Genomic DNA, 83,856 nt, shown 5'->3' on the forward strand with positions numbered 1-83,856 from the left:
GTGCGGCATCAGCCTCCATTCTCTTCTGCAGACAGTCTTGGCAGTGCGAACACAGATCCTCGTCGGCCCAACACAGCAGCTCGCCGTCGATTACGCAGCCCGGCTCGATATGGGTGATGCCGCACTCCCTACATTTTTGCGCAGGCGCGCACATCTTCGCGTACTCGGACGAACAATGGTGGGCGGGAAAGGCGGGGGCTCGGTTCATTGCCTCAACCCTCCCTCGGCTCGATCGGCGCCGGACCGGAGCCCTGCAGGTTTACGGGATCTGTCGCGACCTCTTCGGTCACCGTTTCCATGGACTGAACGCGGGCATAGATGCCCATCGGCCCGATCTCGCCGTAACCCTCGACAAACTCTTTGCGGTTCCAGCCGAAGTCGAACACCTCGCGGGCGGCGAGTTGGGCGATGTGCTGCGCATGCAGCTCCAACGTGTCGAAGGGAAAGAAGTGCTCGATGAACTCCTTGTAGAACTCCGGTGTGAAAGCCCTCTCGTCGAGCTTGACCTGCACGACGCTGGTAACGGTGACTTCGAACGTCTTCATCGCCGCCTCCTTCAAGCCTTCGCCAGGTCGATCGTGACGGCCTGCCAGCCGTCCTCGATCGAGCGGCGCTGGTAGCAGCGGACGTAGGTTTTCGAGCCGACGACGCGCATTGCATCGCGGATAGCTTCCATGGCCCGCTTCCAGCGCTCGTCCTCGATTTCCATGCGCAGCAGCATGAAGATCTCGGAGCGATTGATCTGGCCGGCCTTGTCCGTGTTGAAGGCGCGCGTCACGAGGGTGCGGATCTCCGCGCGACTGTCGGCCGACCACTCGGTCAAGCACTCGTCGATCAGCGCTTTGGCGACCTGGAGCTGCGGGCCGAAATCGATGTGGTCCTGCACCTGGACCTGCACCTTCATGAGGCCGTCGAAGGTCATGAAGGTTTTGTTGCCCTTCGTGCCGCCCTTCTTCGCCCCGTACTCCTGCTCGAGGAGCGCCTCGAAAGCTCCGAGATCGTTGAACGTGTGCTGCTTGAAGCGCGTGATCTGCGCCGAAAGCTCGCGAGCGTAGCCCATGACCTTCCGGACTGTTTCGTCTTCCAGCTTGTCGGCCGGCTTGATGGATTCCACCGGGACAAGGTTGCCCTTTGCATCGGGCATGTAGTTCTTGCCGTTCACAACTGTGACGCCGGCGTCGGGCTTCTCTTCCAGGATCACGGCCTGGGCGGTCTGGTCATCCAGCTGCATGTTCGTTCTCCATCGGTTCGTTGGTGCCGCCGTAAATCGTGAAAAGGATCCGGCGCACTTCCTGGGATTGCAGTTCGATAGCGGCCTCTCGGGCCGCGTCGCTGTTTGCCTCGCCGGTCTTTGGAAGATCGAGAGCGCGGACAAGCAGATCCGCTTCGACGACGGCCTTCCAGAACAGCTCCACCGCGTGCGCCATCTTGATCACGCTGGCAGCGCTAGCCATGTGCCGGGTGGGGTTGGCGATAACCCGGCCGGCGGCGTCGAGAACATCGACGCGATCGACCGCAGCCATAAGTTTCTCGAGGTCGCTCATGCCGCTGACCCACCCGTGTCTGCTTGTTCGGCAGGGATCGGTCGAGGCACGATCGGGAACAGCACGACGTTCGTGCCAGGGACGCTGAGAGCGTCGGCAAGGCGCAGCTGCTCGCGCCGGCGCTGCTCGCGCTCCTCGCGCTCCTCGCGCTCCTCGCGAGAAAGCCGGTTCCATTCTTTGCGGCTGGCAAGGTTTTCAAGCTCGCGAGCGCGGTGCCACATCGCTCGCAAACACTCCCGCACATATCGCGCCTTTCTTTTCGTCAGGGCGCGTTCACCGCTTTCGTGAGCGAAAAGCATGGCGGACAGATCCGCGATGCCGTCTGAGAGTTCCAGCGACATGCCCATCAGCTTTCCCTCCGAGAATGAAGGCTGACGACATTGCTGCCGCCCTCCTTCACCTGCAGGGACTTGGCTGCTTCCTGTTCCAGGTACCGACGGCCTGCCCGGTGAGCCTCAAGCTGCCGGTGGGCCAGGAGCTCGGTTTCAAGGGAGACAGCCAGTTCCAGCATCAGCTGCAGGCGCTGGGCAACTTGGTGAGCGCCGCGCCGCTTGGCGATGTCGGCGAGATCCCGCAGCTCGGTCGAGAGGGTGGCATCCATTACTGCCACTCCACATCGCGGTTCTTCCAGGCTGCTTCGATGTGCTGTCGGGCGACCGTCTCACCCCGGCCGGTCGCGTACATCACGGCCAGCTTCATGGTCTTGTCGATCTGGCCGAGCGCGCCGCCTTTCTTGCCGATGCCGATCAGAAACTTGACCGCCTCAGGATCGGAGACATTCCAGGCGGAGATGAAGGCGCGAAGATCTTCTTCGTGCGGCCGAGTGCGCTGCAGGCGCTTGCCGATGCGTCGCTTGATCTGGGCAAAGGAAGGACCTTCCTTCCCGCCCTTCCCGTCATCGCGGTTGCGGAAGCGGTTGTAGATCTCGGTGTTGCCGACAAGCGCAACGCCGCATTTGTAGATGTCGACGAAGTGGCGCAGCTGGTCGACCGCCTCGTCGGTCAGGTTCTGTGCCTCATCCACGATGAGCAAAGTACCAGCGCCGGTGCGCTCCAGTCGTCGGCCGATCGCGCGCTTCAGTTTCGCGGGATTATGGACCATCACGTCGAGCTCGGCTGCGAGCTCGGAAAGCATGCCGTGAACGGTTTTGGTGTGGGGCGACATGGTCGCCATGAAGACGTGCGGCCGCGATCCAAGGAACTGGCGACACGCTACGGTCTTTCCCATCCCGGCTTCGAGGGTGATGATCACCATGTCGGCCGCCATCTGGGCCCAGGTGAGCGTTTCGATCACCTCTACGGCGGCTTTCGTCTTCAGGAACGCTGGTGAGCTCGGGATGCTTGCCGCGAGGCCAGATGTTTCCTCGACGGCATCGATCCACTGCTGGACCTGCTTGTTCGTGTTATCGAGGCGGCCTGTGTATTTGCCTGAAAACCATTGGGAGAAGGTGCCGTCTGCCATGCCGATGCGGCGAGCGACCTCAGCCTTTGTCCATCCGTTCTGGGTCGCAACGGCGATCACCATGTCCACCAGTGTCCACCACTGCTGGATGTCTGTTTCTGAGCGGTTCGAAAGCCCCTTATCAGGACCTTGAAGCGGGCGCTCCCAAACCGGTGCGCCCCTAATCTGGCTTGTGCCGACGATCTCGTTCATCTATTGGGTTCCTTGAACAAAGCCCTGTTTGCAGGGCGGATTGTTGGGCGGGATCACTCCCGCCCATTTTTTTGGGAACCGTACTCGTTACTTCCCGGCGTATTCCCTTGCGGGAATTCATGGATCGAAGCGCCGCCGGAGATCCGGCTCAGAGCTCTCGAAAAACTGGCTTCAAAATCGTCGTCCTCGTGCTGTGGGATGTGCTTCACAGCGAGATTGCCCGTGACGAGACGGGTGATGCGCGGAGGCGCGGATGGCGGCTGCTCCTGAACCTCGGGCTCTCCGCTCGAAAGAATGGCTGCAAGCTCCTCGGCCGACATCCTGGCGAGCGCGCGCCGCTCGGCCGCGAGCGCCTTCTGGTGGTCGTTCCGTGCCCGAGCGTGCCGGCGAGCAGCATCGACGTCATAGAAGCCGGTGTCCGCGATACACTCTGCATCGCCCACCAGGACATTGCTTTCGTCGTAGACCTTGATCGGCTTCGTTAGATGATCCGGATCGAACCGGACCGTTACGTAGCGGCCGGCGAGCCGGTTGAGCTCGCGGCACCAATAACGGTTGCCGAACAGGTGGATCTCGCCGCTGCCCTTCTGTGCCCGGATGCGTTCTGCGGCCAGAAGCCAAAGCGCGCGCTGCGCGTTGCTTGGCCAGCGGACGATCGTGGCCGGATCGGCCATGCTGGCCTGGAACGTCTCGTCGAAGCTCCGCCCGGCGCAGACCTTGGAGGTGCGGCCGGTGCGGGCGTTGTGCTCGGCGATTTGTCTGTCGACATGCGCCTTGAACACGTCCAGCGGTACCGCATGCGATGCGTAGTTTTCCGGCTTGGCGTCCGGCCTGTTGCCTGTGAAGGCGCCCGCGCAGACCGGATGCCGTGAGATATCGTCGGCCAGGTCGCGCCAGGCGCGCTCGATTGGCTTGGATTGACCGGAATAGGGTTGGGTCCAGCGCAGCTCAACACCGAGGGCGGTAAGCAGGCCCTGAGGATCTTCCTCGCGAACCTTGAAGCGGTATCGGTTCGGGGAGCCGCCGCTGATCCATTTCGAGGCGAAGGCGCGGCCGTTGTCGAGCGTGATCCTGTCGGGAATGCCGAACCGCTCGACCATGTCGCCGATGACCAGGCGGACGGTTTCCTTGTTTTCGGAATCGGTCAGACGCCAGGCGAGCAGCTTGCCGGAATAAAGGTCCTGAATACCGAGCAGGAAAAGGCGGGTAACGTGCCCGTCGTCGAGCCGAACGAACACATCGAACTTGTGGCCATCCATGTTGACGGCCTGCATGGCGTGCCCCTCATCGCGCAACCGTCGCTGCGCAGGAAACAGGGACTTCGCCTTTTCCTTCCCTTTGCGGGCAATGATCTGGACGGCCTCGGGCACCTCGGCATCGAGTCGGCGCCGCAACGAACGCTCAGCTGGGATTGGCGCCCACTTTTTCTTCTTCGCGGCCTGCAGGAGCCGACGATAACAGCTCGAAAATGTTGGCGCTTCTGCTCGCAGATAGTCTGACGCGAGGAACTCCCAAGCATCCGGATGGCAAGGGGAACGCTCGGCCGTGGCAGCGGCGGCGAACGCCGGTGCAAGGGCAGCGAGCCAGTCCTCACGGGGATGCGCCTGCACCAGCCCGTGCCAGTAGTAGATGGTCCTCGGGCTGACGTTGAACCGTTGGGCAACCACCGAAACAGCCGCATTAAGGACGAGCCCTCCGCTCCGGAGCTCGTCGATGGCTTGAAGTGCCTTAAGTCGCTCTTCACAGGTCGATTTATGTCCGCTGCAGAGTGCCTCGTATCGCGCCCATAGAGCAGCCTTCTGTGCCGCCTTCTCGTCGACGTCGTCGTTGGCGGGCGCTGCATGGACGATCAACAGTCGCGCCTGCGCCTCTCGTGGAAGCAGCGACAGGTGATATTCGAAGCCGCCTCCGCCCGATCTGCCACTCCGCTTCCGCGCTTTCGTGCCCTGCCCTCGCCATCCTTCGCGGGCGACGAGCTTGTCGTAACCCTGGATGGACTGCGGCATGCCTGGGAGCTTTGCCTCCGCCAATTCGGCCAGGGAGAACCATTCCTTCGCGGCCACCATCGGTCAGCGCCCCCGCCGTTTCACATTGACGGGGACGGAGCGGAGATTGCTTAGCTTCTGCGCCAGCGCCCGCTGTTCCTGTTGCAGAAGCGCGATCTCGGCGAGCCGAGCCTCATCCCCCTCAAGCAGCGTGAGGCCGTCCTCCGAGACAACCATGTCCCAAAGCCACACCGCACCTGTTGCGCGAACGAAGGCCTTGAACCTCGTCAGACTGATGTCGTGAGTGTCTTTGCTTTCGGCCGTGTAGGCGTCGAGCGCTGCCTTGCTGATGGAAGGCAGTCCGAGATACTGCGCCATGCGTGCTGCGATCACCGGTCGGTCGTAGGGGCACTGCCTGATCGCCTCGGCCATGGCGCGCTTCAGCTTGGAACGGAAACGCTGGAGGTCGATCTGCTTGGCGGCGGAGCGAACCGGAAAATGCGGTTCACTGAAGAGGTCGAACTGGTCGGGATGGAGCTTGCTCATGAGCCTGCTCCGTCCGCTTCGTTCGGTGCGGCCTTGATCTCCGTAAGGAACCGCGCGCGGGTCGCGGCATTGGCTCTCGCCCATGCATCCATAAGGGACGAGAAGGCGGCATCCTGGGCGTTGATCTTGGGCCTCGCGCCCTCGACCAGCACCATGGCCTTGCTGAGATCCGGACCTTCCGATTTGAACGCGATCGCCATCCGGCGCTGTTTGGCCGGTTCCATCTTGGCGAGCTTGAGAAGCGCTGACTGATTGTCGGCGATGGCCGTTCCGCGTACCGCGCTCCGGACCTCGGGGTGAAGGTGCTGAGCGATGAGATTTAGCCGCTTGATGGAACGGGAAGATACCCCCATCCGATCCGCGACGTGCTGCGCGAAGCCGCCGGCTTCCGCCTCCTCCTCCAGTAATTGGGCCAAGTTGGCCCTATTTCCTGGACGACCCGCTTCGATCTTGCCGTACTTGCCCTCCCAGACCTGTCGATAGGTGCCAACGAAGGTGGCTCGATCCATCACCGACAGGTCGTTCCGGAAGAGATTTTCGACTACCTCGATGAGCTGCGCCTCGGCCTTGTCTGCTTCGACGATGACCGCCTCGATCAGGCTCTCTTCGTTGATCTCGAAAGCCCTTAGGCGATGAGCGCCAGCCACAAGCGTGTAGCTCCCGCCTTTTGCTGCCGGCGTGGCGCGAACTGTGACCGGGTTGATGAGGCCATGTTCCACGATCGACTGCGCGATCGCGAGCGCATGCTCCTCTTCAACTGCCCGCAAACGCTCTGGAACGACGATATCGCTGATGGCGATCTGCTTGACCTGGACCATCAGGCAGCCGCCTTATTGATCTTGGCGTCGAAGATCTCGACCGCTCGATCGGACATGCGACGGTAGGCGCGCTCGAACATGGGATCGTCCAGCCGCGTGTCGATCGCAATGACCGCGAAGTTGATGCTGGTTCGCTGGCGTGCCTGCATTGCTACGATACGCCTTTTCGGGACGTCGAAGCGGACGGCCAGAATGTGGATGGCGATCTGGCGAGCCAGAGCCGCGTCGAACCATTCATGCGGCGGGTTGATGATGTGGCGAAGCGCCAGGTGGCGAAAGCCTGTCTGCACCGCTGCATAGCAGCTAGCCAGCATGGCCTGCAGGCGCTCTTCTTCAGAATAGGGGTTCAACGTCACGATTAACTCACAAGCAGGCGGATGAGAGCGATCACAGTTGCGCTCAGCGCGGCGGCGGCCATGAGCGCGTCGTCGAGCCGATTGGCTGCGCGGCAGAACTGCGAATGTGCGGGAATGAAGGGGTTGCGATTGCCAATTTCGGCAGCGCTTTTCGTCATTGTGGCAAGAGGATCCGCCGACGATGCTGATTGTGTGGCGCAGGGCAAGACTACCGGCCTGACAGCCGGAGCAGGACGCTCGAAGATTGGATTGACCTGCTCTGCCGGCACTGCCGGATGGCAAAGGCTAGAGCATCTGGAGGCCTGTTCTGCGTCACGCATCAGCGTTTTGCCTCCACCTGGGGCGCATAGGTAGTGGAGAACGGCGCATGACCTCTGTGGCTATCGAGACGCATCCAGAAGCGATGAATGGCGCTGATGCTAGGTGTTCGCTTTTCCCCGAACCTGGCGAGCGCACTACTGTGCACCACGGCAAGCTCGTGCTGCCGGTGGAGTTTGATCAGGTACTCGCGAACCTCGATATCGCCCCAGAACTTTGGATATCTCTTGTGCCTTTGGCCTGGAAACATGGGCAGATGCGCGACTGCCCGCGCGAAGGTGGCGCCTTCGCTGATGGGCTGGAACTCGGTTGCCTGCTCAAGCACGGAGATGCGGCGCTCGAACGCCTGCAGTGGGTCGGAAGCTGCAGGCGAGCTCCCGTGCCGCCAGGCCAAGAAAACTCGTATGACCTGGGCGCGCACGGCCGCCGCCTTTTCGGTGCGGCTAAACATGCAAACGAGAAGAGCTTGGGCTTCGTTGAGCCAAAAACCTTGGTAGTCGGGCCTCCCACCGGAAACGGTTGTTGCGCCCCGGTAAGTTTTGAGAGGACCGAAGCCCTCCATCTCAGGGCGATTCCGGATGATCATCTCGCGCACCCTGCGGGCTCGGCCGAGGCCGAGCACTTCGGCCAGTTTAACGTCTTTGATGCGAGGTTCGGCCGCAACTTCGCGCAGATCAGAGAGAGTCAGCGCGCGCATGATCTAAGCAGCCCGGTTGTTTTGCGGGCGCGATTTCAGACTCGCATTTGGTTTGTCGTACTTGCTAGAAAGTATCTTGGATGTCCGGATCGGGTAGCGGTCGGGGAAAAGCTTGGCGACCGCAACGCCGAGGAAGTCAGCAATGGCAGCCTCGGCCTTGCGGTTCACGCGGCTCCCCGCCTGCCGACAGGCGGAGGGATCCAGACCGTTGAGTTCGGCCAGCTTCGTCAGCGTCATCCCACGCCGGTGAAGCTCCGCCTTGATGGAATGCCAATCCCAATCTCTGTGCTGGGTCATAGGTCTTCCTCGCTTTAAGCGGGCTGTTCGCGCAGCCCGCTTTTTGTGGGTGATCGAAACACGAATGCGAACGGCAATTGGGGTTCACACAGAGGGAGGTATGCCAAGTTTTTTGGCATGTCAAGTTTTGCGGCATGGATGAGGTTGATATTGCGGAGCGCTTCGTTGAGGAGCGGGAACGGCTGGAATTCTCACAAGCCGCGTTTGCTCGGATGCTGGGGGTGCACCGAGAGACGCTTCGAAAGTCTGAGGCTGGGTTAAGTGAGTTTAAGAGCAGCCTATTGGCGGCAGCTACGAAGTTAGGGGTGGATGTCCAGTACGTGTTAACTGGCACCCGATCGCCTAATCTTGATGCTGTTGCTCGCAGTGTTTCGATGGAAACAATTAGAGGCAACGTATCCGGCGTGGGGTTCGCGCATACTGGATCTAACGTCCAGATCATCAACACCCATAACCACGTGACTAGGGTTAAGGCGGAGACCAAGCCAGGAGAGAAGCATATCAGCGAAGCGCAACGCGCGACGCTGAAGGCACTTGTCGACCAAGTGGTCGAAACAGAAGACAAGATCAGCACGAAGCCTGCCTCGCACCGGTCGGTTTGGGCCTCGCTGAACGCCCATTGCCGAGTGCCATCTTATTCGCTGATCGCCCTGGATGATTTCGAAAAGGCGCGTAGGTTCCTCAACCAGTGGCTCGGCCGGCTAAGCTCTGCGGCTTCGGCGCCGGTGAAGAATGGAGACAATTGGCGCAAACGCCACATCGCTTACATCAAGATCAACACCAAAGAGCCTGACGAGGCAAAAGCCCTCGCCGACTACATGCGGCGGCGCTTTAAGCATGACAGCGTCTCGCAGCTCGCCAATGACGAGCTTGAAGCGGTCTATCGCTACGTCGCCGGCCGGCGCAATAAGCGGAAGTGAGGTTCGCCGCGCCGCGCGGCGAACTGGTATGTGGTTTTTTCGATGGTGTAGTTTCGCCCTGTCGTGGGGCGAAACCCCGCTGGTAGGGACCACAAATGGACACGCTTTCGCGGCAAGAACCCTTGTATCCTGCAGGTTTGAGCCACGAAAGTTGAGGTTCCCACCAAAGTAGGAACCTCAATTTGGATTTTGGCGGTGTGGCTGGTCATCGCAACGGTTGCGGCGCTCAAAAGACCGCCTTCGCTAAACCGCGCTTCAAAGCCGTTTGAAGAAGCTTCTAGGCCTCATGGGGTTCAACTTGAAGCTCCATTTGAGGGAATGCCCGCCGCCTGCCGCCTTCTGCTCATTCGCATCAGTTTCGCACTTTGCCTGTGTCAAACCGGACGCGCCGCCCGATCCGCCTCGACGCCCCGCACCCCCTTACAGCGTAAGGCATCATCGCCAGATACCGCAGGATCCCGGCCATTCCCGGTCACTGCAATACCCGGTGACAAACAACAGCCGGTCCGTGCGACAATTGCCAGGTGCGCTCAGCCAGATGGTGGTTCCGCTGCGTGCGAGAGACGGGAACGTCTGGTTAGAAGCTGAGGCAAGGTTTGCGTGTGATGTCCGCCTTCCCTCAGAAAAGATGATCAGCAGGTGGTCAGCGCCTTCTGGACGCGATCAGCAATAGCAAGCGAGCTCGTCAGGCCGGGGCTCTCGATGCCGAACAGGTTGACCAGCCCGATTTGCCCATGGTCCGTCGGTCCGTCGATCCTGAAATCGGCGGCCGGCGCGCCCGGCCCCGCAAGCTTGGGACGGATGCCACTATAGGTCGGGCTCAGGCTGTCATCGGCAAGGTCCGGCCAATAGCGGCGGATCTCGTCGTAGAAGAGCGCCGCTCGCCTGGGATCGACGGAGTAGTCTTTGGTGTCGATCCACTCGACATCCGGCCCGAAGCGCATGCTGCCGGCAAGGTCGAGCGTGAGATGGACGCCGAGCCCACCCGGCTCCGGCACCGGGTAGATCAAACGTGAGAACGCCGGTTTGCCGGCGGCAGCGAAATAGCAGCCGCGCGCCATGTAGAGCGGCGGGACGTGGTCTGGCGGGAAGCCCTGAAGTTGAGCGGCCAGCGCGTTGGCGCCGAGGCCAGCCGCGTTGACGAGCCGCGTGGTGCCGATCTCGAAGCGCTCGCCGGTCTTGCCATCGCGCGTCTGCAGAACGAAGCCGTCGCTGCCGATGCGACCGGACAGGATCTCTGTGTTAAGGCTCAGCATGGCGCCGGCATTCTCGGCGTCGCCGAGAAAGGCAAGCATGAGCGCGTGACTGTCGATGATGCCGGTGGACGGCGAGACGAGGGCCGCGTGGCAACGCAAAGCTGGTTCCATGGCCACAGCGGCCTCGCCCGGGATCAATTCGAGATCGTGCACGCCGCAGCTTTCCGCGCGTTTGCGGATCTTTGCCAGAACTGGCACCTGTGCGGGTTCGGTCGCGACGATCAACTTGCCGCAGCGCCTGTGCGGCACACCACGCTCGGCCGCGTAGGTGTAGAGCCGCTGCTTGCCTTCCAGGCAGAGCTCGGCCCTCAGGCTGCCGGGCTCATAGTAGATGCCGGCGTGGATCACCTCGGAATTGCGCGAGCTGGTCTCGGTTCCGATGGCGTCCGCCGATTCGAGGATGAGCACTTCCAGCCCGCGAAGGCTAAGTTCACGCGCGATCGCCAGGCCAACGACCCCGGCGCCGGCAACGATACAGTCTACACGATCCATCAACGCCTTTCCCGCGAGGTGGGAACGGGACGCTTAACCTAACGCGGTAACAACGCCCGGTCGATCATCGCCGCACAAATGGTTGGCGCGCGGACACGAGCATCATGATGGTTGCAAACCCACTTGGACGACCACCTTTGGCAAACCACGACGGCTTTCAAGCATTCTTCGCCCCCTGCGACTTCCGAAACGAATATCCGGTTTTAAGACGAAACGCATGCGCAGCTTGAGCGACAGGGACCGAGCGCAAGGCTGACTGTCTGGAAGCTTGAGCGAACAGCTAGTGGACGGCGGCGTGTAGGATGCGTTCGGCGGTTGCGTCTGCGCGGGAGAACTCTGCCGCGATCGTGCCGCTCTTGGCCACGAGGATACGATCGGACAGGTCGAGGATCTCCGGCAGGTAGGAGGAGATCAGAATGACGCCTGCGCCGTTGTTGGCGATGGATCGGATGATCTGCCTGATCTCGGCGATCGCGCCCACGTCGACGCCGCGCGTGGGCTCGTCGAAGATCACCAGCCTTGGTTCCTGCGACAGCGACTTGGCTATCACCACTTTCTGCTGATTGCCGCCCGACAGGTGAAGCACCGGCTGGTTCGCGCCAATCCGCCGGATCGACAACCGCTTTTCCCAATCATCGGCCAGCGCACGCATACGGTGCCTTGGGGCAAGGATCGAGCGACGCCCAAACTTGGCCAGCCATCCAAGACCGATGTTTTCGGCAACCCCCATCGTCTCGAAAAAACCGTCGAGCTTCCGGTCTTCGCTGACATAAGCGATACCGTCCGCTACAGCCTGGGCCGGAAGCGTGTAGCGCACTTCGCGACCGTCAAGCCAGATGCGGCCGCCGCTGAAGTTGCGCTTGGTATGACCCATGATCACCTTGGCGACTTCGCTGCGCCCCGAACCAATCAGGCCCGCGATCCCTGTGACTTCGCCGGGAAATATGGAAAAGGACATGTTGTTGACCATTGCGCCCATGCGGATGTTCTCGACCTGGAGCACCGGCACGGCAGTGGAACGGGTGTTTGCAGCCGGTCTCGCCGGCGCTTGTTCCGCAAGATCTTCACCAATCATGTGCCGGATCAAGCTCGCCCGAGTGAAGGAGGATGCTGGCCCGGTCTGGATCATGCGCCCGTTGCGCAGCACCGAGATGCGATCGGCGTGGTTCAGCGCTTCTTCCAACGCGTGGCTGATGAAGATCATGGCTACCCCACTGCGCTTCAGCGAGCGCATGAGATCGAAGAGGTGGTCCGTTTCTTCGGGCGTGAGCGCTGCTGTGGGCTCGTCGAGAATGATCACGCGCGCTTCGTTCACCACCGCGCGCGCGATTTCCACCATCTGCCGCTTCGCTGCCGACAGCGACCCTGCGAGCTGTGACGGATCAACCTTGAAGTTGAGCCGCTGCAGAACCTGCCGGGCAGCGTTGCGCACCTTACGCACCGAGTTGAAGGCCGCTTCGCGTCCAAGCACGATGTTCTGCGCGACCGTTAATTGCGGCACCAGGCTCGTTTCCTGGTAGACCATGGAGATGCCGCGCCGGCTGGCATCCTTTGGCGCTGCAAACGCAACCACCTCACCATCCACGCGGAGGTGCCCTTCGCTTGGCGTGATCACCCCGGCTATCAGCTTGCAAAGGGTGGACTTGCCAGCTCCGTTTTCACCGACCAGTGCGTGGATCTCTCCTGGCAGGAGATCAAAGGTCGCTCCCGCCAGCGCGGCGATACCGCCATAAGTCTTCGTGGCATTCTCCAGTTGGATGACTGGCTGCGTGCTCATGAAACCGAACATCCCCTTGCGAGCTTCAGGAGTTCGCCGCTTCCTTTGCTCACCGCTACGATCGCCTCGTCCCAGATTGCAACGTCGCTGATGGCATGACGACGGCCATTCGCACGAGATTGCAAGGAGCCAACAGGCACAAGCTGCGCATCCATTTCGATCAGCAGCCCATATGAGAAGGAGGGCGCCCACGGCTTCACCTCGCCAAACAGCCGGGTGGCGCCAAGCTCGATGGGGAAGTCGTGGCTGAACTCCGGCGATACGCGCGGAGCAATCCAGTGCGCGACATCGACCGTGTCCTTCATGGTGGCAACAAAGCCGCGCTCGGTTTTCAGGAACTCGATCAGCGGATCACGGCGCGCCAAACAGGCAAGCAGGTAACCCTGCTGCGTTTGCCTGAGCCGGCCGAGATAGCCGGGAAGGCCGCTGCGGATTGCGGCGCCACGCTCATCCACTATCGCTGCGCGTTCAAGCAACGAAACCTGTGGGCGACCGGCTTGATCCAAGCTCAGCCCCATCGGCGCATGCAGCTTGCCGTGGATCACCTCCACCTCACCCGATCGACGGAGGGACAGGAGTTTTCCGCGCGGTTCGGCATCCCACGCTGCACGCGCCAGCACCTCTCGGGCGACCGGATAGCCACAATCCACCAGCAGCAGTTCGTCGTCGCTGCGGAAGGCGCAATCCACAACCGAGACCGCCTGGCCGGCAGGGAGTTCCCATCCGTTTAGCGGCTGCCCCGAACTGTCAAACATCGCGAGCCGACCGCCTTCCAGTCCGACAGCTACCTGGCCGGATCGGCTCACGCAAAGCGCCGTCACTGCGGCGTCGAGCATGGCGAAGCGCTCGGAGGCGGCACCCCATGATGGCAACACCACCACTTGCTTGCCGGAACTCACCAGGAGCCGCCCGTCAGGGTGAACGGCCACGGCATCCGGGCCGTCGATCGCCAGCCCCTCAGCCTCGTCCAACCGGCTATTGGGGCCAAGCACGCCTTCGAGGGTCATGGCTGGAGGATTTTTCGTGCGGCCGACGAGGTTCATCATCCTTGTGCCCCCCAGTAGCTGGTCGGGCCGCACCAGCCGGGATCAGCACCAGTAAGTTCGAGACGACCGATTTTATTGTTGGTTACACCACCGAGATACAGGGCGCCTTCATGTTCGCGCATGGAAGTGATCATGTAGAGCGGCCCGTCAGGTGTGTCCCACAGCGCATCGATGATGGTGCCGCTTCCGTCTATCTTCAGGACGCCGCCAATGTTCAGATTTCCAAAGAGCCAGTTGGTGGGCGGGACACGCTTGGTCATGCGCCGTCGCAGCTGCGGGTTCTTCATCGCGGCATCGAACACGGGATTTCGCATTCCGGCCAGAGCAACCCAATAGCCGCCATCCGATGCGCGGTTGATGTTGTCGGGGTAACCGGGCAGCCCGCTGGTCAGCACCCGGGGACCTTCGCGGAGGCGCGCCAGATCGAACACGAGGATCGAGCATTCCCATGTGCTGGCGACCAGCAGGTACTTTCCGTCATGCGTCAGGCAAACACCGTTGGGAAAGCGCAGATTGTCGCAAACGGTTCGCGTTTGACCGGTTGCAGGATCAAAGGACAGGAGGCGTCCATTGGGTCGGCCTTCCAGAAGATCCAGTCCCCAGTTCTCGATGTCGTAGCGCTTGGATGCGTCCGTGAAGAAGATCGTTCCGTCCGGCGCGATGTCGAGATCGTCGGCCATGCGAATGGTAGTGTCGTCCTGGACACTGAACAGGCTTCGCTCCGCCTGATCGGTCAGGAGTTCGACCGCACCGTCGAGCGACACGCGCATCAGGCCCATGCCCGCAACACACACGACGATGCGGTTTTGGCGATCGAAGGCAAGACCAAGCGGTCGTCCGCCGAGCTTGGCCAGCACCTCCGCCTTTTCATGGCCTGGCGCTGCGATGCGGAACAGGTAGCCGTCGCGGCTGCCGCAATAGATGTTGCCGTCCTTGTCGAGCAGCACGTCTTCCGGCCCATCGACCTGACCGACGGCCAGGATTGTGGCGTCCCGTAGCTTGGGTGCGGTTTCATCAGGCATCAGGCCCTGCATGCCTTTCACGGCGTCGGTCTCGAAAGCCACGGGGTCGAGATAGGTCGAGGCGAGGAGCCGGTGCCGGTTCTTGCGGAACTTCACGTCGACCGCGAGGATCAGGATGATGATCGCGCCCATGGAGAGCTGCACGAAGTCGCCGCGAAAGCCGGCGTTCACCATCGCATTGTTCAGGACGTAGATGGTCGTGAAGCCGATCAGCACCGACACCACCGCGCCGCGCCCCGGAACGAAGCCGCCAAGACCGACCACGAGTGCCGTCAGCGCGAAGAATTCCATGCCGATGCCCGTGTCAGAGCCGATGCTGTTTTGTCGAGCCGCAAACAGGAAGCCCGCGAGCCCTACCAGCGATCCGGCAAGCAGGTAGCTCAGGAATATCGTTTGGCGCACCCGGATGCCGCCGTGACGCGCAGCCTTGCGGTTCCCGCCGACGGCCAGAAGATGCCACCCGAAGCGTGTTTGCCGGAACATCACAAAGGCCAAGGCGGCGACGACAAGCAGAACCCAGAAGCCCACCGGCAGCGTCAAAACCTTCTCGAAGCCGATCCAGTCCCAGGTGTCGTCCATTCGCGCCGAGCTTGAGATTTCAACGAGTTGCGCCTGCGAGGCAAGGGTGTAAAGGCCGCGGACCGTGATCATCGTTCCGAGCGTGGTCAGAAGCGCGCCGCAGCCAAGAAGGCCAGCAATGGCACCGTTCACCGTTCCAACCAGCGCTCCCGCGAGAATGGTCAGGGCCAGCACGGCGGCCACCGGTAGCTGGAGAATGTGGAAGCAGAAAAGCGCCACAAAGGCCGACATGGCGAAGTTCGAGCCAACGGACAGGTCGATGCCGCCCACGGCAACAACAACGAGCAAGGCAATCACGATCAGCCCGCCATCGGGCGCGTATTGCGCGAGGTTTCGCAGGTTGGAGGGAGCGAAATAGCCGTCCGTCGCCAAAAGGATGCCACAGACCGCGCAGATCAGCGCGACAAATGGGATCAGGCTTTCGACCCAACCCTTTGACAGAACGTCGGCAAGCAGCCGGCGCGGCGACACGACAAGACGCGGCACGCGTTGCGCTGGCAGGCTGGCGAAATGGAAATCCGCGGCCATGAAAACGGTCTCGTAGAGGAAGCAGGGGCGGGACGCAGGGTCCCGCCGGACGGCCGCCGCAGCGGCCAAGGTCACGAAATCACATCTTCCAGCACAAGGAAGGGTCGAAGCCTTCGCCGGATTTGATGATCTTAAGCGGCGATTGGGCGATCATCATGGATCCGTCCTCAATGGACGCGCCCTGCAGCATGAGGTCGATGAGCGTACCGGCGTCGCGGCCCTGGCCGTCGGCGTCATAGCTCCAGATGCGGTGCTGGATCTTTTCTTCCACGGCCTTGCAGGCGACATCGTCGCCTCCGCCGGTGGAATAAACCAGCACGTCGTCGGACTTCCCGGCGTCCTTCACGGCGTTACCCGCACCCATCGTATGGACATCCCAGTGGCCAAACACGGCGCACAGGTCAGGGTGCTGCTGCAGCACCGTGGAGGTGATCTGCCGCGCCTTTTCAGGCTCCCAATCCGACGCCTGGTTGGACACGACCTCGATCTCCTTGTGCTGCTCGAAGACCTTGAAGGCAGCCTCGTTCATCATCACGCTGTCGGCGGCCGTCAGCTGGCCAGGGATGATGGCGACTTTGCCGGACTTGCCACTTCCGGCGCCGCATTCCTTCACGATGTCTTCTGCGATTTCGCGGCCGATCCGCTCCCAGCTGGCACCCACGAAAGCGGTCGACGGCTGGTTGGATTGAAGGTTGATTTGCAGCACCTTGATGCCGTCGGCTTCTGCCTGCTTGATCTGGCGGGCAAGCAACTGGACGGTCGGATTATGCACCACAAGCACATCCGGCTTGTCGCTGATCGCCTTAGCCAGCAGCTCTGACATGATGCCCGTATTGAAGGCTGCGTCGCGCACCTCAAACGAGTAACCGCCGATCTCGGCATGTTCGCGCATCCGGCGCGCCCAGCCTTCCGTCAGCGAGATGCCCATGGAGATCGGCACGAAGATCACCTTCTTGCCGGCCATAGGGCTTTCATCCTGGGCATGGGCGGTGCCCGTGCCGGCGAGCATCGAAACGGCAAACACCAGGCCGGCTGCTGCCGACACCAGTCTATGTCCCATTCTGTAGGTCATTCTTTCCTCCCTGGTTGATCGTATCGTCAGAGATCGCCCGCTGTGTCTGTCTCGGCGTCCCTGGGATTGAGGTAGTTGTCGGTGATGATGGCCGCGAGCAGGATGAGGCCCTTCAGCATGTCCTGCGTTTGCGTCGTGACGTTCATCAGGGTCATGCCGTTGCGGAGAACCGCGATCAGCGCCACGCCGACGATGATGTTGCGCAGGCCTCCTCGCCCGCCGCGCAACGGAATTCCGCCGAGCACGACCACGAGAATTACTTCGAACAGAAGCGTGCCGTTGGTGACCGTGCGGAAGTCGACCGCCCCGCTCGCCGAGGCCATGATCAGCCCGGCCGTGATCGCGGTGAAGGCTGCGAACACATACACAACGATGGCCGTCACACGGACCGACAGACCGCTGAGCCGAGCCGCCTGGAAGTTGTCTCCCATGGCATAGATGATGCGGCCAGCTACAGTGCGGTTCAGCAGGAACCATGTAGCCATGAGCGTGCCGAGCATCAGCGCCACCGGCACGGGCAAGAACGGCAGTAGGCGGCCCGCGAAAAATGCAACTGTGGGATCCGACTTCGGCAGAAGAAGCAGGTATTCACCGCGCAGCACGGCAAAGCGGAATAAGCCGACGATGAACATGGAGGACGCGAGCGTCGCCAGCATCGACGGAATTTCGACATAGGCGATGAGCCAGGCGTTCAGCGCGCCGATTGCGACCATGCTCAGATACGCGGCCAAAAGAGCCAGCGGCGCCGCGACGCCGCCTGAGATCAGCATCCCGAAAATCGTTGCCCCAGCCACCATCTGGGCTATCAGCGAAAGATCGAGACCGCGCGAGATGATGACGACGGCCATGCCGCAACTGAGCACGGTGAGCGATGCGGAATTGATGAGGATGATGCCGAGATTGCCGGTTGTTGCGAACCCATCGATCGTGGCGGCGAACGCAACAATGAGGAGAAACGTCGCCGCCGCAACAACCCGCTCGAGCATGTTCCTGCGGCCGCTGCCTTGGTTCGGCAAGGTCAGCGGTGCGGCTGCGCTATCGGCGGACATGAAGTCCGTCCAGCCCGCTCGGGCTTACTGGAACCTTCTGATGTTGCTCCCTCACGATTGCCGTCTCCCCTCAGCATCCGCGTCGACTTCTTAGGGTCACAACATCATCTTATTCACTCACGCGATAATTAGTCAACAAGCTCTTGCTGTTTAGAGAGCCTACTTTGTTGCCTCCAACCTTTGAGCAGGGGCATTGCAAATCGCCAGGAAACCAGCTGCCATGAAGGTGGACATGCGCTGCTTTACGGCCGCGAAATCATCAGAGCGGCAGAGCCCGCCGGACAGCTTGTCGATCCGCCCCGTGCGAGCGAGGGTGAGCATCAGGGCGCCAGTGGTGAAGTGGTAGCCCCAGAAGATGTCTTCCACGCTGGATTGCGGCAGCGCCTTTTTGAGGAGGTCGACCAGGCGGAGCACCACGGGATCGAAATGTTCATCCATCATCGCCGCACCCCACTCCGGCGTGTTGGCTACCTGCGAAGCGAGGGCCGCATAGTTCTTCCAGCCCTCGCCCCCCTCTAGGTAGAGATCAAGATCGGTGTCCAGAAAAGCGCGCAGCGCGCCTTCAACCGTCGGTTTACCCGAGCTCGCTTCTTCATAATCATCGAGCATCCTCAACCGACGCTCGCTCGTGACCGCGGCACGGCGGGCAAAGACCCTTTCGAACAGCGCCTTCTTGTCGTCGAAATAGTAGTTGATCAAAGTGTGGTGGACACCGACGTGCTGCGCCACGTCCTTCAACGTCACGCCGTAAAGGCCGTGCTTGGAGAACAGGTATTCGGCTGCATCGAGGATCTGCTCGATCATGCCTGCGCGCTGCTCAGCCTTCTTGCCCCCTTTTCGTTGCCTGGTTTTTATTTCCGCCAAACCATTACCCCCGCTAACCATGTCTAGGCTCCGACTTCGGGTCTTCTTTGATGCCGAGCCACACGCAAGCCGACGCTCACTATCGCGTGGGTTAATATCATCAGTAACAGTTTCCCGGAAGCGCGTCCGCTTTAGCCAAGCGTTACCATGCTGGAAACAGGAGGGCACAAAGCGCTCGTTCGAGCCCTCTTCTTCGGGGACCACTTCGGCCGCTAAGCTTGAGGGCGTGGCTGTGGACGTCGATTGCGCTAGTTGGGCTATCGATGCCATCGATCAGATGTGATCTAGCAGTTGCGGATTGTGAGCGTTTCATGAATGGCTCGCCGTGCGCGGAGTAGAACCTGACGTGAACACAGTATCGACCGATAAGCCGCTCACGCAGCGCTCATCAATCTTCCTGTCGGGCGGAGGCGAGATGAGCCGTCGCATGCTCGAACACGACTGGTCGACATCGCCGCTCGGGGCGCCTGATACCTGGCCGCAATCGCTCCGCACCGCCGTGAGTTTGATGATCACCTCACGTCACCCGATGTTTATCGCTTGGGGGCCGGATCTCGCCTTTCTTTACAACGACGGCTACATCCCGATCTTCGGCACCAAACACCCAGGCACCCTGGGACGACCGTTCAAGCAGGTCTGGTCGGAAATCTGGGACGACATATGGCCGCTTGTTGAGCGGGCTCTCGCCGGCGAACCGACATGGTCCGACGATCTCCATTTGGTGATGGAGCGCAACGGCTATCCTGAAGACACGTGGTACAGCTTTTCTTATTCGCCTATTCGCGACGAAACAGGCGGTGTTGCAGGGATGTTTTGCGCCTGCCAGGAAACAACGGCGCGGGTTCTGGCAGCGCGACAGCAGGTTGCCGAAACCCAACGCCAGCGTCGAATGTTCGAGCAAGCGCCCGGCTTCATCGCAATGCTGTCGGGACCAGACCACGTTTTCGAGCTGACAAACAAGGCGTATCAGCAGCTAATCGGTCATCGCGACGTGATTGGAAAACCAGCGCGCGAGGGACTGCCTGAAGTTGCCAGCCAAGGCTTCGTTAATCTGCTGGATGAGGTCTACGCTTCCGGTAAGCCGTTTGTAGGCACAGCCGTGAAGGTTTCCCTCCAAAGTGACCCGGGCGGCCAGAATGAAGATCGCTTCCTCGACTTCGTCTACCAGCCGGTCACGGACGGAGCCGGAAACATAAGCGGCATTTTCGTTGAAGGCTCCGACGTCACTGAACGAGTGCGTGGAGAGGAAGCTTTGCTTGAGGCGCAGCGCCGCCTCGACGCTGTCCTTAACAACGCTTCGGTAGCTATCTTCCTCATGGATGAGCATCAGCAATGCAGCTACATGAACGCCGCCGCTGAGACGCTGACTGGCTACACCTTCGCCGAGACACAGGGCCGGACGCTCCATGATGTGGTCCACCACACTCATCCTGACGGGCGGCACTTCCCCATTGAGGAATGCGCTATCGACCGCGCCTTTCCAACAAACGCCAACGTGCAGGGCGAAGAGGTGTTTGTTCACAAGGACGGAAGCTTCTATCCAGTTGCCTACACTGCCAGCCCCATAAGCGATGATCAGTCTCGTACGATCGGCACCATCATCGAGGTGCGCGACATCAGGGCAGAGAAAGCAGTTGAGGCGGCGCTGCGGGAAGAAAGCCGCACTCTCGAAACCCTGAACCGGATCGGCGCGACCGTTGCCGGCGAGCTTGATCTTGACCGCGCGGTTCAGATGGTGACCGATGCCGGAGTCGAATTGACGGGTGCCGAGTTCGGTGCGTTTTTTTACAACGTGACGAACGATGCAGGGGAAAGCTTCCTGCTTTACACGCTGTCGGGCGCAGACCGATCAGCGTTCGAGCGCTTTGGCAACCCACGGGCGACGGCTGTGTTCGCCCCGACCTTCGCCGGCGAAGGCATTATCCGCTCGCATGACATCCTGGCTGATCCACGATACGGGAAGAACGAGCCGCACTTCGGTATGCCAAAGGGACATCTGCCTGTCAGGAGTTATCTGGCTGTGCCGGTTTCTTCGCGCTCAGGCGAGGTGATTGGCGGATTGTTCTTCGGCCATCCGGAGCCCGGCCGTTTCAGCGAACGCCACGAGCGTTTGATGACCGGTATTGCCTCCCATGCAGCGATTGCTCTCGACAACGCCCAGTTGTACCGCGCCCTGCAACGAGCGAACCAGACCCTGGAAGCGCGGGTCGAAGAGCGTACGGCAGATCGAGACCGCATGTGGCGGTTGTCCACTGACCTCATGTTGGTCGCGCGCTTCGACGGAACCATCGTGGCTGTCAATCCGGCTTGGGCGGGCCTTTTGGGGTGGGAACAAGCGGACCTTGTTGAAACCTCGTTTCTGGACCTGATCCATCCGGATGATTTGGAAGCGACCCGGGCAGAGGCTGGAAAGCTCGAGCAGGGCATGACGACGTTGCGGTTCATGAACCGCTACCGTGCCCGTGACGGCCATTACGTCTGGCTGTCTTGGACCGCAGTTCCAGATGAGCATTTTATCCATGCCGTTGCACGCGATGTCACTGCGGAAAAGGAAGCTGCGGCCGAGCTTGAACAAGCGCAGGAGGCGTTGAGGCAAGCGCAAAAGATGGAGGCGGTCGGCCAACTCACGGGCGGTCTCGCACACGACTTCAACAACCTGCTCGCGGGCATCTCCGGTTCGCTTGAATTTATGGGAGATCGCATCGCGCAGGGACGCATGGCCGACGTGGAGCGCTACCTTGTCGCCGCACAAGGAGCGGCAAAGCGGGCGGCGGCGCTGACGCACAGGCTGCTGGCCTTCTCGCGGCGCCAAACGCTCGATCCGAAACCCACCAACGTAGCAACGCTAATCAACGGCATGGAAGACTTGATCCGACGCACCGTTGGTCCATCCATTTCCCTCGAAAGCGTTGCTGGCGGCGGCGTGTGGAGCGTGCTTGTCGATCCCAACCAATTGGAAAACGCGCTGTTGAACCTTTGCATCAACGCGCGGGATGCCATGCCGGACGGTGGCAAGATCACCATCGAAACTGCAAATCGCTGGCTCGACGAGCGCGCGGCAAAGATGCACGACCTTGCTTCTGGTCAGTACGTCTCGCTGTGCGTCAGCGACAACGGCACCGGCATGTCGCCGGAAGTTGTCGAGAAGGCTTTTGACCCGTTCTTCACAACCAAGCCCATTGGCATGGGCACCGGCCTGGGACTATCCATGATCTACGGCTTTGCCCGCCAGTCCGGCGGGCAAGTGCGGATCTATTCGGAGCTCGGTCAGGGCACGATGATTTGCATTTACCTGCCGCGCTACCATGGCGAAGCCGGCCCCGTGGAGGACCTATCACACGCCTCGTCCCCTATAAGGGCCGGGGCGGGCGAAACCGTGCTTGTGATCGACGACGAGCCGCTGGTCCGCATGCTTGTCGTGGATGCGCTGGAGGAGCTTGGCTACGCCTCCATCGAGGCTGGCGATGGGCCATCCGGCATGAAGATACTGGAGTCTGACGCAAGGATCGACCTGCTGATCACAGATGTCGGCCTGCCAAACGGAATGAACGGTCGGCAGGTTGCGGATGCAGCGAGGCAGCTGCGTGACGGCCTGAAAGTGCTCTTTGTCACCGGCTATGCAGAGAACGCGGTTCTCAACCACGGCCATCTTGAGCATGGCATGCAGGTGATCACCAAGCCGTTCGACATGGCCGAACTGACACGGCGCATCCAGAGCATCATCTCAGAAGCATGAGGTGCAGCGATCCAGTTGATCACCCACCACCTGCTGGCGGACACGGGCTTCGCCTCCGATGTGCGTTGCCTCAGTGGCCGTAGAACAAGCCTGATGTCCGGAAGCAGGTGGTCGACACCCAAGCCGCGGTTCACAGCTCGTTTGCCGCTGTGCCTTCCAAGGGCGTGGCGTCCTACGCCGCCGCGAAGCTGTCGAAGAGGTCCGGTGCGCCAACCTGCCCGCCCTTCAACAAGAGCAAAGTGCCGTCCAACGGCGCGTCCGGCGCATGCCCGCGGCAAATGGCAACGCCTGGTCCTGCGCGGCTGACGAAGGACAAGCTGCGAAAGCCAAGATGCTCCACAACCGTGCTCGATGTATCTCCCCCCGCAACAGCCAACGCTCGCACGGGCGATATTTGGAGAGTCGCTGCGGTAAGTTCGGCTAGTTTCCGCGACAAAACCGCACCACGCTGGCCGTAGTCCAGATCCGCCTGAAGATGAACAAGAACGTTGCGTCCGGCCGAGAGCGCGGCACCCACCTGCGTCGCCACTGCCTGCGGGTTCGCCAGATCTCCAGCCTCGAGCGCGAACTTCTTGTAACACGCAGCGGCGGCAACCTGCGCTGCCGTGGCAGACGATCGGCTGCCGGCAATTGCGAGGCGCGGACCAGGCGCCGACAGCGTCACGCCCGGATCTGTCCGCGACTCGGCTTCCGACGGCCATAGAGCTTCAGCCACGCTGCTGGAACCCACGATCAAGGTCGACGTAGGTTGTGCCTCGCGAGCCCTCAGGGCCTGGCCGAGCGCATCCACATCCGCTTGATCAAGCGCATCCACAAGCAGTCGCCGCCTGTGCCCCAAGTCCCCGCTCAGTCCGCCGATTTGGAAGTGATCGATCAGGTGCAGTGCGTCCAGGCCTTGCTCGGCAAGATGCCGGCGCAGATCCGCTTCCGCCATTGGCGTTACCGGATGGCGGCTCATGATCGGGTGGCGATCGATGCGATAGGTGACGCCATCCGGGGCGCGCGCGAAGAGCGTGCCGAAGATGCAGAAGCGTCCGAGGCTTGGCTGGCCGCCAAGAACTATGGTCTGGCTCGGCGCCAACTGCGCTTCCAACGCCCGCACAGCGGCACCGATGCTGCCAACATGGGGCGCGGAATCGAAGGTCGAGCAGATCTTGTAGTGGATGAAGCTTGGCTTGAGGGCGATCAGCGCCGGGCCCATCTCCTCAAGCTTCTCCGTGATCTCTTCGGCACTACGGGACCGCAGGTCCGTCGCGATTCCCACCGCGTGGAGACCACCCGTTTCCTCCTTTGTTGGAACATCAAGAAACAGACGAGCCTTCGCGCCGCGCTCGGAGAAAGCCGCCAGCGTGTCGGAGGCGCCGGTGAAATCGTCGCCGATAAAGACGATGCGGCTCATATCAGCTTCCGAAAAATTGCAGAGCGGCCGCGAGTTCGAGGCGCTGGTTTCCAGCAAGGGCAAGCTCCTGGCCACGCTGCACGGCATCCCATGCCTGGCGCAGACTGCGCACGCCGGCTGCGGGTCCGCCCGGATGGGCCAGAATGCCACCGCCAGCCATGAACAGGAAGTCGTTTGATGCGGCTGCCTCGTATGTGCTTGGCAGCGTTCCCGCCCATTGGCCGGAGGAAAACGCCGGCATCACTGCATCCGCGGCATCTGGCGCATCGGCTGCGAGCGGCTGGAGGCACCGGCGGGCGCCCGCCCTCACCTCCTCCGGCTGGTCGGAAAATTTGCCGCCGATGCCATGAACATGCATGTGGTCGACGCCCGCCAAACGATAAAGCGCCTGATAAGCATCGAAGCCGATGCCAAGCAGCGGATGCCGGGCGAACGCGCCGAACCCGTTTCGGTGGGCATGGATGGCCAGCGGCGTCGACCGACGCAGCGTTTGCATTGCCGACAAGCCGCACCAGTTGAGGCTGGCCATCACGCACGAGCCGTTTTCGCGCGCAACCAGATCGGCATGGCGGCGCATCGCATCTGTTTCATCGGTGATGTTGAAAGCGATCATCACATTGCGTCCGCTTCGCTCGCGATAAGCGCGCACCCGCGCCATCACCGCCGGCACGCGGTCAGCCAAGGGCGCATGATCGGGATTGGCGCAGATCTCGTCATCCTTGATGAAGTCGACACCGGCTTCACACAGAAGTTGCACCAGGTCTGCGATCTCTTCGGCGCGCAATCCGACGTTGGGCTTGATGATCGTGCCGAACAGCGGGCGGTCCTGAACGCCGACGCTGGAACGCGTGCCGGCTACTCCCACGAGGGGCTTCTCGAAGCGATCACGAAAGGCCTGCGGCACGATCACGTCTGTTAGCCGCAAACCCGTGACTTCCCCAAGGTCATAAAGATTGCCAGCAACGGTGGCTGCGAGCGTCGGCAGGTTCGCGCCCATGTTGGCGATCGGATAGGCGATGCGAACCCGTGCGCGTCGCCACGGGCCGGCGACGGCCTTGCGCTCAAGATAGGCGCTACGCAGGCTCGGCGCTTCCGCCGGCTCCAGCTCCTCGACCGCAAGCACCTCCGCGGCCGCGCGTGCACGCAGTTCGTCGGTTTCACCGGCGACGCGAACAAAGGTCCCGCTCGACTGCTCGCCAGCCATAACCGCAGCGATCTTGCCGGGGTCGAGCGGCGTTTCGACGAGGTAGCTCGCCTCGACCGTGTCAGGACGCATCGTGCGGCTCAGATTGCGCTGAGATCTGGAAATGGCCGCACCGGATTGCTGCCGTCCCAACCTTCCGATGCATTCCGGATCAGGTCGAACATGCGGCCCTTGGGTCCAAGCACTTCTGACAGCTCGATCACGGTGCCAGGGTGGGCTTCACGGTCGAAATAAACGAAGCGGCCGTTTTCCCCGACCTTGCCGCTCATCTTGGCCTGAAATCCCTCTCCTTCCATGCGGGCGAGATCGCGGTCGTAGTCCTCGGTCCAAAAGGCGACATGCTGCAAGCCGCGATGCCCGGCCATGCGGAAGTCGCGGTACATGGACGGCACGTCGTTGCGGCACTGGATCAATTCCACCTGCACATAACCGCTGTTGGCAAGCGCCACTGAATTGTGAGGCAGGTACGTTTCGCCTTCGTAGCGGTAGTCCTCGATCGGGACCTTGGGATTATAGAACCACGGTCCGACGCCCATCACCTGCTGCCAATGATCCATGGCCGCCTCGATGTCATCGACGACGTAGCCGAGCTGGCGCACAGCGCCCAGGAACCTGCTCATGGGAAATCCTATCGGGAAAGAAGTTCGGGGAGCCAGGTTGAAACGGCGGGTACCGTCGAAACAACCAGAAGCGAAAGCAACAAGGGAATGAAGAAGGGCAGCACGCCCCGCACCACGCTGTGGACCGGCATCTTGGCGACGATCGACACCATGTAGAGGCTCATGCCCACAGGCGGCGTCAACAGGCCGATCATCAGGTTGAGCACGAAGACGATGCCGAGTTGCAGCGGATCGACCCCCGCTGCATGCAGGGCCGGCGCAACGATTGGGGCAATGATCAGGATTGCAGCAATCGATTCCAGGAACATGCCCACCACGAGGAGCAGAAGGTTCACCAGCAGCAAAAGCACGAGCGGATTGCTGGAGATACCAAGCAGGTATTCTCCCGCCAGTGCTGGAACCCGATCAAGAGTCAGCACCCAGGCAAACACCGCCGCCGTCGACACGATAAACAACACACCGGCGGTTGCTTCCGCTGTTTCGCGCAATGCTTCCCAAACGGCCTTAAAGGTCAGCGTGCGGTACACGAAGAAGCCAATCACCAGCGAGTAAGCGACGGTGACGCCGGCAACCTCGGTTGGTCCGAAATAGCCGCTCAGCAGCCCACCGATCAGCAGGATCGGAGCAAGGAGGGCCGGCAAGGACACCAACGTCTTTCGGGCGACGGCTGCCAAGGACGGGCTCATCGTGTCGCGTGGAAGGTCGTAAAGCCGCGCCATCACGGCAACCTGCGCCATCAGAAACGCCGTGATCAGGAGCGCGGGGACGATGCCGGCAACAAGCAGTTGCACGGCCGAGACATTGGTGACGCTTGCATAGATGATCAGGGGAATGGATGGAGGGAAGATCGGGCCAATCGTGGCAGCCGCAATCGTCACGCCAGCGCCGAACTGTTTGCGGTAGCCTTGCGCCACCATCTGGTCGATCTGGATCTTCCCGAGTGCGCCGATATCGGCCAGCGCAGCACCGGAAACGCCGGAAAAGATCAGGCTCACCAGGATCGAGACCTGTGCGACTGCGCCGCGGATGCGGCCGACGAGGAGACGCACAAGGTCGAAGATGTGGGTCGTCACGCCCATGGCGTTGAGCAGGCTTGCCGCCAGAATAAAGAGCGGCACGGCAAGCAGCGGCGTGGAATCAAGCGCATTCACGGCGCGTTGCGCCAGAACATGCACCGGAAGATCGAAGGCGACGATAGCAACCACCGAGGCCAGGCCGAGTGCCACGGCGACCGGCGCGCCAATCACCAGCGCGAACGCGAAAAGCGCGACGAGAACGAGGCTCACGGCAGCATTTCCTTTCGAGCCTCAGTTGCACGGCCAGATACAACGGAAGCAAAACGGACGCCTGAGATCACAAGAAGCAGGAGCATGGCGACCACAACCGGGCTGTAGAAGACCCAGTTCGGAATGCCGAGCGTCGGTGTTGCGAACTTCCAGGCACGGCCGAGAAAAGCGTAAAGGCTCCAAAGCAGGAGCCCGGCGAAGGCGAGCACCAGCAGTTCAACCACGGCAGCCTGCCAGCGCCGAAACCGGACTGGCAACATCATGGGAACCATGTCCACGGCGATGTGCTGGCCCCGAAGCGCAAGAAGGGGCACGCACAGGAACACGATGGCGACCCCGCAAAAACGCGCGAGTTCATCGGCCCATGGCATGCCCGAGTTGAAAACGTTGCGCCCGACGACCTGCCCCATGATCAACACACACATGAGGGCGAGCAGAAGCGTAGCAAAGACGCGGCATGCGACGGCCGCGCCTTCGAGACTGCCCGCGACAATGCCGCGAGCGTGCTCTTCATCTGTGGGGATCATATCCTAGAGCAGCCTTAGGCGATGGCCCGGATCTTCTCGTAGAGCTCGCCGTATTTCTGGCCGAAGCGCTCTTCCACCAGCTTGGACACAGAGGTGCGGAACGCGTCCAGGTCCAGCCCTTCGTCCGGGCCGATCACGGTCATGCCAAGCTTGCGCAGTTCTTCCGTTTCCTTGGCTTCGTTGTCCTGGATCGCCTTGGTGGCACGCTCGCGGATTTCCAACGCAGCGGCCTTGATGGCTTCCTGCTGTTTGCTGTCCATGCTTTGCCAGGTGTCCTCGCTCATCACGACCACTTCGGCATTGGACATGTGACCGGTCAGCATGAGGTGCGATTGCACCTCATAGAGTTTGACGTTCAAAATGACGTTGACCGGGTTCTCCTGGCCAGCCACCACGCCGGTCGCAAGCGCGGTCGGAACCTCCGACCAGTCCACCGGTACGGGCGCAGCGCCCATCCCCTCGACGGCTGTCTGGTAGATCGGGAAAGGCACGGCGCGGATCTTTTCACCGGCGAGATCAGCCGGCTTGCGGACGGCCTTGTTGCAGGTCAGGTTCCGACGTCCAAAATGGTGCGCATAGATCACGCGGACATTCGCGGCCTCGATCAAGCCTTGGTTGAGCTCCTGCATGACGGGCGAATCCACGTCCATGACCTTCATGAGGTGATCGACGTCGCGGTACAGATAAGGCGTGTCCAGTGCGGCGAACGGCTCATAAAGGGAGCCGATCCCGCCAGCCGTGTTGTGCGAAAAGGCGATCGTTCCGAGCGATACCGCTTCCGCCAGTTCCTGCAGCTTGCCAAGCTGCGACGATGGAAACACCTGCACCGCGATGTCATTGCCGGAATGTTTACCGACGGCCTCTGCAAACCAGTCAGCCTGAGCGCCTGCCACGCTTGCTGGCTCGTTGTTGTGGCCGTAGCGCAACGTCAGCGACTGCGCAGATGCAAGGCGCGGCATCATCGCAAGCGCGCCGGCCCCGGCGCCGAGCGCCAATGCCTGGCGGCGCGTGATGATGGATGTGCGGATCGTCATGAGAACCTCCCGTTCAGCTGTTTGCCGGTTGCAGTTTCCTGCCCCGGTCTCCTCCTCTTGACAGCAGGCTAAGAACGAGAATGCTTCACGTCAAATAATTCATGCTGAGGTTTTCTGAGGTGCCTTCAAATCTGCCCTCTCCCAGTTCGATGCTGTCTGTTGCAGAAGCGGCAGGTGTCTCGCTGGCGACCGTTGATCGCGTCCTCAACCGGCGCAAAGGGGTCAAACCCCGCATGATCGAGCGCGTGCTGAAAGCGGCGGTTCAACTTGGCTATATGGAACCGGAAGAGCGCGAACGCTTGTCGGCCTCGAGGCCCCCAAACGTTGCCTTCCTGCTGCCAAAGGGCACGAACCCTTTTCTGCGCCTGCTCGGCGACAAGGTTCGCGCTATCGCGGAAACTGGCTCAAGGGACGACGTGCCCGTGCGCTGCTTCTTTATCGAGAGCTTCGATGCGGCGGCGCTTGCGGCGGCCTTGCGCCACCGCGCGCGCTGGGCCGATGGGATCGCCTTCATGGCCATTGATCATCCCCTTGTGCGAGAAGCGGCGGACGAGGTCGCATCGGCGGGAACGCGCCTCATCACCATCGTGTCCGACCTGCCGCATTCCGGCCATACCGCCTATGTCGGTCTCGACAATCAGGCGGCGGGCCGCACGGCTGCCCTCCTCCTCGGCCGGTTTTGCCATGTGCGCGAGGGCAGCGTTGCGCTGGTCGCCGGTAGCCGCAATTATCGCGCCCATGCCGAACGTGAGATGGGCTTTTTGAGCCTGCTGGAAGAATCTCATCCGGGCTTGCGCGTGATCGGAATGCGCGAAGGCCATGACGATCGCAACGAGAACTACCGCCATACACTTGCGCTGCTTGAACAGAACCCGGACCTCGTTGGGATCTATAACGTCGGCGGATCCTCGGATGGCATAGGTCGCGCGTTGCGTGAGCGCGGTCGCGCCGACGCAGTGGTGTTTATTGGTCATGGGCTCACGGCCGACACGCGTCGTCTCCTGATCGAAGGCACCATGGATGCGGTTATCAACTCCGATCCCGACCAGTTGATCGCCTACACGCTGAAGCGCTTTGCGCGTTCACCGGACGAACGGACCGAGAGCCATCAGGAACTGCTCGGAATCGGAACGATCTTCAGGGAGAACCTGCCACCTCAATCGAGAATGTAGCCAACCAGTCCGTCACCCAGCACGGCAGACTCGGTTGCAGCAGATAAACAGGGCAAAACCCGTCAGGCGTTGCGTATCAACACCAGCAGGAACACCGCCACGTAGTGAACTGTCGCCGCCGCGACCACAAACGAATGCCAGATCGCCTTGTGGAACCGCAGCGTCTGCCAGAGGTGAAAAGGAACTCCGGCAGAGTAGATCAGGCCGCCAGCGAGCAGCAGAAAGAAAATGCGGACGGGAAAGCTTTCGAGAAGCGTCTCGACCACCAGCATGCCGCTCCATGCCAATCCCAGGTAGAGCACGATCGAGAACATCTTGAACCGACCCGGAAAGGCCAGTTTCATTCCGGCGCCGGCAAGGGCCACGGTCCAGATGCCCGCAAGCATCCAAACGCCCTTCGATCCCATTGAAGCTGCAAAGGGTGTATAGGTGCCCGCGATCAGCAGGTAGATCGCGGCATGGTCGTACTTGCGTAGCGTCCACTTTCCCGGCCCAGCCGGCCACAGGCTGTAAAGCGCCGAGGTTGCGAGCGAAGCCAGAAGGCTGAGCGCGTAGATCATCACCGCCGCGTTCATGACAGCATCCGCTACCGCGAACGTGGCGTTCAGGATTACGGCGACGCCCACCGAAGCCAAGACGATCCCAGCCGCATGAACGGCGCCGTCGGCGACCAATTCGGACCGGCTGTAGTTCCAGGGGCGGTCCGTCATCGAATGCGCATGTCTCGTTTTTCGCAGCGTCCGTTTTGGGCCGCCGCAGTGGCAATTACGCGATCTCGCACCCGAATGGCTAGCGCCGGAAGGATCAAGACCTGATCCAGTCTCCTGCAAGTTTCCGTACCGAAGTGGTTGTCGACGGCACGACGCAGCTCTGGTCAACTTCGACGCGGTCTTGTAGATGCCGCAGCCCGAAACCGATGAGGTGGAGCTTGACCATCCCAAGCCACGCGCACGCGATCACCGTACGACCTTACTCGCCGGAGGATCTGGACGCGGTCATCGAAGTCTTTCTGCGGTCGATACGCGAGACCGCGTCAGCGAACTACAATCCCGATCAGATTGCCGGCTGGGCACAAGCCGATCGTGAGGTCTGGTCTGAGCGACGATCAAGCCGACCGACCTGGATAGCTGAAGCAGAAGGGCAAGTAGCCGGGTTTACCGACCTCGAGAACGACGGGCATCTGGACATGATGTATGTCCATCCCGAACTGTCTGGACGTGGGATCGCCCGCGCACTCCTTCTGGCCGCGGAGCAATATGCTCGACGCCGATCCCTCATGCGCATGTACTCGGAGGTCAGCTTGACCGCCCGGCCATTCTTCCAGCGAAACGGCTTTTACGTGGTCGAGCCGGAGCGGGTGTTCCGAAATGGCCAATGGTTCGATCGCTTCAAGATGGAGAAGGCGCTGGTCTAAGGATTTCCGAAGCTCGGCTGCAAACACTGTCGCCATGGCAACATCTCAGGAGGGGAGCCGAAGATCCAAGCTCAACCTCACGATCCCTCGCAGACGACGCTTGCCGGCAATCCTGAGACGAAGCCACCTTCTCGCCGGCCAAGACGGGCCTCCGTGCGTATTGTGGCCACTCGACTTTGACGATCAGCGAGAACAGGGTCGCGGTACGCCCAATCGAATGGGCAGTTTTGCGCGAAGCTGAGCTCAGGGTTTTCGGCCCACATCTTTGAAGGGGCAACGGAGGAAGGGTCATGACGAAGATCTTGATCGCTGGTGCAACGGGGCTCGTGGGCGGCTATGTCCTCCAGCAGGCGCTGGCTGACACCCGCGTCACTAGGGTTGTGGCGCCGACCAGGCAGCCGTTGCCGCCGCACCCGAAACTGTTCAATCCGATCTCAGATTTTGCATCGATGCCGGATGACGACCGCTGGTGGGCAGTCGACGGCGTTGTCTGCACGATTGGCACGACGCGCGCGAAAGCAGGATCCGCCGAAGCCTTCCGAGCGGTCGATCTTGATCTCCAGCTAGCGGTGGCACGTCACGCGCGCGCTCATGGCGCAAAGCGCTTCGCTTTGACCTCTTCGATGGGCGCCGACGCAAGATCTCACTTCCTGTACCTGCGCACCAAGGGTCAACTTGAGGAAGCGTTGAAGGGTTTGAATTGGCCCTCACTGACCATCGTGCGTCCAGGTGCCATCCTGGGCGAACGAGCCGAGGTTCGAACAAACGAACGCATCCTCGGCGCCGTCTTGCGAACGCTTGCTCCCTTGTTGCCCAAGGCAGCACGAGGCAACCCCGCGGATCAGATTGCCCACGTGTTATTGGAAGCCGCAATAACTGCGCCCAACGGCGTCCGGCTGGTCAAAGCAGACCAGATCGGGCGAGATCGAAGCTGATCGGGCGATCTTCCGTTCCCTTGATAGCAGTGTGGTCGCCAGCTCCGGCCCGATGGGGAACAGTTGGCTCCGATTAAAGGGCTGGAACTGCTCGCCCTTCGCACCGACTGGTCGTTTTTTGGGTGCAGCCTGCGATTAGCGGACACCCGTTTCGGGGAGTGGCGTCCAAAATTTAAGCTGGTGCAGCCATCAGCATCACGTGATCAGAGCCGCATCCCACGTCGCGGACATGTGCTCGCGGTAAGCGTCGGCCGCGTCTGAAATAAAGCTGCAAGCGACCGTCACCCCCCTTGGCAATTTTCCCGCAAATGACGGTTCTTGCTGCAGCCGAGTGCTGAACTGCGTTGCCATGCAAGTTTACTGCCGGTGTTCACCTGCCTCATCCCCGAGCTGCCCATCTGGAGCGTCGCTCCCTTGAAGGCGCGGATTCAGCAAGCGCGTGGATCTAGGAAAACTGCTGACTGGCTCCGGTTTTCATTGAAGGCGCGGCCGCCTTCAGGCAGAAGCGTCTGAGGAGTTGAAGGCGCCTTGAAAAAGGTGGGGCCTACAGGGGGTGTCACGGGAGGATCGTGTGCTCATTCCTTGGGCAAGGAAGTGGACCAGCCGTCAAGGCGGGTTCCACTTTGAGACAGTGTGTAACGGGAGGAAAGAACATCATGAACCGATCACTCAAAGCTCTGATCGCTGGCGCATCGTTGCTCGCCTTGGGTGGCGTAGCCGCTCAAGCCGCAGAGTTGAGCTTCGCGGGTGGCTGGCCACCCAATTCGAAGCCGACCGCGACGCTCGAACAATTCGCGGCAGACGTCAAAGAGTATAGCGGCGGCGAGGTCACCGTCCGAGTTTTCCCGCTTTCGCTTCTCAGCTTCGCTGAAGCCAATGCTGGCGTGCGTGATGGCCTTGCGGACATGACCGGCAATCTTACGGCCTATTTCCCGGCGGAATATCCCAACCTGAACATGCTGGCCGAGTTCTCCGAACTGGTCGAGCTCGAAGAGTTTTCGGGCGAGCTGAGCTCGATCGCATTCACCGGCGCCATTACCGAATACGTGATGCTCAACTGCGCTGATTGCCAAAAGGAAGTGGGCAATCAGAACCAGGTTTATCTCGGCGCAGCCTCCACGACATCCTACGTCTTGCAATGCGTGGTTCCGCTGAACTCCGTTGCAGACCTGAAGGGCAAGCGGATCCGGGCCGCCGGTGCGTACTGGGCTCGCTGGGCCGAGGCGGTGGGTGCTGTTCCGGTTTCCATGTCCGTGAACGAGACCCTCGAGGGACTGAACCAGGGCGTTGTGGATTGCACCGCCAGCAACACCGCGGACTTCGTCAACTTCGGCTTCATCGATGTTGTCGACTATGTGTATGTCGGTCTCCCGGGCGCACAGTTCAACGTGCCTTTCACCATCAACAAAGAAACCTGGAACGGCCTATCTGACGACGCCAAGAAGGCGATGATGCGGGCAAGCGCCGAGTTGTCCGCCAACATGGCCTGGGTCTACATTCAGGAAGGTCGGGAGGGTCGGGAGCGAGCTCCAAGCAAGAACATCCAGTACGTCGACGCTCCGCAAGACATGATCCAGATGAACCGTGACTTCATCGCGGCCGACAAAGACGCCGTGGCGAGCATCTACAAGGACCGATTCAACATTACCTCCGGTACTGAGGCTGCGACTGCGATCAATGATCTGCTTGGCAAGTGGACTGAACTGACCAAGAACGTTTCCGGCGCGGAAGAGCTGGGAGAGCTTTATTGGAATGAGGTCTTCTCAAAGGTCGATCTCGCCACCTATGGCAGCTGAGTTCTCATAAGGAATCGAGTTCGGGCACCGCAGCGCGGTGCCCGTTTCTACGAGTAATGGAGGCTCCACCATGTTCCTGATCGGGCGGCTGCTCTCGTTCATGGCCAAGTTCTCGTCCGTCATCGGGACTGTCTGCGTCGTCATGATGATGCTGCACGTCACCGCTGATGTCGTCGGACGCTACGTCTTCAATGCGCCACTCACGGGCACCATCGTGATCGTGGCGAACTACTACATGGTCCTCCTCGTGTTCTTTGCGATCGGCGTCGCCGAGGAGAAGCGCGCGCACATTTCCGTGGAGTTCCTTACGGACATGATGCCTCAGCGAGCACAAACAGGCTTCTCCCTGCTTTCCAGTGCGCTGACCGTGGGAGTGATCACCATCGTGATGATCGGCGGCTACACCGAAGCCATGAAGAAAACGAGTGCCGGCGCAACAATGGAGCAAGGCTCCAGCATGCTGTCGGTTTGGCAAAGCTATTGGGCGGTGCCGATCGGTGCGGCGCTGATGGGGTTGATTGCGCTCTACAGGATGCTGGTCCTGATTACCGGTTGGCGCAACGGCCTGAAGGAAACCGACATCGATGCGAAGTTCATAAATGACTGACGTTGGGATCGGCCTGACGGGCCTTGCCATACTGATGGTGTTGATCGCGGTGCGCGTCCCGATCGGTGTCGCGCTGATCGGCGTTTCGTTCAGCGGTCTATGGTGGCTGATGGGCCCGCGCGTGGCGTGGGGCGCTGTCAGCATCATTCCATACCAATTCACGTCGAGCTGGATCTTGAGCTCGATCCCTATGTTCCTTTTTCTCGGGTTCATCAGCTATCACACCCAACTAACCCGCGGCATGTTCAATGCGGCGCGCATATGGCTTTCCGCCTTGCCCGGCGGACTGGCCATCGCATCCATCTTCGGCGCCGCCGGCTTTGCAGCAGTGTCTGGTTCGTCGATCGCCTGTTCGGCGGCGATGGGGCGGATCGCGATCCCGGAGATGATGAAGTACAAATATCATCCGCAGCTTGCCACTGGAACGGTGGCAGTCGCAGGAACCATCGGAGCGCTGATCCCGCCCTCGATCATCCTCATCCTCTACGGTGTGATAGCGCAGGTCTCGATCTCGGCACTCTTTCTGGGTGGGGTGGTCGCCGGTCTCATGACAACGTTCGGCTACGTCGTTGTTGTGCTCGTTCAGGTCTGGTTAAAGCCGGAACTCGCGCCGCAACGCGACAAGAGCGTGACTTTTCGGGAGAAGATCATCGCCTTGCGGGAAACATGGCCGATCCTCCTGATCATGCTGGGCATTTTCGGGGGGCTTTTTGGCGGTGTCTTCACGCCGACCGAGGCGGGTGCGGTGGGCGCATTCCTTGCTTGCCTGGTGGCGCTCGTTTCAGGGCAGATGACGCTGGATCGATTCTTGATCGCAGCCCGCGAAACCCTGATGACCACCGCGGCGCTCCTTGTTATCGCGATCGGGGCCAGCCTTCTGACGCGCTTCCTCGCACTGTCAGGCGCAGGAGATTACCTTTCGAGCGGTATCCTGACGATTGCTTCGAACCCGCTTCTGCTCATGCTCGGGATTGTTGCCGTCTACCTTTTGATGGGCATGTTTCTTGAGCCTATCGGTGCGATGCTCCTGACACTGCCCATCATCCTGCCGGTTGTGGATGCGGCAGGATGGAGCCTTTTGTGGTTCGGCATCGTCCTGACGAAACTGCTTGAAATTGGCATGATCACGCCGCCGATCGGCATGAACGTGTTCGTCATCAAGAGTGTGGTTGGCGACCTCGTAAAGACCTCCACCATTTTTCGCGGCGTGGTCTGGTTCATTGTGATGGATTTGTTCCTGATCGGCGTTCTTTTTGCCTTTCCGCAGTTGGTCCTTTGGCTGCCCGCACTTGTGCCGTGATGCAAAGCGCCTTGATCGAGAACCCGCCGCCAAAAAGAGGGAAACAACCATGGTGATTGAAGAGCACATCCAACGTGCACGCGGCCAGCAGTTGAGCGACCTGTTGCGCCGATCTGCGGCGCGCCTGCCCCGTAAAACAGCGCTGATGTTCCGTGATCAGACCGACAGTTTCGCCGAGCTGGACGAGGCGGTGAACCGGGCTGCCAACGGACTGGAGGCGCAGGGCGTATCCAGGGGCGATCGCGTGGCGCTTTTCAGCCACAACAACCGCGCCTTTGTGGTCCTGCGTTTTGCCCTGGCACGGCTTGGAGCCATCACGACCCCCGTCAACTTCATGCTGAGCGCGCCAGACGTCGCCTATATCCTTGCGCACTCCGGTGCAAAAATGCTGATCGCAGAAGACGCGCTATGCCAGGTCGGGGATGCGGCGCTCGCAGAGAATGGGCGGGACTTGCCGAAGTTCGCGATCCCCCATACCGGTACCGCAAGGCCAGACGGGTGGGCACCGGTATCCGCCATTCTGGATTTTCAGGATGCGTCTGAAGTCTGGCGCAATGTCAGCCCCGACGATCCGATCCAGATGATGTATACCAGCGGTACGGAGTCACGTCCGAAGGGCGCCCTGCTCACCTCCGCAGCCCTTTACGCACAATATGTCAGCTGCATTGTCGACGGCGAAATGACGGCTAATGCCGTGTCCTTGCACTGCATGCCACTGTTTCATTGCGCACAGCTCGACTGCTTCCTCAGTCCGGACCTTTATCTCGGCGCGACGTCCATTCTGCACGATAAAGCCGATCCGGCCAGCATGCTGGAAGCCATTGAAGCGCACCGCGTGACGAAATTGTTTTGCCCGCCGACCATCTGGATCGCGCTTCTGCGCCATCCCGATTTCGACCGCCGCGATCTCAGCAGCCTTCAGGCCGGCTACTACGGTGCATCGATCATGCCGACGGCGGTGATTGAAGAGATGCTGCGTCGCCTCCCGCAGATGCGCCTGTTCAACTTCTATGGCCAAACGGAAATGGCGCCTGTTGCAACAATCCTCAAGCCGGAAGAGCAGTTGAGCAAGCTCGGCTCGGCTGGACGTCCAGCTCTTAATGTAGAGACGCGCGTCGTTGACGATGAGGACCATCCCGTGCCCACGGGTGAGGTCGGCGAAATCGTGCATCGCAGCGCGCACTTGATAACCGAATACTATAACGATCCCGAGAAAACCGCTGAGGCGTTCCGAAATGGCTGGTTCCACAGCGGCGACCTCGGCCGTTTCGACGAGGAGGGATATCTTTATGTGGTCGACCGCAAGAAGGACATGATCAAGACCGGCGGAGAGAATGTCGCCAGCCGCGAGGTCGAGGAAGCGATCTTCCGCCACCCGGACGTGGCAGAAGTTGCGGTGTTCGGCCTGCCCCATCCGAAGTGGATAGAAGCTGTGACTGCGGTGGTGGTCCCGAAGGCCGGGTCGGTCGTTTCCGCTGAAATGATCATGACCTATTGTCGCGAGCATTTGTCGTCATTCAAGGCGCCTAAGCACGTGGAGATCGTGAATCAACTTCCCAAGAACGCGAGTGGCAAGATCCTCAAGCGCGATCTGCGCGTTGCCCATGCCGATGTTTTTGCGGACGAGTGACGCTCGGGTTAGGTAGCTCCATCCATCGCTCTGGCATAACCACCGCATCCTTGAAGAGCTTCATCGGCTGGGCTGTTGGGTCCAGAGATCTTGAGAACGTCGGCGAATGCTGCTTCCCAGCTGTAAGCTCTGCCTTGCGGCTGCGGCTCGCCCTCCCCTCGGGATGGCGCGGTTTGCACCTGCTCCGCCTCAACGGCGAGGTCCTCATACTGAGTTGCGGTCGTGTTCTTTGCCTGCGTCACCTCGTTGGGTTTGCAGGGGCGCAGAAGGCCGACGACGGAGCGGCCTACCGCTGAGGGCAGGCTATTTGAAAGTTGGAGGGCAACATTCTGCCTTGATGCAGGCTGCCGAAATCATCCAGAGCAGCGACGGCGCCTAGACAGATAAGTGCTTTCCAGCGGCGCGAGGCAATGGCAGCCTTACGGTGAAGCAGGCACCACCACCAGGTTCCGACAGGAGTTCCAGCGTGCCTTGCAACCGGGCCACGATTTCGCGGCTGATCGGGAGCCCGAGACCAGCGCCGGCAAGCCCAACGGATTCGCCGAGCCTGCCACGGTAAAACTTGTCGAAGATGCGCAAACGCTCTTCCTCAGGGACGCCCGGCCCATTGTCCGCAATCTCGACGAGATAATACTCGTCCTCGATACGTGACCGCACCGACACCACCGGCGACGGCGCGTTGTTGTACTTGATGGCGTTGGAGATCAGGTTGATGAACACCTGGCTCAGCCGGTCGGGATCGGCAGAAATCGCAACCGGTCCGGCGCGCGGCCCAAATCGAATTGCGGTGCCGTTCTGGCGAGCCAGCGCATCGCATACCCGCAACGCCTGCTCGAGCGATTCCTCGGCATTGATGCGCCGGTTCTCCCAAACGCGTTCGCCCCGCTCGAGAGCAGAAAGATCAAGAATCTCGTCGAGCAGCGAAGTCAGCCTCAGGCTTTCCTTGTGGATCGTGGAAACGAATTTGCGGCTCGAAACATGGTCGAGATCGTCTTCGGAAAGCAAAATTTCGGAGAAGGCACGGATCGCGGTCATCGGCGTGCGCACCTCGTGGCTGACCTGGCTGAGGAATTCGTCCTTCTGCAAGTCGACCTTGCGCAGCTGCCGGTTGGCGACCTCCAATTGTTCTGCGGTGGCCCGCAGCTTTGCCGACGCCCGTTCCAGCGCGTGCGAATGCTCAATGGCCTGTTGGGTTTCGTCAGCCATCTGCATCACCTCCTCCAGCGATATCGCATCGCCGGAAACCACCTTGGACAGCATAACATGGGCGGAGGCCGCGCCGATCGAACCCGCCAGTTCGCGCTCCAGCCGGTGGATGAAGCCCGGCGTGGGCTGAAGGCTGTTCCAGGCGGTGTCCGTTTGCCTGACCTCCTCCGAAAAAAGGTCAAACGCTCTTTGGTGGCCGAGGACACGGCTGGCGACAAGGAACAGGTCGTCCGCGGCGGCAGACCCGCGCAGCGCGCTGGCCTCTCCAAGATGGCGGCGAAAAACGTTGAGGAAGATTGCGGCCTGGACATGCTCCAGCGCCGATTGGCTCGACAGGAGCGATCCCGCCACCAGCACCGACGTGTTCAAAAAGAGGCTCCAGAACACGGCATGCGCCAGCGGGTCGAGTTGGGACAGTCCAAAGAGGGCCTGGGGGCGCAACCATGAGATGCCGAACGGCCCCTCGGCCATGACTGCCGCCACCAGCGGCGAGGACGAGGCAAAGGACGGCATGAAGCTCGACCACAGCCATATAAGGAAGCCCACGGAAACGGCAGCGATGGCCGCTTTGGCAGTCGCGTCGCGCCAGAACAAAGCGGCGAGGATCGCCGGCAGGAACTGGGCGACGCCGGTAAAGGAGATAAGGCCGATCGGCGCCAGCGCATCCGAGGTGCGCGTCATGTAGAAATAGCCGAAGCCGAGAAACAGGATCAGCACGATCGACAGCCGCCTCGCATTGAGGATCAGCCGGCGCACACCCTGCCCGTCGCCGGCCTGGTCGTCGTTTGTCATCCGCAGCATGATCGGCACGACGATGTGGTTTGACACCATGATCGACAGCGCAATGGACTCCAGGATGATCATCGACGTCGCGGACGAGAAGCCGCCGATAAAGGCGAACAGCGCCAATCCGTCCTGGCCGGCGGCGAGAGGCAGCGTCAGCGTGAACATGTCCGGATTGGAACCGGCCGGCATGGATGTCAGGCCGTAAAGTGCGATCGGCACGATAAACACGCTCATGGCCAGCATGTACGCGGGAAAGGCCCAGCTTGCGGTGCGCAGGTGGCTTTCGTCGGAGTTCTCGACAACCGTGACTTGGAACTGGCGCGGCAGGCAGATGATCGCTGCAGCAGCCAGCAGCAGCGAAGCCACCCAGCGGTCACCGAAGCCGTTGGTGGCATGGATGTTCAGGCCAGCATCGGCTGCACGGGTGAAGATGTTTTCGAAGCCGCCGCCCGCGTAAAGCACGAACAGCCCGACCGCCACCAGAGCAGTTAATTTGACGACCGCTTCCAGCGCAATGGCGGCAACCACTCCATGGTGCTGCTCCTTGGCGTCGACATTGCGCGTCCCGAACAATATGGTGAACACGGCCATGCCAGCCGCCACGCCAAACGCCAGCCCTGCCTCGCTCCATCCCTCCAGTCTGCCCCGCCCGAAGGCCGAAGCGCCTGCAATGGCCTCGATCGAGGAGGTAACCGCCTTGAGCTGGAGTGCGATGTAGGGCGCGATCGCGATCACAGCGAGCACGGTGACCAGCACCGCGAGCCGTGTCGACTTCCCGAACCGGGAGGAAAGGAGGTCCGCAATTGAGGTGATGCGCTGGTCATGGCTGATGCGGACTAGACGACGCAGGATGAACCACCACCCGATGAAGACCAATGTCGGCCCCAGATAGATGGTGACGAATTCCAGCCCGTTGCGCGCAGCAGAACCCACCGCGCCGTAGAAGGTCCAGCTGGTGCAGTAGACCGAGATGGAAAGCGTATAAACAAAGGGTGAGCGCAGGAAGCCGCCGGCGCTGTTGCGGGTATGCCGGTCGCCAAGGAATGCCACAAGGAAAAGCAGGCCGACATAGGCGATCGCCGCAGCGATGACGAGGTCGGCAGTCAAGGTCATTGGTCAGCGTCCCGCAGCGACCGCGGCGCTTCGTCAAGTGGAAGGACGCGACTGAACCACCTGGCTCCGAGAACGAGTATCGTCCAAAGCACGAAGATATAGGTGATCTCTATGGGGATGCCGAAGATCCGGAGATCCAGCCTGAACAGCAATACGAAGGGCGGGAGCAGCGCTACTGCGCCGAACACGGCAAAAAAGAACGCCGCGCTGACGATCTTGCGCCGCGTCATGAGAGGGCCGGCTCTGCTCTCACGCCGCGCCGCTGGCGGGACGGTCCAGCAGCAGGCGGATGCTGTTGACCACGTCAGCGTTGGCGTAAGGCTTGGTGAGGAAGCTGTCGGCTCCCAGCTGCTCTGCAACCCGGCGGTCCTGCTGCTGCCCCTTGGCGGTCAACACCAACACGGGCAGGCCACGCATGGTCGGCTCCGCGCGGATCTGCTTCAGCACCTCGAAGCCTGAACGCTTCGGCATCATGATGTCGAGAATGAGCACGCGCGGCTGGAAATTGCGCACGGCTTCCATCACGGCCTCGCCATCCATCACGGCCCCGATGTTCCAGCCTGCGCGCTGCAGGACGAAACTCAGCGCTTCGAGGATGCTGGGCTCGTCTTCGGCTATCAGAACGTCGATCGCCAAGATCCCTCCTCCCTATCCCTCCTCCACAGGGATTAAGGTAGTTAACTGCTATGGGTCGCCCTTCGCCAGCGGTAAATTGATTGACCGGCTCATGATGGCACAAGCGGCGCCGGCGCGATCTCACCGCCTGGTGACCAGGCCTCCTCCTGACGGCTCGCGCAATCGCTGCGGGTGCACAAACGGCAGGTCGGTCCGACCGGCATGTCGGCATGCTGGTCGATCAGGTTCAGCCCATCGGCATAAACAGTTCCGTCCGCATGCAGAACGTCGGTGATCAGCAGCACCGAGTGCGGCAGCGCATGGTCGGCGAAGCCAGCGCTGCGGCGCGAAATTGCTCTTGCCACGAAGAGGAAGCGTGACCCGTCGGGAAATCGCGCCACTTGCCGCACCAACTGACCCGGAGAGCGGAAGGCGGTGTAGATCGCCCATAGCGGGCACGCGTGGCCGCTGTTGGGCAGGAGCAGGCCTGGCAACGGGAAGTGCTTCGAAAGCCGGCCGGCCGCATCGGCGCGCAGGAAACCGAACTGGATGCCGGTCGCACCTGGTCGACGCAGGGTTACCAGCCGGTGAGCGACCTGCTCGAAGCTGGCATTGTAGCGCTCGCTTAGGGCGTCGACGTCGTAGCGCAGCGCCTGCGCATCCTGCAGGAAGGTTTCGTAGGGAAAAACAATCGCCCCCGCGATGTAGGAGCCGAAATAGCGTTTGGCGGCGCGCCGAGCCGTATCGGAAGACAGCAGCCGCACCCCCAGCTCGGCCTCCAGCGTGTCGGCACCGGCCAGTTCTGCGAGCAGGCGTGCCATCTGGAACTGGCGTGTGGACTGCGGCACGGTGTTGCGGAACCAGAGCGTCCGTTCGCTGGCATCATAGCCGTAAGGTGCGCCTGCCCCACTGCTGGCTGAGCGCAGCACGCGCACGCCATAATCTTCGGCCAGCATTTGCGTGATCGTCGTTTCTCCGAACCGCCCGCGCGCATTGATCTGCGCGCGCAAACTCGCTGCGGCATCTTCCAGTGCCGGAAAATGGTTCTGAGCCGCAAAGATGAGATCGTCGATCTCGCGCCTTGCCGAAGCGAAATGCCCGGCATTCGAGGTCTGGTCGAACTGACCGATTAGGTTTCGCGCAATGGCGCTCAGGCTCTGCGTCTCGCGGTTGATCGACGCGAGGAAGCGGTGTTGCTCCTCGGAGCTGAGGTCCGGCACGTTCTGCAGGATTTCCGCACCAGAGCGCACGGCAGTGATGCCGGAAAGAACGCCATGGAGAAGCTGGGACAGGAGCGGGTCGGCCCGAAGACGGTCCGCATAGGCATCAAGATCGGCTACTGCAGCGGAATGGGCGCGGTAAAGACGCGCTATGAGGCGCGCCACGTCGGGCGACGTGGCCACGAGCCGGCGTGCCTGCTCCGGCCCCATTCGGCTTTCCGCCAGCACGGGATCAGAAAACGCTTCTATGAGTTCGTGTATCAGCCGGTGCTCAACATCACCGGTGAGCTCGGCGATATCCATCGCGAGTTCCGCTGCGATACGCAGCAACAGGGTTCCGCCAACCTGGCGCTTGTTGCCTTCAATCAGGTTCAGGTAGCTCGGCGACACCTCTACCGCTTTCGCGAGGGCGGCCTGAGAGATGCCCAGGGCCTTGCGGCGCGTTGATATTCTCAGGCCGATTGGCGCTCGCATGGGGTCCTTGTAAACAGATTTACAGGTCAGCTCGTCCGTTCCGAAAAGAATTTACAAGATTACGCTTGAATAACAACGGGATGTTGATCCCCTGTAAAGGCAAGGGGATAGTGTGTTGCGGGGAGCCTCCTTTGGGGAATGTGGCTTCCGCAACCAAGGAGGAGAACAATGAGCGAACTGAAGCGCGGGCCTTCCCGCCGCCATGTCTTGCGTACCGGTCTCGCCGGCATCATCGCCAGCGGCGTAGCGCCGCTGGCGTTCTCACGCGGTGCGTGGGCACAGGAATTCTGCAACAACCCAACCGGCGGCACGGTGACCTTCGGCCTCAACCTGCCGCTGACTGGCGCCTACGCCGAAGAAGGCGCCGACGAACAGAAGGCTTACGAGCTTGCCATCCAGCACCTGAACGGCGAAGGCGATGGCGGGCTTTTGAATGTCCTCAAGCCATCTGCGCTCAAGGGCAACGGCATCCTTGGCAAGAAGGTCCAGTACGTCAGCTCAGACAGCCAAACGAAATCCGACGTCGCACGTGCTGGCGCCACACGCATGATCGAACGCGACGGCGCCATCATGATCACCGGCGGCTCGTCGTCGGGCGAAGCCATTGCGGTGCAGAGCCTGTGTCAGGAACTCGGCGTCATCTTCATGGCCGGCCTGACGCATTCCAACGACACCACGGGCAAGGACAAGCGGCGCTACGGCTTCCGCCACTTCTTCAACGCCTATCAGTCCGGCATTGCAATCGCTCCGGTGCTTGCTGAGGCTTACGGCAAGGACCGCCGCGCCTATCACCTGACCGCCGACTACACCTGGGGATGGACGCAGGAGGAATCGATCAAGAACGCCACCGAGGCGCTCGGCTGGGAAACGGTCCAGGCGGTACGCACGCCGCTCGGCGCCGCCGACTTCTCGCAATACCTGACGCCGGTGCTCAATTCCGGCGCCGACGTGCTGATCCTGAACCACTACGGCAATGACATGGTCAACTCGCTGACCCAGGCCGTGCAGTTCGGCATGCGCGACCGCCAGGCGAACGGCAAGCAGTTCGAGATCGTTGTCCCGCTGTTCTCCGAATTGATGGCCAAGGGCGCCGGCGAGAACATCAAGGGCATCTTTGGAACCTCCAACTGGCACTGGAACCTGCCGGATGAAGGCTCCAAGGCGTTCACCAAGTCGTTTGGCGCGGCCTATGGCTCCCCGCCCTCGCAGGCGGCCCACACCGCCTACGTGCAGGCGCTGCTCTACGCCGATGCCTGTGAGCGCGCGGGCACCTTCTATCCGCCCGAAGTCATCAAGGCGCTTGAAGGCTTCGAGTTCGACGGGATGGGCAACGGCAAGACGCTCTACCGCGCCGAGGATCATCAGTGCATGAAGTCGGTGCTGGTCGTTCGCGGCAATGAGAACCCGACAAACCAGTTCGACGTGTTGAACGTGTTCAAGGAAATCGACCGCGAAACCGCCAACTACGATCCGGCGATCTTCGGCGGTGACCTTGGAGCCGCCGAACCGGTTCCACAGTGCCGTTAATCTGAAACACGGACCCGTCCTGCCATCCCGGCAAGACGGGTCTCGCGCGATCGGGTGGCGAACGGTTCGCGGAGGCTCCATTGTTCGAAGTTCTATTCCTTCAGTTTCTCAACGGTCTCGACAAGGGCAGCGCTTATGCGTTGATTGCGTTGGGGCTTACGCTCGTGTTCGGAACGCTGGGCGTCGTGAACTTCGCGCACGGGGCGCTGTTCATGTTCGGCGCCTTTTGCGCGGTCCTGTTCCGTCAGTTGCTGACGCTCGAAACCGTCACCCTGGATCCTGAGAAACTGTCTCCGTGGGGCGCCCCGGTTGAAATCCGCCAACCTCTGGTGCAGGCATGGTTCGGCGACGTCGGCGCAGTGCTGGTCAACTACTCGGTGCCGCTGTCGCTGCTGCTTTCCATTCCGGTGATGCTGATCATCGGCATCGTCATGGAACGCGGCATCATCAAGCACTTCTACAAGCGGCCGCATGCCGAGCAGATTCTGGTCACGTTCGGCCTGGCGATCGTCTTTGGTGAGATCATCAAGGCGGTCTTCGGTCCCAATCCGATCCCGCAACCCATGCCGACCGAACTGCGTGGCGCCGCCGATATCGGTGCCTGGCTCGGCATGCAGCCAAACGTCATCACCTATCCGCTGTGGCGGCTGGTTTATTTCCTTTTCGCCCTCGGCGTGATCGGCTCCGTCCTTGCGTTTCTCCAATTCACGACCTTCGGGATGGTGGTCCGCGCCGGCATGGCCGATCGTGAAACAGTTGGCGCGCTCGGCATCAACATTGACCGGCGTTTCACCATCATGTTCGGCATCGCTGCAGTTGTCGCAGGCATGGCCGGCGTGATGTACACGCCGCTCCTGCCGCCGAGCTACACGATGGGCATGGACTTCCTGGTCATCTCCTTCGTGGTGGTGGTGGTAGGCGGGATGGGGTCGCTGCCCGGCGCCATCGCAGCTGGCTTCCTGCTGGGCATCTTACAATCCTTCGCATCGATGCATCAGCTGAAGGCGTTCTTCCCCGGCATCGACCAGGTCATCATCTATCTCGTGGCAGTGGTGGTCCTGCTGGTGCTTCCGCGTGGGCTTATGGGCCGTCGTGGCGTGATGGAGGCGTAAATGGCTGGAATCATGTCGCGTAAGGACGCCACGCTTTTCATCGGCTTTGCCGCCGTCGTACTGCTGCTGCCGATCCTGGCTGCACCCTTCGGGGCGGCCTATCCGGACCTGCTGCAGCGCTTCATGATCTTCGGCATCTTCGCCATCGGCTTCAACATCCTGTTTGGCCTGACCGGCTACCTTTCCTTCGGCCACGCCGCCTTCTTTGGCGTCGGTTCCTATGCCGCGATGTGGTCGTTCAAGCTGCTGAGCCTCAATGCAATACCCGCCATCCTCTTCGCGGTGGCGATCGCCGGCGTGTTTGCGCTGGTCATCGGTTACCTCTCGCTGCGGCGCTCGGGCATCTACTTCTCGATCCTGACCCTCGCCTTCGCACAGATGTGCTACAGTCTCGCTTATTCGGTGCTGACCCCGATCACCAACGGTGAGACGGGCCTGCGCATGATAAGAGCCGACCCCCGCGTCCTCGACCGGCTTTTCTCCGAAGCTCCGGCAGGGGTCCCCGTGCCCAGTCTCTTCGGCATCTCGCTTTCAGGCTGGAACGGCTTCTATTTTTCCGCCCTGTTCCTGCTCGCAACGTTCTTCCTGGCCATGCGGATCACCAACTCGCCATTCGGAATGATGCTGAAGGGCATCAAGTCCAATCAGAACCGCATGAACTACACAGGCTTCAACACACGGCCCTACGCTTTGACGGCTTTCGTCATCTCCGGGATGTTGGCGGGCCTCGCGGGCTCGCTCCTGGTGGTCACCGATCCGCTTGCCGGCGCCGAACGCATGCAGTGGACGGCATCAGGTGAAGTCGTCCTGATGACCATTCTCGGCGGCGTTGGCACGCTGGTGGGCCCGGTGATTGGCGCCTGGCTCATCAAGTACTTCGAAAACATCTTCTCCTCGTTCAACGACAATGTGCTGTCGAGCTTCTTCGGCTTCCTTCCGGACGGCGCACGTGAGGCTGCCGTCGTTGTCGCCGGCAAGTTCGTGGGCGAAGGGTGGCACCTGTCGCTCGGGCTCCTTTTCGTTCTGATCGTCGTGTTCCTGCCCGGCGGCATCATGGAAGGCGTTCGTCGCATCAGCTCGGCGATCCGGCGGCGGGGCGGAGGCAGGCACGCGACGGCCCGTGGCGAACTCAGCCCATCCGCGGCCGAATAAGGAGGCATACGATGCAAACCAAGGGAAACGTCGTCCTCCATGTTGCCGATGTGCAGAAGCATTTCGGCGGCCTGCATGCCCTTGCCGACATCGACCTTCAGGTCGATGAAGGCAAGACCCACGCAATCATCGGGCCAAACGGCGCCGGCAAGTCGACGCTGCTGAACGTGATCATCGGCCGCCTTGCCCCATCCAGTGGCGCGGTGGTCTTCGATGGCACAGTTCTGACCGGCAAGAAGCCGCACGAGATCAACCAGCTTGGCGTGGCCCGTGTCTTCCAGACACCTGAAATCTTTGCCGATCTTTCCGTGCTCCAGAACGTCATGACGCCCGCCTTCGCACGGCGTGATGGAGCTTTCCGGATCAACATGTTCCGCTCGGTCGACAATGAACGCGGCATCCGCGAGGAAGCGGAACATACCCTTGAGGATGTCGGCCTGATGGACCGGCGCGCAGTCCATGCGGGCGCCTTGTCGCGTGGCGACAAGCGCCGGCTGGAACTCGCCATGTGCCTGATCCAGAAGCCGCGGCTGCTTTTGCTCGACGAGCCGACCGCCGGTATGAGCCGCCACGATACCAACACTACCATCGAGCTGCTGAAAAAGATCAAGAGCCGCGGCATGACAAAGGTCATCATCGAGCACGACATGCATGTCGTCTTCTCGCTCGCGGATAAGATCAGCGTTCTGGCCGGCGGCCGAATCATCGCCGAAGGCCTGCCGGATCAGGTACGCGGTGACCCCAGAGTTCAGGAAGCCTATCTCGGAGGGGTACATTGATGGACGCGATGACCAGCATCGACGTCGCCTCTGGGTCGGCTTCGGGCGACCTGGCGCAGCCGTTCCTCAGCGTCAGGAACGTTCATGCTTACTACGGCGAAAGTTATATCGTGCAGGGCGTCTCGCTGGATGTGCGCCATGGCGAAATCCTTGCGCTGCTTGGTCGCAATGGCGCCGGCAAGACTTCCACCCTGCGCACGATTGCGCGGCTCGACGATCCTCATCTCCAGCGTGGTGAAATCTGGCTCGACGGCAAGCCGATCCACCAGATGCGCTCCTTCGAGGCGGCGCGCGCGGGCATTCAGCTCGTGCCCGAGGACCGGCGCATCATCCAGGGCCTGACGGTGGAAGAGAACCTGATGCTAGCGCAGGTCGCGCCCGGAAGGGGATGGGACCTCGACCGCATCTACGGCCATTTTCCGCGTCTGGCCGAGCGTCGGCGCCAGGAAGGCACCACGCTTTCGGGAGGCGAGCAGCAGATGCTGGCAATCGCCCGTGCGCTCGCGCGCGACCTGAAACTGCTCCTGCTCGACGAACCTTACGAGGGTCTGGCGCCGGTGATCGTGCAGGAGATCGAGCGCATTCTCAACCAGATCAAGTCGCTCGGGATCACCACGATCATCGTGGAGCAGAACGCGGTGGCCGCGCTCAAGCTCGCGGACCGTGCGGTGATCCTCGACACCGGCGAGGTTGCTTTCACCGGCACCGCGCAGGAGGTGCTGGACAACGCAGAACTCCGCCGCGAGTACCTCGCCATCTAAGAGGCCCGCAAATCGTTGGACCTCGACCAGAACCCATTGGGTAACCAACCAATCGCTGTGGGCAGAAAACGCATGTGCTGAGGCTGGGTCGAAGATCAGCCTGGCACGGTGGCCCCATTCAGTCCGGAGATCGCTTCACGTCCGAAGGGAGTCCGCACTGAAGCCCTCGAGCAGAACGATCAGGAAAGTGCAGCGGAAGCCTGCTGCGCTCATGGGTGGCTAGCAGCTGAAAGTGCTCGGCGCCTGATCGAGAAGATCGGCAGTTAATCACCCACAAGGTGGAGCGGAGGCAATCCCGTCAGCCCTCCTCCAGGATGATTGCTGCGCTGTTCCCAGACAGAACAGCCGAGGCCCTACTCATCCATCTCTCTGGCCAGGAAAGCGAAGCCGCAGCGCACGAGAAGGATTGTCTTGCAGCCATTTTTGGCGCCAAGCTTGGGTGGCACGGCTGCAAAGATGCACTAGGTGCTTTGCTGCAGGGGAATAAGGGGACAGGTCTCTTGGCGCAGATCTTCACGGCATCTGCTGACACAAGGCTCCGAGCCGTCTTGTTTCTGGCCGCACTCGTGGGCGTGTTCCTGATCGTGTTCGGCGGGGGCTTTGCGGAGTCCACGTTCTTGACCGCGGTGGGCTGGTTTCGCGACCAGCCGGTGCCGTTCAGCCACCAGCACCATGTTGGTTCGCTCGGCATCGATTGCCGTTATTGCCATTCGGGCGTGGAAACCAGCGATCGGGCAACCTTTCCGCCGACCCATACCTGCATGACCTGCCATTCGCAGATCTGGACCGGGGCGCCGATCCTGGCACCGGTCCGGCAGAGCATGCTGACCGGCAAGCCGATCGAATGGAACCGCGTGTCGGCCGTGCCGGATTACGTCTACTTCAACCATTCCATCCACATCGACCGCGGCGTTCCTTGTGTCACCTGCCATGGCCGCATTGACCAGATGCCGCTGACTGCGCGTGCCAAGCCCTTCCAGATGCAATGGTGCCTGGATTGTCACCGTGACCCCGCACCCCATCTGCGCCCGCCCGAACAGGTCACGCGCATGGACTGGAGCGACTGGGAGCGGGATCCGGAAGCGCATAAGGATTACGGTGCGCTCATGGTGCAGGCCTATGGGATCGAGCCTGCCAAGCTCATCCAATGCAACACGTGCCACCGGTGACGCCCGTGCAAAAGAAGCAAGCCGCTCCCCGTTCCGTTTTGCAGGACTTCGCCGAAGAGCGCAGCATGATTGCGCGTTTGAGCGCCGAGTTTCCCGCTTTGGCACCCGATGCGACTGGCATCAACCGCCGTTCCCTGTTGAAGGCGATGGGAGCCTCCCTCGCGCTGGCAGGCGTGGCCGGCTGCACCTCGCAGGCCGATGAAACGGCCATGCCTTACGTGGAGCAGCCTGAAGGCGAGACACCGGGCATCGCGCGTTGGTACGCCACGGCGACGTCCTTTGCCGGTTACGCACAGCCGGTGTTCGGCAAGACCTATTCCGGCCGGCCAGTGAAGCTCGAAGGCAATGCGCGCGATCAAGCGACCCGCGGGGCGATCGACCCCTTCACGCAAGCGGCCCTGCTTGGGCTTTATGATCCCCACCGCAGCCAAGCGCCGCGTTATCTCGGCCAGCCCGGCAGTTGGACCCGGTGGGAGCGCTGGAGCGTAGAGGAAGCAGCCAGGCTCGACCGGAATGGAGGTAACGGTCTGCGTTTCCTGACCGGCCGGGTAACGTCGCCTACCTTGCGGCGCCAGATGGCCAACCTGTTGCAGCGCTGGCCGAACGCGCGGTGGCATACGCACGAGCCCTTTTCCGCCGACGAAGCGCATGATGCGACGAGCGCCGTATTCGGGCGCCCGCTTGACCGACATCTGCGGCCCGACCGGGCGGACGTGATTGTAGCGCTGGACGATGACTTTCTCGGACCCGGCCCGTGGCAGGTGCGGCATGCCCGCGACTGGTCGGACAAGCGCAGGGCAATGCAGCAGGGCCAGGGTGAAAGCTGGATGGCGGTTGCCGAGCCCTTGCCAACGCTAACTGGGGTCACAGCCACACAGCGCCTGATTGCACACCACGACAAGGTTGCGCTGCTTGTCCGGGGCTTGGCCGCGCGCCTGGGGCTTGTCGAAAGCCCACCGATCCTTGAGGGTCAGGAAGCAGCCTGGCTCGACGAGGTTCACGCACGTCTGCAGGCAAGCCGCGGAACAAGCCTCGTTCTCGTGGGGCATACTCAGCCTACCGAAGTGCAGGCGCTAGGGCTGCTGATCAACGAGGCGTTGGGCAACTGGGGCCGCACGATCAGCTTCCGCACACCGGTGGCTGCCTTGGCACCGGAGGGCAACCGTTCGCTGCAAGTGCTCGTCGAGGAGATGCTGCAAGGGCGCGTGTCCACACTTGTCATGCTCGACACCGATCCCCTGGCCACGACACCTGCCGCACTCGAGTTTGGCGCGGCGCTGGCGAACGTGGAGGCCGCGGTGCATGCCGGCCTTTATGCCGACGAAACGGCAGCACTTTCGCATTGGCACCTGCCGATCGAGCATCCCCTGGAAAGCTGGACGGATCTGCGCGCGCCTGACGGGACGGTGACGGTGGTCCAGCCGCTGGTGAAGCCGTTCTGGTCCGTGCGCTCACAGCACGAAATCCTCGACAATCTCGCTGGACACCAGAACACGCTCGCTGGACACCAGAACACGCCTGCGCGCGCGATCGTGCAACAAAGCTGGCGTGCGGATTGGGGCGTCAACTTCGAAGAGCGCTGGGCGCAAGCGCTGCTTGACGGCTTTGTCGATGACACCGCGGAGCCGACGGTGGTACCGGCCGTTCAATCGCGCGCCGCGGCTTCAACTGCAGAAGCGGCTGAACCCGCCTTTGCCAGCGGTTTGACGCTTCTCGTGCGGCCGGATCCGACGATCTGGGATGGGCGCTATTCCGAAATCGCCTGGCTGCAGGAACTGCCCAAGCCGATCACCAAGATCACCTGGGGGAATGCCGTGCTGGTCAGTCCCGCTTTGGCGGCCGACCGCGGTCTTGCCAATGAAGACGCGGTGGAAGTTTTGGTTGATGGTCGATCGCTGCGCGGGCCGGTCTGGATCGTTCCGGGCCAGGACCCCGCGACGGTCGTCATCTTTGCTGGCGGCGGCCGCAGCGGAGGCCTCGCCGAAGGCTATGGCATCGACCCCATGCAGCTTCTCCCGGCAAACGGAAAAACTGTGGTTTCGGGTGTCGAACTGCGCCCAACAGGCGAACAGATGCCGGTAGCGACGACGCAGCCGCACCACGCGATGCATGGCCATGACTTCGTTCGGTCGGTGAAGCGCGAGGATCTCCCCGATCTCGAGCCAATGCTGGAAGAGCATCCGAGCTTTTATCCGGAACCCGATTGGAGTTCACCTTCCTGGGGCATGGCCATCGATCTCGATGTATGCATCGGCTGCAACGCCTGCGTGATCGCCTGCCAGTCGGAAAACAACATTCCCGTTGTCGGGAAGGAACTGGTGGCGCAAGGGCGCGAAATGCACTGGCTGCGCGTCGATCACTACCATGAAGGCCCGGTGCAGGAGCCGGACATGGCGTTCCAGCCCGTGCCCTGCATGCATTGCGAACAAGCGCCCTGCGAAATGGGCTGCCCAGTGAATGCCGCCGTCCATTCCTATGACGGGCTCAACCTGCAGGTTTACAACCGCTGCATCGGAACGCGCACCTGCTCGTCCTTCTGCCCCTACAAGGTGCGGCGCTTCAACTGGTTCGACTTCACGCAAGAAGACCCTGAATCGCTCCAGGCGATGCGCAACCCGGAAGTCACGGTGCGCCAGCGCGGCGTGATGGAAAAATGCACCTATTGCATCCAGCGCATCGCCAACACCCGCATCGAAGCGCAGAAGGAAGGACGCCCGATTGCCGATGGCGAGGTCGTCACCGCCTGCCAGGCGGCATGCCCGACCACGGCCATCACCTTCGGCAATGTTCTTGATCCCGACACGGTCGTTTCCCGCCAAAAGGCGCAGGCGCGCAATTACGCGCTTCTGGGCGAGTTGAACACACGCCCGCGCACCACCTACCTCGCCAAGATCTCGGATCGGGCAGAACCTGCGCCTCCATCGGAGATCAAGAGCTGATGGCGCAGGAGACCCAAGGCGCGGAAGGGACGCAACGCCTTGAACGCGGCGAGCACATCACCCGCGAAATCACGCGCATCCCGCAGAGGTTCCCGCCGGAACGCGTGTGGCTCGTTTGTTTTGCCGCATCGCTTTGCCTGCTCGCTTTGTTTGCCGTGTCGGCCTTCGTTTTGTTTCGCAACGGCGTCGGCATGTGGGGCAACAACATCCCCGTGAACTGGGGCCTCGCGATCTCCAACTACATCTTCTTCGTGGGCATCGGTCACGCCGGAACCCTCATTTCGGCCATGCTCCTGATCCTGAACGAGCATTGGCGCAACGCGCTGAACCGCTTCGCCGAAGCCATGACGCTGGTGGCGGTGATCTGCGCAGGGCTTTACCCGATCCTGCATCTCGGGCGTTACTGGCGCTTTTACTGGATGGCGCCTTATCCCAACACGATGGACCTGTGGCCGCAGTTCAAGAGCCCGCTGACTTGGGACTTCTTTGCGGTCCTGACCTACCTAATCGTGTCCCTGCTCTTTTGGTATATCGGGATCGTGCCCGACCTGGCGACCATGCGCGACCGATCAAAGAAGCGGCGCGGCCAGGTTCTTTATGGCATCTTCGCGCTGGGCTGGCGCGGTTCGGCCCGCCATTGGCAACGCTGGAACCAGGCCTACCGCGTCACCGCGGCCATTGCTGTGCCGCTGGTGGTCTCCGTTCACTCTGAAATCTCGCTCCTGTTCGCGGCCGGCCCGATTGCCGGCTGGACCTCAACCGTATTCCCGCCCTATTTCGTCATGGGCGCAGCGTTTTCCGGCTTTGCCGTGGTGTCGATGATTGCGATCGTGCTTCGTCACGCCTTCGGCCTGCATGACGTCGTGACCGATCGCCATCTCGATCTCCTCGCCAAGCTCCTGCTTGCATGCGGGTTGATGACCAGCTTCGGCTATGTCGCGGAAGCGTTTGACGCGCTGTATTCCGGCGAAGACTATGATGTGCAAACGCTGGTGGATCGCCTTAGCGGGCAATATGCCTGGAGCTATTGGGGCGCCGTGATCCTCAACTTCGTGCCGCTACAACTCCTTTGGTGGAAAGCGGTGCGGCAAAAGCCGGTGGTGCTGTTTGTTGTCGGCGGCTGCGTCGTGGTCGGCATGTGGCTCGAGCGCTACATGCTTCTCGTCACCACGCTTTACCGCGATTACCTCGTATCGTCTTACGGCGAATACCACGCAAGCTTCTGGGAATGGTCGCTATTTGCCGGCATGCTCGGCGTCTTCTTCACGCCGTTCCTCCTTTTCGTGCGCTACCTGCCGATGATCTCGGCCTTTGAAATCAAGGAAGCGCTGTTCGAGGATCGGGGCGAGCGGAAAGGCAAAGCGGGAGGGGCCAGCGTTCATGCTTGAACCCAACGCAACCGAGCACGAGACCTTCGGCGTTCTGGCGGAATTTCCGACCGCCGAAGCATTGATCGACGCCACGAAGGCTGCGCGTGAAGCAGGCTACCGGCAGATTGACGCCTACACGCCCTTTCCGGTTGAAGACGTTTGGAAAGCGCTTGAGGTCAAGGACAACCGCGTTCTTTGGCTGACGCTGGCGGGCGGCGTTCTGGGTGCCGCCGGTGGCTATGGTCTTCAGGTCTACACCAACCTCGCCTATCCCATCATCGTCGGCAGCCGGCCCCTCGTGGCGCCGCAAGCCTTTATGCTGATAACCTTCGAGATGATGGTGCTGGGCGCGGTGCTCGCCGGCATCTTCGGCATGCTTGTTCTGAACCGATTGCCGCGCCTGAACCATCCCGTGTTCGATGCCGAGCATTTCGGATTCGGCGGCAAGGATCGCTTCTTTCTGATCGTGTTCGGCAACGATCCGAAATTCGACGAGCAAAGCGTGCGCGGCTTTTTCGATGCGTCCGGTGCATCTGGTATCCAGACCATCGAGCATGCGGAGGAACCGCAATGAGGCCGTGGTCGGTTGCTCTTCTCGCCGGCGTGCTTCTGTCCGGCTGCAACGAGATGGGCCGCCAACCGCGCTATGACAGTTCCGAGCCGAGCCGGCTGTTTGCCGACGGCAAGTCGCTGCAAAGCGCGCCCGAAGGCACTGTGGCCCAGGATGCGCCCGCCCGCCTGGCTGCCCTAACAACGCGGCCTCCGATGTCGGCAGCCCTTCTGCAACGCGGCCAGGAACGCTACGCCATCAACTGCGTGCCGTGCCATGACCTGGCGGGGGATGGTCATGGAACAGTGCCGGCGCGAGGCTTTCCGCAACCGCCGAGCTTTCACGAACCGCGCCTCGTTGCAGCCAACAGCGCCTACTTCGTCGATGTGATCACCTACGGTCATGGCGTGATGTATTCCTATGCCGCGCGGGTGGAGCCGGCCGATCGCTGGGCCATCGCCGCTTATGTCCGCGCCTTGCAGCTGGCGCGCCGCGCACCGGCGGATGCGCTCAGCAACGCCGACCGTCAGGCGCTTGGAGGCGGCAATGGCAGCTGAGGTCGCCCGCATGCCCTTTCGGCTGCCGCGCCTCGGTTGGCTTGCCCTGGCCGGTGCGGCCTTGTGGTGCGTGCTGGCGGTGATCTGGCCGAGTGCCTTTTTGCGCGGCTGGCTCGCCGTTGTGTTTCTGGTGAGCGGAAGCGCGGTCGGCACGCTGGTTCTTTGCGCCATGATGCAGCTTATTCCCGGCCTATGGGACGAGGAACTGGAGCCAAGTGCGCAACGTGTTGCGGCATTCACCCCGTTCGCGGCGCTGCTGTTCCTGCCGATCCTGATCGGCGCTGGTTGGCTTTATCCTTGGGAGGCATCGGGGGGCAAAGGCGCGTTCCGCGAGGTCTGGATGATGCCGTTTTTCTGGGGCACGCGCGCCATTCTGTTCTGGCTGTTTGCCGCCGGGTACGGCTTGATCCTGCAAAAAAACAAAGCGAGCCCGTCCGTTGTGGTCACCGGACTGATCCTGCTCATCCTGTTTTTTATTCCGATCGCCGTCGACTGGTTCCTGTTTCTGGATCCGGAAGCGCATTTTTCGGGCTTTGCCCTGACGGTGCTGGCGAGCTTTTTCCTTAACGCACTTTGCGTCAGCATCCTTCTGGCACTGGTTTTGGGCACTCCCATGAAGCGGCCGGAGATCCTGGGCAGCCTGCTTTTGGCGGCGCTGCTGAGTTGGGCCTATTTCGGGTTCATGCAATATTTCATCACCTGGTCGGACAACCTGCCCTTTGGCGTGCACTGGTACGAACGGCGCGCGGTCGGCGCCTGGGGCTTGATCGAAATGATGATGGTGGCGCTCCATCTCCTGCCCTTGCTGTTGTTGTTATTTGGTCCGGTCCGGCGCGGTGTTGGCTGGATCAGCGGCTTGTGTTGCGTTGTTTTGGCGGGGTCCGCGCTGGAAGCCCTTTGGCTGGTTGTGCCCGGTGAAACCCGCCAGACCCTGGCCATGTTGGCTGCCTTGCTGGCGGCAGGCGTGTTTGGCTGTGCCGCTTCGAGCGTCTGGTCGATCAGGCACAAGGGGGCTGCATGACGGAGGTCGCCAAAGCCGAACCGCAAGGTTCGCAAGCGCAAGGCGCGCCACACGCGCATTACGAACCGGACCAACTGCCGGCGCGAAAAGTGCTGATAGCGGCTGGCGGTGTTTTTGCAGGCATCGCTGTCGCGGTCGGCGTCGTTTCCGGCCTTTTTGCGATCTTCGGCTGGCTCCATCCCATAGCCCCCGCCGAGCCGATCCAACGCCTTGAGCAACCCACCGTCGGACCGGATCTGCAAACCACACGCAACGGAGAGCGTGCCGCAATTGAAGCGCGTGCGCTGGCCGAGCTTGCACGTTACCACTGGGCCGACAACACCCACGCTTATGCGCAGGTGCCGATCGACCGCGCCATGGAAATCCTTGCCGAGCAAGGCTGGCCCGATGGGGAAGCGACCCCATGAGGTGGCTTGCTCTCCTGCTCAGCCTTTTCGCCGCAGCACCGGCATTGGCCCTGTTTGATCCTTTCGCGGCCACGGGGATCGACAATCGTGCAGGCGCGTCGGTTCCCCTCGACGGCACCTTCTTGCAAGCATCCGGCACACCGATCACGCTGCGGGAACTCTCCGAAGGCAAGCCGCTCGTGCTGGTCCCCGTTGTGCATGATTGCCCCAACATCTGCGGCACGACCCTACGCGGCGTGGCTGATTCCATCGAGCAGATCCGGTTTGTTCCCGGGCGCGATTTCACCCTGGTTGCTTTCGGCATCGACCCTCGTGAACAGCCCGCGGCCGCCCAACGCAATCTCGACGAGCTCGGGCGCTCGGCAAGGCAGCTCGTCGAATCGGGCGGCATTCACGCGCTGACCGGCGCGGAGGGCACGATCCGCGCGGTGACCTATGCCATGGGATTCCGCTACGCCTTCAACCCGGATGCAGACCAATACGCACATCTCGCGGCCACGGCGGTCTTGACGCCTGACGGACGCCTGTCGCGCTGGCTTTACGGCTTGGCGCCCGATCCCACCGACCTGCGCCTGGCGCTGACAGAAGCCGGCGATGGCCAGGTCGGCTCCTTCGCTGACCAGCTGCTGCTGCTTTGCTACCATTACGACCCGGTGACCGGCCAATATGGGTCCACGATCTGGACGATCCTGCGAACCGGCGGGGTCGTTTCGGCAGCCTTGCTGTTCGGCTTCATCGGCGTGGCGCTTCGGCGCGAACGCAAGACCGTCCGGAGCGACGCGCCTTGAGCGGCTTTCTTCCCTTCTGGCCCGAACAGGCCTCCGCCTATGCCGCTTCCGTGGACCGACTGGTGCTGGCTTTTTCAGCGCTGATCATCGTTCTTTCCGCGCCAGTTTTCCTTTTGATCATCGCCTTTGCGATCAAGTACCGGCGCGGCAAGCCGGCGGACCGCTCCCATCCCATGAACCGAAATGTGTGGGTGGAAACATCGTGGGCGGTGATCCCGTTTCTGCTGATCCTGATCTTCTATGTCTGGTCGACCCAGCTGTATTTCGGGTTGCATCGTCCGCCTGCCGACGCGCTGGAAATCGAGGTCGTTGCCAAGCAGTGGATGTGGAAGTTCCAGCACGCAGGCGGCCAAGGCGAGATCAACGAGTTGCATGTGCCGACCGGCACCAACATCAAGCTCAACATGATCTCGCAGGATGTCATCCATTCCTTGTACCTGCCGGTTCTCCGCATCAAGCAGGATGTGCTCCCCGGCCGCTACACGACGCTCTGGTTCAATGCCGACAAGCCCGGCACCTACCGGATGACCTGCGCCGAATTTTGCGGCACCGACCACTCGGTGATGGGCGGCAGCATCGTGGTGCAGGAGCCCGACGGCTTTTCGCTGTGGCTGGAAACATCTGCCACCGACAGCACGCTGGCCGCCCAGGGCGCTGCCCTGTTTCGGCGCTTCGGCTGTTCCGGCTGCCATGAGCCGCATTCGAGCGTCCGAGCGCCGTCGCTCGCCGGCATCTATGGCCAACCCGTGGCGTTGAACAACGGCACCGCCGTCATTGCTGACGCGCAGTATATCCGCGACTCGATCCTGCTGCCGAACGCACAGGTGGCCGCCGGCTATGCCCCGATCATGCCGACCTTCGCGAACGTCGCAACCGAGTCCGACCTGATCGCGCTGACCGCCTATATCCAGTCGCTGGCGACAGATAATAGCCGCTCGGCCCCGATACCCACCAACATCGCGCCAGAAGGAACTGCCCCTTGAGCGCGCTGAGTAAAACCAGCGAAGATGGCTCGATCATCGGTCTGGAACACGAGCCCGCGGGCGAAACCCGACATGAGCGCGAAAGCTACCTGCGTGCGGGCCACACGCTGCGCTCCTGGCTGTTGACCACCGACCACAAGCGCATCGCCCTGCTTTATCTGGTTTCGGTGACCTTCTTCTTTTTCATCGGCGGCTTGGCGGCGGCGATCATGCGGGTGGATCTGCTCACGCCGGAAGCCGATCTCCTCACCAACGAAGGCTATAACCGCGCCTTCACGCTGCACGGCGTGATCATGGTGTGGTTCTTCCTGATCCCGTCGATCCCCAACGTGTTTGGCAATTTCCTGATCCCGCTGATGATCGGCGCGCGCGACCTCGCCTTTCCGCGGCTCAATCTCCTGTCGTGGTATATCTACTGGCTCGGCGGCCTGTTTACGCTCTGGGTGCTCGTATCGGGCGGCGTGGACACCGGCTGGACCTTCTACACGCCGCTGTCCTCGATGTTTGCGCAAGGCAATGTCGTGATGGCGGCGACGGCCGTCTTCATTGTTGGCTTTTCATCGATCCTGACAGGGCTGAACTTCATCGTCACCATCCATACGATGCGGGCCCCGGGCATGCATTGGGGTCGGCTGCCGCTATTTGTATGGTCGCACTATGCGACCTCCGTGATCCTTGTTCTGGCAACGCCCGTTCTGACGGTGACACTGGCACTGATCGCAGCCGAGCGCCTGTTCGGCCTGGGGATCTTCGATCCCGCGCTTGGCGGCGATCCACTGTTGTACCAGCACCTGTTCTGGTTCTACTCGCATCCGGCCGTATACATCATGGTGCTGCCCGGCCTTGCCGTCGTAAGCGAGCTGGTGGCAGCCGCCGCCCGCAAGCCGGTGTTCGGCTATTGGTTCGTGGCCTATTCCTCCATCGCCATTGCGGCGATCGGCTTCCTCGTCTGGGCCCACCACATGTTTGTGTCCGGCATGTCGATGTATGCCGGGGCCGTGTTCTCGTTTCTAAGCCTGGTGGTCGCCGTGCCGTCCGGCATCAAGGTCTACAACTGGACCGCGACCTTGTGGAAAGGCCACATTTCGCTCGACCCGCCCTTCCTGTTCGCGATGGGCTTTATCGGCTTGTTCGTGGTCGGTGGCCTGACGGGGCTGATCCTCGCCATGCTCGCGGTGGATGTGCATGTGCACGACACCTACTTCGTGGTGGCCCATTTCCACTACATCATGGTGGGCGGAACGGTGTCGGCCTATTTCGGCGCCCTCCACTTCTGGTGGCCAAAGATGACCGGGCGGCTTTACCCCGTTTTCTGGGGGCGCGTCACGGCGGTGATGATCTTTGTCGGCTTCAACCTCACCTTCTTTCCGCAGTTCATCCTCGGCTTCCTCGGCATGCCGCGGCGCTACCATGTCTACGATCAGCAGTTTCAGGTGCTTCACGTTCTTTCGTCGACAGGCGCCACCATTCTCGGCTTCGCCTATCTTTTTCCACTGATCTACCTGCTTTACGCCTTGCGTCACGGAACACCCGCTTCCGCCAATCCGTGGGACGTGACTGGACTGGAATGGACGGTTCCTTCACCGCCGCCGAAGCACAATTTCGAGCGCATTCCGCTGGTGACACGGAAGCCCTATGACTACGAAGTTGAGAAGGAAGAACAGTCATGAGCCGCGCTGCTGCCAGCCCGCCGCTCGTTCCACCTGCCAAACAGGAGCATGATGCGACCCTGTTTGGCATGGGCATCTTTCTTGCCAGCGAATTTCTTCTGTTTGGGGGCTTGTTCACGATCCTGGTGTTCTACCGCATCGTGCATGGGCACGAGGTGGTGGAGGCGTCCAAGGAGCTCCATCTCTGGATCGGGGCGCTCAACACCGTCGTGCTTTTGACCTCGAGCCTTGCCGCTGCGCTGGCCGCAAAAAGCGCCAAGGATGGCGACCAACGACTGACGCAACGGCTGCTTTTGGCCGCCGCGGCGCTGGGCGCGGTGTTTCTCGTGATCAAGGCGGGCGAATATAGCCTTGAATACGGTGACGGAATGCTGCCGGTGCCCGGCGGCGGAGGTCAGCTGGTTGAACCCCTCAGCCGCCTCTTCATGAACATTTATCTTGTGGCCACAGGGCTGCATGCCGTTCACCTGACGATCGGCATCGGCCTTTTCGTGTTCACCGCTTTCCGGATCTGGCATCGCTCGATCCGGCTCCCGCAAGACCAGCTCTCCATTGTCGTGCCGACGCTTTACTGGCACCTCGTGGATATCGTCTGGATCTTTTTGTATCCCGCGCTTTACCTTCAGCGGTGACACGGATGCCCGGTTTACGAGCCCTGCTCCCCGTTTACGTCGCGCTTTTGGCGCTGCTGGCGACCACTCTGGGCGCCAGCTACCTGCCGCTTGGCGGCTGGAGTCCCGTGGTGAGCACGGCGGTTGCGCTTGCAAAGGCGGCTCTGATCGCCGGGTTCTTCATGGAACTGCGGCTGGAGGGCGCGGCTCTGCGCCTTGCCGTGTTTGCCGGCCTGTTCATGTGCGCGATCCTGCTTGTGATGAGTTCCGTCGATCCGTTGACACGGTAAAGCAGACCGTGGACATCTCGTGGCGATTGCAGGTGCTTTGGCGCTGGCCGATGCCTGCGCTGTCCAAATTGGTCATCGCGAAAGCTTGACCGCGCGGCCAAGCGTGTAGCCGCCGTCGATGGTCATGAGTTGTCCTGTCATCTTGGTGGCGTCGCAAGCAAGAAAGATGGCGCCGGCCGCGATCTCTTCCGGTGAAGAGATGTCGCCCAGCGCCGAGGCTTCGGCAAAGCCCCGCGCAACGCCGGCAAATGCCTCCTTGCCAAGCCCGTCCTTCATCCAGCGCGAACTGATCATGCCCGGCAGCACAGCATTGACGCGCACCTTCGGTGCAAGCAGACGCGCCAATGCGAGCGTCATGCTGTTCAGCGCGCCCTTGGACGCGATGTAGGCCAGCGAGCTGCCATTGCCGGTCGGACCAGCGATGGACGAAATATTGACCACCGCGCCCTTGTTGCTGCGCGTCAGGTGCTCGGATGCGGCGCGGACCATCTGGTAGGTGCCGACGACATTGACATCGAAGACGCGGTGAAAGTCCTCGGAATTCTGCGCTTGGAGGTTGGCGAGCGCGGTGAACTGCGTGGTTCCGGCCGAATTGATCAGGATGTCCAGCCGACCCCAGCGTTCCACGACCTCCGACACCATGCGGCGGCAATCCGCGTCATCGGCCACGCTGCCCTGGATGGCGAGGGCATCGGCACCGGCCTCTTTCAGCGCCGCCACGGTTGCTTCTGCTTCGGCAGCGCTGCGGCTGTAATTCACCGCCACATGATAACCGCGCTCCGCCAGCATCGCGGCCGCAGCCGCACCGACACCCGTTCCTCCGCCGGTGATCAGCGCGACGCCTGCCCTGCCATTAAATGGTCAAAGCCCCATGTAAGCGGCCTGAATGGCCGGATCGCCCACAAGTTCGGCGGAAGCCCCGTTTCGCACGAACCGCCCATGGTCTAGTACATAGGCTCGATCGGAGACTTCCAGTGCTTCCTGCACGTTCTACTCGACGAGGACGACGGTGAGGTACGAACAGGCTTCAACTTCAAAGGCATTAGCTTCAACGCGAGAATTTCAGACAAATAACCCATAGGCGGGATGAGATAGCGCGACGAGTGACCGCCACGGTGACTGTGAGAAATCCCCGCGAATCACCACCAAATGGACCGCAAAACCCGTTCTTGATCCCAGGTCGGTGCGCGAAGTGTTGCGCGTGCTGGAAGCAGAAGGGCTCATCACGACGCGTCCCGGGCGCTCCGGCGGCGGCTCTATAACCGTTCAGCTTCCGGGCCGCGGCTCGGTGGCTCCCTCTATGCAGCTCTTCGTCCGAAGCCACTTGACCCGGCTGAAAGCCATTGAGGCTCGCGACGCAAAAGGAGCTGCGGCGGGCATGGAAAAACACGGGTCGGCTTACGCTGATGTTATGCGCAGCAAGCTCATGACCAAGATCGCGGCAGCCTAACCAGGCAAACACGGAACGCTGTTCTCGGGCGCCAGGAGCGACTGAACGCACACGACACCAACAAACGAAAAAGCCGCTGGGGATTTCACCCAACGGCTCCAGCATTCCTCGCTTTCCAAACGCCAGTACATCCGTGGTCGAACATCCAGCGAGGGCTCCGCGCGTCGACCATCTTGTGTGGGATGCGCGTTCGCAATCTCCATATGGGAACACCTCCAACCCCTTTCAAGCGGCACGGCTGAAATGCGGTCTCAAATTTAGGCGGAACCTGCACGGGGCATCAGCATTGTTTCGCCCAAGCAGGCAATTCGCAGACGACTCAAAAAGCACGGAAGGGGCCCAATGAAACCTTTGATGATGATCCTCGGCGGTTTCTGTTTGACGGCCGGCACCTTCACAGCAGGAGCGGTGGCGGCGACAGCATTGCTGGCGGCCAAGCCGGTGGAAACGCATTCCTTCGACGCGGGTGCGACCGGTCTTTGGACCTCCCAGCCGGTGCGTGTTGATCGCGAGGATCCGACACTTCAGCGCGCGACGGCCACCGAGCAGCAGCTTGCGTCCCTGCCCCCCGCGAAGGAAAGGTCGGACGCTTCCGAACGCAACAACCACGCCATCGATGACATGGTCACGTCGGCCCTACCGGTGGCAGAAGAACCCACCGTGGATGAAAGGCTCCTCGCCGCGCATTTGGACTGGTGCTCGAGCCGCTATCGCTCGTTCAGCCCCTCGGACAACACCTATCGCCCTTACAGCGGCGGAAAACAGCAATGCGTGTCGCCCCACCTCTCCGAGGCGGCGCCGAGATTGAGCGCAAGCATCGAACCGGCTCACGAGGAAGAGGCGGTTTTCCAGCAGGCGTCCTTTGCAACAAGCGCTTCCGGAACCGCTACCTTGTCACAGGCCCATATTCGCGATTGTTCGCAGCGCTACCGATCCTACCGGATCGAAGATAACACATACCAACCTTATGGCGGTGGCCCTCGCCGCCAGTGCGATTAGCGATTTCGGGGAAGCCAGAATTTTCGAGACGACGGCTTGATCAGCCGTCGTTTTCTTTTTGTGCACTGCGAACATTTGGTCGCAACCTGCGTTGAAGCGCGGGAGTAACCAAGCCACATGACATTGCAGCAGGGTTTGTCGTTCGCCGTCATCTTCGCCATGATGGCGGCTTTCGTTTGGGGGCGATATCGCTACGACATCGTCGCCGTCGTGTCGCTTCTGGTTGCGGTCGCTGTGGGGGTCGTCAAACCTGAGCGGGCCTTCTCCGGATTCGCCGATGACATCGTGATCATTGTGGGCAGTGCGCTGGTGGTCAGCGCCGGCGTCGCTCGATCGGGCATAACCGAGCTGTTGATTCAGCGTTACCTGCCCAAGATCACCGCGGTCCGCATGCAACTGGTGCTGCTTGTCACGGTCGTGACCGTGTTGTCGGGCTTCGTGAAGAATATCGGCGCCCTGGCAATCATGATCCCGATCGCCTTTCAGTTCGCCAAGCGCAGCAATGTTTCAGCCTCCGTGTTTCTGATGCCGATGGCATTCGGATCATTGCTGGGCGGGCTGACCACGCAGATCGGCACGTCACCCAACATCATCGTGTCGCGTCTGCGGGGAGAACTCGGGGGCGAGCCCTTCACGATGTTCGACTTCACGCCTGTTGGTGCCGCACTGGCCTTGATCGGCATCGCCTTTCTGGCGTTCGGCTATAAGCTTCTGCCACAACGCCAGCGCGAAACGGCGGCGATCCACGAAGCCATCGACATCAAGAACTACATCACGGAAGCGCAGATCACGGAGCGTTCTGCTCTCCTCGGCAAGACGGTCGCGGATCTCCTGCATTCAGCCGAGGGCAATGTGATTGTCTCCTCGATCCTGCGCCAGAAAACCGTCAAAGTGACGCCGCTTCCGGACGTGACACTCCGCGAAGGCGACATGCTTATCCTCGAAGGTGAGCCGGAGGCGCTGGATCGGCTCGTCGCGCAGGAAGTTCTATCGGTGACGGGTGACCGGCAGGTACGGGCCGGCAAGGCAGAAACCGAGATCGGCGCGATCGAAGCGGTGATTAGCGAAAACTCGATCCTGATCGGACTGTCGGCCAAGCAACTCGCTTTGTTCGACCGCTTCAACGTCAACCTGCTCGCCGTGAGCCGCAAGGGCGAACACATCAAGGAGCGCTTGAGCGACATCCGCTTCCGGATCGGGGATGTGCTCGTGCTGCAGGGCGACCGCGAGGCGTTGCCCGCCGTTTTGCGCGAATTCGGTTGCTTGCCGCTGGCAGAACGCTCGATCTTGCTCGGCAGCGTACGCCGCGGGCTGGTGCCGCTCGCGATCCTTGCTTGTGCCATGGGTCTGACCGCCACGGGTACCGTTCCGGTCGCCATCGCCTTCTTTGCAGCAGCCGTGGCGATGGTCCTGTTCAAGGTTGTGCCGACGCGCGAGGTTTACGGCGCAGTGGACGGTCCGATCCTCGTGATGCTGGCCGCCCTCATCCCGGTGTCTGAGTCCCTGCGCGAAACGGGAGCGACCGACCTGATCGCGGGAGGCTTGGTGCAGGTGGGCCAATTGTTGCCAGGCTGGGGAGCCCTGGGCTTGATTATCCTGGTGGCGATGGCGATCACCCCCTTTCTCAACAACGCCGCGACCGTTCTGGTGATGGCGCCCATTGCGGCGAGCTACGCGTCGGGGCTCCATTTCCGGCCAGATGCCTTCCTGATGGCGGTGGCCATCGGCGCCGGGTGCGATTTCCTGACGCCGATCGGCCACCAGTGCAACACACTGGTGATGGGTCCGGGCGGGTATCGCTTCAGTGACTACCCGCGGCTGGGGCTGCCATTGTCGATCATCGTGGTTTTGGCTGCCGTGCCGCTGCTGATGATCGTGTGGCCGCTCACCTAACGATCATCGCGGGGCGGAAGCCTCCGCTCCAAGCGCGAAGGCTTTCGGATCGAAGTCTGCCCGCGATACCTCGTCGGGGGAAAGCAGTAGCCCTCGCTCCAGGATGCGCCTTGCTGCCACGTGATCCGCGGGCTTGTTCACGGACTCAACGCCAAGCAGTCGCCCATGGCGAAAGCAATAAACGGAGAAAGCGCCGGCCGCGCGGTCGCCAGTGACGACGGTGCTGTCGTAGCCCGTGGTGATTCCGGCAATCTGCAAACGCAGCGGGCCTTGGTAGCTCCAGAACCATGGCAGGCTCTGGTAGGGTGCCGTTTCGCCGGTGACGACGCGGTTAGCTACCAGCTTCGACTGGTCGTTTGCGTTCTGCACGGATTCAACCCGCAGAAGATCCCCGGTGTGTGCGCTGGGGAAACGCGCGCAATCACCGATCGCGGAGATCGCAGGGTCGGCTGTCAGCAAGCATGCGTCAACCACAATGCCGTTCGCCACAACGAGACCGGCAGCTTCCGCAAGGTCGACATTGGGCGTGACGCCGATGCCGACCAGCACTGTGGTTGCCGGGATGAATCGCCCGTCGCTCAACACAACTTCCGCTACCTTGCCTTGGTTTCCACGCAGGGCCGTCACCTGGGTGCCAAGCAAGATCTGGGTTCCCGCTGCGGCGTGCGCCTCGGCAAAGAAGGTCGAGATTTCGGTGGAAACCGCGCGTCCCATCACGCGACCCGCCGCCTCAATCACGTGAACCTGCATGCCGGCGCTTCTGGCGGCAGCTGCCATTTCGAGACCGATGAAGCCCGCGCCAACAATGGCGATGGATTGGCCTTCGATCAGCCGCGCGCGCAAGCGGCTGGCGTCGTCCAGCGTCCGCAAGCCGAACACGCCATCAAGATCATGACCCGGAACCGAAAGCACGTTGTTGCGGGCGCCCGTTGCGAGAACGAGGTGCTCGTAGGAAAGCGTTTCGCCCCCGTCGAGGCGCACCTTCTTGCCGGGGCGATCAATGGAGTGCGCATGCACACCGGTTCGCAGGTCGATCCGGCTGCTCGCAAAGAACGCGTCGGGCCGAAGCATCAGGGTTTCGGGAAGGGCATCGCCCTTGAGGAACTCCTTCGACAAAGGCGGGCGGCGATAAGGCAGATGCGGCTCATCACCAACAAGCGTGATGTCGCCCTGATAGCCCTTCGTGCGCAGGGCCACCGCCGTTCCGACGCCGGCCTCGCCCGTTCCGATGATAACGATCCCGCTCATTCCGCCCCGCTGTTGTTCCGCCGCAGGCGAAGATCACGCCTCGCATCGGCTGCAAGCAGGCTTGGGACCAGTTGCACTGGCCCTGTCAAGCGGGATCTGAGCCGTCAAAGCGGCCGGCGCAGCCTTTTGGCGATCAGGCCCACGACGCCTTCGCGGAACAGGAGCACCGCGATCACGAAGATGAAGCCCTGGATGATGGTGACCCAGGCGCCGAGGCTCGCCAGGTAGTTCTGCATGGTGACGATGATCGCGGCGCCCACAAGCGGCCCGAACACCGTGCCCATGCCACCGATCAGCGTCATCAACACCGCCTCACCCGACATCGACCAGTGGACGTCGGTGAGTGAAGCCAGCTGGAACACGATCGCCTTGGTGGCGCCGGCAAGACCGGCGAGAGCGGCGGACAACACGAACACGGTCAGCTTGTAGTTGTTGACACGGTAGCCAAGCGAGATGGCGCGCGGCTCGTTTTCGCGGATCGCCTTCAGCACCTGCCCGAACGGCGAATGGATGATCCGGTAGATCGCAAGCAGACCGCCAAACACAATGGCCAGCACCATGAAGTAGAGCGACATGTCGGAGTTCAGGCTGATCACGCCGAACAGGTCGCCGCGCGGGACGTTCTGGATGCCGTCTTCGCCGCCCGTGAAGGGCATCTGCAGCGCGGCAAAATAGACCATCTGCGCAAAGGCGAGCGTCACCATGGCGAAGTAGATGCCCTGCCGCCGAATGGCAAAGCTGCCGATCACCAGGCCAAGCAGCGCGCCGCTCAAGGTGCCAAGGATGATCGCGACCTCCGGCGTCAGGCCCCAAACCTTGGCGGCATGGGCCGACACATAGGCCGCACCGCCGAAAAAGGCAGCATGCCCGAACGACAGAAGGCCGCCGAAGCCCAGCAGCAGGTTCAAGGCGCAGGCAAACAGCGCAAAGCACATCACCTTCATCAGGAACACTGGATAAAGGAAGAAGGGTGCGATCAAGGCTAGCCCGAGCAGCAGGGCAAAGATGGCGATGTGGTAGCCGGGCATCGCACCGGTGGTGCGTTCTTCCGGAAGGCGCATCGTGTTGGGTTCAGCAACAACGGACATCAAGCAGTTCTCCCGAACAGACCCGCAGGTTTCACAAGCAGCACGAGGGCCATGATCACAAAGATCACGACGGCCGATCCTTCGGGGTAAAAGACGCGGGTCAGCCCCTCAACAAGGCCGAGCCCAAAGCCGGTGAGAATAGAGCCCAGGATCGAGCCCATGCCGCCGATCACCACCACGGCAAACACCACGATGATCAGGTCCGCGCCCATGTTGGGATTGACCGAATAGATCGGCGCGGCAAGCACGCCGGCAAAGGCGGCAAGCGCAACACCGAAGCCGTAGGTCAGCGTGATCATGCGCGGCACGTTGATGCCGAACGCGCCAACAAGCGACGGGTTTTCGGTTGCCGCGCGCAGGTAAGCGCCGAGCTTGGTTTTTTCGATCACGAACCAGGTGGTGATGCAAACCGCCAGCGAGGCAACGACGACCCAGCCGCGGTAGTTCGGCAGGAACATGAAGCCGAGGTTCTGGCCGCCTGCGAGCTGGCTGGGGATCGTATAAGGCAGGCCCGAGATGCCGTAGTAGTTGCGCGCAAAGCCCTGAATGATCAGCGCGAGGCCGAAGGTCAGGAGCAGTCCGTAAAGATGATCGAGGTGGTAAAGCCGCGAGATCAGGACCCGCTCAAGCACCACCCCGGTGAAGCCCACGATGATCGGCACGAGCAACAGCGCCCACCAGTAGTTGATGCCGAGGTAGTTCAAGAGCATCCAGGACACCAGCGCACCCAGCATGTACTGCGCGCCATGGGCGAAATTGATGATGTTGAGAAGACCGAAGATGATGGCCAGCCCCAGCGACAGGATCGCATAAAAGGCGCCGTTGATAAGGCCGAGCAGCAACTGCCCGAACAAGGCTTGGGGCGGAATCCCGAGAAGGTCGATCATTCAAGCATCCTGAAACCGGCAGTCGAGAAAGGCGCCGGCGCACACAAGCGCCGACGCCTCCGGATCGTGTGGGGTCTTACTGGACGAGCGAGCAGCCGCCCTGGTCGAGCGGGCGGAAGGCTTCCTCGGCCGGAATGGTGGAAACCAGTTCGTAGAGGTCCCATTCACCCTTCGACTGATCCGGCGACTTCACGCGGAACAGGTAAGCAGGGTGGATCTTGCGGCCGTCCTTGCGGATCTCGCCCTTGCCAAACAGCGGATCGTCGGTCGGCATTTCCTTCATCTTCGCCATGACCTGGGTAGCGTCCTTGCTGTCTAGCTCATCCACCGCCTTCAGGTAATGCAGCACGGAAGCATAAACGCCGGCCTGTACCATGTTCGGCTTCTTGCCTGCCTTTTCTTCGAAGCGCGCCGACCATTCGCGAGTCTGGTCGTTCAGGTCCCAGTAGAAGGTCTCCGACAGGTAAAGGCCCTGCGCCGTTTCCAGGCCCAGCGACTTGATGTCATTGATGAAAACCAGGAGACCTGCAAGCTTCTGACCGCCCTGGACAATGCCGAACTCAGCCGCCTGCTTGATTGAGTTGATCGTATCACCGCCGGCATTGGCAAAGCCGATCACTTCCGCACCGGACGACTGCGCCTGCAGCAGGAAGGAAGAGAAGTCGGTGCCTGGGAACGGGTGACGCACCGAACCCACCACTTCGCCACCAGCGGCCTTCACCACTTCGGACGTGTCGCGTTCGAGCGCCTGGCCGAAAGCGTAGTCGGCAACAACGAAGAACCACTTCTTGCCGCCGTCCTTCACCACTGCGCTACCGGTGCCGTTGGCCAGCTGCCAGGTGTCATAGGTCCAGTGCACGGTATTGGGCGAGCACGCCTTGCCGGTGAGATCGGAGGTACCGCCACCGGAGTTCATGAAGATCTTGTTCTTTTCACGGGTGATGTCGGAAACCGCAAGCGCGGTGGACGACGTCGGAACGTCAAGAATCACATCCACACCGTCTTGGTCGTACCACTGGCGGGCAATGTTGGAGGCGATGTCTGGCTTGTTCTGGTGATCGGCCGAGACGATTTCGACGTTGATGCCCTTTTCCGCGGGCTTGAAATCTTCAACGGCCATTTGCGCGGCAATCACGGAGCCTTCGCCCGTGATGTCGGAATAAACGCCGGACCGGTCGTTCAGGACCCCCAGCTTCACCGCAACATCCGCGAAAGCCGTGCTCGCAAACAGTGTCGCTGCGAGCGTCGCCAGCAGCAGGTTCGTTTTCTTCATCTTTCTCTCCTCCGTTCGGGCGCTTTGTCGCGCCTCCGTTCAGGCTCCCTACACGCCCAGATAGGCGTGCAATTTGTCCATGTTCGCATCGAGTTCGCTGTTTTCGATCATGTCCACCGTGCGACCTTGTTCGACGATGTAGTGCCGGTCAGCAACCGACGATGCGAAGTGGAAATTCTGCTCCACAAGCACGATCGTGAAGCCTTCTTTCTTCAGCCGTGCGATCGTGTGGCCGATCTGCTGCACGATCACCGGTGCCAGCCCTTCCGTGGGCTCGTCCAGGAGCAACAGGTTGGCGCCCGTGCGCAGGATGCGGCCGATTGCCAGCATCTGTTGTTCGCCGCCCGAAAGCTTGGTGCCCTGGCTCGACAGCCGCTCCTTGAGGTTCGGGAAAAGCTCGAAGATCTGCGGGACGGAAAGGCCGCCGTCGCGCACTTTCGGCGGCAGCATCAGGTTTTCCTGCACGGACAAGGAGGCGAAAACACCGCGTTCTTCCGGGCAGATCGCGATGCCTGCCTTGGCGATGTGGCGCGCCGGCAGGTGCATCAGTTCCTTGCCCTCGAACACAACCGAGCCCTTGCGCTTGGGCAGCATGCCCATGATCGACTTCAGCGTGGTGGTTTTGCCTGCGCCGTTGCGGCCAAGCAGGGTCACAACTTCGCCGGAGCGCACATCAAGGTCGATGCCATGCAAGACGTGACTTTCGCCATACCAGGCTTCAAGCCCGCGCACGGTGAGCAGCGGCGCTGCCGAAGCGGCGGTGGCGCGACGTTCGGTGGCGAGTGCAGCTTCAGCCATGACCGGCTCCAATATAAGCTTCAACCACGCGCGGATCCTGGGACACGGTGGCGTAATCGCCTTCGGCCAGAACCTTGCCGCGTGCCAGAACCGTGATCGTGTCGGACAAGGTCGCCACGACCGATAGGTTGTGTTCCACCATCAGGATGGTGCGGTTGGCCGAAATGCGCTTGATCAAGGCGGTGATGCGCTCGACATCGGCTTGCGCCATGCCGGCCATCGGTTCGTCCAGAAGCAGCATGTCGGGGTTCAGCGCGAGCGTCGTGGCGATCTCCAGCGCACGCTTGCGGCCGTAAGACAGTTCAGTGGCCTCGTGGTGGGCGAACTCGGCCAGGCCCACTTCCTCAAGCAGCGCCAGCGCTTCGTTGTCGAAGCGCGACAGGATCTTTTGCGAGCGCCAGAAGTCAAAACTGTCACCGCGCTTGCGCTGCAAGGCGATGCGGACATTTTCCAGCGCCGTCAGATGCGGAAACACCGCCGAGATCTGGAACGAGCGCACCAGCCCGAGCCGCGCAATATCCGCGGACAAGAGGTTGGTGATGTCCTTGCCGGCATAGGTGATCTTGCCCCTGGTGGGCTGCAGGAACTTGGTCAAAAGGTTGAAGCAGGTGGTCTTGCCAGCCCCGTTCGGCCCAATCAGGGCATGGATCTGCCCCCGGCGCACGGAAAGATTGACGCCATCGACCGCTACAAACCCCCTGAACTCCTTGGTCAGGTTCTCGGCCGCTAGAATGATGTCGCTCATCCACCCTCACGCTTCACAACTGTCGTCCGGCAGGCGCCGGGCTTCCTTTTGGTGAGACCTCCTCCCGAGAGGCTCGAGCCGTTGGGACCGGCTCACAGCTCGCGGCTGCGTGACGAACCAAGCATGGGACTGGCCCAAGTGCAAGCTAGCCTATGGGCTAATTGTCGAGAGCCGTTCAAACTTCCACAGCGCAGAACGAGAGGCCGTCGAACCGCGTGGATTGAGATCCTGACGTTGAGAATCCCTCACGCCTGCCCGCTCGCCTACTTCAGCGACCGAGCGTAACGCTTTTCACAAGCGCAAACACCGGCACGCCAGGACGCAAGGCGAGTTCATCCACGGAGCGGCGCGTCACGGAGGCATGAAGGTGTTCGCCGCCAACTGCAACGGCGACCGTCGCATCCGGCCCTGAATGAAGCGCAACCGACGCCACATGCCCCTCCTGGATGTTGAGCGCACTGGCTTGAACCGGGCGCTGCAAGGCAAGAGTGACGTCACGAGCCCTGACGCGAATCTTGATCCGTGCGCCGACGGGAGCGTTGAGCAGGGGCAGGAACCAGTTGCCGCCGGCAGACTGCAACTCGGTCAGGTGATAGGCGTGGTCATGCGCCTGCACCACAAGGTGGAGGATCGACCCCGCCTCGCCTTTCTCGCCGAGCGGAAGAAGATCACCATGGGTCAGAACGGTTTCAACTGGACCTTGTGCCGTCACCTGCCCATCACGCATCAGGATAACGTGACTTGCGAGGCGCGATACCTCGGCAACGGAATGGCTGACGTACACAATTGGGACGCGCAACTCGTCGCGTAGTTGCTCAATGTAGGGCAGGATTTCAGCCTTGCGGGCGTCATCCAGTGCCGCCAGGGGCTCATCCATCAAGATCAGGCGCGGGCTGGCCAGCAAGGCGCGCCCGATCGCGACCCGTTGCTTTTCACCGCCGGACAGATGGGCGGGCCGGCGGGCCAGAAGATGCCGGATGCCTAGCAGGTCGACTACTTGATGGAGGGAAGCATAGCGCTCGGAGGACGGCGTGAACCACTCTCCGTAGCGCAGGTTCTGCAGCACTGTCAGGTGCGGGAACAAGCGCGGGTCCTGAAAGACATACCCGACACGACGCTTGTGCGGCGGCACGAAAACGCCCTCCTTGACGTCAACAAGCACCGCGCCGTCGACGCTGATGCGCCCTGCTCTTGGCTTCGCAAGGCCGGCAATGAGGTTCACAAGCGTTGTTTTGCCGGAACCGGAGGGGCCAAACAGCGCAAGCAAGCCGTCCTGATTTTCGAAGCACATATCCAGGCCGAACGATCCTGCATGGTGGCGCACGTCGACTTGCAGGCTCATGCGGCGTGCATCCGCCGGTTCAAGCGTCGTGCCAATGCTTCCGATGCCAGCAAGGCCGCCATGGCGATGGCGATCGACACCAGCGTCAATCGCAGCGCACCGGTTTCGCCGCCCGGCACCTGCGTGAAGGTGTAGATAGCGGACGGCAGGGTCTGCGTTTCACCTGGGATGTTGGAAACAAAGGTGATGGTGGCGCCGAACTCGCCCATCGCCTTGGCGAAAGCGAGAATCATCCCGGCAAGGATCCCAGGCAGGATGAGCGGCAGGGTCACCGTCACGAACACCCAAAACGGGCCGGCGCCAAGCGTGCTGGCGGCGGCTTCAAGCTTGTGATCCACCGCTTCGATTGACAACCGGATGGCCCGCACCATGAGGGGAAAGGCCATCACGGCACAGGCAAGCGCTGCGCCTGTCCACCGAAACGAAAAGATCAGTCCGACCGATTGCTCAAGGAACGATCCAACCGGCGCCCGCCGGCCGAACACGAGCAGAAGAAGATAGCCGGTCACCACCGGCGGCAGGATCAACGGAAGATGCACCAACCCGTTGACCAGCGACTTTCCCCTGAATTCCTTGCGGGCAAGGACGAAGGCGAGCAGGACGCCGAAAGGCAGGCTAGCGAGGGTTGCCCAGACCGACACCCACAGCGACAAGCGTACGGCGCTCCACTCTTCGGGGCTCAACGCCAGCCAGTCCATTGCGCCCTGCCCTGCCCGCTCAGTTCGACACCGGAGAAAGCACGGTGAAGCCTTGGGCTGCAAACAGCGACCGTGCCTTTGCTGACTGCATGAAGCGAAGGAAGTCCTTGGCGTCAGCGCTTGTGGCTTCCGACGTCAAAGCCGCCGGATAAATGATCGGAGGATGGGTGGCCTCGGGAAAGGTGGCGACCACCCGCACCTTCGGTTGGGCCACTGCATCCGTCTGGTACACGATTCCCAGCGGAGCTTCGCCGGTGGCGACAAGGGCAAGCGCAGCCCGGACATTTTCCGCTTGCGCAACGCTTGAAGCAACAGATGGCCAGACACCGAGCTGCTCCAGCGCCGCCTTGCCGTATTTGCCTGCGGGTGCGGCATCCACATTGGCCATTGCAAGCTTGCCGCCTCCGAGAAGTGCTGGGAGTGGAAAACCCGGCGCGATCTCAGCGTTCACCGAACTGTCCGCAGGCGCCACGAGCACGATGCGATTGCCCAGGATTGGAGCTTGGCTGGCCTTCTGGATCAAGTTGCGATCGGCAAGATATTGCATCCAGTCGAGATCGGCTGAAAAGAAGATGTCGGCCGGCGCGCCGGCCTCGATCTGCCGGGCGAGTGCAGAGCTGGCCGCATAGGAAATCACGGCGCTTTTGCCGCCGTCTGCCTGCCATGCCGCGTTCACGGCATCGAGCGCGTTTTTGAGGCTTGCGGCAGCAAATACCGTGAGCTTATCGCTGGCAGAGGCCGGGCCGGAAAGGCCGGCTGCGACGAGCACGAGCGCAAGGGCGAAGGCCTTGCAGGACTTGATGCAAGCCAACATCGGATCGTCTCCTTTCGTACCGCCGGATACTCCAACCGGCCGCTCGGGCGCAGCCTAGCCGACCGGAAGCGGTCCGTCATTGGCTGTGCGGAGGGTCCAGGCAGTTTCTTCAGCGTATAGAAACACCTTAACAGGTGGTTCTTCCGCGCACATGTGCTAAGGAGCGCGGATCGTTCTGTTCGAACATTTGCCGCGAAACAGGACATGAACGCAATTCGGACGTATTCAGTGGCGATGGAACCGCGGAACGGCTTTCTTGCTCCGGACGCCGGCATGCCCCAAGCGGCTACCACGACACGAGCTAAGTGTCTCGAAAGGTTTGTCTTGCGACAATGGCTGCAGTTCCTGCATGCACCTTGACGTCCCGTCATGAACACCCGGATAGTCGCCGAGGCGAAGCTTTCGCTTCCGTGACAAGAACTGCACAAACACACATGCGAAGCTGCTCAGATCTCGATGATTAAAGTAGATACATTCAAGGAAGCTCTGCTCAGCTACCGCGCGATCCTCGGGGCTGTTGTTATTTTCAGCGCCGCCATCAACGCCCTCATGTTCGTTGGCCCGCTTTACATGCTGCAGGTTTACGACCGCGTTCTGCAAAGCCGCAGCGAGGTCACGCTCCTTGCCTTGACGCTGATCGCGGTTGCGATGCTGATCGTTTACGGCGTGCTGGAATGGATCCGCTCCCGCGTGCTTGTTCGCGCCGGCATGCAGTTCGATTCGATCGTGGCGAGCCCGCTTTTCACCCGCGTTGTATCGAGCGCCCTGTCATCGCCAAGCGCCCGCTCGGAGTTCGCGCTGGTCGACATCGACCGGCTGCGCGAGTTCCTCACCGGAGCAGGCCTCATTGCCCTGTGCGATGTGCCTTGGGTTCCGATCTTCCTTGCCGTGTGCTTCTTCTTCCATCCCTGGATCGGCTGGGTGGCAACGGCAGGCGCGGTCGTCATCTTCATCCTTGCAATCTTGAACGAAGTTGCAACCAAGAAGACGCTGAACGAAGCCAACACTTCGTCCCAGGCGGCCCAGCACTTCGCCAACACAACGCTCCAGAACGTCGAAGTCATTCGCGCCCTCGGCATGGAAAAGAGCCTGCGCGGCCGCTGGAGTGCGATGCACCGCAAAACGCTCGAACTTCAGGCAACCGCCAGCGACCGCGCCGGCGTTCTTTTGTCCGCGTCGAAATTCGTGCGCATGGTGCTGCAGGTTGCGATCCTCGGAACCGGCGCCTACCTCGCCCTTGAAAAGGAGATCTCCCCCGGTGTGATGGTGGCGGCCTCCATCATGATGGGCCGCGCACTGGCCCCGGTTGATCAGGTGGTTGGCCAATGGAAGCAGTTCATCGGTGCCCGCACCGCCTATGGGCGTCTCAAGGACCTTTTCAGCCGAGTGCCGGGTGAAGCGGAGCGTCTGGAACTGCCCGCGCCGGAAGGGCGCATGGCGGCGGAAAACCTAATTGTCGCCCCTCCGGGCTCGCGGTCGCCGATCATTGCCGGCGTTTCCTTTGTTCTGGAGCCCGGCGAAGCGCTGGCGGTTGTAGGACCAAGCGGCGCAGGCAAGTCTAGCCTCGTGCGTGCACTCGTGGGTGTCTGGCAGCCGCTTTCTGGAGCCGTGCGCCTTGATGGCTCCGAGCTCCAGCATTGGAACGCCGACGAACTCGGCAAGCATGTTGGATACCTGCCGCAAACTGTTGAACTATTTGCAGGAACGATCGCCGAAAACATCGCGCGGTTCAAGGAAGCCTCGGACGCGGACATCGTGCTGGCGGCCCAGCGCGCCGGCGTTCATGAACTGATCCAAAGCCTTCCCGACGGCTATGAAACGCAGATCGGAGTCGGCGGGCGGCAGCTGTCGGGCGGCCAGCGCCAGCGCATCGGGCTTGCACGGGCATTGTTTGGCGATCCTGCAGTGCTGATCCTTGACGAACCGAATGCCAATCTCGACATGGATGGCGAGGAAGCACTGGTACGCTCCTTGCGGGACCTCAAGGAACGCAAGCGCACGGTGATGTTTGTCAGCCACAAGATCGGTTTGCTTGCGCTGAGCGACAAGGCACTTATCCTTGCCGATGGCCGCATGCGCGCCTTCGGCCCGACAAAGGAAGTCCTGCAGCCGAAGGCCGTTGCGCCGTCTGCGCCCGTGCAGCAGATCGGCGAAGGTGGTGCTCCGCGCAACATGACAGTCGCGAGCTAGATCAATCAGGTGGCGTTCGCCGAAGGCGAGCCCAGGGAGAAATCAAGATGTTGAAGCTACCCGCACCAAACGGCTCCGAGGGCTTCTCGCCGCGCCCGTTCGTGGTTGCCGGCTATGTCACCATTGCCTTGGCGTTTGGTGTGTTCGGAACCTGGGCATCTACGGCGCCCTTGTCCAGCGGCGTGGTGGCATCTGGTCAGGTTGCCGTGTTCAGCAACCGCAAGGTCATCCAGCACTTCGAGGGCGGTATCGTTTCCGATATTCCCGTTCAGGAAGGCGACATCGTCGAGGCGGGCGACATCCTGGCACGGCTTGATCAGAAGCAGGCTGAGGGCAACTTCGAAATCCTGAGCCAGCGTTGGAATCTGCTGCGCGCAACCGAAGCGCGTTTGCAGGCCGAAGCGGCGAACCTGGAAACCTTGGAATTCCCGCCTGATCTCGTCGTGAAGGACGAAAATGGCGAGGAGCCGCTGCACATCCGCCTTCAGCGCAACTCCTTCCGAGACCGGCTCGCCACGAAAAAGGGGCAGATCGACATTCTCGGGGCCCGCATCGAGCAGCTGCAGAATGAGATCGTGGGGCTTGAAGCCCAGCGCGAATCCTTTGCCGAACAGCAAAGCTCGATGGTGGAGGAAATCACTCGCCTGACCAGGGGTCAGAAGGGCGGGGTGGTCGCAACCAACCAGGTGGCTCAGCTCACGCGCTCGCGCATCGAGATTGAAGGCAATCTGGGTCGCATCATTGCGGAAACGGCAAAGGTCAATCAAACCATCGCCGAAACACGGCTGCAGATCCTCCAGATCAGCCAGGAGTTCGTGGAACGCGCCAGCAACGAGCTGCGCGAGGTTCGCGATCAGGTCAACGAAACCAGCGAGCGGGTCATCCAGGCGCGCGACGTGCTGGACCGCACGGTGATCCGCGCACCGGTTCGCGGCATGATCCAGAACATTCAGATCCACACCAAGTCGGGCGTGGTTCGTCCCGCCGAACCGCTGATGGATCTGATCCCGCTGGATGACGATCTCATCATCAACGCGCGCATTCGCCCGATCGACATCGACAATGTCTCCATTGGCAACGTCGCCGAAGTCCGGCTGTCCGCCTTTTCCAGCCGCACCACGCCGATCATCTTCGGAACGGTCGAGGTGCTGTCGCAGGATGTGGTGCAGCCGGAGGATGAGCGGGTGGAGCCATACTATGTCGCCCGCGTGACGGTTGCCGAGAAGGACGTTCCCCCCAACGTGAAGGGGCGTCTGGTGCCTGGCATGCCAGCTGACGTAATCTTCGTGGGCGCCGAGCGCACGCTTGTCCAGTACCTCACCAAGCCGATGGCTGACTCGTTCTCCAAGGGTCTCCTGGAGCAGTAAGCGCGGCACTGTTGCCGACGTGCCGCGCTGCCGCGGCACGCGGCTGTCGGCACCCACAAGATATGTACTTCCGCGCCGGACGTGCTATCTTCCACTCCGTTCGACGCAAGCACTGGGTTTTGTATGCGCATTCTTCCGTTTCGCCGGTCCGCTGCATCCGAACCCGCGCCGGTTGCCCGCGATTGGTCGCAACAGGAGCTGGCCGATTTTTACCGGGCGCATCGCCTGCTGGTTCAGAACGGCGTCCAGATCGGCATGGATCGTGGCGTATCGGATGTCGGCGAGCCGTGGATGGTCTTCTTCGACACGGCAACGCAGGACGTGTTTCTTCACATCGCGCGCATCGACAACCGGTGCGTGCTGATCTGCGAAACGCTGCGGATCAAGCTCACCCGCAGCACGATCCATGACATCATCACGGATTTCGAAGCCGAAGTGCGGCAGGTCATCACGCTGCGTGAGGAACGGAACTCGAATGTCCTGCTCCATCCGGCAGCACGGATCATCATGTCGATCTCCGCGGTTTTCCTGCTTTTCAAGCTCGAAAACAGCCAGGCTCATGCCAAGGGCATCGTGATCGATCCAGCCACCGTCGACACCACCCGCAAGCAGGATCTCAGCGTCTCCGGCCGGATGCATCAGGTTCTTGGCCGCCTACTCGACATGGCGGACACGCCTGCGGCAGCGGCAGCCCTCGCAGGCGCCATCCTCACACTGGAATTTTCCCGCAGCCAGGCATCCGAGCATGGCAGCGGAGACACGGTCCTGGCCGCGCCTGAGTTGCCGCAGGACATCGGATCGCCTGTGGTCGAGGTCAGCCAGGACACTGCCGCATTGACTGTGGATCCTTTGCAGGCGCCCATCAATGGACCGGCTACAGAAGCCGTTCAGGTGGTTGCGCTCGACTTAGATGCGAAGGTTCAGATCGCGGTCAACGTCAAGGCAGTCCCAGCGGCTCCCGCCGCTGCTGCGGTGCGCATGGCGGCCGCGGACTCGTCCGCCGAACAACCACCGGAGCGCGCCGAGGCTGCGGAACCACATCCGGCGGAGCGGCCTGCGGCAAGTGGCGGCAGCGGCAATGTGAGCACCACCCAACCTTCCTCCGCTCCCGCTTCCACGGAGACCGCAGCGCAAAGCGGCGGCGCGACCGTTGAAGTTGCCAGCCTCGCCGCAACCACGGTGAAGCCGCTGGTCCTGGCCGCCGACGAGCCAACCAAGCTTCCGGCAAGCAGCACCGCCACCACCACGCTTTTCCCTGTCAGCGACAAGGTCCTTCTCGACAAGGATGCGAGTGTGACCTTGGCCGTGGTCAAGGGCATCGGCGAGATCACGGTCGGCAATCTCGATCTGCTGAATGCCGATGTCGGCTTGTTCCGGGAAACCAGCCTCAACGGCGATACGCTGACCAGCACGCTCGTTGCCCTGATGTCGAACTTCGGCAGCTACGAGGTGGAAATTTCCGGTGGTCGTGTGCTGATCGAGCAGCACGATGCCGCGCTGATGAATTCGCACGATATCGGCATCTGGACCAACGTGATGGATGACGGCAGCGCGATCTCCGTGGTCGGCAGCTTGGCGCTCGTCGGCGATCTCACTGGGGCGCTGGCTTAAGAGCCACGTCTTTCCGCAGGAGTTCGCGGTACAGGTCGCAGTAGGCGGCAGACATCTGGTCGCCGCGAAACAGCGCCTGCGCCCGCAGCCTCGCCGCAGCGCCGAACCCCTGTCGCAGCGCCGGATCGTGCCACAGCGTGGTCATGGCCGAAGCCAGAGCACCTGGATCGGCCGGCGCAACCACAAGGCCGGTCTCGCCATCCACGTTGGCATAGCTGGTGCCGGTGCCAATCTCGCAGGAAATCATCGGCTTGCCGCTGAAGGCGGCTTCCAGCAGGGCGACGCCGAAAGCTTCGGAGCGCAAATGCGAGGGGAACACGAAGCTTTCCGCCAGATGAAGCAGGGCCGCCTTGTCGCTGTCGTCCACCGGCCCAAGCACATGCACATGGGGCGGGATGGCGCCGAAGCTCGGCTGGTCTGCCGACCCCTTGCCCACCAGCACGACCGGCAAGCCGGTTTGCCGCGCTGCTTCGAGAAGAAAAGGCAGGCCCTTGTAATAACGGAGTTCGCCAACAAACAAGAAGAAGCGCGCCGGCAGCTTCTCGCGCCAGAAGAGGACCCGCGCCGGGTCGGGCGCCGCGAAGGGTGCGGGGTCGATGCCGAGCGGGATCACGCTCACCTTGTCGCGAAAGGCGCCCAGCACCGGACTGGTCGCTAGATAGTTTGGCGAGGTCGCAACGATCCAGTCGACGGACCCGAGGAAGCGCATCATGAGCGGCCGGTAGAGTCGCAGCAGGGCGGCCTGCTTCACGATGTCGGAGTGGTAGGTCACGAGGCTCGGCTTGGTGGTCCCGCCGGCAAACAGGTGCCACAGGTCCATCATCGGCCAGGGGAAATGGTAGTGGATGAGATCGGCCTCGCGCGCGAGGCGGCGAAACTGACCTGCGGCCCCAAAGGCGATCGGCGTCGAGGCGAGGTCAAGATCGCGCCGGGCGACCACCACACCGTGCCGTCCGACCGGCAGCCTGCCGCGGCTGGCGCTTGTGCCGAGCGTAAACACCGTGCTGCGGATCCCCTCCTCCGCAGCCCCTTCCGCGATCGCATGGATCACGCGTTCCACGCCGGCAAAGCCTTCCGGCAGATAGGTCTTGAAGACGTGGAGAATGTGCATGGGAGAGCGCGGCAACCGATAGCGGAACAAGGCCGAGCCATAGCGCATGCGAGCGCCGGACGGTAGCGGCGGACCGACGCGGTAGCGCGCGGGCCCCTGGACTAGCCCTGGTCGTCCTCCTCATCGAGATCACCGGTGACAACCGCGTTGATCAGAGCGCCATCACTGGGCGTGGCATCGAAGGTCGCGCCGCTGAACAGGAAAGGAGCGCCGTCGTCGCGATAATAACAGCGCCCCACCACGCGCACCACGCGCAGGCCCCGGTGCGTGTTCACGTGGTAGAAGATGTCCAGCACGCTGCCATCGGCGATGGCGCGCCGCGTTTCGCCCGTGAGGTAGTCGCGGTCGGCTTCATCGATCGCGCCAAAGAAGTCCTGCAGCGGCAGCCCCGTGCGCTTGGCTTCCTCCGAAACAAGGAAATAGTCGGCAAGGAGCCCGTCGACATAAACGCGGCTGGTGTCGATGACATGGCTCCAGGTGCCAAGGTGGCGGCCCGTAATGGTCGGCATGCGGTTCTAGCTCGAAAGGAAAACTGAGCCGGGAGCTACAACTTAAGCGGGAAGAATGGAAGGGAGACTTACACCTTTTGTTGTCCATCGGCGGCAAACGGCCGCCGCAGTGAACAAAGAAGGTGCTTCGCCCAAGTCGACAGCAGACAGCAAAAACCCGCCGTCCGAAGACGCCGGGTTTCCGATCAGTCTCTTGCGAGATGATTAAGCGAAGTTGGCAGCCGTGAGGTCGCCAAGGGTCGTGACCGTCCCGACCAACTGAACGCTGTCTGCGCTCACTTCGCCAAGGAAGTCAGTGGTAACGTAGAACAACTGGTGGGCACCGCCGGCACCCGTGGCGTTATCGAGAGCAATCACGTACTTGCTCTCACCGGCCAAATTGAGGGCGCCAGTGTTGGCGTTGATGACGGCTTCGAGCTGAGCCTCTGTCGTCACGTCGGTGTCGAAGCGAACGATCAGCACGTTGCTATCCGCACCAGCGGTTACCCCGCTTGCTGCGGTACCGAGCGGACCGTCATCCTGAGCAACGCCTGCGACATACGTATCGCCCGAGATGATCTGAGCAGACACAGCCTCACCTAAGAAGGCAGAGACGGCCAGGACGTCACCATTCGTTCCACCGCCGGTGAAACCGGTGATCGTGTCCTGACCATTAGCCGACCGCGTAGCTTCGAACACGATGCGGTCGCTAGCCGAGTCATTTGCCAGCGTGATGGCGTCGTTGCCTGCGCCACCGGTGATGACGTCAGCGCCTGCGCCATCGGTGATCTGGTCGTCGCCTGCACCCATCGTGAAAGTGTCGGATCCGGCACCACCGACGACGATGTCAGCCTGAGCCGAACCAACGATTGTCAAGCCGCGGGTAACGCCAGTCAGGTCGGCTTCAAAGCCAAAGGCACGAAGAGCGGAACCGTCGATCGACGAGACTCCGGTATCAGCAACATCAACGAGTTCCACCGATGCATTCACCGTGCCGAACAGATCGATGTCCTTGATGCCCGTAGTAGTCACGAAAGTCACGTCGCCACCACCGTTGGAGAACGTCACATCGAAGTTCTCAAGATTGGTGAAGTTCGTTACCTGCGTAGCCGCGGTCACCGAAAGCTGAACGATATCTTCATCAGTGGTAGAAGCATCGGACAGGACGTCGGTCGCATCGAGAGTTGCAGTGCTTGCAACCACGGTATCGTTTGTCGTGCTGAAGCGGAAGTCGCTCGGAATGTTGCCATCGAGACGGCTCGAACCAGCCTGGTCAGCAAAGTCATCGCCGGTGGTCAGCGTGAACGTAGCGCCCGTGCCGCCGCCGCCCGACTGGGTAGCGTTAACGACTGCAGCGTCCGTAGCAGTAGCCGTCGGGATGGTGCTGTCGTCAGCGGTCACGCCCTGAAGGAAAGCCCGACCGGCAGCAGCAGCTGCGTCGCCGGAGTAGCCAACGATTTCAGGACCAGTGTCGAGAGCATTGGTGAAGTTGTTGGCAGCAACGATCTTATTGTTGAGCGTCTCGAGATCAGTACCCTGAGCGCCGTCAGCGATGTTGATGGCGATGGTATTGATATTCTGACGGCCCGAGGTGAGCTCAGCAACAAAGTAGGCCAGCCCAGCAGCATCGGCGGGACGGCCGAAGAGAGACTGGTAGATCGAGTTCACGATCTGGGCTGGGTTCTGGCCTGCAAAGCGGCTCTGGTACTCAGCCGAAGCAGCCAGATCGCCGATCGCGCTCAGATCCTGGCCGTTGTTGGTTTCTTCGGCGAAGTACTGGAGGCCGAGCGGATCGGCCGGACGACCGAAGAGCGCGATGTAAATCTTTTGAATCTCGTCCATTGGGGTTCCCTTGGGTTGCGCGGGGACATCCGGACACCGCCCGCCCATCCCTCCATGGGCCGGCTGTCGGCAAAGCATCCAGTGTTCATGCGGCGCATTCAGTTGTACCGCATATGGTGGTTACTATCTCCGGTTGCTTTTCGCTGTCAACCGGAAAAGTTGCAGGCATGCGGATTTTCTCGTCTCCTAGTTGCACAACGCCAGGATGTCCGCTAAACCTTGGTTCATCAGGATCAGCATGCTGCCCTCCCATCTGGGAAACACCCTTGCGGGCAGTCGTTCCAAAAAGCCGAAAGTGTTTTGCACAGCGGCCATCTGACGGGCAACCGGATAGCCGCACAACCAGGACGAGAGAAGGACCAGAGGAAATGTTCACGCATCCGCAGCAGGGAATCGCCCAGGACGAGGTGCTGCGCCTGCGCCAGGAAGCCGGCCGCTGGCTGAAAGGCAAGCGTGAAGCCGCGGGCCTGTCGCAGCGCGACCTCGCGAAGGCCGTGGGCATCGACTATTACACCTTCATCTCGCAGATCGAATCCGGCCGCGGCCGCGTGCCGCCCGCCCAGATGCGCGTTTGGGCCGAGGTCCTGAACATCGCCGCACGCGAGTTCGCGACGACGCTGATGCGGTTCTATGATCCGCTGAGCTATGAGCTGATCTTCGGCGACGAACTTGCGTTACAGGCGGCCGAACAAGCGCGCGATGAGCTCGAAGCACGCATTGCCCGGCTGGAAGGGCTGATTGCCCGCAAGTAAGCCGCTTCGCGCCAGCGGCGTGTTCAGGGCGATAAGCTACGGCCTAAGCGGCACAATCGGTGGTTAAGCGTAGACGCGTGGCGGCAAGACCAGTTCGGCCGATGTATTCTCCCGCCCGACCCCGATCAGCCGCGGGTTTCCATGCGACACGCGCCCTCTTCTCCGCTCGCTGGCCCGTGCTCGCCTGTGACCTTCATTTCTATGCGAGCCGCGAACCTAACCGCCGCAGCAACCGGAACGAAGGCAACGCAGTGTGGGTTGATCCCGAAAAGGAGACAGCCATGAGCGACACCCCTCCATTACCAGGCGATGAAACGGAACCCGGCACGAAGCAAAGCGCACCGGACGTGTGCCCGGATTGCGGCGGCAGCGGCCGGAAGGATGGGACGGATTGTCCTACCTGCGCGGGAACCGGAACGGTCACGGTGATCGTAGGCGACGCTTAGAGATCAGCGCTGAACGCGAAACCCGCCTCAAGGGCGGGTTATGGTACCACGCGCGCTGTTAGCGTGTGCTGCCATGATCGGCTGACGATCGGACAAAGGAGAACCCGCCGTCTGGAGTTGACCCCGTTTCACCGGACAGGCGGCGGTTGGTTTAAGCACTGAGGCGCAGGAACTCGCGTGGTGAGCGGAACTTGAGACCGGAGTGCGGGTGGACTTCACAGTAGTCGTCGATCCA

At 61.5% G+C, this 83,856-nt stretch carries 79 protein-coding genes and 1 pseudogene (1 of these 80 cut by a window edge); 33 read left to right on the forward strand and 47 right to left on the reverse strand.

The genetic code is table 11. The annotated features are described in order from the left end of the window. The 15 genes and pseudogenes from J5Y06_RS12455 to J5Y06_RS12520 form a co-directional block, all read right to left on the reverse strand. On the reverse strand, positions 1-19 hold the beginning of the coding sequence (locus J5Y06_RS12455; protein WP_209335466.1) for a hypothetical protein. It extends 320 nt beyond the left edge of the window; the window shows 19 of its 339 coding nt (coding positions 1-19); its start codon is at positions 17-19; the stop codon falls past the left edge of the window. 193 nt (positions 20-212) lie between these two features. Next, positions 213-545 carry a hypothetical protein gene (locus tag J5Y06_RS12460; protein ID WP_209335467.1) on the reverse strand — a complete coding sequence of 111 codons (333 nt, stop codon included), beginning with the start codon at positions 543-545 and terminating at the stop codon, positions 213-215. Between the two features lie 11 nt (positions 546-556). Further along, positions 557-1,231, reverse strand: coding sequence for a DUF3164 family protein (locus J5Y06_RS12465; RefSeq protein ID WP_209335468.1), 675 nt, complete (start codon positions 1,229-1,231; stop codon positions 557-559). Continuing rightward, positions 1,218-1,544 carry a hypothetical protein gene (locus tag J5Y06_RS12470; protein ID WP_209335469.1) on the reverse strand — a complete coding sequence of 109 codons (327 nt, stop codon included), beginning with the start codon at positions 1,542-1,544 and terminating at the stop codon, positions 1,218-1,220. The genes J5Y06_RS12465 and J5Y06_RS12470 overlap by 14 nt, the downstream gene beginning before the upstream one ends. After that, positions 1,541-1,891 carry a hypothetical protein gene (locus tag J5Y06_RS12475; protein WP_209335470.1) on the reverse strand — a complete coding sequence of 117 codons (351 nt, stop codon included), beginning with the start codon at positions 1,889-1,891 and terminating at the stop codon, positions 1,541-1,543. Before J5Y06_RS12475 ends, J5Y06_RS12470 begins: the two co-directional genes overlap by 4 nt. Next, positions 1,891-2,145, reverse strand: a complete 255-nt coding sequence (locus J5Y06_RS12480; RefSeq protein ID WP_209335471.1) for a hypothetical protein — start codon at positions 2,143-2,145, stop codon at positions 1,891-1,893. The genes J5Y06_RS12475 and J5Y06_RS12480 overlap by 1 nt, the downstream gene beginning before the upstream one ends. Continuing rightward, the gene (locus tag J5Y06_RS12485) at positions 2,145-3,197 is read right to left on the reverse strand and encodes an AAA family ATPase (RefSeq protein ID WP_209335472.1); all 1,053 of its coding nucleotides are present in this window, start codon (positions 3,195-3,197) and stop codon (positions 2,145-2,147) included. Before J5Y06_RS12485 ends, J5Y06_RS12480 begins: the two co-directional genes overlap by 1 nt. Before the next feature lie 53 nt (positions 3,198-3,250). Then, a complete protein-coding gene (locus tag J5Y06_RS23080; protein ID WP_245247824.1) occupies positions 3,251-4,471 on the reverse strand; it encodes a transposase domain-containing protein in 1,221 nt (406 codons plus the stop codon). An 81-nt stretch (positions 4,472-4,552) separates the two neighbouring features. Beyond that, positions 4,553-5,263 (reverse strand): annotated as a pseudogene (locus J5Y06_RS23085) (DNA-binding domain-containing protein); the annotation flags it as partial. A 3-nt stretch (positions 5,264-5,266) separates the two neighbouring features. Next, positions 5,267-5,728 carry a hypothetical protein gene (locus J5Y06_RS12495; protein WP_209335474.1) on the reverse strand — a complete coding sequence of 154 codons (462 nt, stop codon included), beginning with the start codon at positions 5,726-5,728 and terminating at the stop codon, positions 5,267-5,269. Then, a complete protein-coding gene (locus tag J5Y06_RS12500; RefSeq protein WP_209335475.1) occupies positions 5,725-6,546 on the reverse strand; it encodes a ParB N-terminal domain-containing protein in 822 nt (273 codons plus the stop codon). Before J5Y06_RS12500 ends, J5Y06_RS12495 begins: the two co-directional genes overlap by 4 nt. Then, on the reverse strand, positions 6,546-6,860 hold the full coding sequence (locus J5Y06_RS12505; RefSeq protein WP_245247825.1) for a hypothetical protein: 315 nt from the start codon (positions 6,858-6,860) through the stop codon (positions 6,546-6,548). The genes J5Y06_RS12500 and J5Y06_RS12505 overlap by 1 nt, the downstream gene beginning before the upstream one ends. Before the next feature lie 44 nt (positions 6,861-6,904). Further along, positions 6,905-7,060, reverse strand: coding sequence for a hypothetical protein (locus tag J5Y06_RS12510; protein ID WP_209335585.1), 156 nt, complete (start codon positions 7,058-7,060; stop codon positions 6,905-6,907). Positions 7,061-7,221: 161 nt separating this feature from the next. Beyond that, a complete protein-coding gene (locus J5Y06_RS12515) occupies positions 7,222-7,917 on the reverse strand; it encodes a hypothetical protein (RefSeq protein ID WP_209335476.1) in 696 nt (231 codons plus the stop codon). 3 nt (positions 7,918-7,920) lie between these two features. Beyond that, positions 7,921-8,154, reverse strand: a complete 234-nt coding sequence (locus J5Y06_RS12520; protein WP_245247796.1) for a helix-turn-helix domain-containing protein — start codon at positions 8,152-8,154, stop codon at positions 7,921-7,923. Positions 8,155-8,348: 194 nt separating this feature from the next. Here J5Y06_RS12520 and J5Y06_RS12525 point away from each other — a divergent pair, with 194 nt between their 5' ends. Further along, a complete protein-coding gene (locus J5Y06_RS12525; RefSeq protein WP_209335478.1) occupies positions 8,349-9,134 on the forward strand; it encodes a helix-turn-helix domain-containing protein in 786 nt (261 codons plus the stop codon). Between the two features lie 632 nt (positions 9,135-9,766). Here J5Y06_RS12525 and J5Y06_RS12530 read toward each other — a convergent pair. From J5Y06_RS12530 to J5Y06_RS12560, 7 genes are all read right to left on the reverse strand, one after another. Next, entirely contained in the window at positions 9,767-10,882 is a 1,116-nt protein-coding gene (locus tag J5Y06_RS12530; RefSeq protein WP_209335479.1) for an NAD(P)/FAD-dependent oxidoreductase, read from the reverse strand. Between the two features lie 280 nt (positions 10,883-11,162). Beyond that, positions 11,163-12,659, reverse strand: coding sequence for a sugar ABC transporter ATP-binding protein (locus tag J5Y06_RS12535; RefSeq protein ID WP_209335480.1), 1,497 nt, complete (start codon positions 12,657-12,659; stop codon positions 11,163-11,165). Continuing rightward, positions 12,656-13,705: an NHL repeat-containing protein gene (locus J5Y06_RS12540; protein WP_209335481.1), complete on the reverse strand. Its 1,050-nt coding sequence runs from the start codon at positions 13,703-13,705 to the stop codon at positions 12,656-12,658. Before J5Y06_RS12540 ends, J5Y06_RS12535 begins: the two co-directional genes overlap by 4 nt. Further along, a complete protein-coding gene (locus J5Y06_RS12545; RefSeq protein ID WP_209335482.1) occupies positions 13,702-15,834 on the reverse strand; it encodes an ABC transporter permease in 2,133 nt (710 codons plus the stop codon). The genes J5Y06_RS12540 and J5Y06_RS12545 overlap by 4 nt, the downstream gene beginning before the upstream one ends. 79 nt (positions 15,835-15,913) lie before the next feature. After that, complete coding sequence (locus J5Y06_RS12550; protein ID WP_209335483.1) at positions 15,914-16,906, reverse strand: sugar ABC transporter substrate-binding protein; 993 nt, start codon at positions 16,904-16,906, stop codon at positions 15,914-15,916. 26 nt (positions 16,907-16,932) lie between these two features. Next, the gene (locus J5Y06_RS12555) at positions 16,933-17,955 is read right to left on the reverse strand and encodes an ABC transporter permease (RefSeq protein WP_209335484.1); all 1,023 of its coding nucleotides are present in this window, start codon (positions 17,953-17,955) and stop codon (positions 16,933-16,935) included. 159 nt (positions 17,956-18,114) lie between these two features. Further along, positions 18,115-18,759, reverse strand: coding sequence for a TetR/AcrR family transcriptional regulator (locus J5Y06_RS12560; RefSeq protein WP_245247797.1), 645 nt, complete (start codon positions 18,757-18,759; stop codon positions 18,115-18,117). Positions 18,760-19,165: 406 nt separating this feature from the next. On the opposite strand from J5Y06_RS12560, the gene J5Y06_RS12565 reads away from it, so the two are divergent. Further along, positions 19,166-22,555: a PAS domain-containing protein gene (locus tag J5Y06_RS12565; protein ID WP_342453418.1), complete on the forward strand. Its 3,390-nt coding sequence runs from the start codon at positions 19,166-19,168 to the stop codon at positions 22,553-22,555. Positions 22,556-22,727: 172 nt separating this feature from the next. On the opposite strand, the gene J5Y06_RS12570 is transcribed toward J5Y06_RS12565, so the two are convergent. Genes J5Y06_RS12570 through J5Y06_RS12595 form a run of 6 tightly spaced genes read right to left on the reverse strand, consistent with a single transcriptional unit; the run spans position 22,728 to position 28,625 of the window. Next, complete coding sequence (locus J5Y06_RS12570; RefSeq protein WP_209335485.1) at positions 22,728-23,954, reverse strand: four-carbon acid sugar kinase family protein; 1,227 nt, start codon at positions 23,952-23,954, stop codon at positions 22,728-22,730. Between the two features lies 1 nt (position 23,955). After that, positions 23,956-25,230, reverse strand: a complete 1,275-nt coding sequence (locus tag J5Y06_RS12575) for a RuBisCO large subunit C-terminal-like domain-containing protein (protein WP_209335486.1) — start codon at positions 25,228-25,230, stop codon at positions 23,956-23,958. A gap of 8 nt (positions 25,231-25,238) precedes the next feature. Continuing rightward, the gene (locus J5Y06_RS12580) at positions 25,239-25,778 is read right to left on the reverse strand and encodes a VOC family protein (protein ID WP_209335487.1); all 540 of its coding nucleotides are present in this window, start codon (positions 25,776-25,778) and stop codon (positions 25,239-25,241) included. Positions 25,779-25,786: 8 nt separating this feature from the next. Next, positions 25,787-27,064: a TRAP transporter large permease gene (locus J5Y06_RS12585; protein WP_209335488.1), complete on the reverse strand. Its 1,278-nt coding sequence runs from the start codon at positions 27,062-27,064 to the stop codon at positions 25,787-25,789. Continuing rightward, positions 27,061-27,591: a TRAP transporter small permease gene (locus tag J5Y06_RS12590; protein ID WP_209335489.1), complete on the reverse strand. Its 531-nt coding sequence runs from the start codon at positions 27,589-27,591 to the stop codon at positions 27,061-27,063. Before J5Y06_RS12590 ends, J5Y06_RS12585 begins: the two co-directional genes overlap by 4 nt. A gap of 14 nt (positions 27,592-27,605) precedes the next feature. Further along, positions 27,606-28,625: a TRAP transporter substrate-binding protein gene (locus J5Y06_RS12595; protein WP_245247798.1), complete on the reverse strand. Its 1,020-nt coding sequence runs from the start codon at positions 28,623-28,625 to the stop codon at positions 27,606-27,608. A 149-nt stretch (positions 28,626-28,774) separates the two neighbouring features. Here J5Y06_RS12595 and J5Y06_RS12600 point away from each other — a divergent pair, with 149 nt between their 5' ends. Further along, positions 28,775-29,797, forward strand: coding sequence for a LacI family DNA-binding transcriptional regulator (locus J5Y06_RS12600; protein WP_209335490.1), 1,023 nt, complete (start codon positions 28,775-28,777; stop codon positions 29,795-29,797). Between the two features lie 62 nt (positions 29,798-29,859). Here the strand turns inward: J5Y06_RS12600 and trhA are convergent, their stop codons facing one another. Next, a complete protein-coding gene (gene trhA / locus J5Y06_RS12605) occupies positions 29,860-30,507 on the reverse strand; it encodes a PAQR family membrane homeostasis protein TrhA (RefSeq protein ID WP_209335491.1) in 648 nt (215 codons plus the stop codon). Positions 30,508-30,725: 218 nt separating this feature from the next. Between trhA and J5Y06_RS12610 the strand changes: the two genes are divergently transcribed. The 6 genes from J5Y06_RS12610 (at position 30,726) to J5Y06_RS12635 (ending at position 37,479) form a co-directional block, all read left to right on the forward strand. After that, on the forward strand, positions 30,726-31,211 hold the full coding sequence (locus J5Y06_RS12610; protein ID WP_245247799.1) for a GNAT family N-acetyltransferase: 486 nt from the start codon (positions 30,726-30,728) through the stop codon (positions 31,209-31,211). Positions 31,212-31,501: 290 nt separating this feature from the next. Beyond that, entirely contained in the window at positions 31,502-32,146 is a 645-nt protein-coding gene (locus J5Y06_RS12615) for an NAD(P)H-binding protein (protein ID WP_209335493.1), read from the forward strand. A 656-nt stretch (positions 32,147-32,802) separates the two neighbouring features. Continuing rightward, positions 32,803-33,942, forward strand: coding sequence for a C4-dicarboxylate TRAP transporter substrate-binding protein (locus J5Y06_RS12620; RefSeq protein WP_209335494.1), 1,140 nt, complete (start codon positions 32,803-32,805; stop codon positions 33,940-33,942). A 70-nt stretch (positions 33,943-34,012) separates the two neighbouring features. Beyond that, positions 34,013-34,549 carry a TRAP transporter small permease gene (locus J5Y06_RS12625; protein WP_209335495.1) on the forward strand — a complete coding sequence of 179 codons (537 nt, stop codon included), beginning with the start codon at positions 34,013-34,015 and terminating at the stop codon, positions 34,547-34,549. Beyond that, entirely contained in the window at positions 34,542-35,849 is a 1,308-nt protein-coding gene (locus J5Y06_RS12630) for a TRAP transporter large permease (RefSeq protein WP_209335496.1), read from the forward strand. The genes J5Y06_RS12625 and J5Y06_RS12630 overlap by 8 nt, the downstream gene beginning before the upstream one ends. 49 nt (positions 35,850-35,898) lie before the next feature. Then, positions 35,899-37,479 carry an acyl-CoA synthetase gene (locus J5Y06_RS12635; RefSeq protein ID WP_209335497.1) on the forward strand — a complete coding sequence of 527 codons (1,581 nt, stop codon included), beginning with the start codon at positions 35,899-35,901 and terminating at the stop codon, positions 37,477-37,479. Positions 37,480-37,854: 375 nt separating this feature from the next. Here the strand turns inward: J5Y06_RS12635 and J5Y06_RS12640 are convergent, their stop codons facing one another. The 4 genes from J5Y06_RS12640 to J5Y06_RS12655 all read right to left on the reverse strand — a co-directional run bounded on the left by J5Y06_RS12640 (position 37,855) and on the right by J5Y06_RS12655 (position 42,893). Beyond that, positions 37,855-40,584, reverse strand: a complete 2,730-nt coding sequence (locus tag J5Y06_RS12640; protein ID WP_209335498.1) for a sensor histidine kinase — start codon at positions 40,582-40,584, stop codon at positions 37,855-37,857. Next, positions 40,581-40,814 (reverse strand): hypothetical protein, encoded by a 234-nt coding sequence (locus tag J5Y06_RS12645; RefSeq protein WP_209335499.1) that lies wholly within the window; start codon positions 40,812-40,814, stop codon positions 40,581-40,583. The genes J5Y06_RS12640 and J5Y06_RS12645 overlap by 4 nt, the downstream gene beginning before the upstream one ends. Before the next feature lie 19 nt (positions 40,815-40,833). Beyond that, positions 40,834-41,220 (reverse strand): response regulator transcription factor, encoded by a 387-nt coding sequence (locus tag J5Y06_RS12650; RefSeq protein ID WP_209335500.1) that lies wholly within the window; start codon positions 41,218-41,220, stop codon positions 40,834-40,836. Between the two features lie 89 nt (positions 41,221-41,309). Next, positions 41,310-42,893, reverse strand: a complete 1,584-nt coding sequence (locus J5Y06_RS12655) for a helix-turn-helix domain-containing protein (RefSeq protein WP_209335501.1) — start codon at positions 42,891-42,893, stop codon at positions 41,310-41,312. Positions 42,894-43,061: 168 nt separating this feature from the next. Between J5Y06_RS12655 and J5Y06_RS12660 the strand changes: the two genes are divergently transcribed. The 17 genes from J5Y06_RS12660 to J5Y06_RS12740 all read left to right on the forward strand — a co-directional run bounded on the left by J5Y06_RS12660 (position 43,062) and on the right by J5Y06_RS12740 (position 60,579). Further along, positions 43,062-44,420: a substrate-binding protein gene (locus J5Y06_RS12660; RefSeq protein ID WP_209335502.1), complete on the forward strand. Its 1,359-nt coding sequence runs from the start codon at positions 43,062-43,064 to the stop codon at positions 44,418-44,420. Between the two features lie 80 nt (positions 44,421-44,500). Then, positions 44,501-45,532, forward strand: a complete 1,032-nt coding sequence (locus J5Y06_RS12665) for a branched-chain amino acid ABC transporter permease (protein WP_209335503.1) — start codon at positions 44,501-44,503, stop codon at positions 45,530-45,532. After that, positions 45,533-46,684 (forward strand): branched-chain amino acid ABC transporter permease, encoded by a 1,152-nt coding sequence (locus tag J5Y06_RS12670; RefSeq protein ID WP_209335504.1) that lies wholly within the window; start codon positions 45,533-45,535, stop codon positions 46,682-46,684. An 11-nt stretch (positions 46,685-46,695) separates the two neighbouring features. Beyond that, positions 46,696-47,463 carry an ABC transporter ATP-binding protein gene (locus tag J5Y06_RS12675; protein WP_209335505.1) on the forward strand — a complete coding sequence of 256 codons (768 nt, stop codon included), beginning with the start codon at positions 46,696-46,698 and terminating at the stop codon, positions 47,461-47,463. An 8-nt stretch (positions 47,464-47,471) separates the two neighbouring features. Next, positions 47,472-48,224, forward strand: a complete 753-nt coding sequence (locus J5Y06_RS12680) for an ABC transporter ATP-binding protein (RefSeq protein WP_245247828.1) — start codon at positions 47,472-47,474, stop codon at positions 48,222-48,224. 500 nt (positions 48,225-48,724) lie between these two features. Continuing rightward, entirely contained in the window at positions 48,725-49,393 is a 669-nt protein-coding gene (locus J5Y06_RS12685) for a cytochrome c3 family protein (protein WP_209335507.1), read from the forward strand. 5 nt (positions 49,394-49,398) lie between these two features. Then, entirely contained in the window at positions 49,399-52,332 is a 2,934-nt protein-coding gene (locus J5Y06_RS12690; protein WP_342453419.1) for a 4Fe-4S dicluster domain-containing protein, read from the forward strand. Further along, entirely contained in the window at positions 52,332-53,720 is a 1,389-nt protein-coding gene (nrfD, locus tag J5Y06_RS12695) for an NrfD/PsrC family molybdoenzyme membrane anchor subunit (protein ID WP_209335508.1), read from the forward strand. Before J5Y06_RS12690 ends, nrfD begins: the two co-directional genes overlap by 1 nt. Continuing rightward, positions 53,713-54,276 (forward strand): DUF3341 domain-containing protein, encoded by a 564-nt coding sequence (locus tag J5Y06_RS12700; protein WP_209335509.1) that lies wholly within the window; start codon positions 53,713-53,715, stop codon positions 54,274-54,276. The genes nrfD and J5Y06_RS12700 overlap by 8 nt, the downstream gene beginning before the upstream one ends. Further along, a complete protein-coding gene (locus J5Y06_RS12705) occupies positions 54,273-54,809 on the forward strand; it encodes a c-type cytochrome (protein ID WP_209335510.1) in 537 nt (178 codons plus the stop codon). Before J5Y06_RS12700 ends, J5Y06_RS12705 begins: the two co-directional genes overlap by 4 nt. Then, positions 54,799-55,830, forward strand: a complete 1,032-nt coding sequence (locus tag J5Y06_RS12710) for a hypothetical protein (protein ID WP_209335511.1) — start codon at positions 54,799-54,801, stop codon at positions 55,828-55,830. The genes J5Y06_RS12705 and J5Y06_RS12710 overlap by 11 nt, the downstream gene beginning before the upstream one ends. Beyond that, positions 55,827-56,237, forward strand: a complete 411-nt coding sequence (locus J5Y06_RS12715; RefSeq protein ID WP_209335512.1) for a hypothetical protein — start codon at positions 55,827-55,829, stop codon at positions 56,235-56,237. The genes J5Y06_RS12710 and J5Y06_RS12715 overlap by 4 nt, the downstream gene beginning before the upstream one ends. Continuing rightward, positions 56,234-57,025 carry an SCO family protein gene (locus J5Y06_RS12720; protein ID WP_209335513.1) on the forward strand — a complete coding sequence of 264 codons (792 nt, stop codon included), beginning with the start codon at positions 56,234-56,236 and terminating at the stop codon, positions 57,023-57,025. Before J5Y06_RS12715 ends, J5Y06_RS12720 begins: the two co-directional genes overlap by 4 nt. Then, entirely contained in the window at positions 57,022-58,008 is a 987-nt protein-coding gene (coxB, locus tag J5Y06_RS12725; protein WP_209335514.1) for a cytochrome c oxidase subunit II, read from the forward strand. Before J5Y06_RS12720 ends, coxB begins: the two co-directional genes overlap by 4 nt. A 5-nt stretch (positions 58,009-58,013) precedes the next feature. Then, positions 58,014-59,678, forward strand: coding sequence for a cytochrome c oxidase subunit I (locus tag J5Y06_RS12730; RefSeq protein ID WP_385931813.1), 1,665 nt, complete (start codon positions 58,014-58,016; stop codon positions 59,676-59,678). Further along, positions 59,675-60,310: a cytochrome c oxidase subunit 3 gene (locus tag J5Y06_RS12735; protein ID WP_209335515.1), complete on the forward strand. Its 636-nt coding sequence runs from the start codon at positions 59,675-59,677 to the stop codon at positions 60,308-60,310. Before J5Y06_RS12730 ends, J5Y06_RS12735 begins: the two co-directional genes overlap by 4 nt. Before the next feature lie 5 nt (positions 60,311-60,315). Beyond that, positions 60,316-60,579 (forward strand): cytochrome C oxidase subunit IV family protein, encoded by a 264-nt coding sequence (locus tag J5Y06_RS12740; protein ID WP_209335516.1) that lies wholly within the window; start codon positions 60,316-60,318, stop codon positions 60,577-60,579. 72 nt (positions 60,580-60,651) lie between these two features. Here J5Y06_RS12740 and J5Y06_RS12745 read toward each other — a convergent pair whose 3' ends face one another. Both J5Y06_RS12745 and J5Y06_RS23305 read right to left on the reverse strand, forming a co-directional pair. Beyond that, a complete protein-coding gene (locus J5Y06_RS12745) occupies positions 60,652-61,413 on the reverse strand; it encodes an SDR family NAD(P)-dependent oxidoreductase (RefSeq protein WP_209335581.1) in 762 nt (253 codons plus the stop codon). Between the two features lie 27 nt (positions 61,414-61,440). Beyond that, positions 61,441-61,566: a hypothetical protein gene (locus tag J5Y06_RS23305; protein WP_280819035.1), complete on the reverse strand. Its 126-nt coding sequence runs from the start codon at positions 61,564-61,566 to the stop codon at positions 61,441-61,443. Positions 61,567-62,371: 805 nt separating this feature from the next. Between J5Y06_RS23305 and J5Y06_RS12750 the strand changes: the two genes are divergently transcribed. Together J5Y06_RS12750 and J5Y06_RS12755 are read left to right on the forward strand one after the other, a co-directional pair. Beyond that, positions 62,372-63,028, forward strand: coding sequence for a BA14K family protein (locus tag J5Y06_RS12750; RefSeq protein ID WP_209335582.1), 657 nt, complete (start codon positions 62,372-62,374; stop codon positions 63,026-63,028). 117 nt (positions 63,029-63,145) lie between these two features. Further along, positions 63,146-64,921 (forward strand): SLC13 family permease, encoded by a 1,776-nt coding sequence (locus J5Y06_RS12755; RefSeq protein ID WP_209335517.1) that lies wholly within the window; start codon positions 63,146-63,148, stop codon positions 64,919-64,921. A 3-nt stretch (positions 64,922-64,924) separates the two neighbouring features. Here J5Y06_RS12755 and J5Y06_RS12760 read toward each other — a convergent pair whose 3' ends face one another. The 9 genes from J5Y06_RS12760 to modA form a co-directional block, all read right to left on the reverse strand. Further along, on the reverse strand, positions 64,925-66,169 hold the full coding sequence (locus J5Y06_RS12760) for an NAD(P)/FAD-dependent oxidoreductase (protein ID WP_209335518.1): 1,245 nt from the start codon (positions 66,167-66,169) through the stop codon (positions 64,925-64,927). A gap of 104 nt (positions 66,170-66,273) precedes the next feature. Continuing rightward, on the reverse strand, positions 66,274-67,257 hold the full coding sequence (locus tag J5Y06_RS12765; RefSeq protein WP_425348070.1) for a branched-chain amino acid ABC transporter permease: 984 nt from the start codon (positions 67,255-67,257) through the stop codon (positions 66,274-66,276). Continuing rightward, positions 67,257-68,144, reverse strand: coding sequence for a branched-chain amino acid ABC transporter permease (locus tag J5Y06_RS12770; RefSeq protein ID WP_209335519.1), 888 nt, complete (start codon positions 68,142-68,144; stop codon positions 67,257-67,259). Before J5Y06_RS12770 ends, J5Y06_RS12765 begins: the two co-directional genes overlap by 1 nt. Positions 68,145-68,220: 76 nt before the next feature. Continuing rightward, on the reverse strand, positions 68,221-69,417 hold the full coding sequence (locus tag J5Y06_RS12775; protein WP_209335520.1) for an ABC transporter substrate-binding protein: 1,197 nt from the start codon (positions 69,415-69,417) through the stop codon (positions 68,221-68,223). Between the two features lie 48 nt (positions 69,418-69,465). Next, positions 69,466-70,215 (reverse strand): ABC transporter ATP-binding protein, encoded by a 750-nt coding sequence (locus J5Y06_RS12780; RefSeq protein ID WP_209335521.1) that lies wholly within the window; start codon positions 70,213-70,215, stop codon positions 69,466-69,468. Beyond that, positions 70,208-70,960, reverse strand: a complete 753-nt coding sequence (locus tag J5Y06_RS12785) for an ABC transporter ATP-binding protein (RefSeq protein WP_209335522.1) — start codon at positions 70,958-70,960, stop codon at positions 70,208-70,210. The genes J5Y06_RS12780 and J5Y06_RS12785 overlap by 8 nt, the downstream gene beginning before the upstream one ends. Before the next feature lie 268 nt (positions 70,961-71,228). Next, positions 71,229-72,302, reverse strand: coding sequence for a molybdenum ABC transporter ATP-binding protein (gene modC / locus J5Y06_RS12790; protein ID WP_209335523.1), 1,074 nt, complete (start codon positions 72,300-72,302; stop codon positions 71,229-71,231). Continuing rightward, on the reverse strand, positions 72,299-73,000 hold the full coding sequence (gene modB / locus J5Y06_RS12795; RefSeq protein ID WP_209335524.1) for a molybdate ABC transporter permease subunit: 702 nt from the start codon (positions 72,998-73,000) through the stop codon (positions 72,299-72,301). The genes modC and modB overlap by 4 nt, the downstream gene beginning before the upstream one ends. 19 nt (positions 73,001-73,019) lie before the next feature. After that, positions 73,020-73,814 carry a molybdate ABC transporter substrate-binding protein gene (gene modA / locus J5Y06_RS12800; protein ID WP_209335525.1) on the reverse strand — a complete coding sequence of 265 codons (795 nt, stop codon included), beginning with the start codon at positions 73,812-73,814 and terminating at the stop codon, positions 73,020-73,022. A 456-nt stretch (positions 73,815-74,270) separates the two neighbouring features. Between modA and J5Y06_RS12805 the strand changes: the two genes are divergently transcribed. The 3 genes from J5Y06_RS12805 to J5Y06_RS12815 all read left to right on the forward strand — a co-directional run bounded on the left by J5Y06_RS12805 (position 74,271) and on the right by J5Y06_RS12815 (position 78,982). Beyond that, the gene (locus J5Y06_RS12805) at positions 74,271-76,004 is read left to right on the forward strand and encodes a type I secretion system permease/ATPase (protein ID WP_209335526.1); all 1,734 of its coding nucleotides are present in this window, start codon (positions 74,271-74,273) and stop codon (positions 76,002-76,004) included. Positions 76,005-76,051: 47 nt separating this feature from the next. Beyond that, positions 76,052-77,371, forward strand: coding sequence for an HlyD family type I secretion periplasmic adaptor subunit (locus J5Y06_RS12810; RefSeq protein WP_209335527.1), 1,320 nt, complete (start codon positions 76,052-76,054; stop codon positions 77,369-77,371). Positions 77,372-77,494: 123 nt separating this feature from the next. Next, a complete protein-coding gene (locus J5Y06_RS12815) occupies positions 77,495-78,982 on the forward strand; it encodes an SPOR domain-containing protein (protein WP_209335528.1) in 1,488 nt (495 codons plus the stop codon). Here the strand turns inward: J5Y06_RS12815 and J5Y06_RS12820 are convergent. From J5Y06_RS12820 to J5Y06_RS12830, 3 genes are all read right to left on the reverse strand, one after another. After that, positions 78,963-80,093, reverse strand: coding sequence for a glycosyltransferase (locus J5Y06_RS12820; RefSeq protein WP_209335584.1), 1,131 nt, complete (start codon positions 80,091-80,093; stop codon positions 78,963-78,965). The two genes, J5Y06_RS12815 and J5Y06_RS12820, sit on opposite strands and share 20 nt — an antisense overlap. 101 nt (positions 80,094-80,194) lie before the next feature. Continuing rightward, on the reverse strand, positions 80,195-80,602 hold the full coding sequence (locus J5Y06_RS12825; protein ID WP_209335529.1) for a hypothetical protein: 408 nt from the start codon (positions 80,600-80,602) through the stop codon (positions 80,195-80,197). Positions 80,603-80,806: 204 nt separating this feature from the next. After that, entirely contained in the window at positions 80,807-82,423 is a 1,617-nt protein-coding gene (locus J5Y06_RS12830; RefSeq protein ID WP_209335530.1) for a DUF4214 domain-containing protein, read from the reverse strand. A 368-nt stretch (positions 82,424-82,791) separates the two neighbouring features. Here J5Y06_RS12830 and J5Y06_RS12835 point away from each other — a divergent pair, with 368 nt between their 5' ends. After that, positions 82,792-83,175 carry a helix-turn-helix domain-containing protein gene (locus J5Y06_RS12835; RefSeq protein WP_209335531.1) on the forward strand — a complete coding sequence of 128 codons (384 nt, stop codon included), beginning with the start codon at positions 82,792-82,794 and terminating at the stop codon, positions 83,173-83,175. A gap of 281 nt (positions 83,176-83,456) precedes the next feature. Further along, positions 83,457-83,621, forward strand: coding sequence for a hypothetical protein (locus J5Y06_RS12840; protein ID WP_209335532.1), 165 nt, complete (start codon positions 83,457-83,459; stop codon positions 83,619-83,621). Positions 83,622-83,856 lie beyond the last annotated feature (235 nt).

Source organism: Tianweitania sediminis (genome assembly GCF_017813335.1).
GTDB classification, from domain to species: domain Bacteria; phylum Pseudomonadota; class Alphaproteobacteria; order Rhizobiales; family Rhizobiaceae; genus Tianweitania; species Tianweitania sediminis.

Coding starts and splice junctions, on each gene's coding strand:
- J5Y06_RS12460 (WP_209335467.1), bottom strand. CDS start 545: ATGAAGACGTTCGAAGTCACCGTTACCAGCGTCGTGCAGGTCAAGCTC.
- J5Y06_RS12465 (WP_209335468.1), bottom strand. CDS start 1,231: ATGCAGCTGGATGACCAGACCGCCCAGGCCGTGATCCTGGAAGAGAAG.
- J5Y06_RS12470 (WP_209335469.1), bottom strand. CDS start 1,544: ATGAGCGACCTCGAGAAACTTATGGCTGCGGTCGATCGCGTCGATGTT.
- J5Y06_RS12475 (WP_209335470.1), bottom strand. CDS start 1,891: ATGGGCATGTCGCTGGAACTCTCAGACGGCATCGCGGATCTGTCCGCC.
- J5Y06_RS12480 (WP_209335471.1), bottom strand. CDS start 2,145: ATGGATGCCACCCTCTCGACCGAGCTGCGGGATCTCGCCGACATCGCC.
- J5Y06_RS12485 (WP_209335472.1), bottom strand. CDS start 3,197: ATGAACGAGATCGTCGGCACAAGCCAGATTAGGGGCGCACCGGTTTGG.
- J5Y06_RS23080 (WP_245247824.1), bottom strand. CDS start 4,471: ATGCAGGCCGTCAACATGGATGGCCACAAGTTCGATGTGTTCGTTCGG.
- J5Y06_RS12495 (WP_209335474.1), bottom strand. CDS start 5,728: ATGAGCAAGCTCCATCCCGACCAGTTCGACCTCTTCAGTGAACCGCAT.
- J5Y06_RS12500 (WP_209335475.1), bottom strand. CDS start 6,546: ATGGTCCAGGTCAAGCAGATCGCCATCAGCGATATCGTCGTTCCAGAG.
- J5Y06_RS12505 (WP_245247825.1), bottom strand. CDS start 6,860: ATGCTGGCTAGCTGCTATGCAGCGGTGCAGACAGGCTTTCGCCACCTG.
- J5Y06_RS12510 (WP_209335585.1), bottom strand. CDS start 7,060: ATGACGAAAAGCGCTGCCGAAATTGGCAATCGCAACCCCTTCATTCCC.
- J5Y06_RS12515 (WP_209335476.1), bottom strand. CDS start 7,917: ATGCGCGCGCTGACTCTCTCTGATCTGCGCGAAGTTGCGGCCGAACCT.
- J5Y06_RS12520 (WP_245247796.1), bottom strand. CDS start 8,154: ATGACGCTGACGAAGCTGGCCGAACTCAACGGTCTGGATCCCTCCGCC.
- J5Y06_RS12525 (WP_209335478.1), top strand. CDS start 8,349: ATGGATGAGGTTGATATTGCGGAGCGCTTCGTTGAGGAGCGGGAACGG.
- J5Y06_RS12530 (WP_209335479.1), bottom strand. CDS start 10,882: ATGGATCGTGTAGACTGTATCGTTGCCGGCGCCGGGGTCGTTGGCCTG.
- J5Y06_RS12535 (WP_209335480.1), bottom strand. CDS start 12,659: ATGAGCACGCAGCCAGTCATCCAACTGGAGAATGCCACGAAGACTTAT.
- J5Y06_RS12540 (WP_209335481.1), bottom strand. CDS start 13,705: ATGATGAACCTCGTCGGCCGCACGAAAAATCCTCCAGCCATGACCCTC.
- J5Y06_RS12545 (WP_209335482.1), bottom strand. CDS start 15,834: ATGGCCGCGGATTTCCATTTCGCCAGCCTGCCAGCGCAACGCGTGCCG.
- J5Y06_RS12550 (WP_209335483.1), bottom strand. CDS start 16,906: ATGACCTACAGAATGGGACATAGACTGGTGTCGGCAGCAGCCGGCCTG.
- J5Y06_RS12555 (WP_209335484.1), bottom strand. CDS start 17,955: ATGTCCGCCGATAGCGCAGCCGCACCGCTGACCTTGCCGAACCAAGGC.
- J5Y06_RS12560 (WP_245247797.1), bottom strand. CDS start 18,759: ATGATCGAGCAGATCCTCGATGCAGCCGAATACCTGTTCTCCAAGCAC.
- J5Y06_RS12570 (WP_209335485.1), bottom strand. CDS start 23,954: ATGAGCCGCATCGTCTTTATCGGCGACGATTTCACCGGCGCCTCCGAC.
- J5Y06_RS12575 (WP_209335486.1), bottom strand. CDS start 25,230: ATGCGTCCTGACACGGTCGAGGCGAGCTACCTCGTCGAAACGCCGCTC.
- J5Y06_RS12580 (WP_209335487.1), bottom strand. CDS start 25,778: ATGAGCAGGTTCCTGGGCGCTGTGCGCCAGCTCGGCTACGTCGTCGAT.
- J5Y06_RS12590 (WP_209335489.1), bottom strand. CDS start 27,591: ATGATCCCCACAGATGAAGAGCACGCTCGCGGCATTGTCGCGGGCAGT.
- J5Y06_RS12595 (WP_245247798.1), bottom strand. CDS start 28,625: ATGACGATCCGCACATCCATCATCACGCGCCGCCAGGCATTGGCGCTC.
- J5Y06_RS12600 (WP_209335490.1), top strand. CDS start 28,775: ATGCTGTCTGTTGCAGAAGCGGCAGGTGTCTCGCTGGCGACCGTTGAT.
- trhA (WP_209335491.1), bottom strand. CDS start 30,507: ATGACGGACCGCCCCTGGAACTACAGCCGGTCCGAATTGGTCGCCGAC.
- J5Y06_RS12615 (WP_209335493.1), top strand. CDS start 31,502: ATGACGAAGATCTTGATCGCTGGTGCAACGGGGCTCGTGGGCGGCTAT.
- J5Y06_RS12620 (WP_209335494.1), top strand. CDS start 32,803: ATGAACCGATCACTCAAAGCTCTGATCGCTGGCGCATCGTTGCTCGCC.
- J5Y06_RS12625 (WP_209335495.1), top strand. CDS start 34,013: ATGTTCCTGATCGGGCGGCTGCTCTCGTTCATGGCCAAGTTCTCGTCC.
- J5Y06_RS12630 (WP_209335496.1), top strand. CDS start 34,542: ATGACTGACGTTGGGATCGGCCTGACGGGCCTTGCCATACTGATGGTG.
- J5Y06_RS12635 (WP_209335497.1), top strand. CDS start 35,899: ATGGTGATTGAAGAGCACATCCAACGTGCACGCGGCCAGCAGTTGAGC.
- J5Y06_RS12640 (WP_209335498.1), bottom strand. CDS start 40,584: ATGACCTTGACTGCCGACCTCGTCATCGCTGCGGCGATCGCCTATGTC.
- J5Y06_RS12645 (WP_209335499.1), bottom strand. CDS start 40,814: ATGACGCGGCGCAAGATCGTCAGCGCGGCGTTCTTTTTTGCCGTGTTC.
- J5Y06_RS12655 (WP_209335501.1), bottom strand. CDS start 42,893: ATGCGAGCGCCAATCGGCCTGAGAATATCAACGCGCCGCAAGGCCCTG.
- J5Y06_RS12660 (WP_209335502.1), top strand. CDS start 43,062: ATGAGCGAACTGAAGCGCGGGCCTTCCCGCCGCCATGTCTTGCGTACC.
- J5Y06_RS12670 (WP_209335504.1), top strand. CDS start 45,533: ATGGCTGGAATCATGTCGCGTAAGGACGCCACGCTTTTCATCGGCTTT.
- J5Y06_RS12675 (WP_209335505.1), top strand. CDS start 46,696: ATGCAAACCAAGGGAAACGTCGTCCTCCATGTTGCCGATGTGCAGAAG.
- J5Y06_RS12680 (WP_245247828.1), top strand. CDS start 47,472: ATGACCAGCATCGACGTCGCCTCTGGGTCGGCTTCGGGCGACCTGGCG.
- nrfD (WP_209335508.1), top strand. CDS start 52,332: ATGGCGCAGGAGACCCAAGGCGCGGAAGGGACGCAACGCCTTGAACGC.
- J5Y06_RS12700 (WP_209335509.1), top strand. CDS start 53,713: ATGCTTGAACCCAACGCAACCGAGCACGAGACCTTCGGCGTTCTGGCG.
- J5Y06_RS12705 (WP_209335510.1), top strand. CDS start 54,273: ATGAGGCCGTGGTCGGTTGCTCTTCTCGCCGGCGTGCTTCTGTCCGGC.
- J5Y06_RS12710 (WP_209335511.1), top strand. CDS start 54,799: ATGGCAGCTGAGGTCGCCCGCATGCCCTTTCGGCTGCCGCGCCTCGGT.
- J5Y06_RS12715 (WP_209335512.1), top strand. CDS start 55,827: ATGACGGAGGTCGCCAAAGCCGAACCGCAAGGTTCGCAAGCGCAAGGC.
- J5Y06_RS12720 (WP_209335513.1), top strand. CDS start 56,234: ATGAGGTGGCTTGCTCTCCTGCTCAGCCTTTTCGCCGCAGCACCGGCA.
- J5Y06_RS12735 (WP_209335515.1), top strand. CDS start 59,675: ATGAGCCGCGCTGCTGCCAGCCCGCCGCTCGTTCCACCTGCCAAACAG.
- J5Y06_RS12740 (WP_209335516.1), top strand. CDS start 60,316: ATGCCCGGTTTACGAGCCCTGCTCCCCGTTTACGTCGCGCTTTTGGCG.
- J5Y06_RS12750 (WP_209335582.1), top strand. CDS start 62,372: ATGAAACCTTTGATGATGATCCTCGGCGGTTTCTGTTTGACGGCCGGC.
- J5Y06_RS12755 (WP_209335517.1), top strand. CDS start 63,146: ATGACATTGCAGCAGGGTTTGTCGTTCGCCGTCATCTTCGCCATGATG.
- J5Y06_RS12760 (WP_209335518.1), bottom strand. CDS start 66,169: ATGAGCGGGATCGTTATCATCGGAACGGGCGAGGCCGGCGTCGGAACG.
- J5Y06_RS12765 (WP_425348070.1), bottom strand. CDS start 67,257: ATGTCCGTTGTTGCTGAACCCAACACGATGCGCCTTCCGGAAGAACGC.
- J5Y06_RS12770 (WP_209335519.1), bottom strand. CDS start 68,144: ATGATCGACCTTCTCGGGATTCCGCCCCAAGCCTTGTTCGGGCAGTTG.
- J5Y06_RS12775 (WP_209335520.1), bottom strand. CDS start 69,417: ATGAAGAAAACGAACCTGCTGCTGGCGACGCTCGCAGCGACACTGTTT.
- J5Y06_RS12780 (WP_209335521.1), bottom strand. CDS start 70,215: ATGGCTGAAGCTGCACTCGCCACCGAACGTCGCGCCACCGCCGCTTCG.
- J5Y06_RS12785 (WP_209335522.1), bottom strand. CDS start 70,960: ATGAGCGACATCATTCTAGCGGCCGAGAACCTGACCAAGGAGTTCAGG.
- modC (WP_209335523.1), bottom strand. CDS start 72,302: ATGAGCCTGCAAGTCGACGTGCGCCACCATGCAGGATCGTTCGGCCTG.
- modB (WP_209335524.1), bottom strand. CDS start 73,000: ATGGACTGGCTGGCGTTGAGCCCCGAAGAGTGGAGCGCCGTACGCTTG.
- modA (WP_209335525.1), bottom strand. CDS start 73,814: ATGTTGGCTTGCATCAAGTCCTGCAAGGCCTTCGCCCTTGCGCTCGTG.
- J5Y06_RS12805 (WP_209335526.1), top strand. CDS start 74,271: ATGATTAAAGTAGATACATTCAAGGAAGCTCTGCTCAGCTACCGCGCG.
- J5Y06_RS12810 (WP_209335527.1), top strand. CDS start 76,052: ATGTTGAAGCTACCCGCACCAAACGGCTCCGAGGGCTTCTCGCCGCGC.
- J5Y06_RS12815 (WP_209335528.1), top strand. CDS start 77,495: ATGCGCATTCTTCCGTTTCGCCGGTCCGCTGCATCCGAACCCGCGCCG.
- J5Y06_RS12820 (WP_209335584.1), bottom strand. CDS start 80,093: ATGCACATTCTCCACGTCTTCAAGACCTATCTGCCGGAAGGCTTTGCC.
- J5Y06_RS12825 (WP_209335529.1), bottom strand. CDS start 80,602: ATGCCGACCATTACGGGCCGCCACCTTGGCACCTGGAGCCATGTCATC.
- J5Y06_RS12830 (WP_209335530.1), bottom strand. CDS start 82,423: ATGGACGAGATTCAAAAGATTTACATCGCGCTCTTCGGTCGTCCGGCC.
- J5Y06_RS12835 (WP_209335531.1), top strand. CDS start 82,792: ATGTTCACGCATCCGCAGCAGGGAATCGCCCAGGACGAGGTGCTGCGC.
- J5Y06_RS12840 (WP_209335532.1), top strand. CDS start 83,457: ATGAGCGACACCCCTCCATTACCAGGCGATGAAACGGAACCCGGCACG.